The 115343-nt window shown below is 60.9% G+C and carries 79 protein-coding genes and 2 pseudogenes (1 of these 81 only partly in view); 51 read left to right on the top strand and 30 right to left on the bottom strand.

The features are described 5' to 3' along the window. Positions 1-68: 68 nt before the first annotated feature. A complete protein-coding gene (locus J2Y86_RS09290; protein WP_301308885.1) occupies positions 69-992 on the bottom strand; it encodes a TIGR03571 family LLM class oxidoreductase in 924 nt (307 codons plus the stop codon). Between the two features lie 274 nt (positions 993-1266). Between J2Y86_RS09290 and mrdA the strand changes: the two genes are divergently transcribed. After that, complete coding sequence (mrdA, locus tag J2Y86_RS09285; RefSeq protein WP_253430074.1) at positions 1267-3159, top strand: penicillin-binding protein 2; 1893 nt, start codon at positions 1267-1269, stop codon at positions 3157-3159. A gap of 12 nt (positions 3160-3171) precedes the next feature. On the opposite strand, the gene J2Y86_RS09280 is transcribed toward mrdA, so the two are convergent. Continuing rightward, positions 3172-4128, bottom strand: coding sequence for a LysR family transcriptional regulator (locus tag J2Y86_RS09280; RefSeq protein ID WP_084321076.1), 957 nt, complete (start codon positions 4126-4128; stop codon positions 3172-3174). A gap of 156 nt (positions 4129-4284) precedes the next feature. On the opposite strand from J2Y86_RS09280, the gene J2Y86_RS09275 reads away from it, so the two are divergent. The 12 genes from J2Y86_RS09275 (at position 4285) to qhpG (ending at position 18193) form a co-directional block, all read left to right on the top strand. Further along, on the top strand, positions 4285-5586 hold the full coding sequence (locus J2Y86_RS09275) for an MFS transporter (protein WP_253430071.1): 1302 nt from the start codon (positions 4285-4287) through the stop codon (positions 5584-5586). Further along, positions 5583-6338, top strand: a complete 756-nt coding sequence (locus tag J2Y86_RS09270) for a class II aldolase/adducin family protein (RefSeq protein WP_253430068.1) — start codon at positions 5583-5585, stop codon at positions 6336-6338. Before J2Y86_RS09275 ends, J2Y86_RS09270 begins: the two co-directional genes overlap by 4 nt. Next, positions 6335-7264 (top strand): 2-hydroxyacid dehydrogenase, encoded by a 930-nt coding sequence (locus tag J2Y86_RS09265; protein ID WP_253430065.1) that lies wholly within the window; start codon positions 6335-6337, stop codon positions 7262-7264. The genes J2Y86_RS09270 and J2Y86_RS09265 overlap by 4 nt, the downstream gene beginning before the upstream one ends. 105 nt (positions 7265-7369) lie before the next feature. After that, complete coding sequence (locus tag J2Y86_RS09260) at positions 7370-8749, top strand: MFS transporter (protein ID WP_253430062.1); 1380 nt, start codon at positions 7370-7372, stop codon at positions 8747-8749. Between the two features lie 18 nt (positions 8750-8767). Then, positions 8768-9160 carry a RidA family protein gene (locus J2Y86_RS09255; protein ID WP_253430059.1) on the top strand — a complete coding sequence of 131 codons (393 nt, stop codon included), beginning with the start codon at positions 8768-8770 and terminating at the stop codon, positions 9158-9160. Then, positions 9153-9773: an RraA family protein gene (locus tag J2Y86_RS09250; RefSeq protein WP_253430056.1), complete on the top strand. Its 621-nt coding sequence runs from the start codon at positions 9153-9155 to the stop codon at positions 9771-9773. Before J2Y86_RS09255 ends, J2Y86_RS09250 begins: the two co-directional genes overlap by 8 nt. 79 nt (positions 9774-9852) lie before the next feature. Continuing rightward, positions 9853-11082 (top strand): Zn-dependent hydrolase, encoded by a 1230-nt coding sequence (locus J2Y86_RS09245; RefSeq protein WP_253430053.1) that lies wholly within the window; start codon positions 9853-9855, stop codon positions 11080-11082. 161 nt (positions 11083-11243) lie between these two features. After that, positions 11244-12269: a histone deacetylase family protein gene (locus J2Y86_RS09240; protein WP_253430050.1), complete on the top strand. Its 1026-nt coding sequence runs from the start codon at positions 11244-11246 to the stop codon at positions 12267-12269. Between the two features lie 348 nt (positions 12270-12617). Then, positions 12618-14522, top strand: coding sequence for a sigma-54-dependent Fis family transcriptional regulator (locus tag J2Y86_RS09235; protein WP_253430047.1), 1905 nt, complete (start codon positions 12618-12620; stop codon positions 14520-14522). After that, positions 14522-16240 carry an ABC transporter ATP-binding protein gene (locus J2Y86_RS09230; protein ID WP_253430045.1) on the top strand — a complete coding sequence of 573 codons (1719 nt, stop codon included), beginning with the start codon at positions 14522-14524 and terminating at the stop codon, positions 16238-16240. Before J2Y86_RS09235 ends, J2Y86_RS09230 begins: the two co-directional genes overlap by 1 nt. Further along, a complete protein-coding gene (gene qhpE, locus J2Y86_RS09225; RefSeq protein WP_253430042.1) occupies positions 16230-16907 on the top strand; it encodes a subtilisin-like serine protease QhpE in 678 nt (225 codons plus the stop codon). Before J2Y86_RS09230 ends, qhpE begins: the two co-directional genes overlap by 11 nt. Further along, complete coding sequence (qhpG, locus tag J2Y86_RS09220; RefSeq protein ID WP_253430039.1) at positions 16904-18193, top strand: flavin-dependent monooxygenase QhpG; 1290 nt, start codon at positions 16904-16906, stop codon at positions 18191-18193. The genes qhpE and qhpG overlap by 4 nt, the downstream gene beginning before the upstream one ends. A 123-nt stretch (positions 18194-18316) precedes the next feature. Here the strand turns inward: qhpG and J2Y86_RS09215 are convergent, their stop codons facing one another. Both J2Y86_RS09215 and J2Y86_RS09210 read right to left on the bottom strand, forming a co-directional pair. Continuing rightward, positions 18317-19807, bottom strand: a complete 1491-nt coding sequence (locus J2Y86_RS09215; RefSeq protein WP_253430035.1) for an aldehyde dehydrogenase family protein — start codon at positions 19805-19807, stop codon at positions 18317-18319. A 231-nt stretch (positions 19808-20038) separates the two neighbouring features. Then, complete coding sequence (locus J2Y86_RS09210; RefSeq protein WP_253430033.1) at positions 20039-20761, bottom strand: hypothetical protein; 723 nt, start codon at positions 20759-20761, stop codon at positions 20039-20041. 188 nt (positions 20762-20949) lie between these two features. Between J2Y86_RS09210 and J2Y86_RS09205 the strand changes: the two genes are divergently transcribed. Continuing rightward, entirely contained in the window at positions 20950-21204 is a 255-nt protein-coding gene (locus J2Y86_RS09205; RefSeq protein WP_253430030.1) for a DUF1652 domain-containing protein, read from the top strand. Positions 21205-21252: 48 nt separating this feature from the next. Here the strand turns inward: J2Y86_RS09205 and J2Y86_RS09200 are convergent, their stop codons facing one another. Then, positions 21253-21609: a hypothetical protein gene (locus tag J2Y86_RS09200; protein WP_253430028.1), complete on the bottom strand. Its 357-nt coding sequence runs from the start codon at positions 21607-21609 to the stop codon at positions 21253-21255. A 345-nt stretch (positions 21610-21954) separates the two neighbouring features. On the opposite strand from J2Y86_RS09200, the gene peaA reads away from it, so the two are divergent. From peaA to peaD, 4 genes are all read left to right on the top strand, one after another. Continuing rightward, positions 21955-23535, top strand: a complete 1581-nt coding sequence (gene peaA, locus J2Y86_RS09195) for a quinohemoprotein amine dehydrogenase subunit alpha (RefSeq protein WP_253430024.1) — start codon at positions 21955-21957, stop codon at positions 23533-23535. Between the two features lie 81 nt (positions 23536-23616). Beyond that, the gene (peaB, locus tag J2Y86_RS09190) at positions 23617-25047 is read left to right on the top strand and encodes a quinohemoprotein amine dehydrogenase maturation protein (RefSeq protein ID WP_253430021.1); all 1431 of its coding nucleotides are present in this window, start codon (positions 23617-23619) and stop codon (positions 25045-25047) included. Position 25048: 1 nt separating this feature from the next. Next, positions 25049-25372 carry a quinohemoprotein amine dehydrogenase subunit gamma gene (gene qhpC, locus J2Y86_RS09185; RefSeq protein ID WP_008027961.1) on the top strand — a complete coding sequence of 108 codons (324 nt, stop codon included), beginning with the start codon at positions 25049-25051 and terminating at the stop codon, positions 25370-25372. A gap of 23 nt (positions 25373-25395) precedes the next feature. Continuing rightward, positions 25396-26514, top strand: a complete 1119-nt coding sequence (peaD, locus tag J2Y86_RS09180; protein ID WP_253430018.1) for a quinohemoprotein amine dehydrogenase subunit beta — start codon at positions 25396-25398, stop codon at positions 26512-26514. Positions 26515-26644: 130 nt separating this feature from the next. Here peaD and J2Y86_RS09175 read toward each other — a convergent pair whose 3' ends face one another. After that, entirely contained in the window at positions 26645-27046 is a 402-nt protein-coding gene (locus J2Y86_RS09175; RefSeq protein WP_253430015.1) for a lysozyme inhibitor LprI family protein, read from the bottom strand. A gap of 241 nt (positions 27047-27287) precedes the next feature. On the opposite strand from J2Y86_RS09175, the gene J2Y86_RS09170 reads away from it, so the two are divergent. After that, the gene (locus tag J2Y86_RS09170) at positions 27288-27776 is read left to right on the top strand and encodes an SRPBCC family protein (protein WP_253430012.1); all 489 of its coding nucleotides are present in this window, start codon (positions 27288-27290) and stop codon (positions 27774-27776) included. 149 nt (positions 27777-27925) lie between these two features. Here J2Y86_RS09170 and J2Y86_RS09165 read toward each other — a convergent pair whose 3' ends face one another. After that, entirely contained in the window at positions 27926-28141 is a 216-nt protein-coding gene (locus tag J2Y86_RS09165) for a hypothetical protein (protein ID WP_253430010.1), read from the bottom strand. Between the two features lie 233 nt (positions 28142-28374). Next, entirely contained in the window at positions 28375-29070 is a 696-nt protein-coding gene (inhA, locus tag J2Y86_RS09160; protein ID WP_253430008.1) for an isonitrile hydratase, read from the bottom strand. Between the two features lie 90 nt (positions 29071-29160). Here inhA and J2Y86_RS09155 point away from each other — a divergent pair, with 90 nt between their 5' ends. Then, positions 29161-30144: a GlxA family transcriptional regulator gene (locus J2Y86_RS09155; RefSeq protein ID WP_253430004.1), complete on the top strand. Its 984-nt coding sequence runs from the start codon at positions 29161-29163 to the stop codon at positions 30142-30144. On the opposite strand, the gene J2Y86_RS09150 is transcribed toward J2Y86_RS09155, so the two are convergent. From J2Y86_RS09150 to J2Y86_RS09135, 4 genes and pseudogenes are all read right to left on the bottom strand, one after another. Then, positions 30113-31015 (bottom strand): alpha/beta fold hydrolase, encoded by a 903-nt coding sequence (locus J2Y86_RS09150; protein ID WP_253430002.1) that lies wholly within the window; start codon positions 31013-31015, stop codon positions 30113-30115. The genes J2Y86_RS09155 and J2Y86_RS09150 overlap by 32 nt on opposite strands. A 26-nt stretch (positions 31016-31041) precedes the next feature. Continuing rightward, positions 31042-31437, bottom strand: coding sequence for a hypothetical protein (locus tag J2Y86_RS09145; RefSeq protein ID WP_253429999.1), 396 nt, complete (start codon positions 31435-31437; stop codon positions 31042-31044). A 327-nt stretch (positions 31438-31764) separates the two neighbouring features. Then, positions 31765-33591 carry a glycoside hydrolase family 15 protein gene (locus tag J2Y86_RS09140; protein ID WP_253429996.1) on the bottom strand — a complete coding sequence of 609 codons (1827 nt, stop codon included), beginning with the start codon at positions 33589-33591 and terminating at the stop codon, positions 31765-31767. After that, positions 33584-33709, bottom strand: a pseudogene (locus J2Y86_RS09135) (SDR family oxidoreductase); the annotation flags it as partial. The gene J2Y86_RS09140 and the pseudogene J2Y86_RS09135, both read right to left, overlap by 8 nt. A 258-nt stretch (positions 33710-33967) precedes the next feature. On the opposite strand from J2Y86_RS09135, the gene J2Y86_RS09130 reads away from it, so the two are divergent. The 12 genes from J2Y86_RS09130 (at position 33968) to J2Y86_RS09075 (ending at position 66617) form a co-directional block, all read left to right on the top strand. Next, the gene (locus tag J2Y86_RS09130) at positions 33968-35140 is read left to right on the top strand and encodes an MFS transporter (RefSeq protein ID WP_253429992.1); all 1173 of its coding nucleotides are present in this window, start codon (positions 33968-33970) and stop codon (positions 35138-35140) included. Between the two features lie 168 nt (positions 35141-35308). Further along, positions 35309-36043: a thioesterase II family protein gene (locus J2Y86_RS09125; protein ID WP_253429989.1), complete on the top strand. Its 735-nt coding sequence runs from the start codon at positions 35309-35311 to the stop codon at positions 36041-36043. Between the two features lie 257 nt (positions 36044-36300). Next, entirely contained in the window at positions 36301-45543 is a 9243-nt protein-coding gene (locus tag J2Y86_RS09120) for a non-ribosomal peptide synthetase (RefSeq protein ID WP_253429986.1), read from the top strand. Positions 45544-45596: 53 nt separating this feature from the next. Continuing rightward, a complete protein-coding gene (locus J2Y86_RS09115; RefSeq protein ID WP_253429982.1) occupies positions 45597-46655 on the top strand; it encodes a TauD/TfdA family dioxygenase in 1059 nt (352 codons plus the stop codon). An 11-nt stretch (positions 46656-46666) separates the two neighbouring features. Further along, positions 46667-49765: a non-ribosomal peptide synthetase gene (locus tag J2Y86_RS09110; protein ID WP_253429979.1), complete on the top strand. Its 3099-nt coding sequence runs from the start codon at positions 46667-46669 to the stop codon at positions 49763-49765. Further along, positions 49762-61560, top strand: a complete 11799-nt coding sequence (locus tag J2Y86_RS09105) for a non-ribosomal peptide synthetase (RefSeq protein ID WP_253429976.1) — start codon at positions 49762-49764, stop codon at positions 61558-61560. The genes J2Y86_RS09110 and J2Y86_RS09105 overlap by 4 nt, the downstream gene beginning before the upstream one ends. 92 nt (positions 61561-61652) lie before the next feature. Further along, a complete protein-coding gene (locus J2Y86_RS09100; RefSeq protein WP_253429973.1) occupies positions 61653-62618 on the top strand; it encodes an alpha/beta hydrolase in 966 nt (321 codons plus the stop codon). Positions 62619-62761: 143 nt separating this feature from the next. Further along, on the top strand, positions 62762-63217 hold the full coding sequence (locus J2Y86_RS09095) for a GNAT family N-acetyltransferase (RefSeq protein ID WP_253429970.1): 456 nt from the start codon (positions 62762-62764) through the stop codon (positions 63215-63217). A 331-nt stretch (positions 63218-63548) separates the two neighbouring features. After that, positions 63549-64703, top strand: coding sequence for an MBL fold metallo-hydrolase (locus J2Y86_RS09090; RefSeq protein WP_253429968.1), 1155 nt, complete (start codon positions 63549-63551; stop codon positions 64701-64703). Continuing rightward, positions 64700-65449 carry a TylF/MycF family methyltransferase gene (locus J2Y86_RS09085; RefSeq protein WP_253429965.1) on the top strand — a complete coding sequence of 250 codons (750 nt, stop codon included), beginning with the start codon at positions 64700-64702 and terminating at the stop codon, positions 65447-65449. The genes J2Y86_RS09090 and J2Y86_RS09085 overlap by 4 nt, the downstream gene beginning before the upstream one ends. 495 nt (positions 65450-65944) lie before the next feature. Then, positions 65945-66157: a hypothetical protein gene (locus J2Y86_RS09080; RefSeq protein WP_253429962.1), complete on the top strand. Its 213-nt coding sequence runs from the start codon at positions 65945-65947 to the stop codon at positions 66155-66157. Further along, entirely contained in the window at positions 66150-66617 is a 468-nt protein-coding gene (locus J2Y86_RS09075; protein WP_253429960.1) for a hypothetical protein, read from the top strand. Before J2Y86_RS09080 ends, J2Y86_RS09075 begins: the two co-directional genes overlap by 8 nt. A 214-nt stretch (positions 66618-66831) precedes the next feature. Here J2Y86_RS09075 and J2Y86_RS09070 read toward each other — a convergent pair whose 3' ends face one another. From J2Y86_RS09070 to pvdM, 5 genes are all read right to left on the bottom strand, one after another. Then, positions 66832-69258 carry a TonB-dependent siderophore receptor gene (locus J2Y86_RS09070; RefSeq protein ID WP_253429957.1) on the bottom strand — a complete coding sequence of 809 codons (2427 nt, stop codon included), beginning with the start codon at positions 69256-69258 and terminating at the stop codon, positions 66832-66834. A gap of 124 nt (positions 69259-69382) precedes the next feature. Continuing rightward, positions 69383-71044, bottom strand: coding sequence for a cyclic peptide export ABC transporter (locus tag J2Y86_RS09065; RefSeq protein ID WP_253429952.1), 1662 nt, complete (start codon positions 71042-71044; stop codon positions 69383-69385). Positions 71045-71147: 103 nt separating this feature from the next. Then, a complete protein-coding gene (gene pvdO / locus J2Y86_RS09060) occupies positions 71148-72065 on the bottom strand; it encodes a dihydropyoverdine dehydrogenase (RefSeq protein WP_253429949.1) in 918 nt (305 codons plus the stop codon). A 29-nt stretch (positions 72066-72094) separates the two neighbouring features. Then, entirely contained in the window at positions 72095-73375 is a 1281-nt protein-coding gene (gene pvdN / locus J2Y86_RS09055) for a pyoverdine-tailoring periplasmic protein PvdN (protein ID WP_253429946.1), read from the bottom strand. A gap of 29 nt (positions 73376-73404) precedes the next feature. Then, positions 73405-74754 carry a pyoverdine-tailoring dipeptidase-like protein PvdM gene (gene pvdM, locus J2Y86_RS09050; protein ID WP_253429942.1) on the bottom strand — a complete coding sequence of 450 codons (1350 nt, stop codon included), beginning with the start codon at positions 74752-74754 and terminating at the stop codon, positions 73405-73407. Between the two features lie 245 nt (positions 74755-74999). Here pvdM and pvdP point away from each other — a divergent pair, with 245 nt between their 5' ends. Continuing rightward, complete coding sequence (gene pvdP / locus J2Y86_RS09045) at positions 75000-76628, top strand: pyoverdine maturation tyrosinase PvdP (RefSeq protein WP_253429939.1); 1629 nt, start codon at positions 75000-75002, stop codon at positions 76626-76628. Positions 76629-76770: 142 nt separating this feature from the next. On the opposite strand, the gene J2Y86_RS09040 is transcribed toward pvdP, so the two are convergent. The 3 genes from J2Y86_RS09040 to J2Y86_RS09030 are packed head-to-tail and all read right to left on the bottom strand — an operon-like array spanning position 76771 to position 81319. Then, positions 76771-78165, bottom strand: a complete 1395-nt coding sequence (locus J2Y86_RS09040) for an efflux transporter outer membrane subunit (RefSeq protein WP_253429936.1) — start codon at positions 78163-78165, stop codon at positions 76771-76773. 7 nt (positions 78166-78172) lie between these two features. Further along, positions 78173-80146, bottom strand: a complete 1974-nt coding sequence (locus tag J2Y86_RS09035; protein WP_253429933.1) for a MacB family efflux pump subunit — start codon at positions 80144-80146, stop codon at positions 78173-78175. Next, positions 80147-81319 (bottom strand): efflux RND transporter periplasmic adaptor subunit, encoded by a 1173-nt coding sequence (locus J2Y86_RS09030; protein ID WP_253429930.1) that lies wholly within the window; start codon positions 81317-81319, stop codon positions 80147-80149. 462 nt (positions 81320-81781) lie between these two features. On the opposite strand from J2Y86_RS09030, the gene J2Y86_RS09025 reads away from it, so the two are divergent. The 7 genes from J2Y86_RS09025 to J2Y86_RS08995 all read left to right on the top strand — a co-directional run bounded on the left by J2Y86_RS09025 (position 81782) and on the right by J2Y86_RS08995 (position 92312). After that, positions 81782-82261 (top strand): sigma-70 family RNA polymerase sigma factor, encoded by a 480-nt coding sequence (locus J2Y86_RS09025; RefSeq protein WP_253429927.1) that lies wholly within the window; start codon positions 81782-81784, stop codon positions 82259-82261. A gap of 132 nt (positions 82262-82393) precedes the next feature. Continuing rightward, on the top strand, positions 82394-83731 hold the full coding sequence (locus J2Y86_RS09020) for a lysine N(6)-hydroxylase/L-ornithine N(5)-oxygenase family protein (protein WP_253429924.1): 1338 nt from the start codon (positions 82394-82396) through the stop codon (positions 83729-83731). 519 nt (positions 83732-84250) lie between these two features. Further along, the gene (mgtA, locus tag J2Y86_RS09015; protein WP_253429921.1) at positions 84251-86953 is read left to right on the top strand and encodes a magnesium-translocating P-type ATPase; all 2703 of its coding nucleotides are present in this window, start codon (positions 84251-84253) and stop codon (positions 86951-86953) included. A 141-nt stretch (positions 86954-87094) separates the two neighbouring features. Next, on the top strand, positions 87095-87811 hold the full coding sequence (locus J2Y86_RS09010; RefSeq protein ID WP_253429918.1) for an MgtC/SapB family protein: 717 nt from the start codon (positions 87095-87097) through the stop codon (positions 87809-87811). Between the two features lie 122 nt (positions 87812-87933). Then, positions 87934-88347, top strand: coding sequence for a response regulator (locus tag J2Y86_RS09005; protein WP_253429914.1), 414 nt, complete (start codon positions 87934-87936; stop codon positions 88345-88347). Positions 88348-88457: 110 nt separating this feature from the next. Next, the gene (locus J2Y86_RS09000) at positions 88458-89078 is read left to right on the top strand and encodes a response regulator transcription factor (RefSeq protein WP_253429911.1); all 621 of its coding nucleotides are present in this window, start codon (positions 88458-88460) and stop codon (positions 89076-89078) included. Then, positions 89079-92312, top strand: coding sequence for a transporter substrate-binding domain-containing protein (locus J2Y86_RS08995; protein ID WP_253429908.1), 3234 nt, complete (start codon positions 89079-89081; stop codon positions 92310-92312). It begins immediately after the preceding gene. A gap of 3 nt (positions 92313-92315) precedes the next feature. On the opposite strand, the gene dkgB is transcribed toward J2Y86_RS08995, so the two are convergent. The 3 genes from dkgB to J2Y86_RS08980 all read right to left on the bottom strand — a co-directional run bounded on the left by dkgB (position 92316) and on the right by J2Y86_RS08980 (position 94909). After that, the gene (gene dkgB / locus J2Y86_RS08990) at positions 92316-93119 is read right to left on the bottom strand and encodes a 2,5-didehydrogluconate reductase DkgB (RefSeq protein WP_253429904.1); all 804 of its coding nucleotides are present in this window, start codon (positions 93117-93119) and stop codon (positions 92316-92318) included. Between the two features lie 245 nt (positions 93120-93364). Then, positions 93365-93904: a PaaI family thioesterase gene (locus tag J2Y86_RS08985; RefSeq protein WP_253429901.1), complete on the bottom strand. Its 540-nt coding sequence runs from the start codon at positions 93902-93904 to the stop codon at positions 93365-93367. Positions 93905-94000: 96 nt separating this feature from the next. Continuing rightward, positions 94001-94909, bottom strand: a complete 909-nt coding sequence (locus J2Y86_RS08980; protein ID WP_253429898.1) for a LysR substrate-binding domain-containing protein — start codon at positions 94907-94909, stop codon at positions 94001-94003. 104 nt (positions 94910-95013) lie between these two features. Here J2Y86_RS08980 and J2Y86_RS08975 point away from each other — a divergent pair, with 104 nt between their 5' ends. From J2Y86_RS08975 to J2Y86_RS08960, 4 genes are all read left to right on the top strand, one after another. Beyond that, positions 95014-95880, top strand: coding sequence for a pirin family protein (locus J2Y86_RS08975; RefSeq protein ID WP_253429895.1), 867 nt, complete (start codon positions 95014-95016; stop codon positions 95878-95880). A gap of 92 nt (positions 95881-95972) precedes the next feature. After that, entirely contained in the window at positions 95973-96656 is a 684-nt protein-coding gene (locus J2Y86_RS08970) for an isochorismatase family protein (protein WP_253429892.1), read from the top strand. A 56-nt stretch (positions 96657-96712) separates the two neighbouring features. Beyond that, complete coding sequence (gene ycaC / locus J2Y86_RS08965) at positions 96713-97339, top strand: isochorismate family cysteine hydrolase YcaC (RefSeq protein ID WP_253429889.1); 627 nt, start codon at positions 96713-96715, stop codon at positions 97337-97339. A gap of 185 nt (positions 97340-97524) precedes the next feature. Next, positions 97525-98967, top strand: coding sequence for a mechanosensitive ion channel domain-containing protein (locus tag J2Y86_RS08960; RefSeq protein ID WP_253429886.1), 1443 nt, complete (start codon positions 97525-97527; stop codon positions 98965-98967). A gap of 140 nt (positions 98968-99107) precedes the next feature. On the opposite strand, the gene J2Y86_RS08955 is transcribed toward J2Y86_RS08960, so the two are convergent. The 3 genes from J2Y86_RS08955 to J2Y86_RS08945 form a co-directional block, all read right to left on the bottom strand. Beyond that, positions 99108-101537 (bottom strand): TonB-dependent receptor, encoded by a 2430-nt coding sequence (locus J2Y86_RS08955; RefSeq protein WP_253429882.1) that lies wholly within the window; start codon positions 101535-101537, stop codon positions 99108-99110. 101 nt (positions 101538-101638) lie between these two features. After that, complete coding sequence (locus J2Y86_RS08950; protein ID WP_253429879.1) at positions 101639-102598, bottom strand: FecR domain-containing protein; 960 nt, start codon at positions 102596-102598, stop codon at positions 101639-101641. Beyond that, positions 102598-103104 (bottom strand): sigma-70 family RNA polymerase sigma factor, encoded by a 507-nt coding sequence (locus J2Y86_RS08945; RefSeq protein ID WP_253429876.1) that lies wholly within the window; start codon positions 103102-103104, stop codon positions 102598-102600. Before J2Y86_RS08945 ends, J2Y86_RS08950 begins: the two co-directional genes overlap by 1 nt. 321 nt (positions 103105-103425) lie before the next feature. Between J2Y86_RS08945 and J2Y86_RS08940 the strand changes: the two genes are divergently transcribed. Beyond that, entirely contained in the window at positions 103426-103866 is a 441-nt protein-coding gene (locus J2Y86_RS08940) for a carboxymuconolactone decarboxylase family protein (RefSeq protein ID WP_253429872.1), read from the top strand. Here the strand turns inward: J2Y86_RS08940 and J2Y86_RS08935 are convergent, their stop codons facing one another. Together J2Y86_RS08935 and J2Y86_RS08930 are read right to left on the bottom strand one after the other, a co-directional pair. Continuing rightward, positions 103867-105459: a DHA2 family efflux MFS transporter permease subunit gene (locus tag J2Y86_RS08935; protein ID WP_253429869.1), complete on the bottom strand. Its 1593-nt coding sequence runs from the start codon at positions 105457-105459 to the stop codon at positions 103867-103869. Beyond that, positions 105456-106577 carry an HlyD family secretion protein gene (locus J2Y86_RS08930; protein WP_253429866.1) on the bottom strand — a complete coding sequence of 374 codons (1122 nt, stop codon included), beginning with the start codon at positions 106575-106577 and terminating at the stop codon, positions 105456-105458. Before J2Y86_RS08930 ends, J2Y86_RS08935 begins: the two co-directional genes overlap by 4 nt. A gap of 108 nt (positions 106578-106685) precedes the next feature. Between J2Y86_RS08930 and J2Y86_RS08925 the strand changes: the two are divergent. The 6 genes and pseudogenes from J2Y86_RS08925 to J2Y86_RS08900 form a co-directional block, all read left to right on the top strand. Beyond that, positions 106686-107129, top strand: a pseudogene (locus J2Y86_RS08925) (MFS transporter); the annotation flags it as partial. A 341-nt stretch (positions 107130-107470) separates the two neighbouring features. After that, entirely contained in the window at positions 107471-108100 is a 630-nt protein-coding gene (locus tag J2Y86_RS08920; RefSeq protein ID WP_253429863.1) for a hypothetical protein, read from the top strand. 53 nt (positions 108101-108153) lie between these two features. Beyond that, complete coding sequence (locus tag J2Y86_RS08915; protein WP_253429860.1) at positions 108154-109005, top strand: hypothetical protein; 852 nt, start codon at positions 108154-108156, stop codon at positions 109003-109005. Between the two features lie 154 nt (positions 109006-109159). Beyond that, positions 109160-110263, top strand: a complete 1104-nt coding sequence (locus J2Y86_RS08910; RefSeq protein ID WP_253429857.1) for a polyamine ABC transporter substrate-binding protein — start codon at positions 109160-109162, stop codon at positions 110261-110263. A gap of 31 nt (positions 110264-110294) precedes the next feature. Next, positions 110295-111713 carry an aminotransferase gene (locus J2Y86_RS08905; protein ID WP_253429854.1) on the top strand — a complete coding sequence of 473 codons (1419 nt, stop codon included), beginning with the start codon at positions 110295-110297 and terminating at the stop codon, positions 111711-111713. After that, positions 111710-112618, top strand: a complete 909-nt coding sequence (locus tag J2Y86_RS08900) for a helix-turn-helix transcriptional regulator (protein WP_253429851.1) — start codon at positions 111710-111712, stop codon at positions 112616-112618. Before J2Y86_RS08905 ends, J2Y86_RS08900 begins: the two co-directional genes overlap by 4 nt. Positions 112619-112715: 97 nt before the next feature. Here the strand turns inward: J2Y86_RS08900 and paaZ are convergent, their stop codons facing one another. Beyond that, positions 112716-114770, bottom strand: coding sequence for a phenylacetic acid degradation bifunctional protein PaaZ (gene paaZ / locus J2Y86_RS08895; protein WP_253429847.1), 2055 nt, complete (start codon positions 114768-114770; stop codon positions 112716-112718). A 59-nt stretch (positions 114771-114829) separates the two neighbouring features. After that, positions 114830-115343 carry the 3' portion of an OprD family porin gene (locus tag J2Y86_RS08890; RefSeq protein ID WP_253429844.1) on the bottom strand. It continues 731 nt past the right edge of the window, so only the last 514 of its 1245 coding nucleotides appear in the window; the start codon falls outside the window, past its right edge — the gene reads right to left on this strand; it ends in the stop codon at positions 114830-114832.

The following is a 115343-nucleotide window of genomic DNA, read 5'->3' as shown; positions in this document are numbered from 1 at the left end:
TTTGCCCGCAGGAAAGTGGTGAAAAAAATGGACAGCCTCATCGGCTGTCCCGGAACTCACTGACAAGGTCAGTGAAACTTTGGCAGGACGTATTCAGCAATCTCTTCAATCACGTCGGCCACCGGCCGTTCGCTACGACGCACATGCAGGCCAACATGCTGCACACCGGCCTCACGCAATGCCTGAAGCTCATCAATCAACGCCAATCGCCCGCAAATACCGCCGAAACGTACACGTCGCATAGGAGCATGAGGATTGGCCGCCAGATCCAGGTGGACGAAGCTGATGTAAGGCTTATCCCCACCGACTTCCCTCCACAGCCCCACCCGACGATGATGTTCATCCGGTGTGCCGGGGTAGGCGAGCCAGCCATCCATATGTTCGCCAATCCAGGCAGGTGACTGCTGACCAAGACCTGCCACCAACAATGGCACTGCCTGGTCCCGCTGCGGAAGCAATTGCGCACCTTCAGGCAAACGGCCGGCACCTTGGTCCTGCAGCAACTCCACCGTATCGCGGAAGATCTCTGCGCGCTGATCGTAATCCACACCAAACAACGGATACTCCATCGGTCGGTCGCCGCTGGCTACGCCGAGCAGTAAACGTCCGTCACTCAATTCATCAATGCTGTTGGCCGCCTTCAGGGTGAGCCAGGGTTGACGCAACGGCAATACGACCGCGGCCGTACCCAACATGATGTTGTCGGTGATCCCGGCGAGATACCCAAGGTAGGAAAAGGTTTCGAACACCTGTGCGGCATCGCCGAAATTCGGATCGTAAACCGGTACATCGCGAACCCACAGCGCGCGGAAACCAGCCTTGTCGGCCAGACGCGCCATCGCCGCATGTTGCTTCAAATCTGGAACACCGAAAGGCCGTTCCTCAGCAATCCGCCGCCGCTGGCCATCGCTGGACCAATCATTATCCAGCGGCAGCTCCAGGCCAATCGAAAACCCGTTGGGGCCCAGTAATCGTTTAAATCGTGAATGCATGAATAGACTCCCAGACAACAAAATGGAATGACATGCACTCAGTATCCACAGACCTGTCGGCAAGAAAAATGCACGAATGGGAATATCAATCTTGAGCAAAACGCACGAGTTCACACCAAAAACCAACTGTCGTTTTGGCCCTCAAGGACAACCATTAGAGGAAATGGCACTAAAGCGATCGCACGGATTTTGGTATGGTGCAGCTCGTTTTTTAACGGACTGATTTCAAGCCTAAGGATCGGCGTTCCATTTTTGTCAAAGAGCCGCTACAGAAATGCCCGAACCCATACCGATCAAAGATCACGAAAAAGAGACGCGTCTGGTCAACAAAAGATTGATGGCCTGCGCCTTGCTCGTCGTCTCGATCACCTGCGCACTGGTGGTGCGCATGTACGTGCTGCAAGTGGTCGAGTTTGACTATCACTCGACCATCTCCGAAAACAATCGCGTCCACGTATTGCCGATTACCCCCACGCGCGGATTGATTTACGACCGCAACGGCGTGGTCCTCGCCGATAATCGCCCCAGCTTCAATTTGACCATCACCCGCGAACGCGCTTCCGACGTCAAAGAAGAGCTGGACGAGGTGGTCAATCTCCTGCACCTGCCCGCTGAAGACCGGACGCTGTTCGACAAGGCGATGAAGCAGGCACGCCATCCATTCGTGCCCGTCACCCTGTTCTATGAACTCAGTGAAGAGCAAATCGCCGTACTTGCCGTCAACGAATTCCGCCTGCCCGGGATCGATGTCGAGCCGCAATTCGTTCGTCACTACCCGATGGGCGCGCACTTCGCGCATTCAATCGGCTACGTCGGTCGCATCAACGAGAAAGAATCCAAAGCCTTGGATACGGTCGAGTACCGTGGCACCCAATCCATCGGCAAGACCGGGATTGAAAAGTTCTACGAGTCAGAGTTGCACGGCCAGGTCGGTTACGAAGAAGTCGAAACCAATGCTCAGGGCCGAGTGCTGCGCGTGCTCAAACACACGGACCCGATCCCCGGCAAAAACATCGTCCTTAGCCTCGACGTCAAACTTCAGGAAGCCGCTGAAGAAGCCTTGGGTGATCGTCGTGGTTCAGTGGTCGCTCTCGATCCATCGACCGGCGAAGTGCTGGCCATGGTCAGCAAGCCAAGCTTCGACCCGAACCTGTTCGTGACCGGAATCAGCTTCAAGGAGTATGCGGCACTGCATGACTCCATTGACCGGCCGCTGTTTAACCGCGTGCTGCGCGGCCTGTATGCGCCAGGCTCGACCATCAAGCCTGAAGTGGCGATTGCCGGCCTGGATGCGGGGGTCGTGACCCCACAGACCCGCGTCTTCGATCCCGGTTACTACCAGCTTCCCGACTTTGATCACAAATACCGTAACTGGAACCACAGCGGCGATGGCTGGGTGGACATGGACGCGGCGATCATGCGCTCCAACGACACTTACTTCTACGATCTGGCGCACAAGCTGGGCATTGATCGCCTGCACGACTACATGGCGATGTTCGGCCTCGGTGAAAAGGTCTCGCTGGACATGTTCGAAGAGTCTGCCGGCCTGATGCCGTCCCAGGCCTGGAAGCGTGCCACACGTCGCCAGGCATGGTTCCCCGGAGAGACCGTGATCCTCGGCATCGGCCAGGGTTATATGCAGGTCACGCCGCTGCAGCTGGCGCAAGCGACTGCGTTGATCGCCAACAAAGGTGTGTGGAACCGGCCGCACCTGGCCAAGACCGTGGACGGCGTGGCGCCGGTGGACGAGCATCCGATGCCCAACATCCTGTTGAAGGACCCGCGCGACTGGGAGCAGGTCAACCACGGCATGCAAATGGTGATGCACGACGCACGCGGGATTGCCCGAGCGGCGGCGCAGGGTGCGCAATACCGGATCGCTGGCAAGAGTGGTACGGCGCAAGTGGTCGCGATCAAACAGGGCGAGCGCTACAACCGGGCGAAAACCCTGGAGCGTAACCGCGACAACGCCTTGTTTGTCGGTTTCGCTCCGGCCGAGCATCCGAAGATCGTGATCTCGGTGATGATCGAAAACGGCGAGGCCGGTGGTCGCGTCGCCGGCCCTGTGGTGCGGCAGATCATGGACGCCTGGCTACTCGATCAGGACGGTCATCTGAAGCCGCAATACGCCACGCCGAGTAAAACGCCGGGCGATCCTCACGTTTAACCGATCAAGGCTTCACAGCACAGGCTCACGAATGCTGAGCATGTGCTGGAAGCTTTCGAGGAACACGGTTTCGGCCTGACTCATCTTCTGCTCGCGATTCCACAACAGCTGGATATCGAAATCCACGACCCCGTCTTCCGGTGGCAAACGCCAGAGCAAACCTTGCTCGACATCCCTTCGCACCAGATGCGTCGGCAGGCAGCCGATCCCGTAGCCTGCGCAAATCAAGCGGTAAATCTCTTCGAAACTCGTCGATGAGGCAACGATCTTGCCGGTAAAGCCTTGCTCGTCGCGGAACAGTGTCAGCGGCGAAAGGTTGCCGCCGAGCTGGTCGCTGGTGAAGCTGACGAAGTTCTCCGCCGCGAGCTGTTCCAGCGTCAGGTTTTCTTGTCCGAAAAGTCGATGACGCTGGCCACAAAAGTACGCATAGCGCTCGCGAAACAGTACCCGCTGCTCCAGCCTCGGCTGCGGTAAACGACATAATCCGACGCCAATGGTCGCGGTCTTTTGCAGTAACGAACTGATAATGTTCGAGCTGCCCATCACCTCGACTTCCAGCTCGATTTTCGGGTGGGTTTCATGGAAGTCGGCGAGGAAGTCATCGTAGTGCCGTGCCTGCACGCCGCTGACGGTGAGGATGCGAATCTTGCCCACCACGTCATCGTGGCGACTCTCCACTACCGTGCCCAATCGCGAAATATCGCCGTAGATATCCGCCGCAATGCGCAGGACTTCTTCCCCGGTTTCCGTCAGATCGAACCGTCGCCCGCTGCGGGCAATCAACACACATTCCAGTTGTTCTTCCAGCCGTTTAAGCGCCTGGCTGACCGCCGACTGCGTGATGTGCAGCCGCGCTGCAGCGCGGCTCATGCTGCCTTCCTGGCCGATCACCAGGTAGGTGCGCAACAGGTTCCAGTCGAGGCGGTCGTTGAGAAAACGTCGGCCCACCCAAGGGTTAGTGGAGGTCATGACCATTCCAAGTAGTAGCAGTGCTTATAGTAAAGATAAGAATTTGAAAATTGACTAATCCTGGCACGGAAGCGATAAAGCCCACAAGCGCCACAGAGTGCAACCGTAAACAGCCTTCAGTACCTGCCCAAAACTATAAATACACAGGGTCCTTGCATGCACACCACCGCACAACCGCGACGAGCCGCGGCCGCCGCCTTCATTGGCACGACCATCGAGTTCTACGACTTTTACATTTACGCCACCGCGGCGGCGCTGGTGCTTGGGCAAGTGTTCTTTCCCAGCAGCGACCCGGTGATGAGCACCCTGGCAGCCTTCGGCAGTTTCGCTGTTGGCTTCATCGCTCGCCCCATGGCCGGCATGGTGTTCGGTCACTTGGGCGATCGCCTCGGCCGCAAGAAAATGCTGCTGGTGACCATGGCGCTAATGGGCGTGGCGACCGCCGGCATCGGCCTGCTGCCCAGCTACGCCAGTGTCGGCATCTGGGCACCGATCGGTCTCATCGTATTGCGCCTGATCCAGGGCATTTCGGTGGGTGGCGAGTGGGGCGGGGCGGTGTTGATGGCCAGCGAACACGCGCCGGCCAAGCGCAAAACGTTCTACGCCTCGTTTGCCCAACTCGGCAGTCCAGCGGGTTTGTTGCTGGCCTTGATCGCCTTTCGCCTGGTGACCTCTCTTGAACCGGAGGACTTCCTGTCCTGGGGTTGGCGTCTGCCGTTTCTCGCCAGCGGAGTGCTGATGATGGTCGGCCTGATGATCCGTTCCGGCGTGCACGAGTCGCCAGAATTCGCCAAGGCCCGAGACAACAACGAAACCGCCCAATACCCGGTGAAAGAGGTGATCCGCACCTGCTGGCGACAGATCCTGTTCGCTGCGGCGGCGGTGACCATTGGCTCCGCCGGGTTCTTCTTCACCAACACGTTTATGATCACCTACGTCACCCAATACCAGGGCATCGCGCGCTCGACGATTCTCGATTGCCTGTTTCTGGTGACTGTCATTCAGTTGCTTTCGCAACCGCTCTCCGCGCTGCTCGCCGAGCGCATCGGCGAGGGGCGCTTTCTCAAACTCGTCGCGCTGCTGTGCATGGTCACGCCGTACCCGATGTTTCTGCTGGTGGGTACGCAAAACATTCTGTTGATGACCCTCGGCATCGCCTTGGCGGTGGTGATTCTGTCGGCACTGTACGCGGTGATTGCCGGTTACATGACCCAGGCGTTCCCGGTGCATCTGCGCTACTCGGGCATTTCTATCGCTTACCAGTTGAGTTGCGCACTGGCCGGCGGCACCACGCCGCTGATCGGCACGCTGCTGGCGAGCAAGTTTTCCGGACAATGGTTGCCGCTGGCGGTGTTCTTCACCTTGCTTTCGGCCCTGTCCTTGATCGGTGTTTGCGGGCTGGCCCGCCTGCGCGCCAACCCGGTCGTCACCCACGCTGCTAAAGAGGTGTATTCGTGAGTAAACCTGAACACATCGGCCCGGTTGAATGGAAGGCTCGTTGCGAACTGGCTGCGCTGTATCGGCTGGTCGCGCACTTTCGCATGACCGACTTGATCGACACCCATATCACCCTGCGGATTCCGGGGCCTGAGCATCACTTTCTGATCAACCGCTACGGGGTGATTTTCGACCGCATGCGCGCCTCGGACCTGGTGCGCATCGATCAGGACGGGCGCATCGTCGATCCGGCCTACGAAGGTCATCGGGTCAACGCCGCCGGCTTCGTCATTCATTCGGCGATCCACATGGCGCGCCCGGATCTCAACTGCGTGATTCACACCCACACCGCCGCCGGCATGGCTGTTGCCGCGCAGAAGCAAGGCTTGCTGCCGATCAGTCAGCACGCGCTGAAGTTCTACGGCAAGTTGGCGTATCACACTTATGAAGGCATCGCGCTGTCGCTGGATGAGCGCGGGCGTTTGATCGACGACCTCGGGCCGCACCGGGCGATGATCCTGCGTAACCACGGCTTGCTGGTCGGTGGGTCGGGCGTGGCTCAGGCGTTTCAGGAAATTCACTTTCTTGAGCGTGCCTGTCAGGCGCAGGTCGCCGCGCTGGCCGGTGGTTGCGAGTTGCATTATCCGTCCCCGGATGTCTGTGCACACACCGCCGAACAGTTCGACCGCGATGAACAGGACAACATCATCGACCTGGCCTGGGAGGCCGCATTGACCCTGATCGAATCCCAGCGTGAGTCTTACCTGTCATGAACACCGTCGTTTTACTGTCCCGCGACACTTTGCTGCTCAAGCAATTGCAGGCGGCGTTTGCCCGCAGCGCGCCGCAGCTCACCACCGTGCTGGCGGATGATCCGCTGGCCAAAAACGCGCAGATCGCCGCTTGCTGGTTTCCTTTGCCGGGCAGCCTGGCCGCGTTGCCGAACCTGCAGGTCATCCACTCGGTGGCGGCGGGTATCGATCACCTCGAACACGACCCGTCATGCCCGGATCTGCCGGTGTGCAGGGTGGTCGATCCCGGCCACCGCCAAGGCATGACCGAGTACGTGCGCTGGGCGGTGATTCACTATCACCGTGGCTTCGATCAAGTGCTGTTGCAGCAACAGGATCAGCGCTGGGAACGGCCGCTGCAACGGGCGGCCGGGCAGTTCAAGGTCGGGGTGATGGGGCTGGGGTCGTTGGGCAGCGCCATCGCTCAGGATCTGGCTGCCGCCGGCTATGACGTTCGAGGCTGGGCCCGTCGCAGCAAGGATCTTAAGGACGTCAAGATCTTCGCCGGAGCCGAACAACTGATCCCTTTTCTAGATGGTGTGGAGCTGTTGATCAACTTGCTTCCACTGACCAGCGAGACTCGCGGCATCCTCGGTCATGCAACGTTCGAACATCTGGCCAATGGCGCCGCGCTGGTTAATTGTGGTCGCGGCGGACACCTCAATATCGATGACCTCGAACAAGCCTTGAACACAGGAAAACTGCGCGGTGCCTTGCTGGATGTGTTCGAACAGGAACCGCTCCCCGTCAATCATCGCCTCTGGACCATGCCCGGCGTGACGATCACGCCACACATGGCCTCGGCCGCTTCCCACGATTGCATTGCCGAACAAGTCGCGGAGAACTTTCGCCGTTTGAACGCCGATGAACCGCTATTGAATTGCGCCGACCGAACACTGGGTTATTAGAACTTACTCACTCGCCCGCCAAGTTGGGCGAGACATAACAACAATCCCTCACCTCGAACGTTTTACTGCCAGTCAAAACAATTAAACAAATCCCTGGAGTCAGTGATGAGCGATCTATCGTCCGCAGAAAAGTCCGGCGCCCCACCGGAAGTTGCAATCAGCATGAAAAAAGTCGCCGTGGCCAGTGTCATCGGCACCACCGTGGAATGGTACGACTTGTTTGTTTTCGCCACGGCTTCGGCACTGGTGTTCAACAAAGTGTTCTTCCCGGATTTCGTGCCTTTGATCGGCACGTTGCTGGCATTCGGTACGTTCGCTTCGGCGTATCTGGCGCGGATTGTCGGGGCCGCGTTGTTCGGGCACTTCGGCGACAAGCTGGGACGCAAGTCGATGTTGTTGATTTCGCTGTTGACCATGGGCGCGGCCACATTCGCCATTGGCCTGTTGCCCAACTACGCGGCCATCGGCATCTGGGCGCCGATCCTGTTGTTATTGCTCAGGGTCATTCAAGGCCTGGCCTTGGGCGGCGAATGGGGCGGGGCGGTGTTGATGGCGGTGGAACATGCGCCGGCCAACAAGCGCGGTTTGTACGGTTCCTGGGTGCAGATCGGTGTGCCCGCCGGGACCATGATTGCCAACCTGGCGTTTCTGGTGATCGCGGCGTGGCTGTCGCCTGAAGACCTGCTGGCCTGGGGCTGGCGCATTCCGTTCCTTGCCAGCGTTTTGCTGATCGCCGTGGGCTTGTACATCCGCCTGAACATCGCTGAAACCCCGGCGTTCAACAAGGTCAAGGAAGCTGAGGTCCAGGTGAAAATGCCGTTGGCCGAAGTCTTTCGCAAGTACTGGAAACAAGTGGTGCTCGGCGGCATTGCGACGATGTCGACCGGTGCGTCGTTCAACATCATCGTCGCGTTCGGCCTGACGTACGGCACGCAGAATCTGGGCTTCAGTCGCAGCGTGATGCTCGGTGTGGTGCTGCTGTCCTGCGCCTGGTGCATCGTCATGTTGCCGGTGTTTGGTGCGCTGTCGGACCGTTACGGACGCAAGCCGATCATCGTCGCCGGCATCGTTGCCGAGGCGTTGGTGGCGTTCCCGATGTTCTGGTTGATGGACACCAAAGAGCTGTCGCTGGTGATCTTCGGCTACTTGCTGCTGATGACCGCTTTCGCCGCCAACTACGGGCCGATCGCGACCTTCCTGGCGGAGTTGTTCGGCACCCGGGTGCGTTATTCGGGATTGTCGATCAGCTACATGCTGTCCGGGCTGCTCGGCAGCGCCGCAACACCGATCGTCACCACCGCGTTGCTCGCGGCCACTGGCAAAGGCTCGTCGGTGGCCTGGTACATGATCGGCGCGGCGCTGATTTCCCTGTTGGCGCTGTTGCTGCTGACCGAGACCTTCAAACGCGACATCAGCGAAATTCCGGCGGTGACGACTGCCGACGACCAGCCGGCTCCTAAACCTTTCAAATCGGCTGCGGCCTGATCCATGGAGTTCAACAGCATGCGCAGAATTCAGTCGGCCCCGGGCTTCATCGGTCCCGTGGGGCCTTACTCTCAAGCGGTGGTCAGCGGCCATCTGGTGTTCACCGCCGGGCAGATTCCGGCGCAAAGCGGGCTCGACGACCAGCCCGCCGATTTCCCCGAACAAGTGCGGCAAACCTTGCGCAATCTCGAGGCGATCCTGATCGAGGCGGGCTCGGATTTCAGTCACGTGATCAAGGTCAACGCGTACCTGACCGATCCCGCGCAACTGGAGCCGTTCAACGCGGTGTACCGCGAGTTTCTCGGTCATGCGCCACCGGCGCGAACCACCGTGTGCGTGGCGCTGTGGGGCGTTTCGTTGGAGATCGATTGTGTGGCCGAGTTGATCACGAAGGAGTCGCAGCATGGATAAGTCGCAGCTGATCGAGCAGTTCAAAGCGGTGAGCTTTCCCACCCTCGGGCATTTTCTCGAGGAGGGATTTGCAGACTCGCAACTGCGGGCCATGGTGCCCAACGTGAAACTGGTCGGCCGCGCACTGACGCTGAAACTGGTGGGTGCCGACGCCATCGCCGTCAACCAGGCGTTGGCGCTGATAAAACCGGACGATGTGCTGGTGATCGACACGGGTGGCGACTGGCAACACGCCCCGGTCGGCGCGGTGACCAGTTGTGCCGCGAGTTGCGCCGGTGCGGCGGGAATCGTGGTGGACGGCGCGGTCACCGATCTGCTGGAACTGCGTGAAGGCGGGTTACCGGTCTTCGCTCGCGGCACCAGCTTGCTGACCACCAAGTTGCACGGTCGAGGCGACAGCGAAATCAATCAGCCGATTCAGTGCGCCGGTGTCACGGTGCAACCGGGCGATCTGGTCTTGGGGGACGACAACGGTGTGCTGTTTCTCGACTGGTCAACGGCGGCCCGTGTGATCGAAAAGGCATTGGCGTCCGATCACGCCGAACCGCGTTTGCTCGAACGTTTGCGCGCTGGCGAGCCGGTCGCGCAGGTGTTGTGTGTCCAGGCCGATTGAGCACAACCGAATGTGTAGGCGTCGGCTTGCCGGCTCCTGCAAATCACCGTTTTTCAGCTGGATTTTCGTGGAGTGATTTATGTTGAAGATTAATGGCGAACGCCTGTGGGCGAGTCTGATGGCCATGGCCGAAATCGGCGCCACCGCGCGTGGCGGCAGTTGCCGTCTGGCCCTGAGCGATGAAGACAAGGCCGGTCGCGAACTGTTTGCCCACTGGTGCCGCGAAGCCGGCATGACCCTGAGCGTGGACGCCATCGGCAACCTGTTCGCTCGCCGCGCCGGCACTGATCCCGACGCCGCGCCGGTGATGATGGGCAGCCACCTCGACACCCAGCCTGAAGGCGGGCGCTTCGACGGCGTGTACGGCGTACTCGCCGGCCTGGAAGTGGTGCGTTGCCTTAACGACCTCGGTATCCAGACCCGCAAACCGCTGGAAGTGGCGGTGTGGACCAACGAAGAAGGTGCGCGCTTCACGCCGGCGATGTTCGGCTCGGCGGTGTTCACCGGCATCATGCAACTGGACACGGCGCTGGCGGTGCGGGACATCGATGGCATCAGCGTCGCCGACGAATTGCAGCGCACCGGTTACGCCGGTGAGCGTCCGTTGGGCGGCGCGGTGGATGCGTATTTCGAAGCCCACATCGAACAAGGGCCGATCCTCGAAGACAACGCGAAAAGCATCGGCGTGGTCAGCGGTGGTCAGGCGATTCGCTGGCTCGACGTGCGGGTCGAAGGCATGGCCGCCCACGCGGGCACTACGCCGATGCCGCTGCGCAAGGACGCCCTGTATGGCGTGGCGCGGATGATCCAGGCGATTGAAGATCTGGCCACCGATTTCGCCCCCGAGGGCCTGACCACGGTCGGTGAGTTGAGCATCAACAAATCGTCGCGCAATACCATTCCGGGACTGGTGAATTTCACCGTCGACCTGCGTCATCATCGCGACGAAGCCATCGAGGCGATGGAGCAGCAGGTGCGCGCGCGGCTGCAGGTGATTGCCGATGGGCGCGATCTGAAACTGACGATCACCCCGCACTGGATCAGCCCGGCGACACCGTTCGACGCGGATTGCGTGGCGGCGGTGCAGCAAGCGGTGGACGCGCTAGGCTACGCTCAGCAATCGATTGTCAGCGGCGCCGGGCACGACGCGATTCACCTGGCGCGGTTCTGCCCGACGGCGATGGTGTTTATTCCGTGCGTGGGTGGCTTGAGTCATAACGAAGCGGAAGACGTGCTGCCGGAAGATGTGCGGCAGGGTACGGATGTGTTGCTTAACGCCGTGCTGTCCCGCGCCAGCATTGCCAACTAAGGAACAGGCTGCAAACACAAAACCTGTGGCGAGGGGATTCATCCCCGTCCGGCTGCGAAGCCGTCGCAAAGTCAGTCGGCGCGTCATGCAGGAAGATTTTAGGGCTGCTGCGCAGCCCAACGGGGATAAATCCCCTCGCCACAACTGACAGGTATCAACCTATGCGCAGTTTTTTCCATCCCGAGCAATTGCTCCATCATCCACGCAGTTACTACTCCCGTGGGCAGATGCGCACGCCGCAGGAAGTACCGGAGCGCGCGCAGCGACTGGTGCAGGCGTCTCACTCACTGGGTTTCAAAGTCGAGCAACCGGCCGACGCGGGGCTTGAGCCGCTGCTGGCGGTGCACGGTGCGCCGTACCTGGCGTTTTTGCAGGAAGCGCATCAGCGCTGGAAGGAAATCCCTGAAGATTGGGGCGACGAAGTGATGTCGAACATCTTTGTCCGCGAGCCCAACGCCCTGCGCGGGATTCTGGCTCAGGCGGCCCGCTATCTTGCGGACGGCAGTTGCCCGGTGGGCGAGCAGACCTGGCGTTCGGCCTATTGGTCGGCGCAAAGCGCGGTGGCCGGGGCGCAGGCGCTGCTTGATGGCGAACCGGCGGCTTACGCGTTGTGCCGTCCACCGGGGCATCACGCTCGAGCGGAGGCGGCGGGTGGTTTCTGTTATGTGAACAACGCGGCGGTGGCGGCACAGGTGCTGCGCAGCGGGTTTGAAAAAGTCGCCGTGCTCGACACCGACATGCACCACGGACAGGGAATACAGGAGATTTTCTACGACCGCGATGATGTGCTGTATGTCTCGGTGCATGGCGATCCGACCAACTTCTATCCGGGGGTTGCCGGGTTTGAGGATGAGCGCGGTGTCGGGGCGGGTGAAGGGTTCAACCTCAACTTGCCGATGGCGCATGGCGCGAGCGAGGCGGACTTTCTCGAGCAACTGGACGTGGCGCTGTCAGCGGTGAAGGATTTTGGCGCGCAAGTGCTGGTGCTGTCGTTGGGCTTCGATATTTTCGAGCTCGATCCGCAGAGCAAAGTGGCGGTGACGCGAGAAGGGTTTGCACGGCTGGGTGAGCGGATTCGAAGCCTTGGGTTGCCGTGTCTGATTGTGCAGGAGGGCGGGTATCACCTGGAGAGTCTTGAGGATAATGCGCGGGCGTTTTTTGTGGGGTCCGACGTGTGGCAGATCTGAGTTGTGTGGTGTCTGACAGGCCGCTTTCGCGGGCAAGCCCGCTCCCACAGTGTTCGAGTCGGACCGTCTGTTTGTGAACGACGCTGGAGCTGTGGGAGAGGTGTGGAATCTCTGATTCTTTTGGGGACCGGGAGGCCGCCTTCGCGGGCAAGCCTCGCTCCTACAGGATTGAGTTGAACGAAAATATTTCGTCCGGCAAATTACCTGTAGGAGCGTGGCTTGCCCGCGAAGAACGATAACGCGGTGCAACGGATGAAACACACTTGCCATCGCCCTGACGTTAACGTAAAGATTGCGGCAGGGCGCTGAACTTAAAAGAGCGCAGGGCGGACCGATCCGGAGCGCTTGATGACGCTGATAAAAACAACTTCCCCCAAGCTGCACCGCGAAGCCCGGCTGGCCCGGGAAAAACTCCATCTCGAGGGCGAAGTGCCCGATGGCGTGTTGCGGGCAGAAATCGATGCGTCATGGCGGCGTAGCCTCAGTCATGGCGTGCATTTCAACAGCAAACATGAGCTGACGCTGGAATCGAGCGCGAGCCTCGATGTGCTGCTGTCGAGCAATCGTCTGCTGATCGACGCAGCGTTGCCGGCCATCGATTACCTGGCCGAGCGCCAGGGCAAGGAAGGGCTGGTCATCCTCGCCAATTCCGACGCCACCATTCTTGCCGTCGAAGGCCGTGCCGATCGCCTCAAGGGCAGTGGCCTGCAAGACATCACCCTCGGCGCCTGCTGGAGCGAAGCCGCTCGCGGCACCAACGCGCTGGGCACTGCGCTGGTGGAAGCCCGGCCGACGATGATCGATTGCGGCGAGCATTACCTCGATCGCCTGACCGACTTCTCCTGTACCTCGGTGCCGATTTATTGCCCGCAAGGCGACATCCTCGGCGTCCTCGACCTGACACGCGAAGGCCCGCTCGGCCGCGTCCACGACAGCACCGCGCTGCTGGCGATGGCCGTCAGCCAGATCGAAAGCCGGGTATTCAACGCCAGTTTCCCCGACCAGATCGTCCTGGCCTTCCACAGCCGTCGGCAATACCTCGAATCCCCTTGGCAAGGCTTGCTGGCGGTGAGCCTCGGCGGACAGATTCTCGCGGTCAGCGCCCAGGCCTGTCAGCTGCTCCACGCCGAGCGCTCGGCGCTGGTCGGTCGCCGTTGCGAGGAGTTTCTTGGCGTCGATGGCTTGCAACTGCTGTCGCGTTTGCATCAGGGCGGCGTCGGCAGTCTGCAGACGGCCAAAGGTGAATTTTTCTACAAAACCCTGCGCGCGCCGCAACGTTCGATCAACGTCAGCACACCGCCGCGCAGCCCCGCGAAAACCGCTAAACCGCAACCCGACCTCGACGCCCTGGCCGGCAGCAATGTCCGTTATGCCCGGGCCTTGCGCATGGCACGCCAAGGGCTGGCCAACGAATTGCCGGTGTTGTTGCTCGGCGAAACCGGCACCGGCAAGGAAGTCATTGCCCGCGCCTTGCACATGGCGGGCAGTCGTTGCGACAAACCCTTCGTCGCGGTGAACTGCGCGGCGATCCCCGAGGGCCTGATCGAGTCGGAACTGTTCGGCTACCGCGAAGGCGCGTTCACCGGATCCCGACGTGGCGGCATGGTCGGGCGCCTGCAACAGGCCCACGGCGGCACGTTGTTCCTCGACGAAATCGGCGACATGCCGCTGGCGTTGCAGGCACGCCTGCTGCGCGTCTTGCAGGACCGTAAAGTCGCGCCGCTGGGCGCCGGCGAAGAACAGGACATTGATGTCGCCCTGATCTGCGCCACCCACCGCGACCTCAAGCGCCTGGTCGAAGAAAAACACTTTCGTGAAGACCTGTTCTATCGCGTCAACGGCATCAGCGTGATGCTGCCGGCGCTGCGCGAGCGGGACGATTTCAGCGGGCTGGTCAGTCGCCTGCTGGCCCGACTCGATGCGCCAACCATGGTCCTGCATGACGATCTGAACCGCCTACTCGCGGGCTATCACTGGCCGGGCAACATCCGTCAACTGGAAATGGTGTTGCGCACCGCGCTGGCCATGCGTGAGCCGGGGGACACGGTGCTGACCCTCGACCACTTGCCCGACAGCATGCTCGACGAACTGAACGCCAGCGAACGCCCCGCGTCCGGGAGTATTCGCGAAAACGAACTGGAGCTGATTCGCCAGTCCCTGGACAGCCATCAGGGCAACGTCTCGGCCGCCGCCGACGCCCTGGGCATCAGCCGCGCGACCCTGTATCGCAAGCTCAAACAGTTGCGTTCGTGATGCAGCGCCTGATCGTTCGGCTGATCGACAGCCAGAACCCCGAAGCCCTGCAAGCGGCGCTGCGCTGGCTCTACAGCTTTGTGCGCCCGCATCGTCTGGCGATTGCCGGGCTGCTGGGGTTGTCGGTCTGCGCTTCGTCGCTGGTGCTGGTGCAGCCCTGGCTGACCAAGCTGTTGATCGACGATGGCTTGCTGGCGCGCAACTTCCCCATGCTGGTGCTGATCGCCGGGCTGATGATCGTCGCCGGGCTACTCGGCACGGCGCTGTCGGGGATCAATCGTTACCTGCACACGCGGTTGTCCGGGCGGATTCTGTTCTCGCTGCGCGATGACCTTTATCGGCACCTGCAAACCCTGTCGCCGAGCTTCTACGGTCAGCGGCGCATCGGTGATCTGATGTCGCGCCTCGATGGCGATGTCGCCGAAATTCAGCGCTTCGCCGTGGACTCTCTGTTCTCGGCGGTGTCGAGCGTGATCGGCCTGGTGGTCGCGGTGGCGATGCTGTTGACCTTGTCGTGGAAACTCTCGCTGCTGGCGCTGGTGCTGATTCCCCTCGATGTGCTCTGGCTGCGCTGGATGCGACGCAAGGTCGAGCGCGATGTGCGCCAGTTGCGTGAGCGTTCGGCGGACATGTCGTCGTTCATGGTCGAGACGCTGCCGGTGATGAAATTCATTCAGTCGGCCGGCCAGCAGCAGCGTGAGTCGCGCCGGCTGGAGGCGCTGGGGCAGGGCTATATGAGCCAGTTGCTGCGCCTGCAAGTCACCGAGTTTTTCACCCAGGCGGTGCCGGGCACGTTGACCTCGCTGTCCCGGGCCTGTGCGTTTTTGATTGGCGGTTACTGGGTGGTGCAAGGGACGTGGCAACTGGGTGCGCTGATCGCGTTTTCCACTTATCTGGGGATGGCCGTCGGACCGGTGCAGAGCCTGCTCGGACTCTATGTCGCGATTCAGCGGATGACCGTCAGTCTCGGGCGCGTGATGGAATTGCGCGGTGAAGAACCGACGGTGCTGACCCCCGTTGAACCCACGCCGATGCCAACCTCCGGCGAACTGCGTTTCGACGACGTGCACTTCAGCCATCCCGGTCGCCCGACAACGTTGCGCGGCATCGAGGCGCGCATTCCCTACGGTTTGAAAGTCGCCCTGAGCGGCGGCTCCGGGGTCGGTAAATCGACGCTGATCGACCTGTTGCAGCGGCACCACGATCCGCAGTCCGGCCGGGTCTTGCTGGGCGAGGTCGACCTGCGCGAACTGGACCTGTTCCAGTTGCGCCGGCGGATTGCCGTGGTCAGTCAGGACATCGTGCTGTTTCGCGGCAGCCTCGCCGACAACCTCGCCTACGCCGTGCCCGACGCCAGCCGCGAAGCGATTGCCGAAGTGGCGCGGCTGGCACAACTCGACAGCCTGATTGCCTCGTTGCCCGAAGGCCTCGACAGCCCGTTGGGCGAGCGCGGCCAGCAGTTGTCCGGCGGCCAGAAACAACGCATCGCCATCGCCCGGGCACTGTTGCAGGACCCGCTGATTCTGGTGCTGGACGAAGCGACCTCGGCGGTGGATGAAGCCACCGAGCGTGAAGTGATCGAGGCCATCGACCGACTGTTTGCCGGGCGCACACGCATCCTCATCAGCCATCGCCCTTCAACCCTGGCCGACGCCGATCTGCGCTTCGAATTGCTCGACGGCGTGCTCACCTCGAGAACGGTGCCGCATGAAGCCTGAACTGCGAGTCGGTGTGGTGGACAGCGGTCATTCGGCGGCGCAGCGGGTGCAGGTGATCGCGGGGCGCCGTTTCTCGTTGCTGGCGGACGGACTGGCCGAAAGCGCTTTGCGCGATGATCCGCTGGGCCACGGCAGTGCGGTGATCGAGGCCATCGGCCGGCGGGCACCTTCGGCGGTGTTCTGCGTGGCTCAGGTGTTCGATCAGCGTGGCGTCACCAGCGCCTTGCAGATTGCCACGGCCATCGACTGGCTGGTGGCGCAGGACGTGCGGCTGATCAATTTGAGCCTCGGGTTGCGTCAGGATCGCAGCCTGTTGCGCGAGGCGTGCGCAGCGGCGGTGGCGCGGGGCATTTTGCTGTGTGCCTCCAGCCCGGCGCAGGGCGAGGGTGTGTTCCCGGCGAATTATCCACAGGTGCTGCGCGTCACCGGTGATGCACGCTGCGCCGAACAGGAATGGTCATGGCTCAACAGCGCCCAGGCGGATTTCGCGGCGTGCGTGCATGGGACGTATCCGGGGCAGTCCGGTGCCAGTCTGGGCTGCGCGGCGTTGAGCGGGCACATTGCGGGTTTCCTGGTTGCACAACCCGAGGCGAGCAACGCGCAGGTCATCGACTGGCTGCGGGAAAACGCCCGGTATCGCGGGCCTGAACGGCGTTTCGGTGCATGATTCTGATACTTGGCGCCGGGCCGGCGGGTGCGGCGGTGGCCCTGGGTTTGAGGCGGCTCGGTTACCCCGTGACGCTGGTCAGCGAGTGGCGACGGTTTGCTGCGCTGGAGGGCGTTTCCATCCGGGTGCTGGAGGCCCTGCGCGGTGCCGGTCTGCATCACGCGTTGGCGGATGCGGCATTGCCGTCTCAGCGGCAGGTGTCGTGGAACGGTCAGCAGCATGCGCAAAACATCGAATTCCTGCTGGACCGCCCGAGCTTTGATCGTGGTTTGCGCGAGGATTTGCGCCTCGCTGGCGTTGAGCTGATCGAAGGTCGGATACTGAGCGTCCAGACTTCTACAGCGGGGCATCGGGTCGAGATTGAAGGGCACGAAGCGCTGGCAGCCAATTTTCTGGTGGAGGCACGCGGACGTCAGGCGCCGGCGCTCGGCAAAGGCCTGCGTGGCCCGGAGACGGTCAGCCTGCTCAATCGCTGGCAAGGCGCACCGGGCGACACCGCCAGCGCCGTGGAAAGCCTTGAGGATGGCTGGGCGTGGATGGCGCGCCGGGCCGACGGGCAATGTTACTGGCAGTGGACAGTGGACGTGGCCAGCGCGCACTTGCCGGGCAAGGCGCGGTTGCTCGATTACTGTCGCCAGCGGCGCCGGGACTCCACATTGGCGCAGGCATTTTTTGGCGGCGTTCCTGAGGTCGATCTACAGCTGCATGCCCGCAGCAGCACTGCGATTCTGAACCCGCAGGTGTGTGGTGAAAACTGGATTCGGGTCGGCGATGCGGCGATGGCGGTGGATCCGCTGTCGGGCAACGGCATCTTTCAGTCCTTGTCCTCGGCGTTGCAGGCGCCGACGGTGATCAACACGCTGTTGCGAAAACCGGAGCGGGCGGCGTTGGCCCAGCGTTTTCATCAGCAACGGGTGGAGCAGTTGTTTTTGCGGTTTGCGCGGATCGGGCGGGATTTTTATGCCGATGAGCAGCGTTGGCCGGATCAGCCGTTCTGGCAGGCGCGGTGGCAGTGGCCGGATGCGCAGGTGGCGCATGCCGAGGCGGATTTTGCAGCGCTGCGGATTGAGCGGGCACCGGTGCTGAAGGATGGGTTTGTGGATGAGGCTGAGGTGGTGATCACGGCGGATCAGCCGTTAGGGATCTGGCATGTACAAGGGGTTGAATTGGCGCCGTTGGTGCGGCGGTTGCAGACCGAGCCGGCCGGGCAAGTTTTGGCGGGATTGACGGTGGAGCAGGGGCGGGTGGTTCGGGGTTGGTTGTTGGCTCAGGGGTTCAAGCCCTGAAAGCTCCTTTGCCTGGGCCGGCCTCTTCGCGAGCAAGCCCGCTCCCACATTGGATCTGTGAACGACACAAAACCAATGTGGGAGCGGGCTTGCTCGCGAAGGCGGCCTAACGGTCGCCGATGACTACAACTTGATCAACACCGATTTCAATTCGGTGTAATGCTCAATCGCCGCATACCCCATCTCACGCCCGACCCCCGACATCTTGTACCCGCCAAACGGCAACGCCGGGTCCAGCGCACTGTGGCAATTGACCCACACCGAACCCGACTTGATCCGCGGAATCATCCGGTGCACCGCCGCCAGATCATTCGACCAGATGCTCGCCCCCAACCCATAAGGACTGTCATTGGCCATGCGCAACGCATCGGCCTCATCATCAAACGGAATCGCCACCAGCACAGGGCCGAAGATCTCCTCCTGCACCAGCGAATGCTTCTGATCGACATCGACGATCACCGTCGGCTTGACGAAGAATCCCGGTCCGAATTGCTCGCCGCCGCAGGCGATGGTCGCGCCACTTTCCCGGCCCTTTTCGATGTACCCGTAAACCCGTTCCTGCTGCCGCGCGGAGATCAGCGGCCCCATTTCCACGCTCGGGTCCAACCCGTTGCCGAGCTTCATCGCGTTGGCAATGTCGGCGATGTCCGCCACCACATTGTCGAAATGCTTGCGCTGCACATACAGCCGCGAACCGGCACAGCACACCTGGCCCTGATTGAAGAAGATCGCACTGGCGGCGCCCGCGGCGGCGGTCTTCAGGTCGGCATCGGCCATGACGATAGTCGGCGATTTACCGCCCAGTTCCAGGGTGACGCGGGTCATGGAGTCCATGGCGATCTTGCCGATCTGCTTGCCCACGGCGGTGGAGCCGGTGAAGGTCAGCTTGTCCACCAGCGGGTTGTGGGTCAGGGCTGAACCGGCAGTGATGCCAGTGCCGGTGACCACGTTGAACACACCTTCGGGATAGCCGGCTTCAAGTACCAGTTCCGCGAGTTTGAGTGCAGTCAGCGGGGTTTCGTCGGCGGGCTTGAGCACCACAGTGCAACCGGTGGCCAGGGCCGGGCCGAGTTTCCAGCAGGCCAGCAGTAACGGAAAGTTCCAGGCGACAATGGCACCGACCACGCCCACTGCTTCGCGACGTATGAAACTGTGGAACTGATCGTTGGGCATCAACGGCAACGACACTTCAACACTGGAGCCTTCGATCTTGGTCGCCCAACCGGCCATGTAGCGCAGGAAGTCGATGGACAGTTGCACGTCCATCACTTGGGCCACCGCCGCGCCCTTGCCATTGTTCAGGCATTCCAGTTGCGCGAGCAGTTCGGCGTCGCGTTGCATCAGGTCGGCGAGTTTCCACAGCAGGTTCTGCCGCTCGCGGGGGCGGGTGCGGGTCCAGGCGGAATCATCGAATGCATGGCGGGCGGCGAGTACCGCCCGGTCAACGTCTTCGGGCGTGGCCCGCGGCACCACGCACAACACGTCGCCGGTGGCGGGGTTGTGCAGGGGCATGGTCTGGCCGTCGGCGGCCTCGACCCAGTCGCCGCCGATAAGCATGCGCGGGGCGCGCTGGATGAACGCCGAGGTGGCGGGAAGCAGGTAGGGGAGCGTCATGGCGAGGCCTCTTGTTGTTCGTGAGAACGAGGCTTTCGCAATGGCTGTGCCAACTGTTCGCATGGGCCGAATCGCCCTTTGGCGGCGGGCGCGGGATGAGGTCCGGGGTCGACAGGACCTGACGCTTTGTCGCAAATCGCGACGGCGCCTGAGATTCAAGAGACGGGTTTTTCAGCCCGGGCCGATGATGCGGCCTGAGCTGATTCGGGCAATCCGCGCCTGTTGTCGTAATCAGGCCGTCACGTTGACCTTGTTGCGTTCGGACAACATCTGCGCTTCCGTCGCCTGCGTCATCCGTTCGCCTTTACTCCACAACTGGCTGGAGAAGAAGCCGTTCAGGGTTTCAGCGTTTGGCACCGAGCCTTTCTTGAGGAACAGGGCACCCAGATCGATGGTGCTGGCGAAGTTGCCCTTGTTCAGGTTGTACCCGCCCACGTAGCTGCCACCCCAGACGGAGTCGGCGGCCACCAGGTCGATGGAGGCGTCGCGGTAACTGCTCGCTGCACTTTTCAGCGAACTGGATGCATTCAGCAGGTTGTTCAGCCGATTCAGGTCGGAAGAGCTGAGCTGGCCGGAGGTGTTGAGGGCTTTGAGCTTTCCATCCGCTTCAATGGTGAAACCGAATTTTTTGTCGGCGAGATCCGGATAGGCGTGGGCCAATGCAGACTGGAACTCTTCGAAAGAGAATTTCAGCGATTGATGGGCGTTTTTGTGTCGTTCGGCAACCTGCGGGAAATCCGGTGACCGGGATCGGCCGATCCAGGTCTCGATCGATTCCACGGTCGGACTGGTTGCCGGAGCTTCATCGCTTGGATGGTAAATCGCCGCCGGATTGATGTTGACCGCTGTTTTCTGCAGGTCTTCAGTCAGGGCTTTCGCGGTCAATGGTTGGCTGGACTGGCTCAGCTGAGCGGCCGATGGCTGGATCAAGGCAGAGTTTAAAGAAATTGCCATGTCGTCATTCCCTTAACGTTTGGTGTAAGCAGGTTATCGACGAGTAGCACAGAAACTTGAACGCCGAGACGACGAGCAACCGGGTTGCGCCCTTGAGCCCTCCACTTTTGGGGAATAGAATTTTCAGGCTCGGTGGTGAAATGACGGAGCATTTCCCCTGCTATGTCTCTGGCGTAAGGGAGGTTGCGATGTTTCTTTCAACCCTTGAAATCCAAAACATCATCGAACACAGTTTTCTGCCCGCCGTCTGCACCTGCAGCATGGAAGCGGACCAGTCCCTGACGATCCGGGTCTGCGACTGCATGACCGGCAAAGTAGATCTGGTTGCCACACACGTTCCCCTGTGGACGCTGGACAGTCCCCATGCCATCGCCACGCTGGTGGCGGACATGCGCCAGGAAATCGAGGCGCACAAGAGCATTCATCCCACCTATTCGATCTGAACCGGCGATAAGCCGCACCGTGTAACCGGTGCGGCTCGCGCTGAGCAATCAGGCAGCTATTTTCCGGTAAATCTCGTCGAATGTGTTGCCATCCACGGCAGCCAGCAATTTCCTGTCGTCCTTGAGCGTGGCCAGAAACGTCACTTCGGTTTCCTTCCCGGCCAGCATGAAGCCGGCAATCGCGCCGATGGGGCCCAGCAGCATGGCACCGGCGACGCCGAAGCCGATGGCATCCTTGATATTGTTGATCGAATCCTCGTTGGCGACTTCCACGCTTTTGAACGAGGTGAGTGGCAGGGTGATACCGGGCCACGGGTGAAGCGACGTTCTCAGGGTGAAAACGCCGTCTGTGTACTCTCCGTCACCCTGCAGAAAGTCCCCCGCGAGGACAGTGATGCTTGCCACGGTGTGACCCCCTGACTGGCAATTGGTGAACACTTATTTCGCCCCCGCACGGGACTGTCGTCAATCGTCGGGCGATGAGCTGTTCCGGCGATGGCATCTATGCTTGTCTCAGACTGCAACACCTGTCGCGATATTAGACGCAGACGCTCTCGATCAGACAGGGCCAACCGCAGTCAACTTCACGCAACCGCTTGATTAAAAAGCCAATCGGTAAGCTGGCACGCTCCGTGTATTGCTCATCGCAGACGTTTCTCTTGCCTCCGTCTGCGGTGCGCCGCCGGCGGCAGAAACCATAAAAACGATAAGCCACAAAAATAAGAAAGCACCGTGCGAGGTTCGACGTTGATGAAGAGAAAACTCCGATCAGGCCTGAGCGTCAGTCTGCTGGCCGTGGCCGCCTGTGTGGCGCTGCATTCGCCTTATAGCCTGGCAGCCCGCGACGCCCAGACCATCCTCAAGGAAACCTGTCAGGGCTGTCACACCCCCGAAGCCGATAGCGCCCTGAGCCGCATCAGTCACCAGCGCAAAACGCCGGAAGGCTGGCTGATGAGCATCGCCCGGATGCAGACCATGCACGGTTTGCAGATTAGCGATGATGACCGTCGCACGCTGGTCAAATACCTGGCCGACACTCAAGGACTGGCGCCGAGCGAGACCGATGGCGTGCGGTATGCGCTGGAGCGCCGGCTCAACACCGTGGAAAAATTCGACGACCAGACCAGCCAGATGTGCGGCCGCTGCCACTCCGGCGCGCGGGTCGCCTTGCAACGGCGTCCGGCCCAGGAATGGGATCGCCTGGTGAACTTCCACCTCGGCCAGTGGCCGTCGCTGGAATACCAGGCCCTGTCGCGCGACCGCGACTGGTTCGATCTGGCTCGAAAAGAAATGGTGCCGCTGTTGGCCAAGCGTTATCCGCTGGACAACCCGGCCTGGAAAAAATGGCAGGCCACCGCGCCCAAAGCCGAGGCGCTGGTGGGTGACTGGAGCTTCAGCGGACACCTGCCGGGCAAAGGTGAACTGGCGGGGGTAATGAGCGTGAGCGCCGATGGCGACGACACGTTCAAGGTCAGCGTCAAAGGACAATACGCCGACGGCACGCCGTTCAATGGCGACGGCAGCGCGATTCTCTATACCGGCTACGAATGGCGCGGCAACGTGAGCATCGACGGCGTGACCATGCGTCAGGTGTTCGCCGCCCAGGGCAATGCCATGCAGGGGCGGATGTTCGAGGCCGAGCACGATGAGCGCGGTCTGGACTTCGTCGCCGCCAAGCAGGGCAGCAGTCGTTTGCTGGCGGTGCAGCCGGGTTATCTGAAGGCTGGCGTCGAGTCTGAAGTGACCCTGATCGGCAGCGGTCTCAGCGGCAAACCGAACTTCGGCAAAGGCGTGGAAGTGGTCGAGGTGGTCGAGCAAAGCGCGGATCGCATCAAGGTCAGACTCAAGGCCGCCGCCAACGCCCAGCCAGGCCTGCGCAACGTCACCGTCGGCACGCTGAAAGGCCCGACCCTGTCGGTCTACAGCAAAATTGCCGAAGTCAAAGTCGTGCCCGAGTTCTCGGTGGCGCGGATCGGCGAGGGCGGTGGTTCGACGCCGAAAGTCCAGGGCCGTTTTGATGCCGAAGCCTGGGGCAAGGGCGCCGATGGCAAGCCGTATCGCATCGGTGTGTTCCCGGCGCAGTGGTCGGTCGAAGCTTTCGACGATCGCGCCAAGGAAGACGAAGACGTCAAGTTCGCCGGCACCATGCAGGCCGACAGCGGCGTGTTCACACCGGGCGATGCCGGGCCAAACCCGCAACGCAAAATGTCCACCAACAACGCCGGCAACCTCAAGGTGATCGCCGCCGTCGACGATGCAGGAAAATCCCTGACCGGCGAGGGCCACATGATCGTCACCGTGCAGCGCTGGAACAATCCACCCATTCCGTGAGTTGACTGAAATAAACGTCTCCAGACACTTTTTCGGAATGACCGCAGGCCCCGTAGAACGGGGTTTGCACAGGAGGTTGCAATGGGCGCTATTTTGAATCTGGTTGAGCGGAACCTGCACGAAGTGCACGTCGATGCCGACCGCATGCTGTTTCACATACCCAGCAGTTCGCTGTTCGCCAGCGATGAGCTGACCGGCACTATCATCGACACGTTGCGTGGTCCCGGCTGTTCGTCGGACGACCTGATCCAGCGCTTGTCTTCACGCTTCAACGGCGAAGAAATCACCGAGACCTTGCGTGAGCTGATGTCCCTGGAACTGGTCAGCGACGGTTCGCCGCTGACCCCGGATATTGGCACCAAGCGGGTCGAGCGCACCGCGATCAACACCGTGGTGCTCAACGTCAACACCGGCTGCAACCTTAGTTGCACCTACTGCTACAAGGAAGACCTCGACAAGCCGTCGGCCGGCAAAAAAATGGACGTTGAAACGGCTATTGCGTCAGTGGAAATGCTGCTGCGTGAATCCCCGGATGAAGAACGCTTCACCGTGGTGTTTTTCGGCGGCGAACCGCTGAGCAATCGCAAGCTGATCGAATACATGGTCGATTATTGCGAGAAGCGTTTCCGCGAGGCCGGCAAGTTCGTCGAGTTCGTCATGACCACCAACGCCACGCTGCTCACCGAAGAGACCGTGGACTATCTGAATGCCCACCGTTTCGGGCTCTCGGTCAGTATCGACGGACCGAAAACCGTGCACGACCGCAACCGCATCACCGTGGGCGGGCAGGGCACGTATGACGTGGTGCGGCGCAAGGCCGAGATGCTGCTGTCGCGCTACAACAGCCGCCCGGTCGGCGCGCGAGTGACCCTGACCACCGGCGTCACCGACGTCGAAACCATCTGGGATCATCTGTTCAACGAGCTGGGGTTTGCCGAAGTCGGTTTCGCTCCGGTGACCTCCGGCGACATCAGCACCTTCAACCTGACCAGCGACGAGCTGATCGAAGTCTTCGCCAGCATGAAACGCCTCGGTCGGCGTTACCTGGAAGCGGCACTGGAGCATCGCAACATCGGTTTCTCCAACCTGCACCAGTTGATCACCGACATCCATGAAGGCCACAAAAAAGCCCTGCCCTGCGGTGCGGGCCTGAAGATGCTGGCAGTGGATCACAAGGGCGAACTGAACCTGTGCCATCGCTTCACCGGCTCTTCGCTGCCGACCTTCGGCAACGTGCACAGCGGGGTGAAACAGGTTGAGCTGAACGACTTCCTGTCCCAGCGCCTCGACCGCAGCAACACCGGTTGCGAGGACTGCCAGATCCGCAACCTGTGCTCCGGCGGCTGCTACCACGAGAGCTACGCCCGTTACGGCGACCCGACCCACCCGACCTATCACTACTGCGAACTGATGCGTGACTGGGTCGACTTCGGCATCGAGGTCTACACCCGGATCATGGCCCACAACCCTGCGTTTATCAGCAGCTACATCACTCCGCGCAAGGCTCACTGATATGAAACATCTCAAGGCAATCAATAACAAAGCGTTGAAACTCGATGAAGCCGCGGCCGAAAACCGCATCGAAGAAGTGGTGGCGATGAGCTCTGTCGCGGGCTGTGCCTCGACCACCGACCCGGGTTGGGAAATCGATGCGTTTGGCGGTGTGTCGTCGCTGTGCCAGCCGATGGAAGCTGACCTTTATGGCTGTTCCGACCCTTGCTGGTGGCCGGCCCAGGTGCCGGACATGATGAGCACCTACCCGGACTGGAACAAGGATGCCCAGGCGTCCAACGACAACTGGCGCAACCTTGGCACTGTCTTTCCAAAAGACAAGTGATCGGACAAAAGAAGGATTCCAGCATGCACAGCATCAAAGCCTGCGGCCTGGCCGCGTTCGCCGTCCTGAGCGTCTGTTCGTTCAACGTTCTGGCCGATGAAAACACTGCTTTGCAAGACGGTCACGAGTACATGGTGACCACCAATTACCCGAACAACCTGCACGTGCTCGACCTGGCCACGGACACCCTGTTCAAGACCTGCAAGATGCCGGACGCCTTCGGTCCGGGCACGGTTCAGTTGTCTCCGGATCGCAAGACCGCCTACGTGCTGAACAATCACTACGCGGACGTCTACGGTGTCGAACTGGACAGCTGCAAACAGGTGTTCCACGCCAGCATCACCCAGAAGCCGGGGGAGAAAGCGAAGTCGATGTTCGCCTTCACCCTCAGTCATGACGGCAAGGAACTGTTCGCCATTGCCAACCCGACGTTGATGCTCAATGACCGCTACGAAGTGCAGCAGCCGCGGCTGGATGTCTACGCCACGGACGCTGGCCTTGACGCCAAACCGGTGCGCAGCTTCCCGGCGCCACGGCAGCTGACCATCATGCAGAGTGGTGACGACGGCACGCTTTATGTCGCCGGGGCGGACGTCTACAAGGTCGATGTGAAGACCGGCAAGTTCGATGTGCTGATCCCCAGCCGTCACTGGAAACGGGCCAACTACAGCGCGCCGGACGTGCTCTACGTGTGGAACCAGCAAACCTATCGCCATGACTTTTCGCTGCTCTACACCGCGGCGAAATTCAAGGACAAGAAGCAGGATCCCGCCACCGCCGAGTACCTCTACGGGCTGTTCAGCATCGATCTGAAAACCGGCAAGACCGAAACCACCGACTTCGGCCCGCTGACGGAAATCTACTTCAGTGGCATGCGCTCGCCGAAGGATCCGAACCTGATGTTCGGCGTGCTCAACCGCCTGGCGAAGTACGACATCAAGGAAAAGAAAATGCTGCAGGCGGCGACGCTGGATCATTCCTACTACTGCATTTCCTTCAACAAGGACGGCAGCAAGATTTACCTGGCCGGGACGTTTAACGATGTGGCGATTTTTGATCCAGAGAGCATGAAGCAGATCGGCAACATTAAATTGCCGGGTGGGGATATGGCGATTACCACGGCGCAGATATTTGTCCGGTAACGGCGGCGGCTGATCTGCCGCCTTCGCGAGCAAGCCCGCTCCCACATTCGACCGAGTTCTTTCAGAAAGAATGCGATGAAATGTGGGAGCGGGCTTGCTCGCTAAGAGGGTATCGAAAACGCTAGATAATTTATTGCCCGGGCACCGGACAACTCAAATCCCCCTCCTGACACTTCAAGTAAGTCTTGAAAGCTTCCACCCGCGCCTTGGTCAGGTCCGTGATGCAATTGCTGTAGATCAACGGATAAACACTCCCACCCTCAACCCCGGACGCAGAGAACTTGCACTCGGCATCCCGAAACCCGATCCACGCCCGCTGCGCGCCAACCAACAGCTTCTTGCTGTCGGGACTGCCCTTCAAACGCTCGGTGATCTGCTGGTAAAGCGCATTCAACTCCTTGTCCGCCGCCTTGTTCTGCTGCGCCGCACATTGATTCATCGTGGCCTGGTCGGTGGCGTTGTCGCAATCGACGGCATGGGCAACGGTGGTGAACAGCAACGGCGTCAGCGCCAGGAGCAAGCGTGGATGCATGGGGATTCTCGCTTTGACTGGAAAAGTTGAGGTGCAGTGTAGCGAAGCCTCGATCGCTTGCGGTGGCGCTGGAAGCCCTGAGCAAGTGGTCTGCGTAAGCCTCGATGTCCTCAACCCCGAACTTTGGCGCGGATGTACGGCCGAATATTTCAGGTAGGGTTGATTGAGAAACCCGATTGATACAACTTTAAGGTTGGTCTTGTGGTCTTACAGGCCTACTGTTCATTACAGGAGGTGACATATGAACCCAGCATCAGATCGCATCGAAAGGAAGATCCTGCTTAAAGCGCCGCGCTCGCAGGTCTGGCGTGTGCTGGCCAACGCCGAAGCGTTCGGGCAGTGGTTTGGCGTGGCACTGGAAGGCAAGCGTTTTGTCGCCGGCGAATGGACTCAGGGGCAGATTACTTACCCCGGTTATGAGCACTTGCTGTGGAATGTCCTGGTGGAGCGAGTCGAGCCGGAACGCGTGTTTTCGTTTCGCTGGCACCCCTATGCCGTCGAGCCGGAAGTCGACTACTCCCAGGAGCCCACCACGCTGGTGCTGTTCGAGCTTGAAGACATGGATACCGGCACCTTGCTCAAGGTCACCGAGTCCGGTTTCGATCACATTCCCCAGGCGCGGCGGCTCAAGGCGTTCCGTATGGACAGCCGTGGTTGGGATGAACAGATGAGCAACATCGAAGAATTCTTGAAGACCGGCACCAGGGCTCGTGAGCATCAGTCAGAGTAATGGCCTGCAGGTCCCGGAACTCGCGGCTTCCAGGCACGGCACCTGAGGTATCTAAGGGTTTTCGGAAGGGGTGGTATAGCGAATGTCTTACACGCGATGGTAACTATGTCGCCTGTTGCAGATTGGATCCGATGCGTAATCTAGCTTCATCAACCGGCGCACAGGAAGTGCTCCGGGATCAAGGATGATCGGCCATCAGCAAGGAACGCTATCGACAGGGAGTCGACATGGTCTTGGGAAAAACCCGCTTCGGCGGGTTTTTTTTTGTCTGCTGAAAAGTAGACCATGTCTTTGTGCGAGCGAGCCTCTGTGGCGAGGGGATCGCACACACTGTGGGCGTGCAGATTCGGGTCTTTGATGGTCAATGGCTTACACCAGCGCGCGGGTATGTCGTCTGTTTACGCTTCAACAATGTCGTTAATCTGGATCAATCAACTGAGTCGCAGGATGCACTCAGGATCACGGATGATCGACCATAGGCCTGGATGGCCGCTGACAGGATGTCGCAATGGTCTTGAGAAACCCGCTTAGGCGGGTTTTTTTGTGGGCGATGGAAAGTCCCCGGTGAAGCCGGACGCTGGCTGCACCGAGGAATGGATCAGCGTACGGATGCCTGATCGAGCTTCGCCGCCACACGCTCGGTGATTTCCGAACGCAATTTCAACGACCCGGCAGCCCGTTTCCGCGCATCCTCCAGGACGCTGACCGGCGCAGTCTCGGGACAGCCCGAAGCAAACGGCGGCGCCGGAGCGTATTCCAGCTGCAACTGCACCAGCTGCGCCGTGTCTTTATCGAACAATTCGGCGGCCAGGGTCAGGGCGAAATCGATGCCCGCGGTGATCCCGCCACCGGTCAACAGATTGCCATCGCGCACTACCCGATCCTTCACCGGGATCGCACCCAATGGCGCGAGCAATTCGTGATACGCCCAATGAGTGGTCGCGCGTTTACCCTTGAGCAGACCCGCAGCGCCCAGTACCAGCGCTCCCGTGCACACCGAAGTGACATACCGCGCATGGGCCGCCTGAGCCTTGATGAATGACAACGTTTCTTCATCTTCCATCAACGGCCCGACACCGCCGCCGCCGGGAATGCAGATCACATCCAGTGCCGGGCAATCGTCGAAGGTGACGGTGGGTTTCAGCACCAGGCCGGTGCTGGCGGTGACCGGCATCAGGTCCTTCCAGATCAGATGCACCTTCACGTCCGGCAGTGAGGCGAGCACGTCGTATGGGCCGGTCAGGTCCAGTTGCTGAACCTGCGGGAACAACAGAAAACCGATCTGCAACGTCATGGTGTTTTTCTCGTGAAGTGGGTGGACGGCTTCACTCTAGGCTCGTAGGATTTGGCGCATACGCCATTTACCCCACGAATTACGCCAAACATGCCCAAGACCATTCATGTGCTCGCGTTCGCCAACGTGCAATTGCTCGACGTCACCGGGCCGTTGCAGGTGTTCGCCTCGGCCAACGACATTGCCCGCCAGAAAGGTTTGCCGCCGCCTTACGCGCCGACGGTGATTGCCCACGACGGCGGGGCGGTAATGTCGTCGGCGGGGTTGGCGCTGTTGGCCGAACCGTTGCCCGGGCAAGGCAGCGACACCCTGATCATTGCCGGCGGCTGGGGCGTTTACGCGGCGGCGGAGGATGCGGCGCTGGTGGCCTGGGTGCGTGAGCATGCGGCGGGATGCCGTCGGGTGGCCTCGGTGTGCACCGGGGCGTTTTTACTGGCGGCCAGTGGCTGGCTCGATGGCCGTCGGGTGGTCACGCACTGGACCCGTTGCGAGCAGCTGGCGCAGCGGCATCCACGGTTGCGGGTCGAGCCCAATCCGATTTTCATCAATGACGGCCCGGTGTGGACCTCGGCCGGGGTCACTGCCGGCATCGACCTTGCGCTGGCCATGGTCGAAGAAGATTTCGGTCGCAACATGGCGCTGGCAGTGGCGCAGCAGTTGGTGGTTTTCCTGAAGCGGCCGGGCGGTCAGTCGCAGTTCAGCGTGACCCTGTCCTTGCAGAAGGAAGGCAGCCGATTCGATGACCTTCACGCCTGGATCAGCGAACATCTCACCATGGATTTGGGCATTCCTACCCTGGCCCTGCAGGCCGGCATGAGCGAACGCAGCTTCGTCCGCCACTACCGCGCCGATACTGGCCAGACACCTGCGCGGGCCATCGAACTGATTCGGGTCGAAACAGCGCGACGCCTGCTCAGCGACACCGGCGTACCGATCAAACGGGTCGCGGTGCAGTGCGGGTTCGGCAGCGAAGAGACGCTGCGCCGCAGTTTTCTGCGGGCCATGGGCGTGACACCGCAGGCTTATCGCGAGCGGTTTTCCGTCAGCGCTCCAGCAGATCCAGTAATGCCCTGATCGTTGCTTCGGGCGCTTCTTCGGGGATGTTATGCCCGACGCCTGCCAGCATGCGCCGCTCGTAGTGGCCGGTGAAATGGTCGATGTCGTCATCGATTTCCGCTGCGGGTCCCACGCCATCGTCGGCGCCGCACAGGGAGATCGTCGGAACGTTGATCGGCGGTTGTCGGGTCAATGCCTCTTCGATCGATTCCAGTGCCGGATCGCCTTCGACATACATGAAGCGATGGCGATAGGAGTGAATCACGACGTCGACAAAATCCGGGTTATCGAATGCCGAAGCGCTAAGCGGGTATCGCTCAGGGCCTTCGGCCCAGGTCGGTGACCACAATGTCCACAGCAATTGGCACAGGGCGCGGCGATTTTCGGTCAGGCCTTCAACGCCGCGCGGGGTGTGGAAGTAGTACTGGTACCAGAGCCGATGCTCGGTTTCCGGGTCCCGTGGCCGGGTGGAACGGGGAATGTCCTGAAGGTTGTAACCGTCACCGGTCACCAGGCAACGAACCCGCTCCGGCCACAGCGCCGCGACAATGCACGCCGCCCGACCGCCCCAGTCGTAACCACAGAGGGCTGCTTGTCTGATGTTGAGTGCGTCCATCAGGTCCAGCAAATCCTGGGCGAGGGCGGCTTGTTGACCGGAGCGCAGCGTCTCGGCGCTGTTGAAACGGGTAGGGCCGTAGCCACGCAGGTAGGGAACGATGACGCGATAGCCCTTCGCGGCGAGGACTGGCGCGATTTCATCGTAGGCGCGGGGCGAGTAGGGGAACCCGTGGAGGAGGATGACCGCTTCGCCGGTGGCGGGGCCATGCTGTTCGTAAGCAATTTTCAGATGCGCAGTCAGCGCAAAGTTGAGCAGTGCGTCATTGTTCATCCAACTCTCCAGACAGGTTGCCAGGGTCATTCTTGAACGTCGGTTTCCGCCATCTGATTAAAGTATTTGGCCCGATCCGGCGTGTATGTCACCACCATCCTGGTCCGGGAGCAGGTCAACGCCCGCTCTTCGCCCAACTCAACCTCCAGGTCTTCCCCGCGCAAACCTTGCCATTGAGCGAGGTATTTGAGCGATCCGTACTTCTCGAGTTTTTTCAGGCTACGGCTGACACCACCTTTCCAGCCCAGCACCGGCAATTCACCGGCCAGGCATTGTTGGGCGAGTTCGGGGAAGCGGGCGGCGCGTTGTCGGCCGATTTCCCAGCATTTGATCAGGCCTTTATCGGGGCCCTCCCATAGCTCATCGCGGTTCAGGCCTGTGCGGAGTGGGGTGTCGATGCTGCGGTGGATGCGCTGGGTCATTCGGGTTCCTTGAATTCGGGTTTTGTTGGACAGCTCCGCTGTGCCCGTTGACGAGGGATGTTAGGTGGGGTTGTAACGGGTGGCAACAAACGATTTCCCGCTGTAGAAACGAGGTGTATCGAATTTTTTGAGCAGGTCTGTTGAGTGGTTGTAGGAGCTTGCGGGCGGCGACCATTTTTTTGCGGGTATTTCTCCGGCCTTGCGTTGTGGCTGATGGCCTCTTCGCGGGCAAGCCTCGCTCCTACAGAAATTTTGTCGAATTCAATGTCTATGAACGACACCAAACCTGTAGGAGCGAGGCTTGCCCGCGAAGAGGACGACGCAGTCTCACGGCTGCCAGTAATTCTTCTCCCCACTCAGTTTCCGGTCCAGAAAACAGGCCGCGCTGATCAGCGCCAGGTGCGTCAGCGCTTGCGGTGTGTTGCCCAGGTGCCTCGCATGGCTATCGAACTCTTCAGCATACAACCCCAGCGGATTGGCGTACCGCAGCAGTTGTTCAAACTCCAGGTGCGCCTTTTCCACCTGACCGGCCCGGGCCAGGCATTCGACGTACCAGAACGAACACGCGGCGAAGGCGCCTTCGGTGCCGGTGAGGCCGTCGATCTGGCTTTCTTCGTTGCGGTAGCGGTAGACCATGCCGTCGCGTACCAGGGTTTTCTGGATGGCTTCGAGCGTCGCGAGCCAGCGCGGGTCCTTGGCGCTGACGAAGCGCACCAGCGGCATCAGCAGCATTGAACCATCCAGCTCGGTGCCACCGATGTGCTGGACGAAATGCCCGCGCTCTTCGTTCCAGAAGTTTTCCCAGATGTCGGCGTAGATCGCCTGACGGGTCTGGTCCCAACGGGCGAACGGGGCGGGCAGGGAGCGTTTGGAGGCGAGGCGGATCGCCCGGTCCAGCGCCACCCAGCACATCAATCGAGAGTGCAGGAAATGATGCTGCTCACCGCGCATTTCCCAGATGCCGACATCTTTTTGCTGCCAGGTTTCGCAGACCTGATCGACCACTTCCACTGCGTGTTTCCAGCCTTCATGGGAGATGGCGTCGCCGTACTTGTTGACCAGGTACACCGCATCCATCAGCTCGCCGAAGATGTCGAGCTGGAGCTGATCGTACGCGCCATTCCCGATGCGCACCGGCGTGGCCCCGCCATGACCGCTGAGGTGCGAAAGCTCGGTCTCCGGCAGTTCCTGACGGCCATCCATGGCGTAGAGAATGTTGAGTTTCATCGGTTTGCCGTGACAGTCGCTGACCCGCCCGCGCAGCCAGCGCATGTAATCGTTGGCTTCCTGGACAAACCCCAGGCGCATGAAGGCATAGACGGTGAACGAGGCGTCGCGGATCCAGGTGTAGCGATAGTCCCAGTTGCGTTCGCCTCCCGGCGTTTCCGGCAGGCCGAACGTCGCGGCGGCGAGAATCGCGCCGTGCTTGCGTGAGGTCAGCAGCTTCAGCGCGAGGGCCGAGCGGTTGACCATTTCCCGCCAGCGACCGCGGTAGTTGGACTGGCTGCTCCAGTCGCGCCAGAACTTCAGCGTGCGCTCCATGCACAAATCCGCAGCCCCTTCCTTGAAGCGGGGATCGTCGAAACCGCCCAGCAGGAATTGCGCACCCTGGCCCTGTTCCAGCGTGAATTCGGCCACCGCCGCGTCGCCCTCGACACGCAACACCTGGTCCGAAGACAGGCGCATGGACGGCTGATCGGCGGCCTCGAATGCCACGTCTTTTTTGTCCTGTCGCGCACGGGTTGCGGCGCGAGCATAGTCATGCCGCACGGCGCAGCGCAGGTTGAACGTCGCCCGGCCGCTGACCACCCGCACCCGGCGCATTAGCATCGGCAGATCATCTTCGCTGTCGCCGATCGGCAGCAGGTCGGTGACCTCGACCACTGCGCGGTCGCTGAGCCAGCGGGTTTGCAGCACGTTGGTATCCGGCAGGTAGATCTGCTCGCGGCGTGCGTCAGGCAGGTCTGGTGAGAGTTGGAAAATGCCGGCCTCGGGTGTGTCCAGCAGCGAGCAGAAGATCGACGGGCTGTCGAATTCCGGCCAGCAGAAAAAATCCACGCTGCCCTTGTCGTTGACCAGTGCCGCGCTGCGCATGTCGCCAATGATGCCGTGGGCGTCGATGGCGCTTTGTCGTTCGGGATGATGATCAGCCATTGCCGCGAAACTCCGGATAGAGGCTCATGCCGCCGTCGATGAACAGGGTGGTGCCGACGATGCAGTTGGAGGCATAGGAGGCGAGAAAGACCACGGCGTTGGAGATGTCCTTGGCGTCGTCGCGGTTGATCGCCGTACTAATCAGCAGACTGGTTTGGACTGCCCAGAGTTCATTTGGCGAAAGGAAAGGGGAGCTGTTCCGGCCCCTTCGCGAGCAAGCCCGCTCCCACATTCGACCGAGTCACTCCAGAAGGAATGAGATCGAATGTGGGAGCGGGCTTGCTCGCGAAAGGGCCTTCACATTCAACCAACAATTCCCCGCTTTCGCCCCGCTCAGCCTTATGGCAACTTGCAGGCCCTTATCGAGAGCCGAACCATGGCCAACCCCTACCGCGAACTGTTCAAAGCCCCGGGCAGCGGAGCCTTTGTGCTGGCCGGGATGATCGCGCGCATGCCGATTTCCATGACCGGCATCGGCCTGATCACCATGCTCTCGCAGCTGCAAGGAGGTTATGGACTGGCCGGCGCGGTGGCGGCGACGTTTGCGTTGGCGACGGCGTTTTGCGCGCCACAGGTTTCGCGGCTGGTGGACCGTTTCGGGCAACGCCGGATCTTGCCGGTGTCGGCGCTGATCGGTGGCGGGGCACTGTTGCTGGTGTTGTTGTGCACGCGTTTGCAGGCGCCGCAATGGACGCTGTTTCTGTTCGCCGCGCTGGCCGGTTGCATGCCGAGCATGTCGGCGATGGTGCGGGCGCGCTGGACCGAGGTCTATCGCGGCCAGCCGCAATTGCAGACCGCGTATGCCCTGGAGTCGGTGCTCGACGAAGTCTGTTTCATTGTCGGGCCTCCGTTGTCGGTGGGCTTGTGTGTGGTGGCGTTTCCCGAGGCCGGGCCGTTGGCGGCGTTGCTGATGTTGGCGATTGGCGTCACCGCGTTTGTCCTGCAACGGAACACCGAGCCGGCGATTCATCCCCATGAAGAACACCATCAGGGCTCGATCATTCGTTCCGGCGAGATTCAGTTGCTGATGCTGTTGATGGTCGCCATGGGCACCATAGTCGGCGTGGTCGATGTGGTCAGCGTGGCGTTCGCTCAGCAGCAGGGGCAGCCGGCGGCCGCGAGCATTGTGTTGTCGGTGTATGCCATCGGCTCCTGCCTGGCCGGTCTGGCGTTCGGGGCATTGCGCTCGAAAGTGCCGTTGCCGCGCCTGTTTCTGTACGGCGGGGTGGCAACAGCGGTGACTACGTTGCCGTTGTTGCTGGCGACGAACATTCCTGGGCTGTCGCTGGCGGTATTCGTCTCCGGGCTGTTTTTTGCGCCGACGCTGATTGTGGCGATGGCATTGGTGGAGCGCATCGTGCCACCGGCCAAACTCACCGAAGGGCTGACCTGGCTGGTCACCGGATTGAGCATTGGCGTGGCGATTGGCGCGGCCAGTTCGGGCTGGCTGGTGGATGCGTACGGGGCGCGTAGCGGGTTTTGGGTGGCGATTGCGGCGGGGGCTGTCGTCCTCGGTTCCGCAATCCAAAGCTATCGCCATTTGAAATAGAGATTAATTGTGGGAGCGGGCTTGCTCGCGATTGCGGTGGGTCAGTCAACGTTAATGTCGACTGACCCACCGCAATCGCGAGCAAGCCCGCTCCTACATTCGATCTTCGACTAATTCAAACCAGCACTCATCCGTTCTCTTTACAGACAACTTTTCGAGGTAAGCCCGGTGACCCAGCTGACATTGCTGTGCCTGCCCTATTCAGGCGCGAGCGCCATGGTCTACAGCCGCTGGCGGCGCAAACTGCCGGAGTGGCTCACGTTGCAACCGGTGGAACTGCCGGGGCGCGGCGCGCGGTTCGGCGAGCCCTTGCACACCGACATGCGACGCCTGGCGTTGCAACTCGCGCAGGAACAGAAAGCCACGCTCAAGGCGCCGTACGCGCTGTTCGGCCACAGTCTCGGCGCTTTGCTGGCCTGCGAAATGGCCCATGCCTTTCGCTCGCTGGGCTGCCCGGAGCCGGTGGCGCTGTTCGCTTCCGGCACGGCCGCGCCGACGATGCGGGCTGATTACGACCAGGGTTTTGCCGATCCGAAAACCGATGCCGAGCTGATCGAGCAACTTCGCACCCTCAATGGCACCAGCGAAGAAGTGCTGGCCAATGAAGAGCTGATGAGCCTGACGCTGCCGATCCTGCGCGCAGATTTCCTGCTGTGCGGCCGTTTCGAGCCGATCCAGCGTCCGTTGCTGAAATGCCCGGTCCACGTGCTGGGCGGTAAGGCTGATCGCGCGACCACCGAACAGCTCATCGGCTGGAGCCGGGAAACCCACGGCAGCTTCTCCGTGGACATGCTGGCCGGCGGTCACTTCTTCATCCATGAGCACGAAGCCAAGGTGTTGCGGGTGATCAAGGATCAGCTCGATGTTCACCATCGCCGGCACGCCGTGGTCGCCACGGCCTAATACACTCTCAAGATCACCTATTTCAAATGTGGGAGCGGGCTTGCTCGCGAAAGCGGTTAATCATTCAACATTGATGTTGGCTGACCCACCGCTTTCGCGAGCAAGCCCGCTCCCACATTTTATTTGCAGCGACCTTACATCCTTCGGTTCGTCTCCCTCCTGACACTTGTTCTCATTCGCTAATTTTTCCGGTCTGCATTCGTTTTATAGGGACGACGTGCCTTTGTGCTTCCCGCCACTGATCCGGATGCTTAGAAATGAATGCTGAAGACTCCTTGAAACTTGCTCGCCGGTTTATCGGGTTGCCCCTGGAAAAGCGCCAGATGTTCCTTGCGGCCTTGCAAAAGGAAGGCATTGATTTCGCCCGGTTTCCGATTCCGGCCGGCGTCGAGGCCGAGGATCGTCAGGCGTTGTCGTACGCCCAGCAACGCATGTGGTTTCTCTGGCAACTGGACGCGCACAGTGGCGCTTACAACCTGCCGGGCGCGGTGCGTCTGACCGGCGCGTTAAACCTGCCCGCGCTGGAACAGGCCTTCGCCAGCCTCGTCGAACGTCACGAAACCCTTCGCACGGTGTTCCAGCGCCAAGCCGATGACAGCTTGCGGCAAGTACCGGCCAGCGCACCGCTGGTGATCAATCATGTGGATTTCAGCGCGTTGCCGGCCACGGAGCGCGAACAGGCTGTCGGCCAAGCGGCCGAGCAACAGTCGGTGTTGCCCTTCGATCTTTCGGTCGGCCCGTTGTTGCGCGTGACGTTGCTCAAACTCGCTGAACAGGAACACGTCCTGCTGCTGACCCTGCACCACATCGTTTCCGACGGTTGGTCGATGAACGTGCTGATCGACGAATTCATCCGCTGCTATGACGCGTTCGAGGCTGGTGCGCAACCGCAACTCGCGCCGTTGCCGATCCAGTACAGCGACTACGCCTTGTGGCAACGCCGCTGGCTGGAAGCGGGCGAGCAGGCACGTCAACTGGAGTACTGGCAGGCGCAACTCGGCGACGAACACCCGGTGCTGGAACTGCCCACCGACCACTCGCGCCCGGCGATGCCAAGCTATCGCGGGACCCGCTACGAATTCGCCATCGGCCCGCAACTGGCCGAGCAACTGCGTGCCGCCGCGCAGAAACACAACATCACTCTGTTCATGTTGTTGCTCGGAGCGTTCAACGCGCTGCTGCATCGCTACACCGGGCAGACCGACATCCGTGTCGGCGTGCCGATTGCCAACCGCAACCGTGCGGAAATCGAAGGCCTGATCGGCTTCTTCGTCAACACCCAGGTGCTGCGCACGCAGCTCGACGGCCAGACCCGCGTCGACGATTTGCTGCGCGCCATCAAGGAAACCGCCCTCGGCGCCCAGGCCCATCAGGACTTGCCGTTCGAGCGTCTGGTCGAAGCGCTGAAACTGGAACGCAGCCTCAGCCACACGCCGCTGTTCCAGGTGATGTACAACCACCAGCCGCAGGTCGCGGACATGTCCAGCATCAGCACTGCCTCCGGCCTGGTGCTGGGCGCGATCGAGTGGGAAGGGCGCACCACGCAGTTCGACCTGACCCTCGACACCTACGAAAAGGGCGGCAAGCTGCACGCCGCCCTGACCTACGCCAGCGACCTGTTCGACGCACCGACCATCGCGCGCATGGCGCAACACTGGACGCGCCTGTTGCAGGCGATAGTGGTGGATTCGAATCTGCGGGTCGGCGAGCTGCCGATGCTCGCGGCGGATGAGCAGCAGGTGCTGGTGCACGACTGGAACCGCACCGCCGAAATTTATCCCGTCGACCATTGCGTTCATGAGTTGATTCACGCCCAGGCCTTGCGCACACCCGACGCGCCGGCGCTGGTGTTTGGCGACCGTCAGCTGACTTATGCACAGCTCGATGCGCGCACCAATCAATTGACTCACTACCTGCGCGAACAGGGTGTCGGCGCCGATGTGCTGGTGGGGATCGCCGCTGAGCGTTCGCTGGAAATGGTCATCGGCCTGTTGGCGATTCTCAAGGCTGGTGGCGCGTATGTGCCGCTCGACCCGGAATATCCGGCGGAGCGCCTGGCCTACATGATCGAAGACAGTGCGATTGCTGTGTTGCTGACCCAAAGCGCTCTGGTCGGCACACTGCCGACCGAGGGCATCAAAGTCATCGCACTGGATCAGGACGAGGATTGGCTGGACGGTTACAGCAAAAACTGCCCGTCGGTGTCGGTGAGTCCGCTGAACCTGGCCTACGTGATTTACACCTCCGGTTCCACCGGCAAACCCAAGGGCGCAGGCAACAGCCATGCGGCGCTGGTCAACCGTTTGTGCTGGATGCAACAGGCCTACGGGCTGGATAGCAGCGACTCGGTGTTGCAGAAAACCCCGTTCAGTTTCGACGTGTCGGTCTGGGAATTCTTCTGGCCGCTGATGACCGGCGCCCGTCTGGTGGTGGCGCCGCCGGGCGCGCATCGCGAACCGGCGCGGTTGATCAGCCTCATCGGCGAGTTCGGCATCAGCACCTTGCACTTTGTGCCGTCGATGCTTCAGGCGTTTATCCACGAGCCGGGCGTTGAAGCCTGCACCAGCCTCAAACGCATCGCCTGCAGCGGTGAAGCCTTGCCACTGGATGCTCAACTTCAGGTGTTCGCCAAACTGCCGGGCGCCGGGTTGTACAACCTGTACGGTCCGACCGAAGCCGCCATCGACGTGACCCACTGGACCTGCGTCGATGAAGGCGCCGACAGCGTGCCGATCGGCCGGCCGATTGCCAACTTGCGCACCCATGTTCTGGACGCCCAGTTGCTGCCGGTTCCGGCAGGCGTGGCGGGGGAGTTGTACCTGGGCGGCGCCGGTCTGGCGCGCAGTTATCACCGCCGTCCGGGGCTGACGGCGGAGCGGTTTGTGCCGTGCCCGTTCCATGACGGTGCGCGCCTGTACCGCACCGGCGACCGGGTGCGCCAGCGCGCCGACGGGGTGATTGAATACCTCGGTCGTCTCGACCATCAAGTGAAGTTGCGCGGGTTGCGTATCGAACTGGGGGAAATCGAAACACGCCTGATGCAGCATCCGCTGGTGCGCGAAGCCGTGGTCCTGGTGCAGGGCGGCAAGCATCTGGTGGCGTACCTGGTGCTGGAAAACGCCGAGCCGCAGTGGCCGGAAACCCTCAAGGCCTGGCTGCTCAACAGCCTGCCGGAATACATGGTGCCGACCTACCTGATGCCGCTGGATGCCTTGCCGGTGACCGCCAACGGCAAACTGGACCGCAAGGCCCTGCCGCAACCCGACGCAGCGCCGCAACAAACCTTCGTCGCGCCGCAAGACGCCATGCAGACGGCGCTGGCGCAGATCTGGCAGGACGTTCTGGGTCTGGAGCGCGTGGGCCTTGAAGATAACTTTTTCGAGCTGGGCGGTGACTCGATCATCTCCATTCAAGTGGTCAGCCGCGCCCGTCAGGCCGGCATCCGTCTCAGCCCACGCGACCTGTTTCAGTACCAGACGGTGCGCAGCCTCGCGCTGGTGGCGGCGTTCGACAACCGCAGCTCCATCGACCAAGGGCCGGTCAGCGGCGAGGTGTTGCTGACCCCGGCGCAACATTATTTCTTCGAACAAGCCATCGCGCAGCCGCAGCATTGGAACCAGTCCTTGTTGTTGACGCCACGCGAGGCGCTGAATCCTGAAGCACTGGAAGCCGCGCTGGTCGCGGTGATCAACCATCACGATGCCCTGCGCCTGCGTTTCTCCCAGGGTGTCGAGGGATGGCAGCAGCGCCACGGATCGCCGGTCGAAACGGCGGGATTGTGGCAGCGGCAGGCGTCGTCGCCCGAGGCGTTGTCGGCCCTGTGCGACGAAGCGCAACGCAGCCTTGATCTGGCCGATGGGCCGTTGCTGCGTGCATTGCTGGTCAGTCTCGACGACGGCACGCAACGCCTGTTGCTGGCGATCCACCATTTGGCGGTGGACGGCGTGTCCTGGCGGGTGCTGCTCGAAGACCTCCAGCAGGCCTACGCCCAGCAGGCCGCCGGCAGTGCGGCAACCCTGCCCGACAAAACCAGCGCTTACCAAAGCTGGGCCCGTCATCTGCAAGAACATGCCCGCACACTGGATCAGCAACTGCCGTACTGGCAGGCGCAACACGCCGATGCCCGCGACCTGCCGTGTGAAAATCCGCTGGGCAGCCTGCAGCATCGCCACGGCCACAAAATCGAATCGAAGCTCGACGCCGGGTTGACGCGGCAGCTGCTGCAAACAGCCCCGGCGGCCTATCGCACCCAGGTCAATGACTTGTTGCTGACAGCGCTGGCGCGGGTGATTTGCCGTTGGACCGGGCAAGGTTCGACGCTGATCCAGCTCGAAGGCCATGGCCGTGAAGACCTGTTCGACGACCTCGACCTGACGCGCACCGTGGGCTGGTTCACCAGCCTGTTCCCGGTGCGCCTGCAACCTCGGGCCGACACGGCGAACGGAATCAAGGCGATCAAGGAACAACTGCGCGCCATCCCCGATAAAGGTCTGGGTTATGGCTTGCTGCGCTACCTCGGCGAACCGGCCCAGCGTGAGTCCCTGCAAGGATTGCCGGCGCCACGGATCACCTTCAACTACCTGGGCCAGTTCGACCGCCAGTTCGATGACGATGCGCTGTTTGTACCGGCGCTGGAAAGCGGCGGTCAGGCTCAGGGTGACGATGCGCCGCTGGCCAACTGGCTGATCCTGGAAAGCCAGGTCTATGGCGGTCAACTCTCGCTGCAATGGGGCTTCAGCCGCGACATGTTCGCCGACAGCACCGTCCAGCAACTGGCCGATGCCTACACCGAAGAACTCACCGCGCTGATCGAGCATTGTTGTGCCACACCGGCCGGTCAGGTCACGCCGTCGGACTTCCCGCTGGCACGGATCAACCAGGCGCAGCTGGATGCACTGCCTGTCGCGGCGCCGGCCATCGAGGACATTTATCCGCTGACGCCGATGCAGCAAGGCATGCTGTTCCACACTTTGTATGAACCGCAGGCCGAGGCCTACATCAACCAACTGCGCCTGGATATCCGGGGGCTGGAACTGGCGGCCTTCGGTCGGGCGTGGCAGGCGGCGATCAACCGTCACGACATTCTGCGCAGCAGCTTCCATTGGTTGGGGCTGGAATCTGCGCATCAGGTGATTCATCGCCAGATCGACCTGCAATTGCAGGTGATCGAGGCCGCCGATATCGACCTCGATGCGCTGGCCGCCGAAGAGCGCCGCCGTGGTTTCGAACTCAGCGCCGCGCCGCTGTTCCGCCTGATGCTGGTGCGTCAGGGCGGCGACGCCTGGCACCTGATCTACACCAGTCATCACATCCTCATGGACGGCTGGAGCAACGCGCAGTTGCTCGGCGAAGTGATTCAGCATTACGCCGGGCAGACACTGGCCAAGCCGCTGGGGCAATACCGCGACTACCTGGGCTGGATTCAGCAACAGCCACTGGCGGCGGGCGAACAATTCTGGAAGCAGGCACTGGCCGTCCTCGAAACACCGACGCTGCTGGCGCAAGCCTTGCCGACGCCGGTCGAGGGGCGCGGCATGGGCGAGCATCACCTGACGCTGGAAAGCGCCGCGATGCAGCATCTGGCGGAGTTCGCCCGCCAGCAGAAAATCACCCTCAACACCTTGTTGCAGGGCGCGTGGGGTCTGCTGTTGCGGCGCTACACCGGTCAATCCTGCGTGGCGTTCGGCGCGACGATTGCCGGGCGATCCGCGCCGCTGCCGGGCATCGAGCAACAGTTGGGCTTGTTCATCAATACCTTGCCGATCATTGCCAACCCGCAATCCACGCAACCGGTCAGCCAGTGGCTCAATGAACTGCAAGCCCTGAACCTGAGCCTGCGCGAGTTCGAGCATGTGCCGCTCTACGATATCCAGGGCTGGGCCGGACAGCAGGGCAGCGCACTGTTCGACAGTCTGCTGGTGTTTGAAAACTTCCCGGTGGCCGAAGCGCTGAAGCAAGGCGCACCGGCGGGCCTGACCTTCGGCGCACTGCGCAATCACGAAATCACCAGCTACCCGCTGACCCTCGGCATCGAAGTCGGCGCCAGCCTGCGCCTGGAGTTCAGTTTCGATCAGGCCCTGTTCAGCGCGGTGCAGATCGAGCGGCTGGGCGCGAATCTGCTGCAGGTGCTGGAGCAATTCGTCGCGCAGCCGCACCAGGTTTTGGGGGCCGTGAGCCTCCTGGATGCCAAGCAAAAAACCCAGGTGTTGCTGGGCTCGCGTCCCGCCGCGCCGCTGCTGGACAGTCCATTGCTGGCGCATCAACGCTTCGAGCAACAAGCCGCACGTACTCCGGACGCATTGGCCGTGATCGTCGGCGACGAACGCCTGACTTATGCACAGCTCAACGCCCAGGCCAACCAGCTCGCCCATCGCCTGCGCGAGCATGGTGTGGCGCCGGGGCAGCGGGTCGGTCTGTCGGTACGGCGCAATGCGCAGATGATCGTCAGCCTTATGGCCATCCTCAAGTCCGGCGCCGGTTATGTGCCGCTGGACCCGGACTACCCGGCCGAACGCCTGGCCTACATGATCGAAGACAGCGGGATGGACCTGCTGCTGGCACAACCGGACCTGCTGGCGGATGTCGCGCTGCCCGAAGGCTTGCCGCGACTGGCGCTGACGGCGTCGTCGCTGGCCGGCTATTCCACGGCCAATCTGGTCAACCTCGCCTGTGCCGAAGACCTCGCGTACCTGATTTACACCTCCGGCTCCACCGGCCGGCCGAAAGGCGTGTGCCTGGCCCACGCCGCGCTGCGCGAGTTTTGCCTGATTGCGGCGGACTATTCGCAGCTCGGCGCCGATGACCGCGTGCTGCAATTCGCCACGTTCAGCTTCGACGGCTTTGTCGAGCAGTGCTACCCGCCGCTGTGCGTGGGCGCGGCGCTGGTGTTGCGCGGTGATGAGCTGTGGGACACCGACACCTTGTACCGGCAGATCATCGAACACGGCGTGACCCTGGCGGATTTGCCAGCGGCCTATTGGTACTTGCTGGCCCAGGAATGGGCCGCGCAGCCTCAGCGCGACAAAGGTCGGCTGCGTCAGGTCCATGTCGGTGGCGAAGCCATGTCGCTGGAAGGCCTGAAACTCTGGCATGCCGCCGGTCTCGGCGACATACGTCTGCTCAACACCTACGGGCCGACCGAGGCCACCGTGGTCTCCAGCACCCACCTGTGCACCTTGGCCGACACGCACAATCAGATCGGCGTGCCGATTGGCCGCGCGTTGCCGGGCCGGGCGCTGTACGTGCTGGACACCGAGGGTCATCTGCTGCCAACCGGTTGCGTGGGCGAGTTGTGCATCGGCGGTGACGCCGGCATTGCCCAGCACTATCACCAGCGTCCGGGGCTGAGCGCCGAACGCTTCATCGCCGATCCGTTTTCCAGCACGCCGGGCGCACGCTTGTACCGCAGCGGCGACCTGGCGCGCTATCGCGAAGACGGTGCGCTGGAATACCTGGGACGTATCGATCACCAGGTGAAAATTCGCGGTTTCCGCGTCGAACTCGGTGAACTGGAAGCGCACCTGCAAGGCTTGTCGATGATCAGCGAAGCCGCGGTGCTGGTGCACGAAACCGTCGGCGGCAAGCAACTGATTGGTTATGTGGTGCCGACGCTGCCGAACGCCGATGCGCGTCAACTCACCGAAACCGTGCGCCAGGCCTTGGGCGAGCGCCTGCCGGACTACATGTTGCCGGCGCAACTGGTGGTGATGAGTGCATTGCCGCTCAACCGCAACGGCAAACTCGACCGCGCAGCGCTGCCGGCGCCAGAAGTCTGGGAAGCGGTAGCCGGCACCGCGCCGCAAGGCGAGCTGGAAATCGAGCTGGCGCAGATCTGGCAACAGGTGTTGCAGGTTGCCCGTGTCGATCGCGAGAACAGCTTCTTCGAGTTGGGCGGTCATTCGTTGCTGGCCACGCAGATCGTCTCGCAGATTCGCCAGCGCCTGGGCCTGTCGGTGAGTTTGCGCAGCCTGTTCGAACACCCGCGCCTGGAGGATTTCGCCGCTCAGGTACAAGGCCTGCGGCACGTCTGCGAGCGCCCGGCTTTGGTGGCGGATCACTCCGGCGAACGCCAGCCGTTGTCCTTTGCCCAGCAACGGTTGTGGTTCCTGTGGAACCTTGAGCCCGACAGCTCGATGTACAACATGCCCGGTGCCTTGCGGTTGCGCGGGAATCTGAACCTCTCTGCACTGCAGCAGACCTTTGAAACCCTGGTGCAACGCCACGCCGTGTTACGCACCACCTTCTTTGATGAAGACGGCCAGGCCTGGCAGCGAGTGCACGCTGAACTGCCGTTGAACTTCGTCGCCAGTGACCTGCGGCATTTGCCGGCGCCGGACGTCGAAGCCGCGCAACTGGCCCGTGAGGAAGTTGCCCGAGCATTCGATCTGCGCAATGGGCCGCTGCTGCGGGTGCGGGTGTTGCAGGTCGCGGATCAGGAGCATGTGTTGCTGCTGACGGTGCACCACATCGCTGCGGATGACTGGTCGTTCCGGATCCTGATCAATGAGTTCGTGACGTTGTATCCGACCCTCAACCAGGGCGGCGTCGCGCAGTTGCCGGAACAGCTCGTGCAGTACGCCGACTTCGCCAAATGGCAGCGCCAGTGGCTGGAGCAGGGTGGCGAACTGCAACGTCAGCTCGATTATTGGGTCACGCGCCTTGGCCAAACGCAGACGGTGCTGGAACTGCCTGGCGATGGCGATCAGCGTCAGTCGCAGGAAGGCGCCAGCCAACATTTCACTTTGAATGCGACGTTAAGTCAGCAGTTGCGCGACTTCGCCCAACAGCGTGGATTTTCGCTGTTCATGGTCCTATTGGCCGGCTTCGTGCTGGTGTTGCGTCAACGCACCGAGGTCAGTCGCGTGCGCATCGGCACCGATATCGCTAACCGAAATCAAGTTGAGCTTGAACAAATGGTCGGCTTCTTCGTTAACCAGTTAGTGCTGCAAGTGGATGTGGACGCTGACGAGGCTGCCGGGCAATTGCTGCAAGCCTGTCGCCGCGCGGTTCTGGAGGCTTCGGACCATCAGGACCTGCCGTTCGAGCGACTGGTGGAAGCGTTGCGGCTGCCGCGCCGGGCCGGGCGGTCGCCGTTGTTCGACATCAAGTTGATCTACCAGGAAGGCGTCGGTCGTTTGCCGTCCATGGACGGCTTGCTGGTCGAGGATTTCCCGTCGGGCCGGCAAGCCGCCGAGATCGGCATGGTCGCCGCGTTCTACAACGAGGCCGAACACATTCACCTGAGTTTCGAAACACCCGCCGGGCAGTACTTGCCGAGCACGCTGGAAAGCCTGTTCGAACAAATCGAGGCGGTGCTGCAAGCGTTGTTGCGCGCGGATGAGTTGACGGTCAGCCAATTGCTGGACCTGGCCACCGAGGTGCAGCGCCGCACCGATGCGCGCCTCAACGAACAACGCAAGGCGTTGCTGGGCGGGCGCATGGCGATCAAGCGCCGCTCGGCGATTCGAGGCGCGCCGGCCGCGCAGACCGCGGCGGACTGATTCATTACGGCGGCGCCAACCGGGCGCCGCCGTCATCATTTCTGGAGGGGTTTATGACTGTTTCAACCACCAAGTCCATTCCCAAAATCGGTCGCGGTGCACGCAAGAGCCTGTCCACCGACCCGACCCGGCTGGTGAGTTTTGCGCCGATGTTCGACGGCGTCAGCATGCCCCTGGTGTGCCGCCCGGCGGTGCCCGGCGTGAGCCTGGTGGAGTGGGCGACGGAGAATCGCGCACTCATCGAAAGCAAGCTGCTCGAGCACGCAGTGATTCTGTTCCGTGGCTTCCAGGTGGCCGACATTGCCGAGTTCAACCGCTGCGTGGCGGCGATTTCCGACGGTGCCTTGGAGTACCTGTTCCGCGCCTCGCCACGGACCCAGATCACCGGCCAGTTCAAGATCTACAGCTCCACCGACTACCCGGCTGCGGAGAAAATTTTCCCGCACAACGAGCACTCGTATTCGCCGGTGTTCCCGCGTCACCTGTACTTCTACTGCGATACGCCCTCGGCCACCGGCGGCGAAACCCCGTTCGGCGACACCCGGGAAATTCTCGCGCGAATCGACCCGGCCGTGCGCGAGGAGTTTCAGCGTAAACGCATCATGTACGTGCGCAACTACGGCGACGGCATGGGGCTGCCATGGCAGACCGTGTTCCAGAGCGAGGACCGCGCAGAAGTCGAAGCCTACTGCGCCAAAATCGGCATTCAGGCCGAGTGGAAGTCGGGCAACCGCCTGCGCACCCGGCAAAACGGTCCGGCGATCGTGCGCCATCCGCTGACCGGCGAACGCATCTGGTTCAACCACGGCACCTTCTTCAACGCGCTGACCCTGCCGGACAGCATCCGCGACAACCTGCTGCGTGAATTCGGCCCGCTGGACCTGCCGCAGAACACCTTCTTCGGTGACGGCACGGCCATTCCCGACGACGTCATCCGTCACCTGCAAGGCATCTATCGCGATGTGATGGTCGAGTTCGCCTGGGAGAAGGGCGACGTGGTCCTGCTGGACAACATCCTCAGCGTGCATGCGCGCAACGAATTCACTGGCTACAGAAAAATCCTCACGGCCATGGCCATCGCGCAGAAAAGCGCCGACCTGGATCAGGAATAAGGACCCTCGACATGAACACCACCGCCCTCGAACCTTCGGTAGACGTTTTCCAGACTTCGGCCCAGCAAGCCTTCTATTTGCGCGCTCAGGAGCTGGGCGGACAGGCCTTGTTCGCCGCCCTGACCGTGCCGGTCGCCCAGGCTGTGGACGCGCAGGCATTGCGCCTTGCACTGGATGAGCTGGGTCAACGCCATGAAACCCTGCGCACGGTCTATCGCCGTTTGCCGGGCATGAAGTGGCCCGTGCAAAGCCTGTGCGAAGAGTTGCCGGTGACGTTGTCGGGCAGCGTGTCTTCGGTGGCTGAGGCCCTGAGCCGTGGTCGTGAAACCCTGGCGGACGATCCGGCTCGAGTGTTGGTGGTGACGCCCGTGCAAACCGCAGACGGTCAGCATTTCGTCACGCTGCTGGCGCCGGCCAGCAGCCTCGATGAAGTGTCGCTGCGGGTGCTGTCGGCGGAGCTGGCGAGCCTGTTGCGCGGCGAAACACTGGCCGACAATCAGGAAGATTTGCAGTACCTGGATTACACCGCGTGGCAGGAAGAACTGCGCGAAGAAGACATCGGCCATCAAGGCGCGGCGTTCTGGCGCAACCTGCAACAGCAGTTCGCGTTGGCGCATCGTTTGCCTTTCGAAAAAGCCATTGACCTGACCTTGGCTCGTCAGCATGCAACGCTCGACGACGCGCCATGGTTGGCCGATGTGCAACGGGTGGCCGACGCTCAGGGTGTCGAGGCGCAGCGCGTGGCGTTGTTGCTGTGGAGTGCGTTCGTGGCGCGCATCGGCAATCAGGAAAAGTTGCTGATGGGCTGGGAAGTGGCGGGGCGCAACGAGCAGACCGAAGCGACCTTGGGGCGTTTCGCCCGTCGTTTGCCGGTGGCCTTCGACAACCGCCGCAACGAGACCCTGGCGCAAGCGCTGGCCTCGCTTGCGGCCAGCGTCGAGCAATCGCTGTCCTGGCTCGACTGCCTCAACGAGTTCGAACTGAGCGCCGAAGTCGCGACGCCGCTGCGTTATGGCCTGGTGTTTCAGGCCGACGCCGAGGCGAACATCGAAGTGGATGACGCCAACCCGGAAGTCCTGCGCCTGCGGGTTCAGGGTGAGCACTTGCAGCTGTCGTGCCTGGCCGGCGCGGTTCCCGATTCGATGCTGGCGGCATGGCTGGGGCAGTTTGTCGAATTCAGCCGCCAGTTGCTGTCCTCACCTGAGCTGACGCTGGGCGAGGCGACTCAGGTCAACGCTGCGCAACTGACCCGTTTGATCGAAGACTTCAACCCGCTGGCCGCCGAGCAAGCACTGCCGCATCGCTACCTGCAAGACCTGTTCACCGAACAGGCACGCCTGCATCCGCAACGCATCGCGGTGAGCGTCAACGGCCAGCGTCTGACGTATGGCGAGCTGGATACCCGCTCCAATCAGGTGGCTAACACCTTGCGCGCCCAAGGTGTGGCGCCGGATGAAATCGTTGCGGTCTACGGCCAGCGTTCGCTGGAAATCGTCATCGCACTGCTCGGCACACTCAAGGCCGGCGCCGCTTACCTGCCGCTCGATCCGAACTACCCGATCGATCGTCTGGCGTTCATGTTGCAGGACGCCGCCGCGCGTCAGGTTCTGGCCTGCCAGCCGCTCCCGGAAGCGTTGCACAGCGGGCGGATGATTTCGCTGATGGCAGATGCCGAGGTCTGGTCCGCGTCACAAGAGCAGCCGACGCCGCTGGGCGACACTGCCAATCTGGCCTACGTCATTTACACCTCCGGTTCCACCGGCAAACCCAAGGGCGTGATGATCAGTCACGCCAACGCGGTGGCCTCGACCCTCGCACGCCGCGCGTTCTATCGTCAGCCGTTGCGCGCGTTCCTGATGCTTTCGTCGTTCTCGTTCGACAGCTCCGTGGCCGGGGTTTTCTGGGCGTTGGGGCAGGGCGCGACCCTGTGCCTGCCGGACGAAGACAGCTACAAGGACCCGGCGCTGCTGGCGGCGTTGATCCAGCGTGAAGAGGTTTCCCATTACCTGACCTTGCCGTCCTACCACGCGCAGATTCTCGAACACCTCGGCGACCATGCCCTGGCCTGCGTGATCGTGGCCGGCGAAGCGTGCAGCAACGCGTTGGTCGCGCGGCATCGCGAGGCGTTGCCGCAGGTGGCGCTGGTCAACGAATACGGCCCGACCGAAGGCACGGTCTGGTGTTCGGCGTGGGAACTGCCGCTCGGTCAGGATGACGACACCATCCCGATTGGCCAACCGATTCCCGGCATGCGCATTCACGTGCTCGGCGCGGACCTGATGCCGGTGGCCGTGGGCGTCGAAGGTGAGCTGTATGTCGGCGGCGCCGGCATTGCCCGCGGCTATCTGAAGCGCGCCACGCTGACTGCCGAGCGTTTTGTGCCTGACCTGTTTTCGAAGCAGGCCGGTCAGCGTCTGTACCGCACCGGCGACCTCGCACGCTACCGCGCCGATGGTGTGTTGGAGTATCTGGGGCGGGTCGATCATCAAGTGAAAATCCGCGGTTTCCGCATCGAGCTGGGCGAGATCGAATCCGCCATGCGCAGCGCACCCGGCATCGAAGACGCCGCCGTCATCGCCCGCGAAACGCCGACCGGCCCGCAACTGCTGGGCTTCGTGATTTCCCCGGCCGACACCGCCGACATCCGCCTCAACGAATTGCGCAGTCACCTCGCCGAAGCACTGCCGGAGCATATGCAGCCGGCTCGCTTGCAGGTACTGGAACGCTTCCCGCTGATGCCCAACGGCAAACTCAACCGCCAGGCCTTGCTCGACCTCGACGTCCGCCGCAGTGCCTTCGTTGCCCCGCGCACCGACCTGGAAAAAGTCCTGGCGGCGATCTGGGCCGAAGCGCTGCACGTGGAGCGTGTCGGCGTGCACGACAGTTTCTTCGAACTCGGCGGCCACTCGCTGCTGGCAACGCGGATTCGTGCACGGATTCAGGAAGAACTGAACCTGGCGATCCCGCTGAAGCTGTTCTTCGAGGGCGACACACTGGAGCGCCTGGCAGCGGAAATCGAGCAGTTCCGTCAGCAGAGTGAACACAAAGAGAACGATGTAGACGCGCTGGAAGCGTTGTTCGACGAAGTGGATGAGGAACACACGCGATGAGTGCTGCACCGGACAGAATGATGACCCTGGCCCAGCGTTTCTGCGGCTTGAGCCTGGACGCGCGGCGTGCCTTGCAAGAAAAGATGCACGCCCAGGGCCTGACCCTTGAGCTGCTGCCGATCCCGCCAAGGGACCCGGCGGTCGACACGTTGCCGGCGTCGTACGCGCAGCAGCGTTTGTGGTTCCTGTGGCAGATGCAGCCGCAGGCGACCGCGTACAACCTGACCGGTGCCTTTCGCCTCAGCGGTGAGCTGAACCGCGCCGCGCTGGCGCAAACCCTGGCTGCGCTGGTGCAACGCCACGAAGTGTTGCGCACCACTTTCGTCTTCGACGAGCAGCACGTGCTGCAAAAAATTCACCCGCAGATGGACACGCCGCTGATCGAGGCCGACGCCGCTGACGAAGCCGAACTGCATCGCCAGGTCGGCCTCAACGCCGAGGAGCCGTTCGACCTGCAGCACGGCCCGTTGATGCGCTGCCGGTTGATCCGTCTCGACGCGCAGCAGCATGTGCTGGTGTTGACGTTCCATCACATCGTCACGGACGGCGGTTCGCTGCCGATTCTGTTGCAGGAGTTCACACAGCTCTATGCGCAACTGAGCGCCGGACAGCCGCCGCAACTGCCGGAGCTGGGCATTCAATACGCCGATTTCGCCCGCTGGCAGCGCCTGTGGCTGGAGGCCGGCGAAGCCGAGCGTCAACTTGAGTACTGGCGTGAACAACTGGGTCGCGAGCATCCGCCACTGAACCTGCCGGCCGACCGTCGTCGCCCGGCGATCCCGAGTCAGCAGGGCGCCAGCGTCGAGCTGAAGGTGCCGGCCGAACTGGCGAGCAACCTGAAGGATCTCGCCCGCCGCGAAGGCTGCACGCTGTTCATGGTGTTGATGGCCTCGTTGCAAACCCTGTTGCATCGCTACAGCGGCGAACGGGACATTCGCGTCGGCGTGCCGATTGCCAACCGTACCCGTCAGGACGTGGAAAACCTGCTGGGCTTTTTCGTCAACACCCAGGTGCTGCGTACCCAGCCCCATGCTGACCAGCCCTTTCTGCAATTGCTCGCCGAGGTCAAAACCGCGGCACTGGGCGCGCAGTCGCATCAGGACCTGCCTTTCGAGCAATTGGTCGATGGGCTCGATGTCGAACGCAGCCTGAGCCACACGCCGTTGTTCCAGGTGATGTTCAACCACCAGCGCGATGCTGGCGGCCAGCAGCGCTGGGACTTGCCGGGCCTGAGCGTCGAGCCGCTGATCTGGGATGAAAAGACCACCAAGTTCGACCTGATGCTCGACACCGTGGAGAGCGACGACGGCATCCACGCCTCATTCGTCTATGCCACCGAACTGTTCGACGCCTCGACCATCGAGCGTCTGGGGCGGCATTGGCTGAACCTGTTGCAGGCTATTTGCGCCGACAGTTCGGTCGCGTTGGCCGATCTGCGCATGCTTGCTCCAACCGAGCAGCAAGCGACTTTGCTGGACTGGAACCGCAGCGCCGTGTCGCAGGCCACGAACGTGCTGTGCGCGCATCAACTGATCGAAGCCCAGGCTGCCGCGCACCCGCACAACATCGCGGTGACCTGCGACGGCGCCACCCTCAGCTACGCGCAACTGAACCAACAAGCCAACCGCATCGCCCAGCGTCTGCGTGAACGCGGCGTCGGTCCGGACGTGCTGGTGGGGATCGCGCTGGAGCGTTCGCTGGAGATGATCGTCAGCGTGCTGGCGATCCTCAAGGCCGGCGGCGCCTATGTGCCGCTGGACCCGGAATACCCGCAGGACCGCCTGGCCTACATGCTGGCTGACAGCGGCGCGCGCCTGTTGCTGACCGACTCCGCGTTGTTGCCGCGATTGCCGCTGTCCGAAGGCATCGAAGTGATTTGCCTCGACCACGCCAGTGACTGGCTGAATGAAGCGTCCGCCGAAAACCTGCCGAACCTGACCCACCCGGAAAACCTGGCATACGTCATCTACACCTCTGGCTCCACCGGCAAACCCAAGGGCACGTTGCTGCCCCACAGCAACCTGACCCGCCTGTTCAGCGCCACCGAACACTGGTTCGGTTTCAACGCGGACGACGTCTGGAGCCTGTTCCATTCCTATGCCTTCGACTTCTCCGTGTGGGAAATCTTTGGCGCGCTGTTCTACGGCGGCAAGCTGGTGGTGGTGCCGCACGCCATCAGCCGTTCCCCGGAAGATTTCGCCCGCCTGCTGTGCGATGAGCAGGTCACGGTGCTCAACCAGACACCGTCGGCGTTCCGCCAGTTGATGCCGTTTGCCTGCGCCAATGCCCAGGGCATGACCCTGCGTTACGTGGTGTTTGGCGGTGAAGCGCTGGATGTCGCAAGCCTGCGTCCGTGGTATGACGCGTTCGACGACCGACAGCCAGTGCTGATCAACATGTACGGCATCACTGAAACCACGGTGCACGTGACGTACCGGCCGTTGTCCCGCGCAGACCTCGACGGTGCCAACAGTTCGCCGTTGGGCGAGCCGATTGCCGACCTGCGCTGGTACGTGCTCGATCCGCGCCTGAACCCGGTGGCCAAGGGCTGCGTCGGTGAGCTGTACGTTGGTGGCGCCGGCCCGGCGCGGGGTTATCACCAGCGCGTCGACCTGACCGCCACGCGGTTTGTCCCGGACCTGTTCACCGATGAAGCGGGGGCACGCCTGTATCGCACCGGCGACCTGGCGCGCTATTGCGCCGACGGCAGCATCGAATACGCCGGGCGTATCGACCATCAAGTGAAGATTCGTGGCTTTCGCATTGAACTGGGTGAAATCCAGGACCGCCTGCAAAGCCATCCGGCTATCGAGCAAGCGCTGGTGCTGGCGCCCGAGATCAATGGCAGCCAGCAATTGGTCGCCTGGTTCACCGTCACCCAGGACGTTGCCGATTTGCGCCAGTCCTTGCGTGAACACTTGCAAGCGGGCCTGCCGGATTACATGGTGCCGGCGCATTTGCTGCAACTCGATCACTGGCCGCTGACCAGCAACGGCAAGCTCGATCGCAACGCGTTGCCCAAGCCTGATGCGGCGTTGGCGCAGCAGGTTTACACGGCGCCAGCGGACGAGATGCAAGCCGCGCTGGCGGCGATCTGGCAAGACGTGCTCAAGCTTGAACGCGTGGGCATCGACGACAACTTCTTCGAACTGGGCGGCGACTCGATCATCTCGATTCAGGTGGTCAGCCGTGCGCGTCAGGCCGGCATCCGCATCACCCCGCGTGATCTGTTTCAACACCAGACCGTGCAGAGTCTGGCGAAGGTCGCCCAGCGCAGCGCCGGGCTGGTCATCGATCAGGGACCGGTGCGTGGCGAAGTGTTGCTGACGCCGATCCAGCACTGGTTTTTCGAGCAAAACATCGAGGCCCGCGACCACTGGAACCAGTCGGTGTTGCTGGAACTTCGCGAGCCGCTGGACGGTGCGTGTCTGCAACAGGCATTGGCCGCGCTGCTGGAGCATCACGACGCGTTGCGCCTGCGTTTGCATCAGGTGGATGGCGTGTGGCAGCAGGCTCAGGCCGAGCACTGGAACAGCGCCGAACTGTTGTGGCAGCGTCAGGCCGCGAATGCCGACGAGCTGCTTGAACACTGCAACGCCGCACAAGCCAGCCTGAATTTGCAGGACGGCCCGCTGCTGCGCGCCTTGCTGGTGGACATGGGCGCGGCCGGTCAGCGCTTGTTGCTGGTGGTGCATCACCTGGCGGTAGACGGCGTTTCCTGGCGTCTGTTGCTCGAAGACCTGCAAACAGCCTACGACCAGGCGCGCCAGGCGCAACCCCTGCGCCTGCCGGCCAAATCCAGCGCCTATCAAGCCTGGGCGGCGCGTTTGCAAGCCCATGCGCAAAGTCCCGAACTGGCGAGCGAATCGGCTTACTGGCAGCGCCAATACCACGACGTTGTGGTGGACCTGCCTGCCGATCATCCACAAGGCAGTCTGGCCAGCGAACATGCCGTGAGCGTGGAAACCGTGCTCGACAGCACTTTCACCCGCCAACTGCTGCAGGACGCTCCGGCGGCGTATCGCACGCAGGTCAACGACCTGTTGCTGACGGCGTTGTCGCGAGTCCTGGGTGCCTGGACCGGTCAGCCTTCGACCCTGGTCAAACTGGAAGGCCATGGCCGTGAAGACCTGTTCGACGACATCGACCTGACCCGCACCGTCGGTTGGTTCACCTCGATCTTCCCGGTCAAGTTGACCCCGGCCGGCGACCTGGCCGGGAGCATCAAAGCGGTGAAGGAACAGCTGCGCGCGGTGCCGGACAAAGGCATCGGTTTCGGCATCCTGCGCTATTTGACCCAGGCCGGTCTTGAGGCGTTGCCGCAACCGCAAATCACCTTCAACTACATGGGCCAGTTCGATGCCAGCTTCGATGAGCAGGCGCCGTGGCGTCCGGCCCGGGAAAGCGGTGGCGCCGAGCAGGGGGCTTCGGCCTCGCTGGACCAAGGCCTGAGCATTAACGGTCAGGTGTACGCCGGGCAACTGCGCCTGAGCTGGACCTTCAGCCGCGAAGTGTTTGCCGAGCACACCGTGCAGCGTCTGGCCGAGGCCTATGCCGCCGAGCTGCAACAGCTGATCGAGCACTGCCTGAGCGGTGCCGGCGGCCTGACGCCGAGTGATGTGCCGCTGGTCAGCGTCGATCAGGCGCAGCTCGATGCATTGCCGTTGGCGGCGCGTGAAATCGAAAACATCTTCCCGCTGTCGCCGATGCAGGAAGGCATGTTGTTCCATAGCCTGTTCGCTCCGGATGCCGGCGCTTACATCCCGCAAATGCGTGTGGACGTGCAGGGCATCGACGTCGAAGCGTTCCGCAGCGCCTGGCAACAGACGCTGGAAAACCATGAAGTGCTGCGCGCCGCGTTCTTCAGCGAGAGCTATGGCTCGCGACCGCTGCAAGTGATTCTGGCCCACGCCACGTTGCCGTTGACCGTGCTCGACTGGCGCAATGAAGCGGATCAGGCGCAGGCCCTGGAACGTCTGGCCGAGGAAGACCGCCTGCGCGGTTTCGACCTGACGTCGGCGCCGTTGCTACGCCTGACGCTGGTGCAGACCGCGAACGACACCCATCACCTTATCTTCACCAACCACCACATTCTGCTGGACGGCTGGAGCACCTCGCAGCTGTTCGGCGAAGTGTTGCAGCGTTACTCCGGTGTGATGCCGGTGGCGGGTGGCGGTCGCTATCGCGATTACATGACGTGGCTGGGCGGGCGTGATCGTGCCGCGTGCGAAGCGTTCTGGCTGGAGCAATTGCAGGCGTTCAGCGAGCCGACCCGTTTGGCCGGCGCAATGCCGGGGCCGGTCGCAGGGCAGGGCGACGGTCATCGCACCGTTCACCTGAGCCTGGACCGGGCGGCTACTGAACGCCTGAGCGGGTTTGCCCGGCAGGTCCGCGTCACGCCGAACACCTTGCTGCAAGCGGCGTGGCTGTTGCTGTTGCAGCGCTACACCGGCCAGCGCACGGTGGCGTTCGGCGCCACGGTGTCGGGGCGTCCGAGCGAGTTGCAGGGCATCGAGCAGCAAGTTGGTCTGTTCATCAACACCTTGCCGGTGATCGCCACGCCGCATCCCGAGCGCACGGTCAGCCAGTGGGTGGACGAGGTGCAGGCGCTCAACCTCAAATTGCGCGATGTCGAATACACGCCTCTGGCGGACGTGCAGCGCTGGGCCGGTCATTCCGGCGAGTCGCTGTTCGACACGCTGCTGGTGTTCGAAAACTACCCGGTCGCCGAGGCGCTGGAGGGTGGCAATCCAAGTGCGCTGAAATTCTCCGGTATCAGCAATCACGATCAGACCAGTTTCCCGCTGGCCATCGCCGCCGAGCTGGGCGAGTGCCTGGACCTGCGCTTCAATTACGACACCGCACTGTTTACCGCCGAGGCCATCGACGGCCTGAGCACCCGTCTGGTGGCGTTGCTCGATGCCATGGTCCGTGAGCCGCAACAGGCTCTCGGCCGTTTGAGCCTGCTCGACGCAGCACAGGCCGAGCAGCAAGTGCAGGGCTTCAATAACACCGCTGTGAGCTGGCCCGACGTGCGCCCGGTCTATCAGTGCTTTGAAGCCCAGGTACTGAAAACGCCGGAGGCGCCGGCGTTGGTGTTCGCCGGTCAGACCCTGACGTATCGTCAACTCAACCAACAGGCCAACCGACTGGCGCACTACCTGCGCGCCCAGGGTGTCGGCGCCGAAGTGCTGGTCGGCATTGCCGCCGAACGTTCGCTGGAACTGGTGATCGGTTTGCTCGCGATCATGAAGGCCGGTGGCGCCTATGTGCCGCTGGACCCGGATTACCCGCGCGAGCGTCTGGAACACATGTTCGAGGACAGCGGCGTGCACGTGCTGCTGACACAGCGTCATCTGCTGGGGCAATTGCCGATACCGGCCGGCACCACGGCGATCTGCCTGGACGACAGCGCTCGACTGGTCGAAGGCTTGAACGACGAAAACCTGCCGTGCGTGGTCGAGCTGCAATCGTTGGCCTACATGATTTACACCTCCGGCTCCACGGGTAAACCCAAGGGCGCGGCCAACCGTCATGATGCGTTGTACAACCGCATCGAGTGGATGCAGGGCGCTTACCCGCTGGACGGTCGTGACACCGTGCTGCAAAAAACACCGTTCAGTTTTGACGTGTCGGTGTGGGAGTTCTTCTGGCCGCTGATGGTCGGTGCGCGCCTTGCGGTCGCCGAACCGGGCGCCCATCGCGACCCGGCGCAGCTGGTGCGTTTGATCGAGCAATATCAGGTCAGTACCCTGCATTTTGTGCCGTCGATGTTGCAGGCGTTTGTTCAGGGCGAAGGCTTCGAACGTTGCGCCAGCCTGCGGCAGATCATGTGCAGCGGTGAAGCGCTGTCGGCGGATTTACAGAACAGCCTGTTCCGCGTGCTGCCCGGCGTTGGTCTGTACAACCTGTACGGGCCGACCGAAGCCGCCATCGACGTGACTCACTGGACCTGCGTCGATGACGGCTCCATCAGCGTGCCGATCGGTTACCCGATCGCCAACCTGGTGACCTACATCCTCGACGACAGCCTGCAGCCGCAAGTGGCGGGCTGCGTGGGTGAACTGTACCTGGGTGGCATCGGCCTGGCGCGGGGTTACCACCGCCGTCCGGACCTGACGGCCGAGCGTTTCGTCGCCAGCCCGTTCGGTCAACAGGGCGAGCGCCTGTACCGCACTGGCGACCTCGCGCGCTATCGCGAGGATGGTGTGATCGAGTACATCGGCCGCATCGACCATCAAGTGAAGATCCGCGGCTTGCGCATCGAGCTGGGCGAAATCGAAGCCTGCCTGCTGGGTTATCCACAGGTGCGCGAGGCGGTGGTGATCGCACTGGATGTGGGTAAATCCAAGCAACTGGTGGCTTACGTGGTCGGTCAGTCGTTGGCACTCGACGCGCTCAAACAGCACCTGCGCAACGCGTTGCCCGAGCACATGCAACCGAGTCATCTGCTGATGCTTGAGCAACTGCCGGTGACGCCGAACGGCAAGCTCGATCGCCGCGCCTTGCCGCCACCCGATCAGCAGATGCGCGAATACGTCGCGCCGCGCAATGCGGTGGAAGTGACGCTGCAAGACGTGTGGCAGGCGTTGTTCGAAGTGCCGGTCGGCATTCAGGACAACTTCTTCGAACTGGGCGGCGACTCCATCGTGTCGATCCAGGCGGTCAGCCGGGCGCGCAAGGCCGGCCTGAGCATTTCGCCGAAGCATGTGTTCAGCCACCCGACCATCGCCGAACTGGCGACGGTTGCCCAAGCTGTGGATACCGTGGAAGCGGCGCCGGTGAAGGCTGCACCCGCGCTGAAAATCGAACTGAGCGAAGCGCAATATCAGGCACTGGAATTGACGGCGGACGAGGTGGACGACGTTTATCCACTGTCGCCGATGCAGCAGGGCATGCTGTTCCACTCGGTGCAGGACGGCGATTCGGGGCTGTACGTCAACCAGATTGAAGTGGGCGTGCGTGGCGTTGACGGTCCGCGTTTCCGCGAAGCCTGGGCTGACGCCGCGCAGCGCCACGCGATCCTGCGCACCGCGTTCCTCTGGGAAGGCGACAAGGAGCCGCTGCAAGTGGTGCTGCGCAACGCGCCGACGCTGCTGACCGAGCTGGATTGGCGCGGTCTGGATAACCAAGCCGAGCGCGTACGTCAGTTGGCCACCGACGAACGTGAACGTGGTTTCTCGCTGAACCGTGCGCCGTTGTTGCGTCTACTGCTGGTACGCCTGGAAGACGACCGCTATCGCCTGATCTGGACCTACCATCACATCCTCATGGACGGCTGGAGTGTGTCGCGCCTGATCGGTGAAGTGCTGCGCCATTACAGCGGCGACGCGCAGGAACCGGTGGCCGCGTATCGCGACTACATCGACTGGCTCGGCCAGCAGGTCGCCGAGGCCAGTGAAGCGTTCTGGAAAGACAAGCTCAACGCACTGGAAGGCGCCACGCACCTGGCTCGCGCGCTGCCGGTGAAGGCGCCGCAAGCGGGTTATCACGCGATCTATACGCACCTGAATGCGCAGCAGACCGCGCGTTTGCAGGCGTTTGCCCAGCAACAGCAAGTGACGCTCAACACCCTGGTGCAAGCCGCGTGGCTGCTGCTGTTGCAGCGCTACACCGGTCAGCGCACGGTCACGTTCGGCGCCACGGTGTCGGGCCGGCCGGAAACCCTCAACGGTTCGGAGAATATGTTGGGGCTGTTCATCAACACCTTGCCGGTGGTCAACAGCGTGCCAACTGAAGCGAGCGTCGGTGACTGGCTGCGCGAGATCCAGGCCTACAACCTCGACATCCGCGATTTCCAGCAAACCCCGCTCAGTGATATTCAACGCTGGGCCGGGCAGGGTGGGCAGTCGCTGTTCGACAGCATCATCGTCTTCGAAAACCAGCCGGTCGACCGCACGTTGCGCGAGTGGAACGGCGATTCGCTGCGCTTCGAAGATGTCTCCGACTTCGGCCTGACCAGCTTCGCCATGGACTTGATGGTCAGCCTCGATGAAGGGTTGCGCATCGAGTACATGCACCAGCGCGATCAGTTCGACCTCGCCACCGTCGAAGTTTTGCGCAGCCACATGGAAAGCCTGATGCAGCGTCTGTGCGACAACGCCGAGGGCGCGGTGGGCGAGTTGGGCCTGCTGACGCTGGACGAAGGCCGGCAACTCGACGGCGAACTGCCGACGCTGGCCGACGATCACGATCGGCCGGTGCATGAGCTGATCCGTGAGCGGGCGCGCTTGCAACCAGACCACGCAGCGTTGGTGCTCAGTTATGCCGACCACGACGCTGAAAGCCTGAGTTATGCCGAGCTGGATCGTCGTTCCGATGCCTTGGCGGTGCACCTGCTGGGGCAGGGCGTGCAGGCCGAAGACGTGATCGGCGTGTTCATGGAGCGCTCGCTGGAACTGGTGGTTTCGCTATTGGCGGTGATGAAGTGCGGCGCCGCCTACGTGCCGCTGGACCCGCAATATCCGCAGGAACGACTGCGCTACATGATGGCCGACAGCGACATGCGTTTGCTGCTGACCCAGGAGCGTTTGCGTGACACCGCGCAACTCAATCCGGGCACGCCGATGGTCGCCGTGGATCGCTTGAACCTCGACGTCGAGGTGCCGGCACCACAAAGCAACGTGCACGCCGAGCAACTGGCCTACCTGATTTACACCTCGGGTTCGACCGGCAAACCGAAAAGCGTCGCCGTGGCTCACGGGCCGTTGAGCATGCACGTGCAGGCGATTGCCGAGCTGTACGAAATGGACCCGGCCAATCGCGAACTGCATTTCATGTCGTTCGCCTTCGACGGTGCCCATGAACGCTGGATCACCGCGCTGATCAGCGGCTCGACCCTGGTGGTGCGCGACAACACACTGTGGACCGCCGAGCAGACCCTGGCAGTGTTGCACCGTCAGCGCATCAGCGTCGCCTGCTTTCCGCCGGCATACCTGCTGCAACTGGCCGAACACGCCGAGTTGCAGGGCGGCAACCCGCCGCCGGTACGCATCTACTGCTTTGGTGGCGATGCGGTGCCGGACGCCACGTTCGAACGGGTCAAGCACACGCTCAAGCCACAATACCTGGTGAATGGTTACGGGCCGACGGAAACCGTGGTCACGCCGTTGCTGTGGAAAATCGCTGCCGACGGCCACTGCGAGGCGATGTACGCGCCGATCGGCCGCCGCGTCGGCACCCGCAGCCTGCATGTGCTGGACATGGACCTCAACCCATTGCCGGTGGGCATGGTCGGCGAGTTGTACATCGGCGGCCGTGGCGTTGCGCGCGGCTACCACCGTCACCCGTGGCAAACCGCCGAGCGTTTCGTCGCCGACCCGTTCAGCCGCGACGGTGGCCGCCTGTACCGCACCGGTGACCTGGTGCGCCGCCGCGAGGATGGCGTGTTCGATTACGTGGGGCGCATCGACCATCAGGTCAAAGTGCGCGGCTTCCGCATCGAGCTGGGTGAGATCGAAGCCCGTCTGCGTGAGCACGTCGGGGTCAATGACGCGTTGGTGGTGGTGCGTGACAGCGGCCAGGGTCCGCAACTGGTGGGTTATGTGGTCGCAGTCGAAGACGATGGTCTGGGCCTGCGTTGCCAGGCGGCCTTGCGTGAAAGCCTGCCGGATTACATGGTGCCGACGCAGATCGTGGTGTTGCCACGCTTCCCGCTGACACCCAATGGCAAACTCGACCGCAAGGCCTTGCCCGATCCGACCTTCGAAGGTCGCGACTACGTGGCCCCGCGCACGCCACTGGAATGGGCACTGGCCGAGATCTGGCAGCAAGTGCTGGGCGTCGAGAAAGTCGGCATCACCGACAATTTCTTTGAGTTGGGCGGCGACTCGTTGCGCACGCTCAAGGTGATCTCGAAGGTGCGGGCGCTGAATGAGCCGGACTTCCAGCTGAAACTGCGCGACATGATGGCCAAACCGACCATCGCCGGGTTGTCCGGTGTCGATGAACAACCGCTCAAGCAGAGCCCTGAACCACTGCTGCTGTTGAACCAGCCAGTGGACGATCTGCCGGCGCTGTTCTGCCTGCACGCCGGTTTCGGCACCGTGTTCGACTACGAGCCGCTGGCCCGCCGACTGGAAGGCCAGCGCACGGTGTACGGCGTGCAATGCCGCATGCTGCTCGACCGCCTGTGGCACGACACTTCGCTACAGCAAATGGCTGCGGACTACGTCGAGGCGATCCGCCGCAAACAGGCGCAAGGCCCTTACCATGTGCTGGGCTGGTCGTTGGGCGGGGCGCTGGCGTTGATGGTCGGCGACTTGCTTGAACAGCAGGGTCAGCGGGTAGCGTTCGTCGGTCTGGTGGACAGTTTTGTGCCGACCCAGGCCAACGCCGTCGCCAGTGTCGATGAGTGGCGCGCGGACCTGAGCGAATTCCTCGGTGCAACGTTGAGCATGGACAGCGATGTCATTGTCCAGGCGTTGAGTGTCGAAACGACGGGTGATCAGGACGCGGTTGCACGGATCATTCGCACCGTGATCGACACTGAGGGCGAGCAGGCCAGCGGTTACGCGTTGCTCGGTGCCGATGAGTTGGCGCAGACGTTCATGGTCAGCACCCGCTTGAAGGCATTGTCACGTCAGGTCGAGACCTTGCCGCTGCCGCATGCCGAACTGTGCTGCTGGTGGGCCGATGGTAACCCGACGGCCGAACGCGCGACGCTGGAGCGTCAGCAACCGCGGCTGCGCAAAGTGCAAACCGTCACCGCCAGCCACTTCGATATCCTGCAACGGGATGAATGCCTGAGTGCCGTGGTGACGGCACTCGGTCGAGAGGTGGTGACGCAGGACTGAGGTTTTACCGCTCCAAAACAAGCTCGCCCTAATGAACGGCCCTCACGGTTCGTTTATAGGGCGAGCTTTTTATTTTTTGGAGACGACCGCCCATGGCACTGCACCCGGACATCGAAGGTTTTCTAGAGCTGGCCGAGTTCGGCCGCCTCACCGGCAAAAGCCTGCCCATGCACGAGCTGAGCCCGACCGAAGCGCGCCAGCAGTTCGAACAAACCTCGCAGCTGCTCGATGCTGCACCGATGGGCGCACTGACCGTGACCGCAGTCAGCATTCCGGCCCGCGACGGCCATCTGCTCAACGCGCGCCTCTACGCTCGCCCGTCGCTGGGCACTCAAGAGCGCCCGGTGCTGCTGTATTTCCATGGTGGCGGCTACGTGGTCGGCAGCCTCGATTCCCATGACACCCTGTGCCGGCGACTGGCGCTGGCGGGTGGTTTTGCGGTGCTGTCGGCGGATTATCGACTGGCTCCGGAACACCGTTTTCCTACCGCTTACGAGGATGCCGAGGACGTGACACGCTGGCTCGCGACCACCGGCGCCGGTGCACTGGGCCTGGACGCTAACCGCATCGCACTGGCTGGCGACAGCGTCGGCGGCAGCCTGGTGGCTTCGTTGTCGATCGCCATCGCCCAGGCCCCGCAAGCCTGGCCGCTGACGCTACGGGTGCAAGTGTTGCTGTACCCGGTGATCGATGCCGTGGAAAAACGCCCGTCCCTCGCGCGTTTCGCCGAAGGCTATCTGCTGGAAGCCACCACGCTGGAGTGGTTCTACCAGCAGTATCAACGCAGCGCCGATGATCGCCGCGACTGGCGTTTTTCACCGCTGTTCGCCGACACCGTGCAAGGCCTGACGCCGACCGTGCTGTGGCTGGCCGAATACGACCCGTTGCTCGACGAAGGCCTGGCCTGGGCCGAAAAATTGCGTGCGGCGGGGCAGCCTGTGGTGCTGGACGTGAAAGCGGGCATGACCCACGACTTCGCAAGGATGGGGGAGATGGTTCAGGAAGTGCCGGGGATGCTGGAGCAGCTGGCGGGGTTGATTACTGAGAGTTTGAGCTGATCCATGCGAGGTGATCGTTCCCATGCGGAGCGTGGGAACGATCACCACGGCATTCATAGTCGGATGCACGGTTCCCGCTCGGCGGTGGTTAACAACAGACCCTTCCTTTACGATCAGCCAACCCCACGGAAAGAAGTACTCAAATGGACTGCCTGATTCGAATCGCCACTAGCGCAGATGCAACCGCCATCAGCCAAGTCATCATTGGCGCGCTACGCGAAACCAACGCCCAGGACTACACGCCAGCAATCATCGAACAAGTGGCGCAAAACTTCTCACCGCAAGCCATCCTTCGCTTGCTGACTCATCGTCGAATCTACGTCGCGACGATCGACCATCATATTGTTGCAACCGCCAGCCTTGACCATGATGTGGTCAGAAGCGTATTCGTTGACCCGACCCAGCAAGGGCAGGGCATAGGAAGGCGGTTGATGGCAATGATCCAGTCAAGCGCCCTCAGCGAAGGGCTCAGTCTATTGCGGGTCCCTTCCTCAATCACAGCAGAAGGCTTTTACGCATCGCTTGGCTTCAGAAAAGTCCGAGATGAATTTCATGGCGCGGAGCGCACGATCATTATGGAGCTGAGGTTGGGGAAATAGCGCCTTATTGCGCATCTGAAAGGCTGCTGTCGGCTTTGAGTTTAATGGAAGAAAATATATATTGTGGGCGCGTTTTAACTAAGTAGATGTTATTGGTTTGTATAATGTATTTAATAGTTCGTAGCGAAATTCTTTGCGTCTTATGAGCCTTTCGAAAAAGACTAATGCTTAAAGATTTTATATTTTGATGGGCTTTTATTGGGTCGGGTTAAGTGTTCTTCATGCTCTGTTTTATGGGCGATTGCTCGCAAAATAAAAATGAGATATTATGTGGCGTTTATTTTGTGCGTGTTTTTATTGATTTAATTAATGAGTGCGAAGGATCCGGCCGGTGGATATAGAATTTGTTAATCACGCCTCATTATTGCTGAAAGAGAAAGAAAGTTATTTTCTTACTGATCCCTGGTATGTTTCACCTGCGTTTGGTGGCTGGATTCAAAACCCTTCGCCCAAGACTGAACTGATTGAGAAGTTACTCTCTATCCCTGCAAACAAGCTTAATGTCATTATTTCCCATGGTCACGACGATCATCTGGATGATTTTTTCATTCGCCAACACTTGGCCGACGCCACGTTCTATGTTCCGAAGTTCAAGACCAATGGACTGTCCAAGCGTATTGAGCGGCTTACAGGGCGTTACCCGGTTGAACTGACGGATGAAGCTTGTTACGTCGATGGGGTAGAGTTGCGATGCTTCATCAATCCGGAATTTACCGAATACGATTCGGTTGTCACCGTTGTTTCAGAAACCGACGCAGTTATTCATGCCAATGATAACTGGCATGAATACCCTGCGGCCCTGACAGCTGCACTTAATAATTGCTTGAGTGCGATCCCTGTTGAAAACCGATACTTTTTTATCCAGTTTGGTATCGCGGACTGTTTTCCGGTCAATTACCCGTCCTTCGATAGTCAAAGCGCAAATGAGATGATCGAATCTCGCTTCAAGTCTTATCAGGATGCAACCACTGCGAACCTTAAGCACCTGGGACTTGATAAAGGGTATTACTACGCGAACCAATCGCTGTATCAATATCCCGCTTCCTGGGACAACGGATCACTCTATGATATGGCGCAAGATTTTCTGCGCAGGCATCCGGGGCCGTTCGTTCAATGTACCGCAGGCATCGACGTGAAAACCGGCCAGCCTCATGACGTCTCAAACGATGAGCTGTTTGATTTTCTGCTGGGGAGACTTGAGCGCTTTTTAAACAACGCAATTGGCGGCCCGATCCCGGTCAAGTTGATGACTGCTTCCAATCAATATGAAAGTGGTTCCGTCGGTTATGAAGCTTCGCGACAGGTGTGGTCGCGGATATTTAATGCCGAGCTGACGCTGGAAGCCATTATCATTGGAGGCATGGGGCTCATACACCGGCCGGATCACAATATATCGAGCATCCACGCCAAGGTTTCCAAGCTGGCTTATCTGATTCAAAGCAAATTAAATTCGAACGGTCTTAACTTTTTAATGGAAAGCAAATGAGAACTAAAGACGGTCAGCTGTTTTTCACCCCTCCCAATCAGGCAGATGCTTATAAAGACCTGCGGGATATTCATGGCGAAATTCATGACGTTGCCGGGGAATATTGGAATTGGCCTTCGGTAGCGACGCTGACCAGACCGTCATTGGCGCGAATCCTCAACCTTAATTTTCTCTACGATGAAATGCTGCCTGTCGCAGGCTCGATCTGCGAGTTTGGCGTTCATTACGGCAGCAGCCTGGCAACGTTACTCAACCTTAGAGCCATCAAGGAACCCTACAACTACTCCCGGCACATTTTCGGGTTTGATACCTTCAGCGGATTCGCCGGGGTTGACGAAAAAGATGGCGGAATGGTGAAGTCGGGCGACTTTCATATAGACGATGGCTATGAAAAGTTATTAGAACGGCTTCTGCTGGCTCAAGAGTCGTTAAGCCCTAACAATCACTTGAAGAAGTTTTCCCTGATCAAAGGGGACGCTTCAGTGACGTCGAAACAATGGCTTGAAGATAATCCTCACTCAATCATATCAATGGCTATTTTTGATATGGATGTTTACAAGCCGACAAAAGATGTTCTGGAAGCGATCAAACCAAGATTGTCAAAAGGTTCGATCGTGGTATTTGATGAATTGAATTGCCCGCACTTCCCGGGTGAAACACAAGCCTTGTTCGAGGTGTTTGACATGAACACTATCGAGGTCAAGCGCTCGCCATTCCTGCCGTACACCTCCTATTTCCGCTTGTAAGTATTTCTTTGGGGAGCGCTGAAGCAGATCTGCTGAAGTTCGCACACCCCTCCAAAAAACCACTGGGCCGCGGGTGGCCCAGTGGTGCATAGAATCATTCAGGCCCCGCAATCGTCGCAAATGGCCAATGGCTGTGCACTGGATCGGCTGTCGATGCCGGCGCTTGATTGTTGACTCCCACCGCATACAGCCCCGCGTCATAACGTATGGCAGCATTAACAAGCGGCTGTGCGGTTCCTACATTCGCGGTGAATCACGTATGTATCGAGGAAAATTCCGACATGTTTTTAGGCTTGGCGGTCGGAAGCTCAGCGTATAGCGTGGTAGTACCTCTGGCAGCTGCCAGTGGTAGCCGATAGGCGAAGCGCCATGCGCGCTACGCGAGACTGCCTTGGGGGAGTTGGTACGTCGCTGACTTCCCTCTGCTCATAAAATTTAGCATTGAATGGATCTTTGAACGCTATGATTGATAAAACGAATGAGTGGAGGTATGCCATGACTTTTGACTCGTTTCTAAAAACATTAGGATTAAGAAAAAAATCTCTCGCCGAGAAAATCAATGACAAAGTCATTTCTGGATACATACCCAGCGATATGGCGAAAGCTGTTGTAGGTAGAGTCTCGTCAAAAAAATTCAACGTGATGATGATTAAAGTGATTAATAAGTACAACTCTGACAACGAGGTGAAGGTTTTCAGAAATGAGTGACCAGTACAATCAGATGCATGAAAAACTCGTTAAAACGAGTGAAGATTTTACTGGCATGATTGCTTACTCAATCTATAAAGCTGAAAAGCGCGAAGCGATAAAAAACGGATTGAATATTGTTGAGTTTACAAAGTTAAAGCTTCAGTCAAATGAAATAGGTAAATACAAGCGAGAGGCAGATGGCTTGGTTAATTTGTTTTTACAGGCTGCAGCTGATGAGAAAATAAAAGGGATCAAAGCTGAGCTGGCTCGGAAAATCAATAAACTGACGCTCGATTCTTTGCCTAAAGATCGATGTACAAAGGTTTTTTTAGGTGGCATAACTCTGGTTCAGCAGGTGTTGTTGGAAATTTTTGGACTGCTGTTATTGTTGCGGTTTTGTTTGGGTTTTTGCCGATTCATCGTCATGGAATACTGCCAAAGAAAACGCCATAACATCTGTAAAGGCTCCATTTGTTAAAGGATTCGGAGGAGAAAACACCTCTAGTTCTAATTCAGAAACGGTCACGCCTTAATCGCTGATTCCCTGCCTGATGCTCTGGGGGCAGAGCGCAAGATTTCGATGCTTGCTGAGGCTGGTAGCAACGCGCTGTATGAATTTCATCCCCCACCTAAAAAAACAAAACCGGGCCGCAAGCGGCCCGGTGGTGTGTAGCTTTTGACTACCTCGAAACTCAGTACTGAGCCCGCAACGTCAACGTCAAATTCCGCGGATCCCCATAGAAGTTAGTCCCCCACGAAGCATCCACGCGGTCGTAGTACTTGCGATCAAACAGGTTGTTGCCAGTCAGTGTCGCCGACAGGTTCTCGTTGAACTTGTAGCCTACCTGCGCGGTAGCAATGCCATAGCCGCTTTGTTCGAAGCGTACTTCACGCTGGTACCAGGTCTTGCTGACCACGCGCACGCCGCCGCCGACGCTGAAATCTTTGAGCGGGCCGTCGGTGAAGTCGTATTTGGTCCACAGGTTGAAGTTGTGTTTAGGCGTGATGGTGCTGAAGGTTTTGCCTTCGGTAGCGTCATCAGATTTCACCAACTTGGTGCTGGTGAAGGCGTAGCCGGTGACGATGCTCCAGTTGTCGGTCAGGTTACCGCTCAACTCGGTTTCCCAGCCCTGGCTGCGTGCTTTGCCTTGGGCTTCGTAGCTATTGGTGTCGGAGTTGTATTCGGCACGGTTTTCATCGTAGATGCGGAACATTGCGATGCTGGCGTTTAGGCGGCCGTCGTAGAACTCGCGCTTGAGGCCGACTTCATACTGCTTGCCTTTACGCGGTCCGATAGGTGTGTTGTCAGTGCCGGCTTCGCTCTGTGGCTTGAACACGCCCGTGTAGCTGGCGTAGGCCGACAGTTCCGGGGTCAATTTGGCGATGATGGCACCGTACGGCACGACCTTGCGGTTGATGCTGGTGTGGGCTTCGCCGAAATTGTTGAAGAAGGTATTGAAGTTCTTGGCGTCGCTTTCATACCAGGTGACGCGGCTGCCGCCGATCACGTCGAGCCAGTCGGTGACGTTGAACTTGGCGCGGGTATAGAGGCCGTACTGGTCGGACTTGGAGCTATTGCCGTTGGTATGCTCGTAGTCTCGCTTCGGAATATCGATGCTGCCAGGGTTGTACACGTTGATCGGGAAATAATTGTCGCCGCCACCACCGCCATAAGTGAAGTCCTTGTCCAGATGCTGATACTCGGCACCAACTGTGAACTCGTGATTACGATCAGCGAACTCGAACGGTGTGGTTACGAAACTGTCGACACCGATGGTCTTGATGTGGGTGTAGTAGTCGTACTGCACCGCCCAACTGTCGCCGGTAGCCGGATCGACTGCGTTGTCCGCCCATGTGAAGTGACGCTCTGGCGTTTCCGCATCCCGGTAAGTCAACGTTGTCTTGAACTGACCGCCATTATCCAGCGCGTGATCGACCTCGGCGAAGGACTCCCAGACTTTCTCGTTCAGGGTGTTCCACTTGGCATCGACGAACGTCGAGCGCGGCACGTCCAGCAATTTGCCGTCGGCAAAGGCCGGCAAACCGAACGCCGGGGTGGAATGGTTCTGCTGGTAAGCGCCGCCGACCGACAGGGTGGTGGACGGGTCGAGGTCGAATTCCAGGCGACCGTAGACCATCGGGCGTTCGTTCTGGGCGGAGTCGACGAAGGATTTGTTGTTTTCGTAAGCGGTGATGAAGCGCCCGCGCACGGTGCCCTGATCGTTCAGCGGGCCGGTGACGTCCACCATGGAGCGGTAGTGGTCATAGGAACCGGCGCCCAGTTCGCCACCGAGGGCGAATTTGTTCAGGGCACGCTTGCGCACCACGTTGATGGTGCCACCAGGTTCGCCAGCGCCTTGATACAGGCCCGACGGGCCGCGCAACACTTCGACGCGGTCGTACATGGCGAGGTCGAAGCTGGTGCCCATGTCGCCCTGGCCGGTCGGTTGCGACACGCCGTCAACCTGCACCTGGTCGACGAGGAAGCCGCGCATGTAGACGTCATTAAGGCTGGAACCGGAGTTGTACGTCTTGATGGTGACGCCGGTGACCTGGCGCATCGCGTCTTGCAGGCTGTTCATGTTCTGGTCGTCCATGCGCTGGCGCGTGACGACGGACACCGACTGCGGAATGTCCTTTAGCTTGATGTTGCCCTTGCCGATGCTGACTTCATCGGAGGTGTAGGAATGCGTGCCTTCAGTAGTCGGCCCCGGTGCCACGCCGGAAATCGCGGTCGCGCCCAGTTGCAGCGCGCTGGAGTTTCCCGCTACTGGAACCAGCGATACGGTGTTGCCAGTCAATTGAAAAGTGATGCCGCTCCCCAGCAGCAACGTGTTCAATGCCTGTTCCGGCTCCAGATTGCCGGAGACTGCCGTCGATTTGAGGCCGTTGACCATGTCCTGGCTGTACAGGATTTGCAGGTCGGTCTGTTGACCCAGTTGCTGCAGCGCGCTGGCCAGCGACTGCGAGGGAACGTTGACGTTCACCGGAGCCGCCTGGACTTCAGACGTGCCCAGCAGCAACAGGGTCAGCAACGCACCCGGTACGACTGTTCGGAATTTCTTTTGCGGCGCGATGGCCACTGCCAACGGCGCGCGGGACAGGGTAGGGCTTTGCATTGCTCAAATCGCTCCTAAGGTGTGCAGTTTTTTTAGTTAATGATAATTATTATTAGACGCATCACCCCGACGAAACCGGAAAACAAACCCCGAAAAAATCGTCGAGTGATGGGTGTTGCTGTCCTCAGGCGGTTGCCCGCTCTGTCACCACGCGACCCGATTCCATGCGCACCAGCTGGTCGGCCATGTCGAAATAGCGATCGTCGTGGGAGATGACGATGATGGTTTTGCCCAGGCGCTTCAGATCCGGAAGCAGCTCGGTGTAGAAGATCCGGCGGAAGGTCGGGTCCTGGTCGGCCGCCCATTCGTCGAACACCAGCACTGGCCGCTCTTCCAGCCAGGCATTCACCAGCGCCAGTCGCTTGCGCTGGCCGGTGGACAGGTCGGTGGTGGTGAAACTGCCGTCCTGGACGCTGACCTTGTGCGCGATTTCCAGGCGTTGCAGGTATTTGTTGGCGTCTTCGGGAATGTGCTGATCGCCCTGCACCACGTCATCGAACAGGTAGTAGTCGGCAAAAATCGTGGTGAACAGTTGGCGGTAGTCGTCACGGTTCTGCGCGTCGATGCTTTCGCCGTTGAGCAGGATGGCGCCCTGTTGCGGCGCATAAATGCCGAGCAACAGTTTGATCAGCGTGGTCTTGCCGCAACCGTTTTCGCCGACGATGAATATGATGTCGCCCTGTTCGATGGTCAGGTTGACCGGCCCGAGGCGGAACGCTTCGCTGCCCGGTGCGGCGGGGAAGGCATAGCTGACGTTGTCCAGTTGCAGGCTGTTGACCACGGCGGGCTTTTTGCCGGTGTCGTTGAGCAGCAGGTGCGGTTCGGGCGAGGAGAACTGGCTCGACAGTTCGGCGATGCGGCGGAAGGCAATCCGCGCGCGGCTGACCACCGGCAAGGTGCCCACCAGATGTTCGATCGGGCCTTTCATGTACAGCAGCACCAGGACGAAGCCGCTCATCACCGACTTGTCGGCGCTCGGCCAGAATGATTGCAGGGCCAGTGCCAGGCCGATGACCACGAAGAACAGCATCGACCCCAGGGTCTTGGCGATCACGAACGTATTGATCGAACGCACCTGGGTGTCGCAGATGAAGTCGGCCGTGCCCTGGATACCCGAGGTGAACATGCGCTGGCGGCGCGGACGGTGAATGCGCAATTCCTTGGCGCCGCCGGCGATGGCGTTGTAGTGCTTTTGCAATTCGTCTTCGGCGTCGCGGGCGGCCATGAAGCCTTTGATGCCCTTGCCCTGTGCGTAGAACTGGATGCCGGTGCCGATGGCGATCGCCAGCACCATCATCAGGAACATCGGCCACGACAACAGGGCCAGGTAGCCCATGCAGCCAAGGGTCACGGTCAGGGAAATGGCCAGCGGCGCGAAGGCAAAGGCGAAGTCGCTGATGGTGTCGACGTCATGGGTCAGCACCGGGATCAAGCGGTGGCTGCGATAGCGTTCGATCTGTTCGATGGGGGCCGAAAGAACCTTTTCCCCCAGCTCTTTGCGCAGCTTGGCAATGATGTGCTGGCCGACATAGTTGGTGCCGATGTCCGAGCAGATCGAACTCGCCAGGGCCAGCAGGCAAAGGCCGCCGAACAGTGCAACCACGCCTTGGGTCAGGCCGCTTTCCGAATGCAGCGCGTTGTTGATCGTGGCCAGCAACACCGTCACGCTCAGACCGCCCACCATGCCCAGAATGATCGACAGGCTGACCACCAGCCGGAACGGTTTCAGGAGGGTGAACAATTCATGAATTGCACCGCGCGTAGGCTGGGTCTTGAGGAAATGCATTTGAGGACGGTCCCTTGGGTCGTGAGGCATACCCAGTAGAACGTGTGGTCAGGCGTTTAATTTAGACGGCCGCCGACTGGCGGCGGCCGCAGGGGTAGGGGGCTCAGCCTTTGGACGGCAGATCGCGCACCACGCGGAAACCGATCCAGTCGCCACGGGTTTGCGGGTAGATGTTGTTGCGGTTGCCGGAACGCGAGAACACCGGCGCTTCGCCCCAGTCGTTGCCGCGAATCTGCAGTGCTTCGCAGTTGGGTTCGACCCAGGCGCTGCCATCGGTTGGGGCGCCCGTGTAATCGGTGTGTTCGCAGTCGGCGATCCACTCGTAGACGTTGCCATGCATGTCGTACATGCCGAAGGCGTTGGGTGGGAAGCTGCCGGCCGGGGAGGTGTAGCTGTAGCCGTCGGTGGGCCCGTAAGTATTGGCATGGGTGGCGATGCTGTACTCGGTGCCTTCATCGAACGGGAACGGGAACGGCCCCGTTGAACCGGCACGGGCGGCGTATTCGCGCTGGGCCTCGCTGACGATGTGGTAGTGCTGGCCAGTCTTGATCGACAGCCACGCGACATACGCGCTGACCTCGGCAAAGTTCATGCACACCGCCGGCTGACGCGGGCCCTGTGGGTAACGTGGCTTGCTGTTGATGCACTCGCGGCCGGGGCGGGTATCGCCGTCGGGAATGGTGATTCCGGTTTCCTTCAGGTATTGGTCCCATTCACCGGCGGTGATCTGGTAACGGCTCATGGCGAACGGCTTGTCGAATGTCACTTCGTGCATCGGGCCTTCATCGGGCTCGCGACCGACTTCACCTTCCGGCGTGCCCATGGTGAAGGTGCCGGCAGGCAGCACCACCATTTCCGGGCAGTTGCGGCAGTCCTTGAACACCTTGCCCGGCAGCGGCGCGGAGGAGGCCTGGGCGACGACAGGCAGCGCACCGCCGAGCAGCGCCAGCAGGGTCAGTGCCCCCAGGTGTTTGAGTGACGTTCGGGGTCGAAGGCCGAGTCTGTGCAGGAGGTTTTTCATGAGCATTCTCGCTAAAGGGAATCGGTGTGTCAGAGCTTGCTGGCCAACAGCGCCATGACGCGGTCGATGTGCGCCTCGGTGTTGAGCAGGCCCGGGGACAGACGAATGATCGGGCCGACGTCGCGGTCGACGGCATCGCAGACCACGCGCTGGTCCATCAGGAAATTGGCGACTTCCTCGCAGTCCCGGTTCTTGATGCGAAAGAAGGTGAAACCGGCGGAAAACTCGGGCGACAACGGCGTGACGAGCTCCACCGACGGATGCTCCTGCAAGCGCTTTTTCAGGTAGCTGTTGATCTCGTGAATGCGCGCCTGAACCTCGGCCTTGCCGAGGTCAAGATGCAATTTGAACGCTTCGGTCAGCGCCCAGCGGTGTTCGAACGAGTGATAGCCGCCGTAGGTCATCACGGTCGAAAACGTGGTCGCTTCAGAAAACGTCGGAATGGTCGGCGTGAGGTCTTTCATCTCCTCGGAGCGCGCGCAAATGATCCCGGTGCCCCGTGGGCCGAACATCCATTTGTGGGTGCCGGCGATGAAGTAGTCGCAATGCATGTCCGGGAAATCGAGGTTTTCCACGCCGAAGCCGTGAACGCCATCGACCACATAAAGGATGCGATCCTTTTCCTCACGGCCACGGTTTTTCTCGGCGACCAGTTTGCCGATCTCGCCGATCGGCAATTTCACCCCGCTGCCGGAGTGCACCCAGGTCATGCCGAGCACGCGGGTTTCCGGGCGAATGTTGCGGGCAATCGAGGCCAGTATTTCATCGGTCGAAACCTTGTACGGGTCTTCGAACAATTTGATTTTGCGAACCTGGGTGCCGTCCTTCTGCGTGCGGTATTCGAACACGCTGTTGGCGGCGTAGTGCTCATGTTCGCTGGTGAGGATTTCCTGATCCGGACGCACATGGATGCCGGCGTAAATCATTGCCAGGCCTTCGGTGGTGCTGCCGGTCAGGGCGATCTGCGAGGGTTTGGCTTTGAGGTAACGGCCGGCCCACACGCGGACTTCTTCTTCGCGGCGTTCGGTTTCGCCGCGATGCCAGTCCATGGCCAGGCCCGGGTTGCGGTCGAGGTTGGCGCGGTGCATCTCGATGGCCTCGCGCACGGGCCGTGGGTGCGAGGTCACCAGAAAGTTGGCGAAGTGCAGGTAGTCTGGGTCCTGGGTGAACAGCTGACGAAACTGCGCCCATTTGTCTTTGGGCAGCGGCGCTGGCATGGCGGCCAGCGCAGGCAGGCTGACCGCGGAACTCAGGGGGATGCCGGCGGCGATAACGCCAGCCTGTTTGAGGAAGGTACGACGGTTGGTCATGAATTCGGTTCGCTTGGCAAAGGTGAATGTCAGTGTTTGGCGACAGGCCGGGAGGACTTCTGCACCTGGTCCCAGACCCGCAGGAAATTGCCGCCCCAGAGCTTGGCAATGTCGGCCTCGCCGTAGCCGCGGCTGATCAGCTCGGCGGTCACGTTGCGTGCCTCGCTGACGTCTTTCCAGCCATTGAGGCCGCCACCGTCGTTGAAGTCGGAACTGATGCCGACGTGATCGATGCCGATTTTTTTCACCGCATAATCGATGGCGTCGCCGTAATCCTTGAGGGTGGCCTTGGGTTCTTCATCGATGATGCCGTAGAGCTGACTGGCGTATTCGCCGAAGCGCTGTTCCGACCATACGGTGATCACCGGGTCGCCCGGCATCAGCGCCATCTCCAGACCTTGCAGCGGTTGCAGGTCGAAGCGCGCACGCAGCGCGTTGAGCTTGTCCTGGGTGGCTTGGCTCAGGGGCTTGATGTAGGTCGGGAAACCGACGATCTGCACCACGCCGCCACTGTTCTTGATCAGCTGCATTTCCTGGTCGCTGAGGTTGCGCGGGATGTCCACCAGCGCACGTGGCGCCGAATGGGAGGCGACCATCGGGGTGCGGCTCAACTGGCTGACTTGCTCAAGCGCTTTGGTCGACATTTGCGACACGTCGATGATCACGCCGAGGTCGTTCAGGCGATGCACCGCTTGCTTGCCCAGCTCGGACAGGCCGCCGAGAGCGTCGCGGGAATCGTTGAAAAACGGCAGCGGCCGGGACGAGTCGGCCCAGGCGTTATTGCCCACGTAACTGAAGCCAAACATGCGCATCCCGCGGGCGGCCCACTTGTCCAGCGCGTTGACGTCGTTACCCAGCGGGTAGGCGTTGAGCATGCTGATGAACACGGCGAACTTGCCCTCGCCGTGCAGGCGCCGGAAATCGTCCGGGGTATAGGCGATGGCGACCTGATTGGGGAAGTCGCGCACCAGGGTGCTGATGATTTTGTAGCGGGTTTCCTGCTCGTGACGGGCTTCGTCGATGAACCCGGCCGTTGGGCGGTGCGGGGCGTTGTCGCCGTTCCAGATTTCCGGCCAGCCGAAAATGGTCAGCGCCGCGCCTGACAGACGACCGCGTGCGGCCTTGACCAGGTCGAACTGGCCGCTGCCGTCCTTGTCGGCCTCGTTTTCGGCGGTTCCGAAATCCATCGGCACGGTGATGTGGCTGTCGAACGAGAGGATGCGCTCTTGCAGTTCATCGGCCTGTTTCATCACTGCGACCGGGTAGCCGGGGTTGTCGTTGAACCAGTAGTCCCAGGCCGCAAAGCCTGCCGCGCCAGCGATGGCCAACGCCAGGGGCAGGCCAATGAAAAGAGCCTTTTTCGAACGAGGTTTTGTCATTGCCATCTCAGTCAGGTTCGCCGTCGAGGGTGCAGGCGCGGGGGCCTTTGCTATCTGGGAAGAACGAGTGGCCGAGTGGGAAATTTAGTGGGGCTTAAGGCCTCTTCGCGGGCAAGCCTCGCTCCTACAGGTATGAGTGATACCCTTGTAGGAGCGAGGCTTGCCCGCGAAGCTCTTAAATTAATGGGATCAACAAACGTTCTAGCTTGGATAAAGCCTGCTCCATGGCTGACACAGGTAGGGCAATGACGATTTCTCGACGATGGTTCCTGGCGGGTCTGGCACTGACCGGCGCGGCCCTGCCTGCGGCGTATTACGGGCATCGCGAACTGACGAAACCGGACCCGACGATTACCCCCGGCGAAGCCTCGTTCGACGTTGCGGATGTGGCCGGACAGCGTTTGGCCAACACGCTGCAGGGTGTCTGGAACATTCGTTTCGAAGGCCGTGACGCCGGGCTCGACGGCTTGCCTCGCGAGGGTCTTCAACTGCTGCTCGACGTCGGCCACAAGGGCCGTGGGCTCAATGGCTTTCTTGATACCTTTGCGGCGTTGCGCGGCGAACCGACACCGCGCTATCGCGTCCTCGGCGACCTGGCTGGCACGAACACCACCGAGTTGAGCTGGCGCCTGATCGATACCCGATCCCCGACCGGGACGCCGGACTATGAATTCACCTTCAAGCTGGACGAAGTCTGGGCCGCGTTCGGCAATGCCGGCAGCGGCACCTTGAGTGGACGCGTGCTGCGTCTGGATCGTCCCCTGGCCTTGACCGCTCAGGACAATCGTTTCGTCGCGGTCAAACAAGTATTCCCCGAGGCGCGCGAGCGCACAGGCCTGGGCCCGGCGTTGCTGGCGTGGCTGATTTCCCCCGAGCACCGCCTGTTCCATCAGCTCTGGCACGCCTCTCGAGACAAATGGCACAGCTTGTCCGAAGACAAACGCGATGCCTTGCGCGGTATCGGCTGGCAGCCGGGGCTTCGTGACAAGGAGCGCGATGCGCGCGGGCCGCGCAAGGACCGCAACGGCTCGGGCATCGACTTTTTCTTCATGCACCGGCATATGCTCGGCACTGCGCGTTCCCTGCAGGACCTGCCGTCCTGGCAGCAATTTCCGTTGCCGCAACCCGAGCTGGTGCGCGATCGCCAGGGCTTTGCCCGTTACTTCGACAACCACGACGGCACCGCGCTGCCACCGGCCTGGCGCGCCGACGACGATGACGAATACTCGCAGTGGGTCGCCGATCTCAAGACCGCCGAGACTTACCACAGCAATTTCCAGGTCTGGGAGTCGCGCTACCGTGACCCGCGTTACTTGTCGAAACTGACCTTGGGACAGTTCGGTTCCGAGGTCGAGCTTGGCTTGCATGACTGGTTGCACATGCGCTGGGCGTCAGTGCCCCGTGACCCGTCCAACGGCCAGCCTGTGCCGTTTGCCCGTGACACGGCGGACTTCTCCGCCCGTTGGTTCGCGGCGGAAAACGACTTCCTTGGCGACCCGTTTTCATCCCACGTGAACCCGGTGTTCTGGCATTTCCACGGCTGGATCGACGATCGCCTCGAAGACTGGTTTCGCGCACATGAGCGCTTTCATCCCGGTGAAGTGACTCGGCTTGAGGTCAAAGGCGTGCCGTGGTTTGCGCCCGGTCGCTGGGTCGAGATCGATGACCCGTGGCTCGGCCCGAGCACCCATGGCTGCAACACCACGCCGGGGTTGCAGGCGGGCAAGTCGGTGGAAATGGACCCGGAAACCATGAAGCTGGCGCTGCGGATTACCTTTGGCGAGGACGAGAAGAAGCTGGAGGATCTGTTCCGCAAGGTGCCGCAGCGACCGTGGTATGCGCGGAATTTGAAGGCCAAGCCGATGACCAGTTGATCCAGAGATACCGCGTTATCGTTCAATCGCGAGCAAGCCCGCTCCCACATTTGATCGGCGCCGAACACAAACTTTATGTTCGCTGAAGATCAAATGTGGGAGCGGGCTTGCTCGCGAAGACGGCCTGACAGACACCGAAAATCTATAGCACCTGCCACCCACCCCCAAGCGCCTTGTACAACGCAATACTCGCCTGCAACCTCGACAACCTCAGCTGCACATTCAGATCCTGCGCCGCATACAACGTGCGCTGCGTCTCCAGCACCGTCAGCAAATCCTCGGCCCCGGCCTGATAGCGGCTTTGCGCAATGTCGAACGCCGTTTGCGCCTGATTCAATTCTTCACTCTGCCATTGGCGCTGGGCGTCGAGACCGCGAATGCCGGTCAGGGCTTTCTCCACGTCGGCAAAGCCGTTGATGATCGCGCCACGGTAGGTTTCCAGCAGTTCTTCCTGGCGTGCCGTGGCTTTGTCGCGCTCGGCACCGAGACGGCCGTTGTTGAAAATCGGCGCGACCAATCCGGCGGTGAGGTTGTAGAACGGGCTGCGCAGCACATCGTTGAAGGTGTCGGCGCCAGAGCCGATCTGGGCGCTCAATGTCACCGTGGGCAGCATTTTCGCCCGGGCCACGGTCACGTCGGCCCGTGCCGCCGCCAACTGCGCTTCGGCGCGAGCAATGTCCGGGCGCCGATTGAGCAAGTCGCTGGGCACGCCCGCACCGATGTCCGGCCAGCTGAGTTGGTCGAAGCGCTGATCGTCGAGCGTCAATGCCTGAACGGGACGGCCGAGGAGGGCGGCGAGGGTGATCCGCGCTTCTTCGGCCTGTTGTTGCACCAGCGGCAATTGCCGCTGTTGCGCGGCCACCAGACTTTTTTGCTGGGCCAGTTCCAGGGCGGTGGCCGAGCCTGAGTCGAAGCGGGTTTGGACCAGGTTCAAAACCTTTTGCGCGTTCGCCAGATTGAGTTGCGCGATACGGTGCTGCTCTTGCAGCGACAGGGCTTGCGCATAGGTGCTGGCGACCGCGCTGAGCAGCGTCAACTCCACCGTGTCGCGATCGAACTCGCTGGCCTGCAGGCCGAATTGCGCACTGTCGCGGGATGCGCGCTGGCCGCCCCAGAAATCGATTTCATAACTGGCGCTGAGGCTGGCATCGAAGTAATCCACTGCCTTGTTGCTGTCATCGGCGTCCAGTTGGCTGTAGCCATTGCCGCGCATCAGCTTCTGGCGATTGGCGTTTGCGGCCGCCTTCACTTCCGGCAACAACGAACCGCCGGCAATCACGGTCGTCGCCCGGGCCTGACGAACTCGCGCCAGTGCCGCCGCCAGGTCATAGCTGCCGACGCGGGCCTGTTCAATCAGTTGATCGAGCTGCGGGCTGCCGAAGTGCGTCCACCACCGGGCGTTGCTCAACACGGCGTTTTCACTGTGCGCCGATTGCCAGGCGGGCGGCGGCTGCAAGCCACTGTCCGGACGCGGGTCAGGACTGGCGCAGGCGCTGAGCAACACGCAGAGGGTCAACAGGCTGAGTGGCGCTTTCATAGATCGATCATTCACTGGTAAGGGCCGTGACCGGGTCGAGCCGGGCAGCTTTGCGAGCGGGCATGAAGCCGAAGACAACACCGGTGACCAGGGCGCAGCCGAAGGCGCCGAGTACCGCTATCAAAGAGAACGCGACCGCGACTTCGCTGAGGATCAGCACGCCGCCGACGATCAGCGCCAGGGCAATGCCGGCGAGGCCGCCGACCACCGAGAGCATCACCGCTTCGGTGAGGAACTGCCGGAGGATGTCGCGCTGCCGGGCGCCGGTGGCCATGCGGATGCCGATCTCGCGGGTGCGTTCGCGCACGGTCATGAGCATGATGTTCATCACGCCAATCCCGCCCACCAGCAGCGAAATCGCGGCGATCGAACCGAGCATCAGCGACAGGGTATTTTGCGTGCGCGCCTCGGCCTGAATCATTGCCGCGTTGTTGGTCAGCTCGAAATCCTTTTTGCCGTCGTGCAGGCGCAACATCAACTGCTCGATGGCGATTTCCGTCTCTTTGACCTTGCGCGCATCAGCGGCCGCGATGGCCACGTATTCAAGGTTGTGGGTGCCAAACAGCCGGACGCTGGCGGCGGAATACGGGATGGCGATGCGGTCGTCGCTGTCGGTGTCGCCGGAGCTGGCGCCTTTTTCCGCGAGCACGCCGACCACCTGGAACGGCACGTTTTCGATCAGGATGTATTGGCCGATCGGGTTGGCCACGTCCTTGAGCAGTTTGGTCCGCACCTTGTGGCCGATCACCGCGACGGCCGCTGCGTTGCGTTCATCTTCCTGGGTGAAATAGCTGCCTTCGACCACCGGCCAATTGAAGATCGCCGGGAAGTTGGTGTCGTTGCCGCCGACGTAGCTCAAGTGGTCGAGGTTGCCGAAACGCACCCCGGCTTCCTCGCCGTTGACCGGCATGATGCGCGTCACTTGCGGCAGGCTGCCCACCGCCGCGACGTCATCGAGGGTGATGATGCCCAGCGGCGTGCGCGGGTTCGGGGACGAGCCGCTGAGGTAAATGATGTTCGAGCCGAACGCGCCCATTTGCGCCATGACCTGACGCTTGCTGCCCTCGCCGACGGCCAGCATCACCACCACCGACGCGACGCCGATGATGATCCCGAGCAGCGTCAGCGCGGTGCGAAACTTGTTGATCCACATCACCCGCCACGCAGCGTGCACCGCGTCCACCAGTTCGCCTTTCCAGGCACCGGTGGCTTCAGCACCTTCGCTCAGGCGCTTGCGCAGATCCACTGCTTGCAGCGCACCGGGGTTGGCCGAAGTCTGCACATCGGGGTTGTCGTGGGCGCTGTCGCTGATGATCAGCCCGTCGCGGATTTCGATGATGCGCTTGGCCCGGGCCGCGACTTCGCGGTCGTGGGTGATGAGGATCACCACGTGGCCCTGGCTCGCCAGTTCATCGAGCAGCGTCATGACCTCGGCGCCACTGTGGCTGTCGAGGGCGCCGGTGGGTTCGTCGGCGAGGATGATGTGGCCGCCGTTCATCAAGGCGCGGGCGATAGAGACGCGTTGCTGTTGGCCACCGGAGAGTTGATGCGGACGGTTGCCTGTGCGCGAGGCCAGGCCGAGGCGGTCGAGCAGGGCGGCTGCACGGGCATGGCGTTCGGCGGCCGGCAAGCCTGCGTAGATGGCCGGCATTTCGACGTTTTCCTGGGCCGAGCCGGACGGGATCAGGTGGTAGCCCTGGAACACAAAGCCAAAGGCTTCACGTCGCAGCCAGGCCAGTTCGTCGCTGTCGAGCGCGGCGACGTTTTCCCCGGCGAAGCGGTATTCGCCCGAGGTCGGGCGGTCGAGGCAGCCGAGGATGTTCATCAGCGTCGACTTGCCGGAGCCGGACGCGCCGACAATCGCTACGAACTCCCCGGCATGGATCGACAGGTCGATGCCGCGCAGCACGTGAACCTGCGGTGAATCGCCGCCACCGTAGGATTTGCGGATGTCCTGCAGGTCGATCAGGGGCGTCAGCATTCAGCCGCCACTCCCGTCGACCGGGCCGATCAACAGGTGATCGCCTTCCTGCAAGCCGTCGAGGATCTGCACGCGCAGGCGATCGCTGATGCCGGTGCGCACGTCGCGTTGCTCGACGCGGCCATTCTTGGCGACGACCTGGGCGGTCTGGATGTCCGGTTGCGTGCCGCCTTGCAGCGCGGCGATCGGTGCGGTGAGCACGTCTTTCGCCTGGTTGGAAACGAAGAACACCTGGGTGGTCATTTCCGCCATCAACGCGTTGTCGGCGTTGTCGACATCGAGCAACACGGTGTACAGCACCACGCGAGCGCTGCCGCTTTTGCTCGAACTGGCCGGGCTGCCGCCGCCCTGGCTGGTCTGATCCAGAGGCTTGGGCGGTACCGGCAGAATCTGCCGCACGGTGCTGCTCCAACGCCGCTTGCCGCCGCTGAGGGTGGTGAACCAGGCGGTCATGCCGGGTTTGACGTGACCGATGTCGGCTTCCGACACCTCGGCCCAGACGGTCATTGGCGACAACTTGGCGATGCGCAGAATCAACGGCGTTTGCTGTTGCGCGTTGAGGGTCTGGCCTTCACGGGCATCGAGTGCGACCACGGTGCCGGACATCGGTGCGTAAATGCGCGTGTAGCCGAGCTCGGCCTGGTCGCTGCGCAGGCTGGCCTGGGCCTGGCGGATCTGCGCCTGGAACATGTCGATGCGGGCCTGGGTGGCGCGCAGTTCAGCCTGGGCGGTTTGCACGTCTTCTTCGCGCGTGGCACCGCCGGCCTTGAGGTTCTGCTGGCGCTGGAATTTTTGCCGGGCCAGTTCGTGTTGCGCCCGTTGTTCCTCGAGTTGCGCCTTGAGGTTTTCGATCGAGAACCGCCCGGCGTCGAGTTTGGCCTGTTGCGTGGACGGATCGATTTCCACCAGCAACTGGCCTTCCTTGATCACGTCACCGACTTCGACATGGATCTTCTGGATCTGCCCGGACGCCTGCGCACCGACGTCCACGTAGCGTCGAGGTTGCAGGGTGCCAAGGGCCGTGACGCTGCTTTCGATGTCGCCGCGGCTGACTTGCACAGTGGCGAATTTGTCTCGGCCGGGCGGGATGACCTGCCAGGCGGCCACGGCGATAACGGGGATCAGACAAAGTGCTACAAGCAGGGCGCGTCGGGTCTGTCGGGGACGTTTCATGCAGTGTTCCGGCCAATGGATATCGGCCCGTCGATCAGCCTGCGCACGAAATCTGGCAACAGTTGAACGCTGTCGGGAAGCCGACAGAGACGGGGAGCTGTCCTTTATACGAGAAATGCGGCGGGGAATTTAGGCCTCGACACAAGCCGACACAAACACATTGAGGGCATGTGGCGAGGGGATTTATCCCCGTTCGGCTGCGAAGCAGTCGTAAATGCATTTTAACTTTGAAATGCCGGGGCCGCTCCGCAGCCCAACGGGGATAAATCCCCTCGCCACACAGGCTCGCCTCCCACAAGACCAAGACTATTTGTCGGGCAAGATGAAGCAACACTTTAAATCTATATGAGAATTACTATAAATTACACACTCGAATTGCCACTATCGTGCCACTGCCCATTTTCGGCGGTCGTTGCGGTGGCTCAAGGATAGAAACCGCACCCGTGCGGCCGGGAGTCATGGTTGGAAAACTACTATCGCGAGCTGGTGTGTTTCCTCAACGCCAAGCTGGGCAACCGTCAGGTGGCCGAAGATGTGGTGCATGACGCTTATCTGCGGGTTCTGGAGCGTTCCAGCGACACGCCGATCGAGCAGCCCCGGGCGTTCCTGTATCGCACCGCGCTGAATCTGGTGATCGACGACCATCGGCGCAATGCCTTGCGTCAGGTCGAGTCGCTGGAGGTGCTCGACAACGAAGAACGCTACTTCACCCCGTCCCCTCACAATTGCCTCGATCACGGCCAGCGCCTGGAGATGCTCCAGCGTGCGTTGGCGGAATTGCCACGGCTGTGCCGCGAGAGTTTCCTGCTGCGCAAGATCGATGGGATGTCACACCCGGAGATCGCCGAACACCTGGGCATTTCCCGTGCGTTGGTGGAAAAACACATCGTCAATGCGATGAAGCATTGCCGGGTGCGGATGCTGCAGTGGGACGCCCACTGAGCGTTTGTTGTTAAATTTTATTTCATTGTTCTCGTTCCTACTCAACAGACGACCTGCTGTGCTCTCCCAAGGATAGCCAGGTCACTTAGGCTTCCTCCCCGTGTTGAGGGGTTCATCCAGAGGACACTGGAAATGACACAGGCAATTGCATCGCCCATCGTTCACGACCTGATCGGCGTCGGTTTCGGCCCTTCGAACCTGGCGCTGGCCATCGCTCTGCAAGAGCGCGGGCCGAGTCAGGGCGAGCTGGATGTTCTGTTTCTCGACAAGCAGGCGGACTATCGCTGGCACGGCAACACCCTGGTGACCCAGAGCGAGTTGCAGATTTCCTTCCTCAAGGACCTGGTGACCCTGCGCAACCCGACCAGCCCGTATTCCTTCGTCAACTACCTCAAGCACCACGGCCGTCTTGTGGACTTCATCAACCTCGGCACCTTCTATCCATGCCGCATGGAGTACAACGACTACCTGTGCTGGGTCGCCGGGCAGTTTGCCGAACAGAGTCGTTATGGCGAAGAAGTGCTGACCATCGAGCCGGTGTTGCACAACCAGCAGGTCGAAGCGCTGCGTGTGATTTCCCGCGATACCCAGGGCCAGCAACACGTGCGCACCGCCCGTTCGGTGGTGGTGAGCGCCGGTGGCACACCGCGCATTCCCGAAGCGTTCAAGGCGTTGAAGGATGACGGCCGGGTGTTCCATCACTCGCAGTACCTGGCGCAGATGGCCAAGCAACCGTGCGTGAACAATCAGCCGATGAGCATCGCGATCATTGGTGGCGGGCAGAGCGCGGCGGAAGCTTTCATCGATTTGAACGACAGCTTCCCGTCGGTGCAGGTAGACATGATCCTGCGCGGGTCGGCGCTGAAGCCGGCGGACGACAGCCCGTTCGTCAATGAAGTGTTCTCGCCGGAGTTCACCGACCTGGTGTTCCAGCAGGCGAGCAGCGAACGCGAGCGACTGGTCAATGAGTACCACAACACCAACTATTCGGTGGTGGACATTGACCTGATCGAACGAATCTACGGCATCTTCTATCGCCAGAAAGTCTCGGGCATTGCCCGTCATGCCTTCCGCACCCTGACCACTATCGAAAAAGCCACCGCCACCGAGCGCGGCATCGAACTGGCCGTGCGTAACAACGCGACCGGCGAAGTCACGGTCCGTCATTATGACGCGGTGGTTCTGGCCACCGGGTATGAGCGTCAGATGCACCGCAAACTGCTGGCGCCGCTGGAGGAATACCTGGGTGATTTCGAAGTGGACCGCAACTACAAACTGATCACCGACGAGCGCTGCAAGGCGGGCATCTACATGCAGGGCTTCTGCCAGGCGAGCCACGGGTTGAGCGACACCCTCCTGTCGATCCTGCCGATTCGGGCGGATGAGATTGCCGGGTCGTTGTATGAACATGGCAAGAGCCGTGGGCAGGGTCGGTCGGTGATGGATTTGCTGCTAGCCACCGCCAGCTAAAATCTTCGGCGCCTGTTATGCCGCCATCGCGGGCAAGCCCGCTCCCACAGTGATCTCCGTCGTACACAAAATCCGTGTTCACTGAAGATCCCTGTGGGAGCGGGCTTGCCCGCGATGTGGCCCGAAATAACCCCGAAAAATTACAAAGCTGAACCCTCCCTGAAGAACCCGGCAATTCCCCAATCACACGCCAATCCTTCGTTTACTCTCCACAAATCGGGGCGTAAGCTTCGCGCGTTTTCATCAATAGCGGAGACCCACAGTGGGTACTTGTTCGAGTGACAGTAGTCGGCCGGTTCCAATAACCGGCACATCCTCGGCAAGATAACGCGCAAATTCTTGTGCCGTTGTCTCGCCGAAAAAGCGAGCAGCGGCATCCCGATCGCGGCCAGTCCTGGTCCGTGTCCCGACGTCCTCTCATCGACGCTGAACCGTGCGTGATGTTCGACTTTTTGTCGTCATCGCGGCGCACCGACACGCCTGCTGGAAGGTTTCCCGGCTGACCCTGGGGGAACTGCCATGAACCTGACCCTGCTCAAAGAATTCTTCGCCGGATTCCTGCGCACCCGCCACATCGCCCGACACTTCCGTCGCCTGGCGTTGCTGGAAAACTTCACCGACACCACGGTCAGCCGTGAGGTGCCGCCGACCCTGGCGCAAACCCTGGTGAGCGCCGCCAACAGTGACACCGGCCAACTGCTGGATAACCTCAAGAGCCACGCCGACGGCCTGAGCGAAGCCGAAGCCGATGCGCTGCGCGTGCAATTCGGCCTCAACGAAGTCGAGCACGAACAACCGCTGCCGTGGTGGACTCACCTGTGGCACTGCTACAAAAACCCGTTCAACCTGCTACTGACGTTGCTCGCGGTCATCTCCTGGCTGACCGAGGACATGAAAGCCGCCATCGTGATTTTCTCGATGGTGGTGCTCTCGACCTTGCTGCGCTTCTGGCAGGAAACCAAATCCAACCAGGCCGCCGACGCGCTCAAGGCGATGGTCAGCAACACGGCCACAGTGATGCGTCGGGATGCATTACGCAGCGAAGTGCCGATCAAACTGCTGGTGCCGGGCGATCTGATCGTGCTCTCGGCGGGCGACATGATTCCCGCCGATTGCCGCGTGCTCAACGCCAAGGATCTGTTCGTCAGTCAGGCGGCCATGACCGGTGAATCGATGCCGGTGGAAAAATTCCCCCGCCAGCAGGACAGTGACACGAGCAACCCGCTGGACCTCGACAACATCCTGTTCATGGGCACCAACGTGGTGTCCGGAACCGCGATTGCGGTGGTTCTGACCACCGGCAACAGCACCTATTTCGGTGCACTGGCCCAGCGGGTCGGTGCCACCGACCGGGCGCCGACGTCGTTCCAGACCGGGGTCAACAAAGTCAGCTGGCTGCTGATCCGTTTCATGTTCGTCATGGCGCCGCTGGTGCTGTTCATCAACGGTTTCACCAAAGGCGACTGGACCGAAGCGCTGCTGTTCGCGCTGTCGATTGCCGTGGGCCTGACCCCGGAAATGCTGCCGATGATCGTCACCTCGACCCTGGCCAAGGGCGCGGTATTCCTGTCTCGGAAAAAAGTCATCGTCAAACGCCTCGACGCGATCCAGAACTTCGGCGCGATGGACGTGTTGTGCACGGACAAGACCGGCACCCTGACCCAGGACAAGATCTTCCTCGCGCGCAACGTCGATGTCTGGGGCAACGACTCCGATGACGTGCTGGAAATGGCCTACCTCAACAGCTACTACCAGACCGGCCTGAAAAACCTGCTGGACGTGGCGGTGCTTGAACACGTCGAGGTCCACCGTGAATTGAAGGTCGGCACGGCGTTTCGCAAGGTCGACGAGATCCCGTTCGACTTCACCCGTCGGCGCATGTCGGTGGTGGTCGCCGAACGCGATCACTCCCATTTGCTGATCTGCAAAGGCGCGGTGGAAGAGGTGCTGGCGGTGTGCACACGGGTGCGTCACGGCGTGGTCGATGAAGCGCTGAGCGATGACCTGCTGGCGCGGATTCGTCAGGTCACCGCGGCATTCAACGCCGAAGGATTGCGGGTGGTGGCGGTCGCCGCGCGGCCAATGATCGAGGGGCGCGACACTTACAGCCTGGCGGATGAGCAGGCGCTGACGCTGATCGGTTACGTGGCGTTTCTCGACCCACCGAAGGAAAGCACCGCGCCGGCCCTGAAGGCACTGGCCGCTCACGGCGTGGCGGTAAAAGTGCTGACCGGTGACAACGAACTGGTCACCGCGAAGATCTGCCGCGAAGTCGGTCTGGAACAGCAAGGCCTGCTGATGGGCAACGACATCGAGCGCATGACGGACGCCGAACTGGCCGTGGCCGTGGAAACCACTAACGTCTTCGCCAAACTGACGCCGACGCACAAGGAGCGCATTGTCCGTCTGCTCAAAGGCAACGGCCATGTGGTCGGGTTCATGGGCGACGGCATCAATGATGCCCCGGCGCTGCGCACCGCCGACATCGGCATCTCGGTGGACAGCGCCGTGGACATCGCCAAGGAAGCGGCCGACATCATCCTGCTGGAGAAAAGCCTGATGGTGCTGGAGGAGGGCGTGCTGGAAGGGCGCCGCACCTTCGCCAACATGCTCAAGTACATCAAAATGACCGCGAGCTCGAACTTCGGCAACGTGTTCTCGGTGCTGGTGGCCAGCGCGTTCATCCCGTTCCTGCCGATGCTGCCGATGCACCTGCTGGTGCAAAACCTGCTCTACGACATTTCGCAGATTGCCATCCCGTTCGATAACGTCGATGAAGAAATGCTCAAGCAACCTCAGCGCTGGCAGCCGGCGGATGTGGGGCGTTTCATGCTGTTTTTCGGGCCGATCAGTTCGATCTTCGACATCAGCACGTTTGCCTTGATGTGGTACGTGTTCGACGCCAATACCCCGGACCATCAAACCCTGTTCCAGTCCGGCTGGTTCGTGGTCGGGCTGCTGACGCAGACGCTGATCGTGCACATGATCCGCACGCCGAAGATCCCGTTCCTGCAAAGCCGTGCGGCCATGCCGCTGCTGGTGATGACCGGGATCATCATGGCCGTGGGGATTTTCCTGCCGATGGGGCCGCTGGCGCACTACTTCAAACTGCAGGCACTGCCGTCGCTGTACTTCGTGTTCCTGCCGGTGATCCTGCTGGCGTACATGGCGCTGACCCAGGCGGTGAAGGGGTTCTATGTCCGCCGGCTCGGCTGGCAGTAATGCCGCAGTACAACAATCTCCTTGTGGGAGCGGGCTTGCTCGCGAATGCGATGTATCAGTCACCATCATCATTGACTGACCCACCGCTTTCGCGAGCAAGCCCGCTCCCACAGGGGGCGTGTGTTTTTCAAAGGATTCATCATGCAAGCACTCAACAACATCAACCTGACCTCGCTGGTCGACACCCTGGTCAGCCTCAGTGCGGCCTTCATCCTCGGTGGCCTGATCGGCTTCGAGCGTCAATACCGTCAACGCACGGCCGGCTTGCGCACCAACGTGCTGGTGGCGGTGGGCGCGGCGATTTTCGTCGACATGGCCAACCGCCTCGGCGGCGCCGAAGGGGCGGTGCGGGTGGTCGCCTACGTGGTCTCCGGCATCGGCTTTCTCGGTGCCGGGGTGATCATGCGCGAGGAGGGCAACGTACGGGGCCTCAACACCGCCGCCACCTTGTGGGCCTCGGCGGCCGTCGGTGCCTGCGCCGGTGCCGACCTTGTCCTCGAAGCCCTGCTCGGTACGCTGTTCGTGCTGGCGGCCAACACTTTGCTGCGGCCGATCGTCAATAACATCAACCGTCAGCCGCTGGATGTGATTTCGGCTGAAGTCACCAACATCGTTTACGTGATCGCCCGACGCTCGCAACAGAAAGCGGTACTGGCGCTGCTTGAGGCGGAACTCGAACGCAGCAATTACCCGGCGAGCGATGTGGACGTGCACGCGTTCGGCAGCGACGAAATCGAGGTGGAAGCAACGCTCGCGACGACGTCGGTGGACGGCGATGAACTGGATGCACTCGTGGCCCGGATTTCGACGTCGACGCTGGTGGTGCAGGCGTTCTGGAGTCCGAGTACGACGGAATAACGCGGATTCTTCCCTGACAACGGACTGATGCCCTGGTTTTTAGGAATAGTCCTACAGAAAACACCTTGGCTCTTCCGTAGCCTTGCGGCCTCACGAATCTGAAACCCTCCTGGGGGCCCCGGTTGCCGAATAAAGCGTTGCGAATCCTGATTGCCGACGAACAGCATTTCCAGCGGATGAGAATCGAGCGCCTGTTCAACCGGCTCGATTACTACCGCGTGGCGCCGGTGCAGGACCTTGCGGAATTGCTGACGCTGGTCGAGTACGGGAGCGAGCCTTTTGATCTGGTGGTCATCAATGCCTCACTGGCGGGCGAAGGTTTCGACCTGCCTGATTTCTTCCTCGATAACCCGCAGGTTCATCACGCATTGATCTACGACGCCGAGCAGGTGAAGTCGCCGTCGATCCCTGCGTGCGAGCAGCAGAACGTTCAGCTGAGCCTCGCCGCACTGCCTGATCTGGCGTGCATTCAGCGGTTGATGGCAGGGGTTGATCCTCGATTACCGTTCGTCGGTACTGTCATTTCTGTCAGGTAGTCTGGTACGGATTTCCGTGCAAGAGTCTTCGCGCAGCCAGTGCGTCTAACCCGGGTCCGGCCCATGGACATTCTTTGTCCCCTCGTCGTGTATTTGCACAGGGAGTTGCCATGAAGTCAGCGCTGATAGCGGACGACCATCCGGTGGTTCTCGGAGCACTGAAAATTCTGCTTACACAGGAAGGCTTTCAGCCCATCTTCGAGGCATCAAAAGGCAACGAGGTCATTCCGATGATTCGAGAACATCAACCTAAAGTGGTGGTGCTGGATCTGGACATGCCTGAGATGCCTGGGCTGGATGTGCTGGACCGTATTTATGCCAATGAAATGCAGTGCCAGGTGGTGGTGTTTACCTCTCTGGAGCGTATCTATTATCAAGAACGTTGCATGCGTGCCGGTGCTTCAGCCTATGTGTCCAAATCCAACGATTTGCAGCATTTGCAAAAAGCCTTACGCGCCGTCATGAATGGTTATACCTACTTCCAAAGCCTGCCCTCAGTTGCATTGAGTTCGTTGCAACTCAGCGAAAAGCAGATGATTGAAAGCCTTTCCAACCGCGAACTGACCATTTGTCGGTACCTGGCCCATGGCATGAGCAACAAGGCAATCGCCGAACTCATGCATCTCAGTCACAAGACGGTCAGCACTTACAAGACTCGATTGACAGAAAAACTCAACGTCGAATCCAAGGTTCATCTGCGGGATTTCGCCAAACGCAATCATCTGATCTGAATGAAGACCTTCCGACGTCCGCGTTGCCTGCTACTCCTCGCGCTGCTGGGCTGTCTGATATCCAGTGTCTGCGCACAACCGAAAACCCTGAATTTGCTGGGACGCTCCACTGTCGACGGCTACGACGTCAAACTGTCGGATGCCGATTCGCGGCTGCTGCGGCAAAAGGGCCGGTTGGTGCTGGCCATCTCGGCGCCGGATTATCCGCCCTTCGACATCACCACCACCGGTACTGACTACGAAGGGTTGACGGCTGATTATGCCGGGCTGCTCAAGCAGTTGTTGCACGTGGAGATCGATGTCCGCCGCTACGCATCGCGGGACGAGGCGGTGCGGGCGATCAAGGAAGGCACGGCTGATGTGCTGGGAACAGCCAATCGTTATGAGGTCGAGGATCCACAGTTGCGGATGTCCGGTGCCTATGCGGACGATCAACCCGTCGTGTTGACCCGCACGGATTCGTCCGCGCCGCTTGACCCTGATCTGGCCGGTAAACGGCTGGCAATGCTCTACCACTATTTGCCCGAGCAGCAAGTGCGGGCGATTTATCCCAAGGCGAATGTCGAGCTGTTTCCCTCGACGCTTGAGGCGGTGGGAGCCGTTGCGTTCCGTCAGGCGGACGCAGTCCTGAGCGACGCCATCAGCGCCAACTACCTGATCAGCAAAAACTACCTCAACAATGTGCAACTGGCCGATTTTTCGCTGCTGGAGTCCGGGCGTTTCGCGTTCGCGATGAGCCGCGACAACCAGCAGTTGCAACGCATCGTCAACCGGGCGCTGGCGGCGATCCCGACCAATGAACGGATGAACATCCTGCGCCGCTGGGGCGGCAGCGGGACCTCCATCGCCGGCACTGACGCCCCGCGCTTCAGCGTGCTCGAGCAACGCTGGCTCGACGATCATCCGCGTTTGCGAGTAGCGATCAACGAAAACCTCATGCCGATTTCCTTCATCGACAGTGAGGGGAAGTACCGGGGCATCAGCATTGATGTCCTGGCGAAAATCAGCTTGCGCACAGGCTTGAAGTTCGACATTCAACCGACCCGGTCAGTGGCTGAAATGCTGGAATGGATCAGGACCGGGCAGGTCGATCTGGTCGCCGGGATCAGCCCCAGCATCGAACGTGAAACCGAGTTGCGTTTCACCCGGCCGTTCTTGACCAGTCCTAATGTGCTGGTGACGCGTGTCGCGCCGGGCAGTCCCCGGACATTGGATGAAATGGCCGGTAAAACACTGGCTGTCACCCAGGGCAACAGTACCGGTGAGTTCATTCGTCAGCACTTTCCGCAGATTGAAATGGTCAATGCGCCATTGACGGCGCAGGCGATGGAAATGGTTGCCCAAGGCAAGGCCGATGGCGGCATCAACTCGCTGATCGGTGCCAGGGTCATGATTTCCCGGCAGTATCGTGACCGGCTGCAAGTGACCAGCACCGTCGGCACCGACCCGGCCCGCAGCACCCTGGCGACCGGTCGCGAAGCGGTGGTGCTGCATTCGATTCTGGACAAGGCACTGCTGAGCATTCCACCTGAAGAAATCGATGAAATGACTGGCCGCTGGCGCAATGACCTGATGGTTGAGCCCAGTTTCTGGCTGGGTCATCGTCAGGACATTCTCCAGGCATTTGCCGCCGCCGGTGCCTCGTTGTTGCTGGCGCTGGCGTGGATTGCCTGGCAGCGCCGGCAGATTCGCCTGCGTCAGCAGTTGCTCAGTCAGTTGCAGGAGGCCAAGGACGCCGCGGACGATGCCAACCGGGCGAAAACCACGTTTCTGGCCACCATGAGCCATGAAATCCGCACGCCGATGAATGCGTTGCTAGGCATGCTCGAGCTGGCGCTGAAACGGGCGGATGAAGGCGTCACTGACCGTCCGGCCATCGAAGTGGCGTCCAGTGCCGGGAAACAATTGCTGGCGTTGATTGGCGACATTCTGGACATCGCCCGCATTGAGTCTGGGCATTTGTCCCTGACACCGGAGCGGGCCAATCTTCATACGCTGGTCGAATCGGTGTGCCGGGTGTTCGAAGGCCTGGCGCGGCAGAAGGGGCTGGAATGGCGTGTCGATCTGGATAAGCGCAGCGACTGTGACGTGCTGATCGACCCCACGCGCTTCAAGCAGGTGCTGTCCAATCTTCTGAGTAACGCCATCAAATTTACCCGTGAAGGTGAAGTGAGCCTGACACTGCGGGTCGAACCTGGAGTGGCGGGGCATCTGGCTGTCAGCGTACGCATTGCAGACACCGGCATCGGCATCAGCGCACTTGATCAGCAGCGCCTGTTCAGCTCGTTCGTGCAGGCAGGAAACAATCCGGATTCAGGTCGGCAGGGTTCGGGGCTGGGGTTGGTCATCAGCCGTACCCTGTGCGAAATGATGGGCGGCCGGTTGCAACTCGACAGCGTTCTAGGGCACGGGACGCAGATCGACGTCAGCCTTGAGCTGCCCGAGTTGCAATCGTTATCGCCTGGTGAGTCACCTGAAAACGAGGAACAGGCGGCGACCCGGCCACTGACGATTCTGGTGGTCGACGATTACCCGGCCAACCGTCTGTTGATGTCCCGGCAGTTAGGTTATCTGGGGCACAGCGTGATGGTCGCGGAGGAGGGGCGGCAAGGACTCGAGAGGTGGCGCGAATCTCAATTCGATGTGGTCATGACCGATTGCAACATGCCGGTGCTCGACGGTTATGAATTGACGGGTGCGATACGTGATGAAGAGCGTGCGCAAGGATTGCCACCAACGTTGATTCTGGGGTTGACCGCCAATGCGCAACCCGATGAGAAGGCCCGCTGCCTGGAAGCGGGCATGGATGACTGCCTGTTCAAACCGGTCGGCCTGCCGGATCTGAGTGCGTGGTTAGCCTCCCGGTTTGCAGGTGAACCCGTGCCGGTTATCGACGCCTCTGAAACCCCCGAGATCGATCTGGATGGCCTGCTGCAATACGTCGGTGGCGACGATGAATTGATCACGCAATTGTTGCGTGACGTGGTCACGACCAATCGCATGGATCGGAATGAGCTGCTCGAGGCGCACGCGAGTGGCGAGCAGCAGGTGCTTCGCACGCTTGCGCACCGTATCAAGGGCGGGGCGTTGATGGTTCGGGCGGTCGGTCTGATCGAGTGTTGCGAGGCACTGGAGCGTGCCTGCACAGAGGGCCATGCTGCACAGATCGACGCCGCGGTCGATCAGTTGCAGCAGGCCATGACGCGCCTGGACCAACGCCTGGCGCAGGGTTGAATCTTAATCCCAGTGCGGCGCGATGCCTTTGGGGCTGGTCAGGCGCTGGCCGCGTTCAAGACCGGCGATCAGCGCCATGTCGGCATCGCTCAATGTCAGGGCGCAGGCTTTCAGGTTGCTTTGCAGGTTGGCGCGTTTGGTCGACGAAGGAATCACCGCGTAACCCGATTGCATCGCCCAGGCCAGCGTCACTTGTGCCGGTGTGGCTTGCAGGCGATCGGCGATCTGCTGGATGACCGGGTCTTTCAACACTTCACCGTAAGCCAGGGTCATGTAAGAGGTGATCCGGATGCCCTGGCTTTGCGCGAACTCGACGACCTTGCGGTTTTGCAGGTACGGGTGCAGTTCGATCTGGTTGGTGGCGATGTTCTCTGCACCGACGGCGGCGATGGCCTGTTTCATCAGGTCGACGGTGAAGTTTGAAACGCCGATCTGGCGGGTCAGACCGAGCTGTTTGGCTTCGAGCAGGGCGCCCATGAATTCTTCGACGGGCACCTGGTCTTCCGGCGATGGCCAGTGGATCAGAGTCAGGTCCAGGTAGTCGGTTTGCAGTTTGCTCAGGCTTTCCTTGAGGCTGTCGATCAAGCGGTCTTTGGCGAAGTTGGCCACCCAGATCTTGCTGGTGATGAACAGCTCTTCACGGGCAATGCCACTGGCCGCGATGGCCTCGCCGACCTCGGCTTCGTTTTCGTAGATCTGCGCGGTATCGATGACCCGATAGCCCAGCTCCAGGCCGGTGCTGACCGAATCGATGACCACCTGGCCTTGCAAGCGAAACGTACCAAGACCGAATGCGGGAATAGACATCAATGACTCCAGGGTTTGCAGTGGGAATGGGCACGAGTATCCGCGCCCGCATCCTTGAGAAAAACCGCTGGTGGGGCAAAGCACTGTTTACCGCAAGTCATGAATCGGAAGGCAGTCTGGGGGGATTGATGGTGTCTGGTCTGGCCCCTTCGCGAGCAAGCCCGCTCCCACAGGGGATCTTCGGTGTACACAAAGCCAATGTGGGAGCGGGCTTGCTCGCGAAGGCCGCGACTCGGGCTGAGGATTTACCCCCGCGCCTCAAGAATCATGCAAGTCGTCGATCCGGTGGCATACAACCGCCCATCCACATCATAAATCCGCCCCTCGGCCAGCGCCGTCGAACGTCCCAGATGAACAATCTTGCCCTCGGCCCGCACCGGCCCACTGGCACCGGTCAACGCGCGAACGTAGCTGATGCGCAGATCCAGCGTCGTATACCCCTGGCCCTTTTTCAGCTGCGTGTGAATGGCGCACCCCATGCACGAGTCCAGCAAGGTCGCCGCATAACCGCCATGCACGCTGCCCAGCGGGTTGTAATGCCGCGAATCCGGCGTGCCCTGGAAGATGAACAGCCCGGCCGACCATTCGATGGGGATGAAATCCATCAGCGTGCCGATGGGCGGCGAGGGCAGTTCACCGTTGCCGATGCCGTTGAAAAACTCGGTGGGCGACAGCGCGCTGACCTCGGCCATCGACAGACTGCCCGGGCCGGCCAGACGTGCGCGCATGGCGTCTTCCTGGGCAATCCATTGGGCGAGGGTGGCTTCTCGGTTGGGGCTTTGCATGATCATGTCCTCGGACGGGCGCTGATATTATGGTTGTAATCTGCGCTGATATTATGTCCGAAATAAAAACTCCGCCAGCCCCGTGTGTCGAGTCCTTCACGCAATATCGCTGTGACTGAATTCCTCCCCCAGAAAGTCGATCAACGCCCGCACTGATGGCAGCAGTCCACGGCGCGACGGGAAGATCGCGTGGACGATCCCGCACTTGGGCGCCCAGCCTGGCACCAGTTCCAACAGGCGTCCGGCGGCGATGTCATCGCGTACCACCACGCTGGGCAGGTGCGCGACGCCGATGCCCGCGAGCACGGCGTGACGCAAGGCCAGCAGGTCGTCGGTGACCATGCGCGGCGCGTGCCGAATCAGCGCACTTGCGCCGTCCGCGCCCAGCAACTCCCACTGGTATTCACGCTGCGCCGCGCCCCAGTGCACGCTCGGTAAACCGCTGAGGTCGGCCGGGGAGGCGGGCGACGACAGCCGTTCGGCGAACGCCGGGCTGCCCACCAGGCATTGAGTGCTGTTGCCCAGCACCTTCATCACCATGTCGGTGTTTTCCAGCGGCGGAAAGCGAACGCGCAGGGCAATGTCGAACCCCTCGTGGATCAAGTCGACCCGGCGGTTGGTGCTCTCGATGAACAATTCCACCAGCGGGTACTTGAGCATGTAGCGGGTCAGCATCGGCCCGACCCAGGTATTGAGCAGCGCCGTCGGGCAACTGATGCGCACCAGGCCCTGGGGTTCGGAGCGGTTGCGTTCGATCAGTTCGGCGGCGCTTTCCGCTTCGACGCGCATGGCCAGGCAGCGCTGGTAATAGGCCTGGCCGATTTCCGTCAACGAACAATGCCGACTGGTGCGATGCAGCAGGCGTACGCCGAGGCGCTCTTCAAGCTCGGCGATGCGCCGGCTGAGCTTCGATTTGGGCATGTCCAGTGCCCGCCCGGCCGCGGCGAAACCCTGATGTTCCACCACTTGGGTGAAGTAGTAGAGGGTGTTGAGATCTTCCACCATCGTTCTCCATATAGAACGCTAAGGCTGATTTTTGCAGTCTAGCGCACTAAAGGCTTCGGTTTTAAGCTTTGTTCATCGCGTCAAACCACAGAATTGGAGGCAGCATGAAAAACATCATCGGCATCTACACCAGCCCACGGACCCATTGGGTCGGCGACGGTTTTCCGGTTCGTACGCTGTTTTCCTACGACAACCTGGGCAAACACATCAGCCCGTTTTTGCTGCTGGATCACGCCGGCCCCGCTGAGTTCACCCCGACCACCGAGCGTCGTGGCGTTGGTCAGCATCCGCACCGCGGTTTTGAAACCGTGACTATCGTTTATAAGGGCGAACTGGAGCACCGCGACTCCACCGGCAGCGGCGGCAAGATCGGCCCGGGCGATGTGCAATGGATGACCGCCGCCTCGGGGATTCTTCACGAAGAATTCCACTCCGAAGGGTTCGCCAAAACCGGCGGCACTCTGGAAATGGTGCAACTGTGGGTCAACCTGCCGGCCAAGGACAAAATGGCCGATGCCGGTTACCAGACGATTCTCGACGGCGACATTCCGAGCATCCCGCTCAAGGACAAGGCCGGCAGCCTGCGTCTGATCGCCGGTGAGTTCGACGGCCATACCGGTCCTGCACGGACATTCACCCCGGTCGACGTCTGGGACCTGCGCCTGAACGGCGGCAAGTTGCTGACCCTCGATCTGCTTGAAGGCCGCAACACCGCGCTGGTCGTGCTGCGCGGCACGGTTCAGGTCAACGGCCTGGAACTGGTGCGCGAAGGGCAGTTGGCGTTGTTCGAACGCAACGGCAACCAGATCAGTCTGGAAGCCAATAACGACGCAGTGGTGTTGCTGCTCAGCGGCGAGCCGATCGACGAACCGATCGTCGGCCACGGCCCGTTCGTGATGAACAGCGAGCAAGAGATTCACCAGGCCTTTGCCGACTTCCAGTCCGGTCGGTTCGGCCAGATGCACGGTTAACCCTACAGGTTCAACAACCCGCTCTACACAGGATGCGTAGGCCGGTTCTAAGGCCAGGGATGGCTGTTGCCTGAAATAATGAGGAGACGCACATGAGTACCGTCAACGCGGCCAACTTCAATGGTCAGAAACCGACCATCGATCCCAACGACAGCGCGATGCTGCTGATCGACCACCAAAGCGGGTTGTTCCAGATCGTCAAGGACATGGACGTGCCGCAACTGCGCGCCAACGCCATCGCGCTGGCCAAAGCGGCGACGTTGCTGAAGATGCCGGTGATCACCACCGCTTCCGTACCGCAAGGGCCGAACGGGCCGTTGATTCCGGAAATCCACGAGGCTGCGCCGCATGCTCAATACGTGGCACGCAAAGGTGAAATCAACGCTTGGGACAATGCCGAGTTTCACGCGGCAGTGAAAGCCACCGGCAAGAGAACCCTGGTGATCGCCGGCACCCTGACCAGCGTATGCCTGGCGTTTCCGTCCATCGCGGCGGTGCATGAAGGCTACAAAGTGTTTGCGGTGGTCGACGCTTCCGGCAACCACTCGAAACTGGCCACTGATCTGACCATTGCCCGTTTGGCACAAGCCGGGGTGGTGCCGATCGACATCATGGCTACGCTCTCTGAGCTGCAAGGCTCGTGGAACCGTCCGGATGCCGAGCAGTGGGCGGCTGTCTATGCCCAGGCCATGCCGCATTATCAATTGCTGATCGAGAGTTACCTCAAGGCTCAGCAAGTGGCGAACGAACACGAAGTGCTGGATTCCCAGCGCTAACCGGGTACCCCACGCCGACTTCCACTCGGCATCGATAACACGCGAGGACTACTGCAATGACTACTTCTTACAAACGTCTCGACAAGGATAACGCCGCCGTTCTGTTGGTGGATCATCAGGCGGGCCTGCTGTCTCTGGTGCGGGACATCGAACCGGACCGTTTCAAGAACAACGTGCTGGCCCTGGCTGACCTGGCCAAGTACTTCAAGTTGCCGACCATCCTGACCACCAGTTTCGAAACCGGCCCTAACGGTCCGCTGGTGCCTGAACTCAAGGCACTGTTCCCGGATGCGCCCTACATCGCCCGTCCTGGCCAGATCAATGCCTGGGACAACGAAGATTTCGTCAAGGCGATCAAGGCCACCGGCAAAAAGCAACTGATCATCGCCGGGGTGGTGACCGAGGTGTGCGTGGCGTTCCCGGCACTGTCGGCCCTGGCGGAAGGCTTTGAAGTGTTCGTGGTGACCGACGCTTCCGGCACGTTCAACGAGCTGACCCGCCAATCGGCCTGGGACCGCATGTCGTCCTCCGGTGCGCAACTGATGACCTGGTTCGGCCTGGCCTGTGAGCTGCACCGCGACTGGCGCAACGACGTGGAAGGCTTGGGCACCTTGTTCTCCAACCACATCCCGGATTACCGCAACCTGTTTACCAGCTACAACGCGCTGACCGATAGCAAGTAATTACTGACACAACAAAACCTAATGTGGGAGCGGGCTTGCTCGCGAAGGCTGACTAACATTCAACATCTGCGTTGACTGTTACACCGCTTTCGCGAGCAAGCCCGCTCCCACAGTGTTTTGTGTTGTTCTGAAGGCATCAATTGCTCCTACACTGTGCCCATCCGTACCTGTGCTGGAGTCGCTCGATGCTGTCACTGCTCACCAATCATCCATTGATCTGCGCGCTGATCCTGATCCTGATCGACCTGGGATTGTGGCGCTTGATCAGTGCCGGCGGCAGCAACTGGAAATTGGTGGTGCGGCTGGTGATTTTCGCGCTGTTCAGCATGCTGCTGTTCAACGAGGGTTTGAACCCGCTGGAGCCCGCGCCGTGGGCCGACAACGTGCCGCTGCACCTGGCGGCGACCGGTTTGCAGATTGGCTGGTGGCTGTTCGGCGCGCGTACCCTGACGGTGTTGATCGGTGCGGTGATGATGCAGCGGGTCGGGCATACCGGGCGCTTGCTCCAGGATTTGCTCGGCGCGGTGATTTTCCTGATCGCGATCATCGCGGCGCTGGCCTACGTGCTCGATCTGCCGGTCAAAGGCGTGCTGGCCACCTCCGGTGCGTTGGCGATCATCGTCGGCCTGGCGTTGCAAAGTACCCTCAGTGACGTGTTCTCCGGGATTGTCCTCAACACCACCAAACCCTATCAACTGGATGACTGGATCTCTATCGACGGCACCGAAGGCCGGGTCACCGACATCGACTGGCGCGCCACGCGCCTGCAAACCGCCCAGGGCAGCATGGCGGTGATTCCCAACTCGCTGGCGGCGAAAGCCAAGATCGTCAACTTCAGCCGGCCGAGCGATATTTTCGGCGTGTCGATCAGCCTGCAACTCAGCCCGCACGCACGGCCGCAGACGGTGATCGATGCGCTGGAACGGGCGATGGAAGGTTGCCGTTATCTGCTGAACAAACCGGCGCCGAGCGTTTCACTGAAAGGTTCGAGTGCCGCCGGTGTGGAATACGAAATCAGCGGCTTCGTGGTTTCGATGGATCAGAAACGCATGGTGCGCAATCTGCTGTTCGACCTTGCGTTCCGGCACTTGCAAGCGTCGGGCGTGAGCCTGTTGTCCAGCGTCGAATCGAATGCACCGGCCGCGCTGTCACGTCCGCGGGCGTTGCTGGAAAGCTCGGCTATCTTCTCGACCCTGCGCCAGGAAGAGAAAGAAACCTTCAGCCAGCACATGAGCCTGCAAACTTTCCGTCCCGGGGAAATGATCCTGCCGGCGGGGGAGGTCAGCGATCATTTGTTCATCATCGAATCCGGCGTGGTGTCGGTGTCGCTGAGCCGCGCAGGAGTCAAGTTTGAATCCGGACGCATGGGGCCGGGCGAAGTGATCGGCGAGGGCGGGATCCTCTCGGACACGGCGCTGCCGGCGGACTTCACCGCCAAGACCCCCTGCAGTTTGTACCGGATCGAGAAGGACTACCTCAAACCCTGCCTGGATGCGCGGCATGACATCGGCGAAGCGATGAAGGCGCTGCTGGATTTCCGTTTGCACAAGGCCCAATCGTTGACCCAGGAAGCGCCGAAGGTGGTGGCGAAGAAGGGGTTCTTGCAGTGGTTGCGCAGTCGGGCTTAGGGATTTTTGGTGAATGGCCGCTGCGCGGTTCGCGAGCAAGCCCCGCTCCCACATTCGACCGCGTTTTCAAAGTGAAATACGGTCGAATGTGGGAGCGGGCTTGCTCGCGAAAGCGGTGGCCGGTTCGCCCAGAAATCAGATCAGAAATCCAAAGTCGCCGACACCTTCAACGTCCTGGGCGTTCCTTGCGTCAGATACCCGCCATTCGCCGACGCCCAATACGCCTTGTTCGCCACGTTCTCCAGATTGGCGCGCAAGGTGATTTCCTTCTCATCCAGCCTGAACGCATACCGCGACCCCACATCAAAACGGTTCCATGCCGGAATGCTTTGAGTGTTGGCGGCATTCAGGTATTGCCCGCCCGTGCGCAACATCCGTGCGCTTAGCGCCGCCCCTTCAATCCCCGGCACGTCCCAATCGGCGCCGACGTTGAGCTGAAAGTGTGGCACGCCGACGGCGCGGTTGCCATCGTTGACACCGTTGGTGCTGCCTTCGATTTCGGTCTTCATCAGCGTCGCACCGCTCAGCAAGCGCAGGCCATCGAGGGGTTCGCCGTAGATGTTCAGCTCCGCGCCTTTGTTCTGCTGCTGGCCATCGACCCGAAAGATCCCGTTCTGCGTATAGCTCGACGGCTGCTCGATGCGGTACACGCCCAGGCTCGCGCCATAAGTGTCCATGTCCAGGCGCACGCCGGCTTCGATTTGCTTGCTGCGCACCGGGGCGAAGGTTTCGTCGCGGTTGATCGCACTGGTCGGTGGTGTCGGCCCCTTGGCCAGGCCTTCGATGCGGTTGGCGTAAAACGAAACGTGTTCCCACGGCTTGATCACCAGGCCATAGACCGGCGTGGTGATCGACTCTTCATAGCTTGAGGTGCGCGCGCCGGTGGTGGTGTTCCAGCCGTCGACGTTCAGCGTCTGGCGGCGTACGCCGAGGGTCAGCAACACGCGATCGTCGATGAAACCCAGGGTGTCGGACACCGCCGCGCTGCGCAGGGTGTTCTTGCCGACGATGCGCGGATCATGAATGTCGCTGCCGAACGAGGTGGCCCGTGGACGCGGTTTATCAGTGACATCGTAGAGGTTGGTGCTGTAGCGCCCGGCGGTGGCAATCGTTTCGAACGCCGAGCGTTGCTGGCCCCAGATACCTGCCAGGCCGAGGTTGAGCTGATGGCTGATCGGCCCGGTGTTCAAGTGGCCATTGAGGCCGGCCATCAGGCTTTGGTTATCCTCGTCGTGCGGCGGGTAAAGCATGCCGCCACGGGCGGCGCCATTGAGGTTGGTGACGGTCAGCGACGAGTACACGCCGTTTTCCCGGGTGTGTTTGGCGCCGCCGGAAACGTAGGCGGTCCAGCTGTCGCTGAGGTCGTATTCGGCGCGGGCCATGCCGAAGGTGTCTTCCAGTTGCGAGTAGCTCCAGCTCTGCGCATAGCCGGCATTGGCGTCCGGGACCTTGGGCGCTTTCTGCAAGGACGAATCGACGTACACCACCGAACGGCCCTGATTGATCACCTGTTTCTGGTAGCCCAGGTCCGTCGACACGCGCAGGCGATCGCCGCGATAGTCCAGGCCGAGGCTGATCAGCGACGAGCGCTGGTCTTCGTCATCGACGGCGGTGTCGCCTTCGCGTTGCATCAGGTTGACCCGGGCGCCGAAGCGGTTGTCTTCGCCAAAGCGCTGGCCCAGATCCAGATGCCCGCCGACCCGGCCATCGGCGCTGTAATCGAGGGTGACGCTGCGGGTCGGCACATCGTTGGCACGTTTGGGTTGCAGGTTGACGCCGCCGCCAATCCCGCTGCCGCTGGGCGTGACCCCGTTGACGAAAGCGTTCGGCCCCTTGAACAACTCGACCCGCTCCAGCGCTTCGGTGGCGATGATCTGTCGCGGCAATACGCCGTACAGGCCGTTATAGGAAATGTCATCGGACGCCAGCGGCAAACCGCGAATCATGAACACTTGGGAGAAGTTGCCGAAACCGGCGGACTGACGCACCGAGGCATCGTTGAGCAACACATCGCCGACGGTCTGGGCCTGTTGGTCGGCGATGGTTTTTGCGGTGAAGCTGGTGACGCTGAACGGCAGGTCTTTCAACGCCTGGTTGCCGAGCATGCCGACCTGCGCCACCTTGGCGACCTGGCCGCCGCCGTAGGTGTCAGCGTTGTCGTCGCGCAGGGCGCTGACGTTGGTGGCACCCAATTCCAGTGCGCCGTCGGCGGCCATTCGCGGCGCCACGGTGTAACCGCTCCCGCCCGTGCTGATCAGCTCGAAACCACTGCCTTCGAGCAATTGCGCGAAGCCCGATTGCACGCTGTAGTTGCCCTGCAACCCCGGACTCTGGCGATCGCCCAGTTGTGCCGGATCGAATGACAACGGCACCCCGACCGCCACGGCGAATTGCGCCAGCGTCTGGCTGAGCAACCCAGGCCCGATATTGACGTGGCGGCTGGCACTTTCGTTGACACTGTCGGCGGCCTGACTGGTGACGGGCAGCAACGCGGTAAAGGCCAGGGCAATGCTCAGGCTCAGGACCTTGAGCGGGAAATCGGCGGGGCGGTGCAGCGGCGTTGAAGTCATTCGGCGTTCCTGTCGAGCGCGTGGAATTGAAGAGGTCTATCCACACACCGAACGAAACGCAGAAAGGTATCAGGGAGGAGTGAAAAAAATTGACGGTGCCTTCAGACCCGCGGTTCGACCGACAGCCAGTACCGGGTCAGGCTGCTGATTTTCAGCGGCAGCGTATCGCCGAGCAGACGCAGGCTCGCGTCGGTATCGCGCAGGGAAAAGGCCCCCGACACCCGCAAACCCGCGACATCGGCATGACAGCGCAACACGCAGGGACGGTAGCGGCTCAGTTCACCGAGCAGTTCGTCCAGGCGCATATTGTTGGCCAGCAACATGCCCTTGTCCCAGGCCAGGGCGCTGGTGTCGAAACGTTCCACCGGATCGAACCGGTCGAGTTTGAAGCCCTGGCGTTCACCGGCCTTGAGGGTAGTGCTCTGTGACAGCAACAGCGGCGTGACGTCCACGAGCCCTTCGAGCACCGATACCTGGCTTCGCGAACCATGGATCCGCACGCAAAACCGGGCTCCCGACGCACGGCTAACGCATTGCGGGGTTTCAACGATAAATGGCCGGGCTGCGGGATCCCCCGCAGTGCTGATCAACACTTCGCCGTCCAAGAGCATGACGCGTCGCGCATGCTCGTTGAAGGCAATGTTGACGGCACTTTCCGTGTTGAGCAGCAGCTCGCTGCCGTCGGGCAGTTGCAGGCGTTTCTGTTCGCCCACGGCGGTCCGCTGATCGGCAGTCCATTGTTGCCAGGGCATATGTTGCGAGGCGAAGCCCAAAGGGCCGGCCATCAGGAACAAGCCCACACGCGTGAGGGTCTGGCGGCGGCTGAGGCCTTCTTGGCGCGAAGCCCGTTGCAGGGTCTGGATGGCGAGGTTGGCCGGAACGCTGCGAAACTCGCCGAGCAGCGCTTCGGCCCGCAGCCAGGCCTGGGCATGCTCGGCACTGCGGCTGCGCCAATGGGCAATGGCCTGATGGTCGGACGGCGTTGCGGTCCCTGAATGCAGCTGCACCAGCCAGTCGGCGGCTTCGCCGAGAATCTGCGGGTTGATCATCGACGAATTCATCAGGCGACACTCAGGCAGGCAATGAACGCGGCACGCATGTGCCGTTTGACGGTGATCAGCGACACACTCAGGCGTGTGGCGATCTGCGCATAGGTCAGCCCTTCGATCTGCGACAGCATGAAGGTCTCGCGAGTGACCGTCGGCAATTCGCGCAACAGCGCTTCGATGCGCATCAGGGTTTCGAGAATCAGCAGGCGGGTTTCCGGCGACGGGACGTCGGCGACCGGCAATTGAGCGATGGTTTCCAGATAGGCGCGCTCGATGTCCTGACGTCGCCAGCGGTCGATCACCAGGCCCTTGGCGATGTGCGTCAGCAAGGCACGGGGCTCGCTCCCCAGGGGTTTGGCGACTTGCCGGGTCAACAGGCGCAGGAACGTATCATGGGCCAGGTCGGCCGCGTCGCAGCGGTTGCCAAGTTTTCGATGCAGCCACCCCTGAAGCCAACCGTGGTGTTCGCTGTAGAGGGTGTGGATTTGCTGGTTCGAAGGTGGGTCGACTGACGACATGGGGGACCGATACTCGTTTCGGGCGTCCTGGACTGATTGCAATTAAGAATTGATCGCATTCTAGTGGCGCGGACCGAGTGCTGGCAATCAGCCCGGCGTATTTAATTTTCGTACGTTCTGTAGGAGCGAGCTTGCTCGCGATGGACGTTAACGATGACGCGTGTTGTCTGATTAAACGCGTCGCTCTGGAGTTCATCGCGAGCAAGCTCGCTCCTGCAGAGTTTGTGGGGTGGTCTCCTCGACTTCTGGAATATTGGCTATTTGAGCAACCGGCCTGCGGGATTAACTTAGCTCCACCCCCACTTGCTCCTGGAGCCCGACATGAAACCGCGTATCGATTTTTACACCGCTTCCCCTGATGCACTCAAAGCCATGATCGCCCTGGAAACCGCCGTCTCGAAGCTGCCGCTGGAAAAAAACCTGATCGAACTGGTCAAGCTGCGTGCTTCGCAAATCAACGGCTGTGCCTTCTGCATCGACATGCACACCACCGATGCCATCAAGGGCGGAGAAACCCCGCGTCGCCTGTTCGCCGTGACCGCCTGGCGCGAGGCGCCGTTCTTCACTGATCGTGAACGTGCTGCGCTGCTCTGGACCGAATCCCTGACTCAACTGAGCCTGACCCACGCGCCGGACGAAGACTACGAAGTGGTCAGCGCGCAGTTCACGCCAAAGGAAATGGTCGACCTGACCGTGGCGATTTCCACCATCAACAGCTGGAATCGCCTGGCGGTAGGTTTCCGTAAAACGCCTCAGGCCTGATCAGTGAGCGTCTGCTGACGGCGCGGCCGGTGGTTGCACCTTGCGCATCAAGGGCACCATCGCCGTGGCGATGACGAAGCAGACCCCGATCATCAGGAACGCGTCGCCGTAGGTTTGTGTCTGTGCTTCGCGGTAGGTCAGCAGCCATAACTGATGCAGGCTGGCGGTGACGCCCGCGTCACCGCTCTGGCCGAGGGTGGCGAAGTTGTTGCCGACCTGGGACAGCCACTGATTCAGCGCTTCGTTGGTGCTGTTGAGGTTTTCCGCCAGGCGGGTGAAGTGCAGGTTGGTCCGGTCGTTGAGGATCGTTGCACACGCGGCGATGCCAATGGCACCGCCGAGGTTGCGCATCAGATTGAACAAGCCCGAAGCATGTTTGAGCCGGGAGGGCGCCAATCCGCCGAGGGTCAGGGTGACCGCTGGCGGCACCGCCAATTGCTGGGCAATCCCGCGCAGCGCTTGCGGCAACATCAATTCCTTGGCCCCCCAGTCATGGGTGATCGGGCTGAAATCCCACATCGACAACGCGAACAGCCCGAGGCCGGTCATCATGATCCAGCGCAGATCGATGCGGTTGGCCAGAAAGGCATACAGCGGAATCGCCATGATCTGGAACACCCCGGTGGAGAAAACCGCCAGACCAATGTCCAGCGCGCCGTAGCCACGCACCCTGCCGAGAAACAGCGGCGTCAGGTAAATGGTGGCGAACAGGCCGATCCCGGTGACGAACGAGAAGAAGCAGCCGAGGGCGAAGTTGCGGTCTTTCAGGGCGCGCAAATCGACAATCGGATTGGCCACATGCAAGGTTCGACCGATGAACGCCAGGCCCGCCAGGCCGCTGATCCACGCGGTGGTCAGAATCGTGCGGTCGCTGAACCAGTTCCAGCGCGGGCCTTCTTCGAGGGTGTATTCCAGGCAACCGAGAAACAGCGCCAGGAACACCATGCTCAGGTAGTCGGCGCCTTTGAGCAACGACAGTTCCGGTTGATCGATTTTCACCAGCATCGGTACTGCCACCGCAACGAAAATCCCCGGCACCAGGTTGATGTAGAACAGCCAGTGCCAGGACGAAATGTCGGTGATCCAGCCGCCGATGACCGGCCCCAGCGTCGGCGCCAATGAGGCCACCGCGCCAATCGTGGCCGCCGCGATGACCCGTTGTTTGCCGGTGAAGAAAATGAACGCCGTGGTAAACACCAGCGGGATCATCGAGCCGCCGAGAAACCCTTGCAGGGCGCGGAAGGCGATCATGCTCTGGATGTTCCAGGCCGCGCCGCAGAGCAGGCTGGCGAGGGTGAACCCCACCGCGGACGCGCAGAACAACCAGCGTGTCGAGAACACTCGGGAGAGCCAGCCGGACAGCGGAATCACGATGATTTCGGCGATCAGGTAGCTGGTCTGCACCCACGCGGTTTCGTCAGTGCCCGCCGACAGTCCGCCGCCGATATCGCGCAATGACGCGGAGACAATCTGGATATCCAGCAGCGCAATGAACATGCCCATGCACATGGTGGCGAAGGCGAAGACCTTGGTCGCCGTCGCCATGTTGGCGGCGTTGAACGGTTGCGCAGGGGCGGCGAGGGCGCGGCTCATGGTGCGCGAGCCACGACTGGGGTTTCAGGCTCCTTGCGCGTATCCACTTCAGCGGTGACCGACAGACCCGGACGCAGATGACCGAGCACGCCATCGGCCGGATCGAGCACGATCCGCACCGGCACCCGTTGCACGATCTTGGTGAAGTTGCCGGTGGCGTTTTCCGGTGGCAACACGCTGAACTGCGAACCACTGGCCGGCGCGAGACTGTCCAGATGACCGTGGAAAACCTGCCCCGAAAGTACATCTGCGTGAATGACCACCCGTTGACCCGGTGTCATGTGCGCCAGTTGGTCTTCCTTGAAGTTGGCATCGACCCACAACCCGCTCGCCGGCACCACCGACAACTGTTGCGAACCGGCCTGCGCATACGCGCCGACCCGCGCCCGGCGATTGCCGATCACGCCATCCATCGGTGCGCGCAACTCGGTGTAACCGACGTTCAGTTGCGCCAGATCACGCTCGGCGCGGGCCTGCATCAGCGCGGCACGGGCTTGCTGTTTCTGGGTTGCGATCACGTTCAACTGGCGTTGCGCGGCCAGCAACTCAGCCTGGGCCCGGGCACTGAGTGCCTGGGCGGTCTTGAAGGTGGCGTTGGCGCGTTGGGCGCTTTCTACCGAGACAGCGTTGCTGCCAACCAGTTTTTTGTAACGCGCATCGTCATCCCGGGAGCGAGAGGTTTCGGCACCAGTGGCATCGATCCCGGCGCGGGCCTGGCCGATTACAGCGTGTTGCAGTTGTTCGGTGGCGTCGAGGTTGGCGAGCAAGGCTTCTTCTGCGGCGACTGCACCTTCGGCCTTGGCCAGGTTGGCGCGGTAGTCGCGGGAGTCGAGGCGGATCAGCACATCACCGGCCTTCACTTTCTGGTTGTCGGTGACCAGCACCTCTTCGATGTAACCCGCCACCTTCGGCCCGATCACCGTCACGTCGCCACCGATGTAGGCGTCGTCGGTTTCTTCGATGAAACGACCGGCGGTCCACCAATGCGCCGCATAGAAACCCGCGAACACCAGGGCGGCAATGGCCAGGGTCAGCAAGATCAGGCGCTTGAGCAGGGGAGGCTTTGGAGTGGTCACCGGGACAGCCAGGTCGGGCTCAACGGAAGGCATGCTGGTCATGAAGGGTTACCTGTAGGAAACGGCGTTTAATTACGCACGTAATATGACGCATGTCATATTTAGTGGCAATTTATTTTTGCTTCCGGTCGTCAGGTGCTTATTTCAGCCAGGCACTTGCCAGAGACACGACCGCAGCCCGTAGCAACGCCTGCCCTGTTCGAGACACTGTGGCGGATGTTCGGCGACCGCGATATCTGGCGTTCGACGCTGCTGGTGGCGCTTTTCAATGTCGCTCTGTTCAGTTACTACAGCCTCGGTCATTTCGCGTTTCAGCGATTGGGTCTGAGTGCGCAGATGTTCGGCTATAGCGGGGTGATCCTGGCCTTGGGTTCCGGCCTAGGTGCCTGGCTTAACAAGCGGCTGCTGCGTCGAGGTGTGGGCGGCTCGCAGCTGATTCAGGTGGCAGCGGCGCTGGAACTGGTCGGTGGCAGTGGCGTACTGCTGTTTGCAGAAAGCTCTTTATTTGTGTGGCCGATGCTGCTGGTGGTGCTGGCGTTCGGCATGGCGATTCCGAACATCCTCGGCCCGGCCCTGACGTCGGTAGAAAGCAGATCCATTGCTGTTTGACCGTAGGTAGCCATGCAAAGTGATGTAGGAAAAGGCCGAAGGCGTGGGTCATATTCGGACAATTTTTATCCTGAACTTCTTTCATGACAATTCAGAAATATTCGGAAAAGTGCCGCTGGACGCGAAGTTGCAAACCCTGTGCTAGCTTGATTAGCAACCTTGAAGCACATGGATAGTGGCTTTGGTTATCCACGGCTAAAGCCTATAAAAACTTCGACATTTACGAGCAAGGACGTCCAGTTATGCCGTTACAGCGGCCCATTTCGTCATTACCAGCCAGCGACTCCTTCGGTAACACACTTCAAGTGAAAGTGTCTGTTGTACCTATGACCAAGGCGCTGGCAATGCAATGGCACGAGAACGTCCAACCGCTCGTCAATAGCAATTACGCGCATGACGGTACGACGAGCAAGAAAGTAAGGGCAGACGTTGGATGGCGCTGGCCAACTTACCTTAAGTTCGTGGCTATCCATAATTACCTTACCCGGATGCCGGGAAATGCCTCCGAAAGAGGAAAAGCGATGTGTGTTGTCGTTTCCAAGGGCGAGCAAAAATTTCCGATAGGGATGCTTTCCATTGTTCCGAAGCTCCATTGCAATGTTGAGGGTGTTGAACGGAAGCGAGCTTTCACCTGGTACCTTTCTGATGCACCGTCGGAGGCTTATGAGCAGTTTTTGAATCAGCCGGTGGTTCGAGGTGTTGCCAAGGCGTTAATCGATTGCACGATTCAGGCTGCTCTGGACGAAGGTGAAGACGGGGAGTTGTTGCTGCATGCAGACCCGAAGGGTGGCAGAAAACTCATTGAGTTCTACGGAGCCAGCTGCAGGATGAGACGTCTATCACCCACCAATGGCTGCATCACGGCAGTGTGGCGCCGCGGACGGCCCGAAGAATATTTCCATTTCAACGGGGCGGACGCACAGGCGTTTTCTGCTCTGTATGATGCTCGGCGATAGGCGGCGATGGTTACGCTTTGCGCTACTGAAGGCCGAAAGGTAGAGTGAATTTTATGCCAAACACCATACCTCAACTCTCAAAGGGCGAACTCGCTCACGCGCTTCGTGAACTGAAGGGGTTCAGTGCTGATCTGGATACTCAAAGTGGTTACGACGCGTCAGCCGTGCTGCTCGCTGAAATCATGGCTGACCCGATTCAACGAGAACGACTCGTTGCTTTACTGGAGCAGTTTGAAGAAGAATATCCAGAGCATTCAGCAACCAGCTGGGTAAATGACGGTTCACCCGTCGACAGGACTTCAACATTACCGGTTGCGGATGACCTCTATTATGATTTGCCGACAGGAACCGAAGACACTCGTTTGATCGCAGGGTCTGCCGGAGCAACTGTGGAAAAATTCTTGAGCAAGTATAGAGAGGAAATGGTTGGCTCTCTTTCCTATGGCACTTGCATGCCCCCCGAGACGCAATATATGCACAAGGGACCAGCCAGTGAGTGCTTCGAATGCACTCACTATGCTTCCTTTGACGTTGACGCCTGGAGTCGAGTATTGGTCTTGGCGGAGCAGCGATTGCAGGGGGAAGCTACTCGTCGGGCTTCTTTTTTATCCAGGCTTGCGCAGGTTTTTCATGAGAACGAACCTCCGGAATGGGAAGTTCAAAAGTGCCCGATTACGGAAAACTCATTTTTAATCATTTTGAATCATGGTGCTGACCGCGCATCCATCGGATTTGTAGGCAGCGAGCAAAGTGCTTTTGTCATGGTGTCCATCAACGACAGCGCTTTGACAATCAATGAGTCCTTCCAAAATACTCAAAAATTTGCAGCACGTATCGCGGACTTTTTTACCGATGCTCCAAAGTCCGGTCACAAGGCGATCCAGCATATGCTCAGAGCATTGTGATACGGATTGTCCGGGGGACAAAAGTGCCCGTAACCAAAAAATGAACACCACGCTCCACACCCCCATTCGGGGTATGGCGCCAATCACCGAATCCCCCAATAGTAAGTTCATCCGCTCATCCAGAGCCGAACTCGCTTGATAAGGTGAATTTGCTATGCGCAAGGCCCTCACGGTGATTTCCAGCCTGTTACTCATTCCTCTGATGACCAACGTCCAAGCCGCCGACGTCAACGACAGCAACACCCTCAGGCTTTACAACTGGGCGGACTACATCGGCGAAAACACCCTCGCCGAGTTCCAGAAGGCCACCGGTATCAAAGTGATCTACGACACCTTCGACGCCTATGAAACGGTCCAGGCGAAGTTGCTCACCGGCCACTCCGGTTATGACCTCGTGGTGCTGAACGCATCCCTCGCACCACCCCTGATCAAAGCCAAGGTATTCCAGCCGCTGAATAAAAAGTTACTGCCCGGCTGGACCAACCTCGACCCGAAAGTTCTGCAGGACATGCAAGGGTTCGACGCCGGCACGGTCTACTCCGCGCCCTATACCTGGGGCAGTAACGGCATCACCTACAACGTCGACAAGATCAAGGAACGCATGCCGGATGCGCCGATCGGTTCACTGGCAATGATCTTCGATCCCAAGATCGTTTCGCGCTTCGCCGACTGCGGCGTCACCCTGGTCGACGCACCCACCGAAGTCATTCCACTGGCCCTGAAGTACCTGGGCCGAGACCCGAGAAGTGCCGCGCCGGCAGACCTGAAAGCCGCGCAAGAGTTGCTGTTGTCGGTGCGCCCATACATCCGCAAATTCGACTCGGTCAACTACCTGACCAGCCTGCCCAATGGCGATGTGTGCATGGCCATGACCTGGTCCGGGGACTATGCGACGGCCATGGCCCGTGCCGAAGAGGCCAAGCTGAACATCAAGCTGTCCTATTTCATTCCTTCGGAAGGTTCATTGATCTGGTTTGACAACATGTACATTCCAGCCGATGCCCCTCACGTCGCCAATGCCCACAAGTTCCTCGACTACTTGATGCAGCCCCAGGTGATGGCCGACGTCACGGACTACATCCACTACGCCAACAGTAACGCGGCAGCGACGCCATTGTTGGATGCCGATGTGCGCAACAACCCCGCCATCTATCCCGATGAAGAAACCCGTCAGCGCCTGTTTCCGCAAAAGACCCAGGACGCGAAAGACATGCGCGCCATGACCCGCGTCTGGAGCACGGTGAAAAGCGGCATCTGATCGTCCAACTATTCGGTCTGAGGTTTTTTATATGGCTACGCCTACCAGAAAAGTATTGTCCGCCATCGATGAGTCGCACTTGGTCAAAGCCGATAAAGCGCACTACATGCACGGCTATCACATGTTCGACGAGCACGCTGAACAGGGTTCGTTGAACATTGTGGCCGGTGACGGCGCCTATATTTACGACACGCAGGGCAACCGTTTTCTCGATGCCGTGGGTGGCATGTGGTGCACCAACATCGGTCTGGGCCGTGAAGAAATGGCCCAGGCGATTGCCGACCAGGTGCGGCAGCTGGCCTATTCGAACCCGTTCTCCGACATGTCCAACAACGTCGCTATCGAGCTGTGCGAGAAGCTCGCCAGCCTGGCGCCGGGGGATCTCGATCACGTGTTCCTGACCACTGGTGGCTCTACCGCCGTGGACACCGCGTACCGCCTGATTCAGTACTACCAGAACTGCCGTGGCAAACCGGACAAGAAGCACGTCATCGCTCGCTTCAACGCCTATCACGGCTCGACCGCGCTGACGATGTCGATCGGTAACAAGGCCGCCGACCGTGTGCCGGAGTTCGATTACGCCAACGACAAGATTCACCACGTGTCCAACCCGAACCCGTACCGCGCGCCGGACGGCATGGACGAAGCGCAGTTCCTCGACTTTCTGGTGCAAGAGTTCGAGGACAAGATTCTGTCCATCGGCGCCGACAAGGTCGCGGGCTTTTTTGCCGAGCCGGTCATGGGCTCGGGCGGTGTGATCATTCCGCCCAAGGGTTATCTGAAACGCATGTGGGAAGTGTGCCAGCGCTACGACATTCTGTTTGTCGCCGATGAGGTGGTGACGTCCTTTGGCCGGCTGGGCAAGTTCTTCGCTTCCTATGATGTGTTCGATGTGCAGCCCGACATCATCACTACAGCCAAAGGGCTGACGTCCGCTTATCTGCCACTGGGCGCGTGCATTTTTTCCGACCGTATCTGGAAAGTCATCGCCGAGCCCGGCAAGGGCCGCTGCTTTACCCACGGCTTCACCTACAGCGGCCATCCGGTGTGCTGCACGGCGGCGCTGAAGAACATCGAAATCATCGAGCGGGAAAACCTGCTTGAGCATGTCGATGTGGTCGGTGCCTATCTGGAAGAACGCCTGGCGACACTCAGGGATTTGCCGCTGGTGGGCGATGTGCGCTGCCAGAAGTTCATGGCGTGCGTGGAGTTCGTCGCGGACAAGCGCACCAAGGCACTGTTTGCAGACGAGATCAACATTGGCGAGAGGATTCATTCCCGTGCCCAGGCCCGAGGGTTGCTGGTGCGGCCGATCATGCACCTTAACGTGATGTCGCCACCGCTGATTCTGACGTGTGCCCAGGTGGATGAAATCGTCGAAACCCTGCGGGTGTGCATTGTTGAAGTGGCGGCCGAGCTTGAGCAGAGCGGTCAGTATTTCGGCCAATGAGTTCGTTGAACCCGCGGTTACGAGGAACCGGTTCACCCGCTAGACTGCGGGGCATGAGCAAACCAAACGACGACACCCTGATCGCCATGCCCTTCGGGGCATTGCACAAATGGCACGACGACCTGCGCGAGGCCTTCGCGCATATCGATGAGCCCGACGCGCTGCGCTATCTGGCGTCGGCGTTCGGGCATCTGGTGTCGATCGAATCGGTGATGATCAGCCTGGAACACAAGGACCGTCCGCCACAGTTGCTGTATCAGCGGGGCATTGCGGAACAGTATCGGGTCTCGCTGCTTGAACGTTACTTTTCCGGAGGGTATCTGCTCGATCCGTTCTGCCTGGCCGTTGAGCAAGGGTTGGCGGAAGGGTTTTATCACCTGGAGGAAATTGCCCCGGACAACTTTTTCGACAGTGAGTACTACAAGACTTACTACTTGAAAGCGGGCAGTTCCGAGGACAGCTTTTACCTGGTTGATACCGGTCATGACACACAGATTTCCGTGAGCCTCTTTCAAGGTTTTGGCGGTGAAAGCCTGCGGGTCGAACAATTGAACCTGTTGCGCGCCGTCGAGCCATTGGTGCGCGAATTCATTGCCGAATTCGGCCAGCGTGGCTTGCAGCATCGTGTCGAGATGCACAGTGATCACGAAGCGGGCAGGCGTGACGATCTCAAGCAACGGGTGCAGTCGGCTTTCGAACACTTCGGCAGCGACGTGCTGACCGAGCGCGAGCGGGAAGTGGCGCACATGGTGTTGCGGGGGCACTCGGTGAAATCCACGGCCAGTCAGTTGGGGATCTCGCCGGAAACGGTGCGCATGCACCGCAAGAATCTGTATTTGAAGCTGAGCATCTGTTCGCAGTCGGAGTTGTTTGCGCTGTTTATCGAGTGGTTGCGCAAGCATTGATCCGTGAATTTTCTATCACCCCCCGGAACCTGTGGGAGCTAGCTCCCACAGTGGATTCAGGTTGACCACACCATCTGTGGTCAACCAGGAATCCTGATCATTCCTCGCGTTTAACGACCAGGGTCAAAATGTCATAACTGGCAACCAGCTCACCCAACTGATTGGTCACCTCCACATCCCACGCCACCACGCCCTGTGGAATGCCCTGCGGGCTCTTTTTCCCCTGATCGATTTTGCGCTTGCACGTCAGGCGCGCCTGGATCGTGTCGCCAATCCCCACCGGGTTGATGAAGCGCAACGTATCCAGACCATAGTTGGCCAATACCGGGCCCGGTGCTGGCGACACGAACAGACCGGCCGCCGCCGATAGCACAAAGTAACCGTGAGCGATGCGCTTGCCGAATTGCGATTCCTTGGCCGCGATCTCGTCGAAGTGCATGTAGAAATGATCGCCGGACAGGCAACCGAAGTTCACCAGATCGGCCTCGGTCACGGTACGGCGATGGGTCAGCAGCGACTCGCCAATCTGCAAGTCCTGGAAGAAGCGGCGGAATGGATGTACTTCGGTTTCAATGACTTTGGCGCCGCGCACGTATTCGCCGGTGACGGCGGCCAGCATGGTCGGGGAACCTTGTACCGCCGCGCGTTGCAGGTAGTGCTTCACCGCGCGCAGACCACCGAGTTCTTCACCGCCGCCGGCACGCCCCGGGCCACCGTGTTTGAGTTGCGGCAGGGGCGAACCGTGGCCGGTGGATTCGGCGGCGGATTCGCGATCCAGTACCAGCAAGCGACCGTGCCAGGCGGCCGCGACCGGGATGGCCTTGGCGGCGATCTGCGGGTCTTTGGTGATCAAACTCGCCACCAGACTGCCTTTGCCGCGAGCGGCCAACACCAGTGCTTCATCCAGATCGTCATAGGCCATCAGCGTGCTGACCGGGCCGAACGCTTCGATGTCGTGGGCGCCGCCCTCGGCGTGCGGGTCGCGGGCTTGCAACAGGGTCGGCGCGAAGAACGCCCCCTGGCTGACGTTTTCACCGCGCGGCTCGAAACCGTCGCGGGCACCGAACAGCATATCGCTGCTTTGCAGCAGGCTTTCCAGGCGTTCGGCGACGTCTTTTTGCTGATCGTGGGACGCCAGCGCACCCATGCGCACGCCTTCCACCGACGGGTCGCCGACCACGACTTTCTTCAGCCGATCGCGCAAACGGCTGGCGACCGCATCAATGTGTTTGGCCGGCACAATGGCGCGACGGATGGCGGTGCATTTCTGCCCGGCCTTGGTGGTCATTTCCCGGGCGACTTCCTTGATGAACAGCTCGAATTCTTCATCGTCCGGGGTGACGTCCGGGGCGAGTATCGCGCAGTTCAGCGAGTCGGCTTCGGCGTTGAACGGCACCGAATTGCGGATCAGGTTCGGGTTGACCCGCAGCTTGGCCGCGGTGTCGGCCGAACCGGTGAAGGTCACTACGTCCTGGCCTTGCAGGCGGTCGAGCAAATCACCGGTGCTGCCGATGATCAATTGCAGGCTGCCCGCCGGCAATAAACCGGATTCGTCCATCAGGCGTACCACGGCTTCGGTCAGGTAGCTGGTGGCGCTGGCCGGCTTGACGATGCACGGCATGCCGGCGAGAAAGCTCGGTGCGAACTTTTCCAGCATGCCCCAGATCGGGAAGTTGAACGCGTTGATGTGCACCGCCAGGCCGCCTCGCGGCACCAGAATGTGCGTGCCGGCGAAGGTCCCCAGTTTGCTCAGTTGCAGCGCCGGGCCTTCGTGGACGATGTTGCCCGACGGCAGTTCCCGCGAGCCGAGGCTGGCGTAGGTGAACAGCGTGCTGTTGCCGCCTTCGATGTCTATCCAGCTGTCGGCGCGGGTGGCGCCGCTGTGGTGGGAGATCGCGTAAAGCTGTTCCTTGCGTTCGCTCAGGTACAAGGCCAATGCCTTTAGACGTTGGGCCCGCTGCTGGAAATCCAGCGCCATCAACCCGCTGACACCCTGGCGACGACCGTGCTCGATGGCTTCGGCGAAGTCCGGACGCTCTTCGTGGGTGCGCGCAATCTCGTGGCCGTCGATGGCGCTGCGCAGCACCTGCGCACCGTGTTGGCCGATCCAGCGACCGGCGATGAAACTTTGCAGGGTAGGGGCGTGAGGCATCACGATTCCTCCAGGTTAAGAAAAAGTCTGGCGCGGCTCTGACCGCGCCCTATCAGGAATTACCAAAGCGCCACGGTGTAGCCGACGATCAGCCGGTTTTCATCGAGGGCGGTGCTCAAGCCATTGCCGGAACGGAAGGTCACGTTGCGCCAGCGCAGGCTGACGTCCTTGAACGGGCCGCTCTGGATCACGTAACTGATGTCGGTGTCGCGCTCCCATTCACGGCCGTTGTCGACGGCACCGGCCTTGACGTGGCGGCCGTCGGTGTAGCGGGTCATGAAGGTCAGGCCGGGAATGCCTTGCGCCGCGAAGTCATAGTCGTAACGCAGCTGCCAGGAATCCTCGTCGGCGCGGGTGTAGGTGTTGTAGGTCACCAGGTTGACCACGTACGGATCGCCGCCGTTGAGGAACGGAAAGGCACTGTCGCCGGACAACTGCTGGTACGTGGCACTGACTTTGTGGGCACCGTGGGACACGGTGAACATGCTGTTGAAATTGCGGTTGTCGATACGCCCGGCCCGCTCGGCGCCGTCGCCCCGGCTGTCGAAATAGCGAATGTCGCTGCGCAGGTTG

Source organism: Pseudomonas migulae, from assembly GCF_024169315.1.
Taxonomy (GTDB): Bacteria; Pseudomonadota; Gammaproteobacteria; order Pseudomonadales; family Pseudomonadaceae; genus Aquipseudomonas; species Aquipseudomonas migulae_B.
This window is presented reverse-complemented; position numbering and strand designations above follow the sequence as displayed.

Excerpts from the sequence above, each read along its gene's own strand:
- J2Y86_RS09290 (WP_301308885.1), bottom strand. The coding sequence starts at position 992 with ATGCATTCACGATTTAAACGATTACTGGGCCCCAACGGGTTTTCGATT.
- mrdA (WP_253430074.1), top strand. The coding sequence starts at position 1,267 with ATGCCCGAACCCATACCGATCAAAGATCACGAAAAAGAGACGCGTCTG.
- J2Y86_RS09280 (WP_084321076.1), bottom strand. The coding sequence starts at position 4,128 with ATGACCTCCACTAACCCTTGGGTGGGCCGACGTTTTCTCAACGACCGC.
- J2Y86_RS09275 (WP_253430071.1), top strand. The coding sequence starts at position 4,285 with ATGCACACCACCGCACAACCGCGACGAGCCGCGGCCGCCGCCTTCATT.
- J2Y86_RS09265 (WP_253430065.1), top strand. The coding sequence starts at position 6,335 with ATGAACACCGTCGTTTTACTGTCCCGCGACACTTTGCTGCTCAAGCAA.
- J2Y86_RS09260 (WP_253430062.1), top strand. The coding sequence starts at position 7,370 with ATGAGCGATCTATCGTCCGCAGAAAAGTCCGGCGCCCCACCGGAAGTT.
- J2Y86_RS09255 (WP_253430059.1), top strand. The coding sequence starts at position 8,768 with ATGCGCAGAATTCAGTCGGCCCCGGGCTTCATCGGTCCCGTGGGGCCT.
- J2Y86_RS09250 (WP_253430056.1), top strand. The coding sequence starts at position 9,153 with ATGGATAAGTCGCAGCTGATCGAGCAGTTCAAAGCGGTGAGCTTTCCC.
- J2Y86_RS09245 (WP_253430053.1), top strand. The coding sequence starts at position 9,853 with ATGTTGAAGATTAATGGCGAACGCCTGTGGGCGAGTCTGATGGCCATG.
- J2Y86_RS09240 (WP_253430050.1), top strand. The coding sequence starts at position 11,244 with ATGCGCAGTTTTTTCCATCCCGAGCAATTGCTCCATCATCCACGCAGT.
- J2Y86_RS09235 (WP_253430047.1), top strand. The coding sequence starts at position 12,618 with ATGACGCTGATAAAAACAACTTCCCCCAAGCTGCACCGCGAAGCCCGG.
- J2Y86_RS09230 (WP_253430045.1), top strand. The coding sequence starts at position 14,522 with ATGCAGCGCCTGATCGTTCGGCTGATCGACAGCCAGAACCCCGAAGCC.
- qhpE (WP_253430042.1), top strand. The coding sequence starts at position 16,230 with ATGAAGCCTGAACTGCGAGTCGGTGTGGTGGACAGCGGTCATTCGGCG.
- qhpG (WP_253430039.1), top strand. The coding sequence starts at position 16,904 with ATGATTCTGATACTTGGCGCCGGGCCGGCGGGTGCGGCGGTGGCCCTG.
- J2Y86_RS09215 (WP_253430035.1), bottom strand. The coding sequence starts at position 19,807 with ATGACGCTCCCCTACCTGCTTCCCGCCACCTCGGCGTTCATCCAGCGC.
- J2Y86_RS09210 (WP_253430033.1), bottom strand. The coding sequence starts at position 20,761 with ATGGCAATTTCTTTAAACTCTGCCTTGATCCAGCCATCGGCCGCTCAG.
- J2Y86_RS09205 (WP_253430030.1), top strand. The coding sequence starts at position 20,950 with ATGTTTCTTTCAACCCTTGAAATCCAAAACATCATCGAACACAGTTTT.
- peaA (WP_253430024.1), top strand. The coding sequence starts at position 21,955 with ATGAAGAGAAAACTCCGATCAGGCCTGAGCGTCAGTCTGCTGGCCGTG.
- peaB (WP_253430021.1), top strand. The coding sequence starts at position 23,617 with ATGGGCGCTATTTTGAATCTGGTTGAGCGGAACCTGCACGAAGTGCAC.
- qhpC (WP_008027961.1), top strand. The coding sequence starts at position 25,049 with ATGAAACATCTCAAGGCAATCAATAACAAAGCGTTGAAACTCGATGAA.
- peaD (WP_253430018.1), top strand. The coding sequence starts at position 25,396 with ATGCACAGCATCAAAGCCTGCGGCCTGGCCGCGTTCGCCGTCCTGAGC.
- J2Y86_RS09175 (WP_253430015.1), bottom strand. The coding sequence starts at position 27,046 with ATGCATCCACGCTTGCTCCTGGCGCTGACGCCGTTGCTGTTCACCACC.
- J2Y86_RS09170 (WP_253430012.1), top strand. The coding sequence starts at position 27,288 with ATGAACCCAGCATCAGATCGCATCGAAAGGAAGATCCTGCTTAAAGCG.
- inhA (WP_253430008.1), bottom strand. The coding sequence starts at position 29,070 with ATGACGTTGCAGATCGGTTTTCTGTTGTTCCCGCAGGTTCAGCAACTG.
- J2Y86_RS09155 (WP_253430004.1), top strand. The coding sequence starts at position 29,161 with ATGCCCAAGACCATTCATGTGCTCGCGTTCGCCAACGTGCAATTGCTC.
- J2Y86_RS09150 (WP_253430002.1), bottom strand. The coding sequence starts at position 31,015 with ATGAACAATGACGCACTGCTCAACTTTGCGCTGACTGCGCATCTGAAA.
- J2Y86_RS09145 (WP_253429999.1), bottom strand. The coding sequence starts at position 31,437 with ATGACCCAGCGCATCCACCGCAGCATCGACACCCCACTCCGCACAGGC.
- J2Y86_RS09140 (WP_253429996.1), bottom strand. The coding sequence starts at position 33,591 with ATGGCTGATCATCATCCCGAACGACAAAGCGCCATCGACGCCCACGGC.
- J2Y86_RS09130 (WP_253429992.1), top strand. The coding sequence starts at position 33,968 with ATGGCCAACCCCTACCGCGAACTGTTCAAAGCCCCGGGCAGCGGAGCC.
- J2Y86_RS09120 (WP_253429986.1), top strand. The coding sequence starts at position 36,301 with ATGAATGCTGAAGACTCCTTGAAACTTGCTCGCCGGTTTATCGGGTTG.
- J2Y86_RS09115 (WP_253429982.1), top strand. The coding sequence starts at position 45,597 with ATGACTGTTTCAACCACCAAGTCCATTCCCAAAATCGGTCGCGGTGCA.
- J2Y86_RS09110 (WP_253429979.1), top strand. The coding sequence starts at position 46,667 with ATGAACACCACCGCCCTCGAACCTTCGGTAGACGTTTTCCAGACTTCG.
- J2Y86_RS09105 (WP_253429976.1), top strand. The coding sequence starts at position 49,762 with ATGAGTGCTGCACCGGACAGAATGATGACCCTGGCCCAGCGTTTCTGC.
- J2Y86_RS09100 (WP_253429973.1), top strand. The coding sequence starts at position 61,653 with ATGGCACTGCACCCGGACATCGAAGGTTTTCTAGAGCTGGCCGAGTTC.
- J2Y86_RS09095 (WP_253429970.1), top strand. The coding sequence starts at position 62,762 with ATGGACTGCCTGATTCGAATCGCCACTAGCGCAGATGCAACCGCCATC.
- J2Y86_RS09085 (WP_253429965.1), top strand. The coding sequence starts at position 64,700 with ATGAGAACTAAAGACGGTCAGCTGTTTTTCACCCCTCCCAATCAGGCA.
- J2Y86_RS09080 (WP_253429962.1), top strand. The coding sequence starts at position 65,945 with ATGACTTTTGACTCGTTTCTAAAAACATTAGGATTAAGAAAAAAATCT.
- J2Y86_RS09075 (WP_253429960.1), top strand. The coding sequence starts at position 66,150 with ATGAGTGACCAGTACAATCAGATGCATGAAAAACTCGTTAAAACGAGT.
- J2Y86_RS09070 (WP_253429957.1), bottom strand. The coding sequence starts at position 69,258 with ATGCAAAGCCCTACCCTGTCCCGCGCGCCGTTGGCAGTGGCCATCGCG.
- J2Y86_RS09065 (WP_253429952.1), bottom strand. The coding sequence starts at position 71,044 with ATGCATTTCCTCAAGACCCAGCCTACGCGCGGTGCAATTCATGAATTG.
- pvdO (WP_253429949.1), bottom strand. The coding sequence starts at position 72,065 with ATGAAAAACCTCCTGCACAGACTCGGCCTTCGACCCCGAACGTCACTC.
- pvdN (WP_253429946.1), bottom strand. The coding sequence starts at position 73,375 with ATGACCAACCGTCGTACCTTCCTCAAACAGGCTGGCGTTATCGCCGCC.
- pvdM (WP_253429942.1), bottom strand. The coding sequence starts at position 74,754 with ATGACAAAACCTCGTTCGAAAAAGGCTCTTTTCATTGGCCTGCCCCTG.
- pvdP (WP_253429939.1), top strand. The coding sequence starts at position 75,000 with ATGACGATTTCTCGACGATGGTTCCTGGCGGGTCTGGCACTGACCGGC.
- J2Y86_RS09040 (WP_253429936.1), bottom strand. The coding sequence starts at position 78,165 with ATGAAAGCGCCACTCAGCCTGTTGACCCTCTGCGTGTTGCTCAGCGCC.
- J2Y86_RS09035 (WP_253429933.1), bottom strand. The coding sequence starts at position 80,146 with ATGCTGACGCCCCTGATCGACCTGCAGGACATCCGCAAATCCTACGGT.
- J2Y86_RS09030 (WP_253429930.1), bottom strand. The coding sequence starts at position 81,319 with ATGAAACGTCCCCGACAGACCCGACGCGCCCTGCTTGTAGCACTTTGT.
- J2Y86_RS09020 (WP_253429924.1), top strand. The coding sequence starts at position 82,394 with ATGACACAGGCAATTGCATCGCCCATCGTTCACGACCTGATCGGCGTC.
- mgtA (WP_253429921.1), top strand. The coding sequence starts at position 84,251 with ATGAACCTGACCCTGCTCAAAGAATTCTTCGCCGGATTCCTGCGCACC.
- J2Y86_RS09010 (WP_253429918.1), top strand. The coding sequence starts at position 87,095 with ATGCAAGCACTCAACAACATCAACCTGACCTCGCTGGTCGACACCCTG.
- J2Y86_RS09000 (WP_253429911.1), top strand. The coding sequence starts at position 88,458 with ATGAAGTCAGCGCTGATAGCGGACGACCATCCGGTGGTTCTCGGAGCA.
- J2Y86_RS08995 (WP_253429908.1), top strand. The coding sequence starts at position 89,079 with ATGAAGACCTTCCGACGTCCGCGTTGCCTGCTACTCCTCGCGCTGCTG.
- dkgB (WP_253429904.1), bottom strand. The coding sequence starts at position 93,119 with ATGTCTATTCCCGCATTCGGTCTTGGTACGTTTCGCTTGCAAGGCCAG.
- J2Y86_RS08985 (WP_253429901.1), bottom strand. The coding sequence starts at position 93,904 with ATGCAAAGCCCCAACCGAGAAGCCACCCTCGCCCAATGGATTGCCCAG.
- J2Y86_RS08980 (WP_253429898.1), bottom strand. The coding sequence starts at position 94,909 with ATGGTGGAAGATCTCAACACCCTCTACTACTTCACCCAAGTGGTGGAA.
- J2Y86_RS08975 (WP_253429895.1), top strand. The coding sequence starts at position 95,014 with ATGAAAAACATCATCGGCATCTACACCAGCCCACGGACCCATTGGGTC.
- J2Y86_RS08970 (WP_253429892.1), top strand. The coding sequence starts at position 95,973 with ATGAGTACCGTCAACGCGGCCAACTTCAATGGTCAGAAACCGACCATC.
- ycaC (WP_253429889.1), top strand. The coding sequence starts at position 96,713 with ATGACTACTTCTTACAAACGTCTCGACAAGGATAACGCCGCCGTTCTG.
- J2Y86_RS08960 (WP_253429886.1), top strand. The coding sequence starts at position 97,525 with ATGCTGTCACTGCTCACCAATCATCCATTGATCTGCGCGCTGATCCTG.
- J2Y86_RS08955 (WP_253429882.1), bottom strand. The coding sequence starts at position 101,537 with ATGACTTCAACGCCGCTGCACCGCCCCGCCGATTTCCCGCTCAAGGTC.
- J2Y86_RS08950 (WP_253429879.1), bottom strand. The coding sequence starts at position 102,598 with ATGAATTCGTCGATGATCAACCCGCAGATTCTCGGCGAAGCCGCCGAC.
- J2Y86_RS08945 (WP_253429876.1), bottom strand. The coding sequence starts at position 103,104 with ATGTCGTCAGTCGACCCACCTTCGAACCAGCAAATCCACACCCTCTAC.
- J2Y86_RS08940 (WP_253429872.1), top strand. The coding sequence starts at position 103,426 with ATGAAACCGCGTATCGATTTTTACACCGCTTCCCCTGATGCACTCAAA.
- J2Y86_RS08935 (WP_253429869.1), bottom strand. The coding sequence starts at position 105,459 with ATGAGCCGCGCCCTCGCCGCCCCTGCGCAACCGTTCAACGCCGCCAAC.
- J2Y86_RS08930 (WP_253429866.1), bottom strand. The coding sequence starts at position 106,577 with ATGACCAGCATGCCTTCCGTTGAGCCCGACCTGGCTGTCCCGGTGACC.
- J2Y86_RS08920 (WP_253429863.1), top strand. The coding sequence starts at position 107,471 with ATGACCAAGGCGCTGGCAATGCAATGGCACGAGAACGTCCAACCGCTC.
- J2Y86_RS08915 (WP_253429860.1), top strand. The coding sequence starts at position 108,154 with ATGCCAAACACCATACCTCAACTCTCAAAGGGCGAACTCGCTCACGCG.
- J2Y86_RS08910 (WP_253429857.1), top strand. The coding sequence starts at position 109,160 with ATGCGCAAGGCCCTCACGGTGATTTCCAGCCTGTTACTCATTCCTCTG.
- J2Y86_RS08905 (WP_253429854.1), top strand. The coding sequence starts at position 110,295 with ATGGCTACGCCTACCAGAAAAGTATTGTCCGCCATCGATGAGTCGCAC.
- J2Y86_RS08900 (WP_253429851.1), top strand. The coding sequence starts at position 111,710 with ATGAGTTCGTTGAACCCGCGGTTACGAGGAACCGGTTCACCCGCTAGA.
- paaZ (WP_253429847.1), bottom strand. The coding sequence starts at position 114,770 with ATGCCTCACGCCCCTACCCTGCAAAGTTTCATCGCCGGTCGCTGGATC.